This is a genomic window from Kribbella sp. NPDC051137, from assembly GCF_040682535.1.
In the GTDB taxonomy this organism is placed as follows: Bacteria; Actinomycetota; Actinomycetes; order Propionibacteriales; family Kribbellaceae; genus Kribbella; species Kribbella karoonensis.
This window is the reverse complement of sequence record NZ_JBFBBI010000006.1, coordinates 276,199-386,609: the sequence shown is the minus strand read 5'-3', so window position 1 is coordinate 386,609 and position 110,411 is coordinate 276,199. Positions and strand designations below refer to the sequence as shown.

The window sequence follows — 110,411 nt, the reverse complement described above, 5'->3', positions numbered from 1 at the left end:
ACCTACGCCTCCTGCTGGCCGCTGCGACCGCAGGCTCTCGCACTGACCGCACCAGGCCTCGCCGCCGGGCTCGCCCTGACCTTGATGGGCTTCCTCGCCAACCGCATCCCGTGGCGGCTCCGTGCTCTCGTCCCGCCCGCACTCTGGCTGACGCTCCTCCTATTACAGAACGCGATCTGGGATGCGTACCTGCTTCCGATCTTCCAGGGACCAGCCCACTGAGGTGCATCTGCACCCCGAGAATTCAGCGGTGGCGGGGTGGGGGTTGGGGGCGGCGGTGGGCGTGGATTACTGCGGTGGTCCAGGTTGCCAAGGCGGCTAGTAGGCCGATTGTGGCGCCGGTCGCGGGGGAGTCGGCGAGGCTGCCGAGGGTGGCGCCGGCGGTGGTTAGGGGTAGTGCGGTGGCGATCAGTAGGCCGAAGGCGTCGCCGGTGGTGCCTAGGTCTCGGAGGCGTTTGGTGAGGGGGCGGCGGGGGCGCATGGTCAGGAGCAGTTGAGCGCTGACGACGATCGCGACTGCCAGCGCTAGTAGATACGGCACGGTCCGCACGGGGACATTTTCGCTGTTAGTGGAGGTTCTTCTTGAAGAAGACGGCGGAGTCTTCGTAGTTGAGGGTTTGGTAGAAGGGGCCGGCTCGGCGGCTGGCGAGGGATACGTAGGCGGCGCCTTCGGATGTGGCCCAGTCTTCGGCGTGGGTCATCAGGAGGCGGCCGATGCCGGAGCCGCGGTGGGATTCGTCGACCATCAGTTCTTCGATCCAGGCGACGCGGCCGTTGGCGAGGAAGGTGAGGTGGGTGCTGGCCAGGAGGTAGCCGACGATGTTCGCTTCGGGTGTTTCGGCGACCAGCAGGAGGGTGCCCGGTACGTCGACCAGTTGGGGCCAGGTGGTGTTGAAGGCTGCGTGTTCGGGGGTGAACGAGGTGGCGAACGCGTGGGCCAGCGGCCAGACCTGGTCGGCGTCGTCGAGGCGGGCAGGGCGGGTACGGATCTGCTGGTCGGGCATGGACCCAAGTCTCACAGGTGAAGCCCGCGGGGAAATCCGGTGCGAGGCGCCGGATGGGTCTCTATTCTCCGGGCATGGAGCTTCGGGAAGAGCGGGTGGGCGACCGGCAGGCTGTGCGGGAGGTTCAGCTGCGGGCATTCGGTGATCACGGGCCCGTTGTGGCGGAGCTTGTCGACAGCTTGCGGGACATCGTCGGTCTGTCGTTGGTTGCCGAGCTGGACGGGCAGGTGGTCGGGCATGTCATGTTCACCCGGAGCCTGCTCGACGCTCCGCGGCGGCTGGTCGACGTACAGGTGCTGAGTCCGCTGGGCGTGCTGCCCGAAGTGCAGCGGGTTGGCGTCGGTTCGGCCTTGGTACGGCGTGGGGTGGGGATACTGGGCGAGAGGTCCGTTCCGCTGGTGTTCCTCGAAGGCGATCCGGGCTACTACTCCCGGTTCGGCTTTACGCCGGGCGGGGAGGTGGGGTTTCGGAAGCCGTCGTTGCGTATTCCGGACGGGGCCTTCCAGGTGTTCAGGCTTCCGGCGTACGAGTCGTGGATGACCGGAACGCTCGTCTATGCGGAGCCTTTCTGGCGGCATGACGCCGTTGGTCTCCGCACTCCCGACGCATGATCATCCGTCGGGTCTGTACGGCGGATGTCGCGAGCCTGCACGCGAATCGCCTGTGTGGGTTGACGATCGAGGAGACCGCGGATCTGGTGCGGTCGGCGGTGGAGCAGGAGACGGGGGATCAATTCTGCTTCTTGGTTGCCGCCGACGAGCGAGGTGTGGCGGGGATGACCACCGTGCGGCGGTTGGAGCACCGGATGCGGCGGCATCGGGCGGAGCTCGGTGGGTTCGTGATCGTGCCGGCGGCGCGGGGGACCGGATTGGCGCGGCGGATCGTGGGTGCTGCGAGGGAGCGAGCTGCGCGATGGGGATGTTCGGTGCTGGAGGTGAGCTGCCGGGGTGGGACCGAGGCGGAGCGGGCCTATCGCGGGCTCGGGTTCGAGGAGTGGGGGAGGTTGCCGGGCGGGCTGCATGATCGGGGCGGGCTTGTGTACGACGAGGTGCGGTTATGGCTGGATGCTGTCGGTGAGCAGGGTGGTCAGTAGGCGGCCGAGGGTGGGCGGGTAGACCGTGTCGCGGGTGGCTTCGAGTTCGGCGGCGGACCACCAGCGGAAGGCGAGGATCGTGCGGGCTTCGTACGGGGTCAGCTCGGCGGGGGCCGGGTCGAAATGGTCGACGCGGTGCATCAGCCATTCCTCGTGTACGTCGTACCGCTGGTCCTCGTACTCGTACGTGTGATCGCGCCGCCAGACGTGTACGCCTGTCGGGAGGTCCCGCAGGCCCGTTTCCTCGTAGGCCTCGCGGGAGGCCGCCTGCTGAAGGGATTCGCCGGGCTCGATGCCGCCGCCGACCGGGTACCAGTAGGTGGTGTCGGTGTTGCGCGACTGGATGAGGAGGAGGCGGTCGTCGGGGTCGAGCAGGAGGAGCTTGACTGCTTGGCGGACCATTCAGATCCAGCTCCGGTACTTCGTGTGGTCGACGTTGCTGCCGCAGATGATCGTGGTCACCGGGCGGCCGGCGAAGCGAGTCGGGTCCTCCAGGATCGCGGCGATGCCGAGGGCGGCGGACGGTTCGACGATCAGGCCGGCGTGGTCGTGGAGCAGGCGGATCGCGGTGACGATGGTGGATTCCTGGACGAGTACGGCGTCGTCGGCGACCTGCAGAAGGTCGTCGAGTACTTCGGGGATCGGGTGGCGGCCGGCGACGCCGTCGGCGATCGTGATCGCGGTGTCGGTGCTGATGACGCGGCGCGCGTGCCAGGACCGGGTCAGCGCGGGAGCGCCGTGCGGTTGCACGCAGACGACCTCGACGTACGGCGTGAGCGTCTTCAGCACGTACCCGATCCCGGTCGCCATCGCGCCTCCGCCGAGGGCGACTAACACGACGGGCCGGTCGCCCGCCCGCTCGGCGGAGCCGTCGTACGGCGCGACCGCTCGCGGCCGGTCGTCGTACGGGTCGCTGTACTGCCCGAAGGAGGCGGCGAGTTCGAGGGCGATGGTGGCGGCGCCTTCGCAGGTCTCCAGGTCGAGGCTGTCTTCGAGGAGGCGGATGCCGTCGTACTGCGCGATCGCGGCGGCGCGTTCGCGGGCGAGCTCGTGGTCGCCGTCGACGAGTTCGAGGGTGGCGCCGAGGGCGCGGATACGATCGAGTTTGGCGGGGGTTGCGTGGCGGGACGCGACGACGGTGACGTCGAGGTCGCGGTGCCGGCCGGACCAGGCGAGGGCCTGGCCGAGGTTGCCCGCGCTCGCGCAGACCACGGCACGTGAGTTGCCGCGGGCCAGTTGATCGGCGACGACCTCGGTGCCGCGACCTTTGAAGCTACGGACCGGGTTCGCGGTCTCGAGTTTGACGGTGAGCGCGCAGCCGAGCGTCGGCTCCAGGGCTTCGCAGCGGTACAGGGGACTGTCCAGGAAGACCGGATCGATCACCCGGCGGGCCGCCCGGATCCGTTCCATGTCGAGCCGCGTCTGCATGGCGGCAGCCTAGGGCGGCTGAGGGGCCGGGGGTGGCGCCGCCACCCCCGGCCGCGGTGCCTACTTCAGGTGGGCCAGCCAGGCGTGGTCGGGGTAGCGGGGTTCGATGTGGTTGTGGAGCCAGGCACGGCGGGGTGCGTCGAGGAGGGCGGCGACGTCGTGGAAGTCGGCGGTGTCCTTGACGCGGTCGGAGCGGGACTTGAACAGCAGCGCGATCTCCGGCGCCAGGTAAGGGATGCCGTCCCGGGTGAGGGTGATGTCGGCGAGCGGTTTGCGGATGGTGCCGCGGCCGCGGTGGTAGACCCAGTCGTCGCCGTCGGCGGCCGCGAGGATGATGCGGACCGGGATCGGCAACAGGTCGTCGGGGAACGCCAGTACGTCGGGGCCGGGCGTGAGCGTCTCGCCCGGCTGCCACGGGCGCTGGGCTCCGGTGTTCGGGTTCTCGACGGCGGGGCGCGGATCGGTGAAGGTGGCGGCGACCAGGTCGAGGTCGCGGGCCAGGACGAGTACGTCGACGTCGGTGTGTTCGCGACGTACCCGGTCCGCGAACAGGTCGAGCGCCCACCCGCCGGCGATCCAGTACTGCCCGGGGTAATCGGCGAAGTACTCGTGGACGGCGTTCAGAGAATGCATTACGGGACTCCCTCGCATGAGGTCGGATGCGGTGAGCCCCGGTGGGAGAGTCAGAGCCGCCGAGGTTTTCGAGGCGGCACCGCGCAGGATCTGCGCATAAGACCACCTCCTTCTCGCCCTGACACTCGACCCACGATGCTAGCCGCGGCATGGCTCACGCCGCACCTGGTTTCAGCCGGCGAGGAAGTCGCGGATGTGGTTGGACCAGGTCTCGGGCCGTTCGAAGTGGCACATGTGGGCAGCGTCGGGGATCACCTGGAGTTGGCTGGGGACTGCCTGGTGGAGGCGCTGGGCGAGCTGGACGGGAAAGCCCATGTCCTTTTCGCCGTGCAGGATCAGGATCGGCCGACCGAACTCGCGAAGGATCTGCTCGGGGCCGCCGGTGACCCATTCCTTGGTGTGCTCCTCGGACCAGTCGCCTGGATCGGAGCCGAGCAACTGCAGGAACTCCTGTGCGCGGTCGAGGTCCCAGACGAAGATCGTGGAGTTGCGGAGTACGCCGTTCGCCTCGTCCTCGAGGCGTTGCCGGCGCTGGTACTCGGGCCAGCCCGCCAAGTACGCCGCCCCGTCCGCCACCGGGTACGCCGACGTCGACGCGAGCACCAACCGCCGTACCTGTCCCGGATGCTGGCCCACGAACTGCATCGCCGCCCGGCCGCCAGTGGAGAAACCGACCAGGTCGACCACTCCGAGCCCGAGCCGTGAGATCAACCGGTGCGTGTCGCGGATGACGTACTCAGGCTGGAGTTGGTCCACCGGCAGTCCGCGGCTGCTCCGCCCGCAGCCGCGGAAGTCGAACATCACCACATGGTGATCCCGCGCCAACGGCTCGAACCCCGGCACCAGATACCCGTGCCCGACATCCGGCCCGCCGTGGATCACCACCACAGAAGGCTTCTCGCTGCGCTGCCCGAGCTCCCGGACGAACAACGTCACGTCCCCGACATCCACCAACTCACCCATCGACGAACCCTCCCAGCCCGCACCGACAGAAATCAGCGGACAGCTGGAGAGGCGCTGGCTAGGGTCGCGGGCATGTCGTACGACGAACAGTTGCTGGAGCTCGGGTTTCAGGCGCCGGAGGAGCTTGCGATCGGGATGCAGGGGGCGGTGTATCGGCTCGGGCAGGGGAAGGTCGCGAAGGTCTGGTTCCACGCCGGGGAGCAGGAGCTTCGGACGCTCGCTGAGTTGTACGACGCGATCGACGGGCAGCTGCCCTTCCGGACGCCGCGGATGCTCGAGCTTCACCGGACGGGGCCGTATTGCGTGACGGTGGAGGAAGAGCTGCCCGGCGTACCGCTGCACACCGTCGCGCCGGCGTACGGCGAGCCGGGGTGGGAGCGGGCGCGGGACTGCGTGGTGGACGTGGTGGAGGCGCTGGCGCAGGTGGAGGCGCCGGAGGTGCTTCGGCGTACGGCGGTGCTGGACGAGACCGTTCCGTTCCGGCCCGAGGGGGTGTCGTGGAGCGAGGCGCTGACGGGGCTCCTGCGCAAGCGGGTCGCGAGGTTCGGGGATCAGCTCGCGGAGGTGATCGACGATTTCGAGGCCAAGTTCGACTCCCTGCTGGGTCAGCTGACGGACGTACCACGGACCCGGCTCGTCCACGGTGATGTGACGGCCGGCAACATCCTCGTGGACGGGGACCTGCGGCCCGTCACGTTGCTCGACTTCGGGTTGTCGACGATGGCCGGTGACCCGGCGTTCGAGGCGGCCTCGGCGGCGAGTGTCATCGACCTGTGGTCGCCGAGGGTCCGCGAGATCGAGGCGGCGTACGACGCGGCGTTCACCGACAGGCTCGGGTACGACGCCGTACAGCTGCTCGTCTACCGCTGCGCGTACTCGCTGATCATCGCGAACGCCCACGACGACGACCCGTACGGCCGCGACAGCCACCTCCCGCTGACCGCGAAGCTCTTCAACACGCCCGAGGTCACCGCGCTGCTCACGAGATGACGCAGAAGACCGTCCCGTCGGGAGCCTTCAGAACGACGAAGTCGGCGTCCGGCGGGTAGGTCCACTCGATCCGTTCGGCGCCGAGGCCGATGAGGCGTTCCACCTCGGCTTCCTGCGTCGAGTCCTCGACCCAGAGATCGAGGTGCGTACGGTCGTTCTCGTCGAGATGGAGCCGGGTCGGCCGCGCGTTCGCGGGCGGGAGCAGGAAGTCGGGGTTGCCCGCCTGGCCGGTGAACCCGAGTGCTTCCCGCCAGAAGTCGGCCGCAGGGCTGTTCGCCGGGACGTTCAGGACGATCGCTCCGAGAGTGAGTGCCATGCTTTCAGGCTGGCAGAGATCCGGGTGCATGGCGTTCTGGAGACCACAGCACCTACGCCAACCCGATTGCCACAGCACCAGGGCTCCTGGGGTCGCGGTACAGCTCGACAGGTAGAGCACGCCGAGACGCCGTACGCAAAGGGAGCATTCACGCTCAGGCGCACTAGGTAACAGCCCGACATGTCCTGTCGAACTGCACCCCGACCCCGACCGCGGCTCCAGGGGGCAGTCAGCTCTCGACCAACTGTTGCCGGTGTACGACGAACTCGGTGCAGCCGTCGACGGTGGTGATGCCGGACGGACGCTCGGTGGTGATCCGGACGCGGTCCGCGTCCACCGCGAGGACCTCACACGCGACCAGTACCGCGACCGGATAGTCCGTGTCCGACGCGAGCTGCTCGTAGCCGCCGAAGATCGGTGGTTTGTCCGCCAGGACGTGCCGGACCCCGTCGGCGTCCTCGAATTCGACCTCGACCCAGCCGGGGATCGGGTCGTCGGAGACCCAGCGCACCCCGGTTGCCTTCAGTTCTGCATGGGACGAGTCTGGCCGGGGCGTGAGATCGCTCTCGTCTGGGGCGGGGGGAGGGAGTTCCGGGGAGCAAGTAGGCTTGCGCGGGCGCTGTTTCGGGTGCCCGTGCTGATACTGGTTGAAAGAACTCGCAGGGAACTCGAGGAGAAGACCGCGTGACTTCCCATCGCCCCGCGGCGGTCGTCATCATGGCCGCCGGGCTCGGTACCCGGATGAAATCGTCGACCCCGAAGGTGTTGCACGAGATCGGCGGGCGCAGTCTCGTCGGTCACGCCGTGCTCACCGCCCGGGCGCTCACCCCCGAACACCTCGTGGTCGTGGTCGGCAACGGCCGCGAACTGGTCGAGGAGCACCTGAGGACCGTCGACCCGGAGGCTCGGACCGCCGTCCAGGAGCAGCAGCTGGGCACCGGTGACGCCGTACGGGCGGGTCTGACCGCCGTACCGGACAGCTTCGACGGCTCGGTGATCGTCACGTCGGGTGACGTCCCGCTGCTCGAGGCAGAGACGCTGCACGACCTGGTCGCCGCCCACGACAAGGACGGGAACGCCGTCACCGTGCTGACCGCGCGGGTCCCGGACCCGACCGGCTACGGCCGGATCATCCAGAACCCGGACGGTACGGTCGCCGCGATCGTCGAGCACAAGGACGCGACCGCGGAGCAGCGGGCGATCGACGAGATCAACGCCGGCATCTACGTCTTCGACGCGGCTACCCTGCGTGACGGGCTGAGCCGGCTGACCACGAACAACGCGCAGGGCGAGCTGTACCTGACCGACGTCCTCGGCATCGCCCGGAACGACGGCAAGCGGGTCGGCTCGCACGTCACCGACGACGCGATGCAGACCGAGGGCGTGAACGACCGCGTCCAGCTCGCCACGCTCCGCGCCGAGCTGAACCGCCGTACGCTCACCAAGCTCATGCGCGAGGGCGTCACGATCGTCGACCCGAACACGACGTGGGTCGACCGGACCGTCGACCTGGCCCGCGACGTCACGCTGCTGCCGAACACCCAGCTGCACGGCGCGACCGCCGTCGGCAGCGGTACGACGATCGGCCCGGACACCACGCTGACCGACGTCGAGGTCGGCGAGAACGCGACGATCATCCGGACGCACGGGTCGCTCGCCGTGATCGGCGACGGCGCGAGCGTCGGCCCGTTCGCGTACCTGCGCCCGGGCACCAGGCTGGGCGTGAAGGGCAAGATCGGCACCTTCGTCGAGACCAAGAACTCCACCATCGGCGACGGCGCGAAGGTCCCGCACCTGACGTACGCCGGCGACGCGACCATCGGCGAGGGCGCGAACATCGGCGCCGGCACGATCTTCGCGAACTACGACGGCGTCGCGAAGCACCCGACCCACGTCGGCAAGTACTCGTTCATCGGCAGCAACTCGGTGCTGGTCGCCCCGCGGACGATCGCGGACGGCGCGTACCTGGCGGCCGGTACGGCGCTCACCGAGGACGTCGGCCCCGGCGAGATCGCGGTCGCCCGCGGCCGGCAGCGCAACATCCAGGGCTGGGTCGCGCGGAAGCGGGCCGGCACCAAGACGGCCGCGGCCGCCGAAGCAGCCCTGGCCGACCAGCCGGCCGACGCCGGCCAGCCGGCCGGTCAGCCGGATCAGCAGCAGGCCTGAGCAGCAGACAGCACAACGGGAGGCGCGGGCGATGAGCGGGATGAAACGAACCACCGAGAAGAACCTGATGGTTTTCTCCGGCCGGGCCCATCCCGGTCTCGCCGAGGAGGTGGCCACCGAGCTCGGGTCCGGCCTGGTCCCGACCCAGGCGTACGACTTCGCCAACGGCGAGATCTACGTCCGGTTCGAGGAGTCGGTGCGGGGCAGCGACGCGTTCGTGATCCAGAGCCACACCTCGCCGATCAACGAGTGGATCATGGAGCAGCTGATCATGGTCGACGCGCTGAAGCGGGCGTCGGCCAAGCGGATCACCGTGGTGCTGCCGTTCTACGGGTACGCCCGGCAGGACAAGAAGCACCGCGGCCGGGAGCCGATCTCGGCCCGGCTGATGGCCGACCTGTTCAAGACCGCGGGCGCCAACCGGCTGATCTGCGTGGACCTGCACACCTCGCAGATCCAGGGCTTCTTCGACGGGCCGGTCGACCACCTGATGGCGCTGCCGATCCTCAGCGACTACGTGGCGCAGAAGTACGGCGACCAGCAGCTGGCCGTGGTGTCGCCGGACGCCGGCCGGATCAAGGTCGCCGAGCAGTGGTCGGCGCGCCTGAACGGGGCACCGCTGGCGTTCATCCACAAGTCCCGCGACATCGACCGGCCGAACGAGACGGTCGCGAACCGGGTCGTCGGTGAGGTCAAGGGCCGGGTCTGCATCCTGGTCGACGACATGATCGACACCGCGGGCACGATCACCAAGGCCGCGGACGCGCTGTACGCCGAGGGCGCCGCGGGCGTGGTGATCGCGGCCACGCACGCGATCCTGTCCGGTCCCGCGGTGGACCGGCTGAAGAACTGCCAGGCCAGCGAGGTGATCGTCACGAACACGCTGCCGATCGCCGAGGACCGCCGCTTCGACAAGCTCACCGAGCTCTCGATCGCACCGCTGATCAGCCGCGCGATCCGCGAGGTCTTCGAGGACGGCTCGGTGACGAGCCTCTTCGACGGCCGCGCCTGAACCCCCGCCGGCGCCGGTCCGCGCGGACCGGCGCCGGAAGCGGCGGTGAGCCGGCTGCGTCAGGCGGTGATCCGGCGGCCCGTCACCGTTCCGGTGCCGGAGTCGACGACCTGAGTCTCGCTCCCCGGCGCGTACACGGTGACCTGGTACTTCGCGGTCAGCCTCCCGTGCGACACCGAACCCCATGCCCGCACCCGGATCGTCGGCCCGACCGAGTCCGGCCCCTGGTCGCCGGCCTGCCCGGTCCACATGGTCAGCCGGAACGACTTCCCCTCGGACGACCACGTGCCGGTGAGCGGCGGACCGGCCGGGCTGATGTCGTGCGACACCACGACCCCGCCACCCGCGAAACTCAGCACCAGCCGGATCTTGTCGGGTGACCCGGTGTCCTGTCGTACACACATCCAGCTGCCGAGCAATCCACCGCCGCTGTCCGCCAGCGCCGGCGTAGCGGTAGCCAGACCGGCAACCGCCACTCCGCCCGCCGCGATCCCCGCGCCCCTGAGCGCCTGACGGCGCCCGATTGCGTTCTCACTCATCCTCAAACCCTCCCCCTGAGAGCCGCTGTTCCCCCCACGCTGCACACGCGTCCGGCGGGTTGGCAACGGTTCGGCGTGCACGATCACTGACATAGCTTTGGCGGTGACAGAAACGGATCGAGGATCGGACGCCCGCATGCGGATCGCTGTGTTCCACCCCGGGGCGATGGGCTCGAAGCTCGCCGCCCAACTGGTTGCGGCCGGCCACGAGGTGCACTGGGCACCGGAGGGCCGGAGCGAGTCGTCGAAGGCGCGAGCGGATGCGGCCGGCCTGATCGGTACGCCGTTCCCCGAGGCGGTCGGGGATGCCGACGCCGTCCTGTGTTCGTGTGCCCCGCAAGGCGCTGTGGACATCGCGCGGCTGGTCGGGCGCGCGGGGTTCTCCGGCGTGTACGTCGAGGCGAATCCGCTGTCGCCGACGTCGTTGCGGGCGGCCCAGGCCGCCGTACCCGGGGCGACGTTCGTGGACGCCGGCGTGGTCGGGCCGCCGCCGACGGGCGGTCCGAGCCCGACGCACCTGATGCTGTCCGGTACGGCGGCGGACCAGGTCGCGGGGTGGTGGACGGGTACGGCGGTGACCCCGATGGTGGTCGGTACCGAACCCGGCGCGGCCAGTGCGGCGAAGTCGTCGTACGCGCTGTACAACAAAGGCAAGGCGGCGCTTGCCGTTCTGGCCTTCCAGTTGGCCGCGAAGCACGGCGTGACGGAGGCCCTCGTCGCGCAGCAGACCCGCGCGGACGGCGGTTCGCTGAAGGACCCGAACCTGCCCGAGCAGCTGCGCGCGGTCGCCTGGCGCTGGGGCCCGGAGTTCGACGAGCTCGCGGAAACCCTCGACGACGCAGGCCTCGAAGGTGACGCCGCCCGCGCGTTGCGCCAGGTGTGGACCGGCCTCACCTGATCCCGTAGTCCTCGACCACGAACGGCGGGATCAGCTCGACGATCCGCTGGAACAGGTACGTCGCCTCGGACACCATCGGCGTCGTCCAGTAGCCGAGGCCCCAGGTGATCAGCGTCCGCCCCTCGATCCGCCACGCCACGTGGGCGTGGTCGTCCACCAGCATCGCCATCATCCGCGGGTTCAGCACCGCGCTCGCGTACCGCGGATCGCCCGACTCCACGGTGAACTGCTGGTTGAACCGCGCGCTCTCGAACTCTTGGCCCGGCAGCAACGGGTTCTTCGGCCCGACCGCGAGCGGCGGCAGCCCGTACGGCAGGTCGTACGCGATCACGTGGCATTTCGCGGCGGTCGACGTACTGCTCGCCGTGTAGGTGTAGTCGAGCGCGCGGACCCCGCGGCCCGCGATCATCCGCTCGGCGGTTCCCTCCGGGGAGTACAGCCTGGCCGCGAGCGCGGCCAGCCACGGATCGGTGGGCGCCGGGTACCAGCCGAGGTCGGCGGCCTCGCGCAGGCGGCGGTCGAACAAGGTACGACGGCGCCGTACGGACCGTGCGTACAGCAGCAGGAGGGCGATCGCGACGAGGCCGAGGACCACCAGGGTCGTGGTCATCAGGACACCGGTCCGCCGTAGTCGCGGAGCACGAACGGTGGGATCAGGTCGATCAGCTGGGTCATCGCCTGCAGGCGGGCGTAGACGTCCGGGACGGTGAAACCGCCGTGGCTCCAGGAGATGAAGGCGTTGCCGGCGATCTGCCACTCCAGGCCGGGGTTCGCGAGGACGGCCTCCATCATCCGCGGGTGCATCACCGCCGACCCGTACCGGTCGTCGGTGCACTCGACCCGGAAGCGCTCGTTGAACTGCTCGTTCTCGAGCTGGAGATCGTGGCCGCGGAACATCCGGCGCAGGCCGGTCTCGCGCATCACGGTGACCGGCGGCAGTGCGACCGGCAGCGTCAGCGCGACCAGGTTCGCGGTGCGCGTCGACTGGGTTTTCCCGTTGCTGACCACGTAGTTGTAGTCGAGGACGCACAGACCGCGACCGTAGTACTCCCCGGCGTACGTCTCGCCGAGATCCCCGGGCGACCCCTGCGGGAACAGGCCCTCGGCGACCTGCAGCAGCCATTGGTTCGGCATCACCGGGTACCACCCGGCCGCCGCGACCTGCCCGGCGCGCTGCATCTGGAACGCCCGCCGTCGGCGGTTCGTCCACACGACCAGCCAGATCACGCCCGCGACCAGGGCCATCGGGAACAGCAGACTGAGGACGGCGTACGGCGAGATCATCCTGCACAACGTATCGAAGTACCGGTTCGGAAACCGGTCACGTCGACACGAGCTGAACGAGGAGCAAAGTGCCGTGGTCCGACGGATTTCCCGTCTGGCCGCGCTCGTGGGTAGACTGTTTTGGTTGCCTCGGCGAGGGACGCCCCCCGAGAACTGTTGGGCGCGGCTCCGTGATCGACGCGGTGGTTCGTTGCCTGACGCCTTCTCCGGGGTCAGCAGGCGCCCGCTGAGGCCGCAGCCGAGTTATCCAGACAACAGATCACCGCAACGCTTTTGAGGAGTTCAGTCGTGGCCGAGGTCAAGATCCAAGCCGAATCGCGTACGGAGTTCGGCAAGGGTGCTGCCCGCCGAATCCGCCGGGACAACAAGGTTCCCGCCGTCCTCTACGGCCACGGCAGTGACCCGGTGCACATCACGCTGCCCGGTCACGACACCATGCTGGCCCTGAAGACCGCCAACGCCCTGCTGCTGATCGAGGTCGAGGGTGGCGAGTCGCACCTGGCGCTGCCGAAGCAGGTCCAGCGCGACCCGCTGAAGGGCTTCATCGAGCACGTCGACCTGGTGATCGTCAAGCGTGGCGAGAAGGTCCAGGTCGAGGTCGCCGTGCACCTCGAGGGCGAGGCCGTCTCGGACGCGCTGGTCGTCACCGAGCACGCGTCGGTCCTGGTCGAGGCCGAGGCCACCCACATCCCGGAGAGCATCACGGTCTCCATCGAGGGCCTGGAGATCGGCGCGCAGATCCACGCGTCCGACCTGACCCTGCCGACCGGCTCCACGCTGGCGATCGAGCCCGAGACCCTGATCGTGAACGTCACCGCGCAGCCGACCGCCGAGCAGGTCGAGGGCGAGCTGGCCGAGGCCGAGGCCGAAGCGGGCATCGAGCGGGACGAGCCCGCCGAGGAGCCGGTGGCCGCCGCCGCGGAGTAATCTCGCTGCCGCACCACCAGAACATCTTCAGGAGGGCCGGGATCCGTGGCGGACGACGTGTGGTTGGTCGTCGGACTGGGGAATCCCGGCCCTTCGTATGCCCGCACCCGGCACAACATCGGGCACCTGGTCGCCGACGAGCTGGCCGCCCGGACCGGTGCGAAGTGGAAGCAGAGCAAGCAGGTCAAGGCCGAGGTGATCGAGACCCGGATCAGCGGCCTGCGGACGGTGCTGGCCAAGCCCCGTGCGTACATGAACGAGTCCGGCGGCCCGGTGTCGGGACTGCTGAAGTTCTTCAAGCTGGACCCGGCCAACCTGGTCATCGTGCACGACGAGCTGGACATCGACTTCGGTGTCCTGCGATGCAAGTTCGGCGGCGGCGACAACGGCCACAACGGGCTGAAATCGCTGCGCAAATCGCTTGGCACCGGTGAGTACTATCGAGTCCGGTTCGGTGTGGGTCGTCCGCCGGGCCGGCAGGCGCCCGCCGACTTCGTCCTCAACGAGTTCTCCGCGGCCGAACGCAAGGACCTCCCGTTCGCCGTGGACCGGACCGCTGACGCGGTCGAGTCCCTGCTCACCGACGGCCTAGAGTCCACCCAAGGGAAGTACAACTCGTGAAACTCAGCGGTCTGGTCGACACCCTGATCACCGATCCGGTGGTGTCCGAGGCCGTTCGTGACGCCCGCGCCGAGGGCGCCACGACCCTCGACCTGAGCGCACCCGGCCCGGTGCGTCCGGTCCTGCTGGCCGCGATCGCCGCGGCCCGGAACGGCGCCGACCGCCCGGTGCTCGCGGTCACCGCCACGTTCCGCGAGGCCGAGGAGCTCACCGAGGCCCTGCAGTGCCTCGTCGAGGAGCCCGGCACCGTCGCGTACTACCCGGCCTGGGAGACGCTCCCGCACGAGCGCCTGAGCCCACGGTCGGACACCGTCGGCCGGCGGCTCGCCGTACTGCGTCGGCTCGTGCACCCGGACCCGTCCGACGAGACGACCGGGCCGATCAGGATCCTGGTGGCACCGGTCCGGTCCGTGCTGCAGCCGCAGGTCGCCGGCCTCGCGGATCTCAAGCCGGTGCAGCTGCACGTCGGAGACAGCGCCGAGCTCGAGGACGTCGTCGAGCGGCTGGCCGGGGCGGCGTACCACCGGGTCGACCTGGTCGAGCGGCGCGGCGAGTTCGCGGTCCGCGGCGGCATCATCGACGTGTTCCCGCCGACCGAGGAGCACCCGCTGCGGGTCGACTTCTTCGGCGACGACATCGAGGAGATCCGGTACTTCGCGGTCGCCGACCAGCGGTCCCTGGAGATCGCCGAGCACGGCCTGTGGGCGCCGCCCTGCCGTGAGCTGCTGCTCACCGACGAGGTCCGCGCGCGGGCCGGAGTGCTCGCGAAGGAACATCCCGAGCTGGCCGAGCTGTTCGAGAAGCTCGCCGAGGGGCACGCGGTCGAGGGCATGGAGTCGCTCGCGCCGGTGCTGGTCGACGACATGGAGCTGCTGGTCGACCTGATGCCGGCCGGCACGCACGTGGTCGTCAGCGACCCGGAGCGGGTCCGGGCCCGGGCACACGACCTGGTCGCGACCAGCCAGGAGTTCCTGGAGGCGTCGTGGGCCGCGGCCGCGGGTGGCGGCGAGGCACCGATCGACCTGGGCGCGGCGGCGTACATGTCACTCGGCGACGTTCGTGCGCAGGCCCTGAACAAGGGGCTCGCCTGGTGGAGCCTGTCGCCGTTCGCCGCTGCGCCTCTTGACGGCCCCGAACTGCGGGACTCGATGGGCGAGCGGATCGCGTTCGACATCGACACCGAGGCCGGCGCGGTGACCAGCAGGATCCTCGCCGTCCGCGAGGTCGACCCGTACCGCGGTGAGACCGGCGCGGCGGCCGAGGACATCCGCGGCTGGCTGCGGGACGGCTGGCGGGTCGTCTGCGTCACCGAAGGACACGGTCCCGCGCAGCGGCTGGCCGAGGTCTTCTCCGAGGCGGAGCTGCCGGCCCGCGCGGTCGAGGGCATCGAGGGTGTCCCGGAGCCGGGTGTCGTGCTGATCTCGCAGGGCCAGCTCGACCACGGGTTCATTGCCGAGGGCATCAAGTTCGCGGTGCTCACCGAGAACGACCTGGCCGGACAGCGTTCGGCGGCCGAACGGCGTTCCCAGCAACGGATGCCGTCGCGACGGAAGAAGACGATCGACCCGCTGGAGCTGCAGCCGGGCGACTTCGTCGTGCACGAGCAGCACGGCGTCGGGCGGTACGTCGAGATGATGCAGCGGACCGTCGGCACCGGCTCGCAAAAGGCCACCCGCGAGTACGTCGTGATCGAGTTCGCGGCCAGCAAGCGCGGCCAGCCCGGCGACCGGTTGTACGTGCCGACCGACCAGCTCGACCAGGTCACGCGGTACGTCGGCGGCGAGCAGCCGACCCTGGACAAGATGGGCGGCGGTGACTGGGCCAAGCGCAAGGGCCGCGCCCGCAAGGCGGTCCGCCAGATCGCCGGCGAGCTGATCAAGCTGTACGCCGCCCGCCAGGCGACCAAGGGACACGCGTTCGCGAAGGACACGCCGTGGCAGCGTGAGCTGGAGGACGCGTTCCCGTTCGTGGAGACGCCCGACCAGCTGGCCACCATCGACGACGTCAAGCACGACATGGAACGCGTCATGCCGATGGACCGGATCGTCTGCGGCGACGTCGGCTACGGCAAGACCGAGATCGCCGTACGGGCCGCGTTCAAGGCGGTGCAGGACGGCAAGCAGGTCGCCGTACTGGTGCCGACGACGCTGCTCGTCCAGCAGCACTACGCGACGTTCGCCGAGCGGTACGCCGCGTTCCCGGTGAACGTGGCGCCGCTGTCGCGGTTCCAGACCGACAAGGAGTCGAAGGCCGCTCTGGACGGTCTGGCGGACGGGTCGGTCGACGTCGTGATCGGCACCCACCGGCTGCTGTCCGGCGAGGTCCAGTTCAAGGACCTCGGGCTGGTGATCGTCGACGAGGAGCAGCGGTTCGGCGTCGAGCACAAGGAGCAGCTGAAGCGGCTCCGGACCGCGGTCGACGTACTGACGATGTCCGCGACGCCGATCCCGCGGACCCTGGAGATGTCGATCACCGGGATCCGGGAGATGTCCACGATCGCCACCCCGCCCGAGGAGCGGCACCCGGTGCTGACCTTCGTCGGCGCGTACGACGAGCACCAGGTGACCGCCGCGATCCGGCGCGAACTGCTCCGCGAGGGCCAGGTCTTCGTCGTCCACAACCGGGTGAACACGATCGAGAAGGCGGCCGCCCGGATCCGTCAGCTGGTGCCCGAGGCGCGGGTCACGGTCGCGCACGGCCAGATGAACGAGCACACCCTGGAGAACGTGATCCAGGGCTTCTGGGAGAAGCAGTCCGACGTCATCGTCTGTACGACGATCGTCGAATCCGGGATCGACATCTCGAACGCGAACACGATGATCGTCGAGCGCTCCGACCTGCTCGGCCTGTCCCAGCTGCACCAGCTCCGCGGGCGGGTCGGCCGTGGCCGGGAGCGCGCGTACGCGTACTTCTTCTTCCCGCCGGAGAAGCCGCTCACCGAAACCGCGCACGACCGGCTGGCGACGATCGCGCAGCACGCGGACCTCGGCGGCGGTATGGCGGTCGCGATGAAGGACCTGGAGATCCGCGGCGCCGGCAACCTGCTCGGGGGCGAGCAGTCCGGGCACATCGCGGACGTCGGGTTCGACCTGTACGTACGGCTCGTCGGCGAGGCGGTCGCGGAGTACCGCGGCGACACCCAGGCGGAGGAGCCCGAGGTCAAGATCGAGCTGCCGATCGACGCGCACCTGCCGCACGACTACGTCCCGTCGCAGCGGCTCCGGCTGGAGATGTACCAGCGGCTGGCGGCGGTCCGCGACGAGGCGGGGATCGCCGAGCTGGTCGAGGAGTTGCACGACCGGTACGGCGAGATCCCGCAACCGGTGCTGAACCTGGTCGAGGTGGCGAAGTTCCGCAACCACGCCCGCCGGGCGGGGCTGCACGACGTCACGCTGCAGGGGAACATGATCCGGTTCGGACCGGTCGAGCTGCCGGATTCGAAGGTGCTGCGGCTGAACAGGCTGTACCCGAAGAGTCTGGTGAAGCCGCAGTTGCATACCATTCTGGTGCCGAGACCCGCCACCAGGCAGATCGGCGGGCAGCCGCTCCGTGACCAGGAGCTGCTGCAGTGGTGCACCCGGTTGATCGACGACGTGATCGCCGAACCTATTGTGGTGCCGGCGTAGACCTTTAGTGAGATACGAGGAGATTCGGTGAGCACACGGCTTCGGGCACTCGGTGCGGTGGCGGCGATCGTGCTGCTGACCGGCGGTTGCGCAGCGGGCACGCACCCGGGCGCGGCGGCCGTGGTCGGCAAGACCGAGATCAGCGTCAGCGACGTCGACAACACCTCGCGCGCGGTCAGCTCGGCACTCGGGCAGAGCTTCAACACCGTCGCGGCGCTGAACATCCTGGTCAGCAACGCGCTGGTCTCCGAGATCGGGCAGCAGAAGTCGATCACGGTCACCCCGGCCGAGACCGCCGCCGCGGCCCTCAGCTCGGTGGGCGACGACCAGTCGATGTACCAGAAGTTCCAGAGCTCCGCGGAGACCCGCGACTTCCTGAACGCGGTCGGCACCGCGTCCGTGATCACGGTCAAGCTGGCCGGCGGCACCATCCAGGACCTGCAGAACCAGACCAAGCTGCAGCAGGGTGTGCTCGCGGTCCGCGAGGCCTCGAAGGGGATCGACGTCTCGGTCGCGCCGCGGTTCGGCAAGTGGAGCGACGGCACCCTCGACGGCACGATCTCCGGGTCGCTGTCGAAGGAGTCCGACCAGACCGCCGCCAGGCGCAAGGCCGCCGAGAACGCCGCGCAGCAGGCGCAGGGCCAGGGTTGAGCCTGACCCGGTGACCGACGTACGACCGGTGGGCCGGATCACGGTCCTGGTGACCAGCCCTCGGGTAGCTCCAGGCCTCCTCACCCGTGCCGCCTGGCAGTCCCTCGAGACCGCCGACGAGATCGCCGCCGCCGCAGGAGCCTCTCCCGCCGGCAGCTTGCGGGCGGACGCGCAGGCGGTTGTCGGTTCGGGGTTGGCCGTGACCCAGGTCGAGGGTGGAGTCGGCGAGCACTGGAGCTGGTTGTCGTCCGCGGCCGAGGCCGGCCGTGACGTCGTGTGGCTCGTCGGTGACGACGGCGAGCCGGAGCTGCTGCACGTGGTCGCCGAGCAGGTCGCCCGCGATCCGCGGCCGCCGTACGCCGTGGAGATCCTGCACGGGTCGTACGACGTGCCCGGCGCCCGGCTGATCGACCTGGTCCGGGTGATGGACCGGATCCGCCGGGAGTGCCCGTGGACCCAGCAGGAGACGCACGAGAGCCTCGCGAAGTACCTGCTGGAAGAGACCTACGAGACCCTCGAGGCGCTCGACACCGGGGACCGCGCCCATCTCCGTGAGGAGCTGGGCGACCTGCTCCTCCAGGTCGCCCTGAACTCCCGCATCGCCGAGGAGGACCCGGACGAGGGCTTCACGATCGACGACGTGGCCGGTGGCATCGTGGAGAAGCTGATCCGCCGTCACCCGCACGTCTTCGCCGCGGTCGACGCCACCGACGTGGCCACCGTCGAAGCCAACTGGGAAGCCATCAAGGCGACCGAGAAACAACGCTCCTCGGTCCTCGAAGGCATCCCGCTGGCCCTCCCCGCACTGGCGCTGGCCGACAAGGTCCTCGGCCGCGCCGCCAAGGTGCTTCCGGCCGAGCCGCCCGTGGTCAGCGACTCGGACATCGGCCGGCAACTCCTCGACATCGTCCGCGAGGCGCGCGCCCGCGGCATCGACGCCGAGCAGGCCCTACGGATCGCGGTCGGCGCGCTCGCCGACCACGTCCGTACGGTCGAGAACAACTGACCCTCAGACCGACCGGTCGTAGAGCAGGCAGAGGGCGCCGCTCTCGGTGGGCGTGGAGTCGGTGAGGGTCCAGGACGAGGCGGCGACGGTCTCGTCGAAGAGGGGTACGCCGCCGCCGACCAGCTCGGGGCAGAGCGTGATGGAGAGCCGGTCGAGCTCGCCGGCCACGAGCAGCGTGCGGATGACGCTGGAGCTGGCCAGCACGACGATGTCGCCGCCGTCCTGCTGACGCAGCTCCTTGACCGTGGCGACCGGGTCGGTGCCGGCGATCCGGCTGTTCTGCCACGGCGCCTCGTCCAGCGTCGTCGAGAACACGACCTTCTCGACGTCGTTGAGCCAGCGCGAGAACGCCCGGCTCTCCTCCGGCGCGGTCTCGTCGTCGGCGACGGTCGGCCAGTACCCGCCGAAGCCCTGGTAGTTCTTCCGGCCGAGCAGCGCGGTGGTCGCCGGAGACGTCACGCGGGTCATGTGCGCCAGCGCACCGGGCGTGACGGCGTGCGGTGCGATCCACCCCATGTCGTAGTCGCCGCCGGGCCCGTTGACGCGGCCGTCGAGCGACAGCGAGATGTTGCCGACCACAGTGCGATTCATGGTGTCCTCCTGGGGAGTTCGAATGTGCTTCAAACTCTCGCCGTCGACACCGCATCCGGTCGTCACCAGATCTGACGACATCTCGTCCGGGACCCGGAGGATGCGAGGATGACCGGCATGGGGGTTGTCGTCAGTCCGGTGTTGATCAACCGCCGATCGGAGCTCGCAGCTCTGCGGGCGGCCTATGAGCGCGCCCGTGCCGGCGAGCCGGTCACGGTGCTGGTCTCGGGAGAGGCGGGGATCGGCAAGTCCCGCCTCGTCGCGACCGCGGTCGACAGCTTCAGAGACTCCGGCGTCGCGGGTGCGTCCGGTCGCGCCGGCGGCGTGCCGGACGGGCCGATGGTGCTGACCGGTGGCTGCCTCGAACTCGGCGCGGACGGTACGCCGTGGATGCCGTTCCTCGCGATCCTGCGCAACCTGCTGCGCGAGTGGGGCCCGGAACGGCTCGCCGAGGCGCTGCCGTCCGGCGGTACGGCGCTCGCCGGATGGCTGCCGGAGCTGTCCTTGCCGGAGGGACCTGACGGTCATGTCCGGCTGTTCGGTGAGGTCCTCGGCCTGCTCCAGCGGGTGGCAGCGGAACGCCCGCTCGTCGTGGTGGTGGAGGACCTGCACTGGGCGGACGCCTCCAGCCGTGAACTTCTCGTCTACCTGGTGCGCAACCTCGCCGCCTCGGCGGTGCTGCTGATCGTCACGATGCGGACCGGTGAGCTGCCTTCGAGCCATCCCACCCGGCAGTTGCTGTCCGAGCTCGGCAGACGCGCCGAGGTGGTTCGGCTCGAGCTGGAGCCGCTGGGCCGGAAGGAGGTCGGCGAGCTGCTCGCGGCGCTCGACGGTCGCGCGCCGCATGCTGTCGCGAGCAGCGAGATCCACCGTCGCAGCAGCGGAAACCCCCTCTTCGTGGAGGCCCTGTACGCCTCCGGTACGGCGTCGTCCGAAGGACTCAACGACCTGCTGCTCGGCCGGATCGCCGACCTCTCCCCGGCCGCCCGCGCCGTACTCGCGACGATCGCGGTGGCCGGTGGCGCGGTCCCGGACGATCTGCTGTCCGAGGTTTCGGGTGCGTCGGTGGACGACGCCCTCCGTGAGCTGGTCGAGCGAAACCAGGTCTCGGTGTCGGGCACCGAGTACCTGATCCGGCACGACCTGATCCGGGAGGCGGTGTACGGCGCGTTGCTGCCCGGTGAGCGGCGGCGTCTGCACGCACGGTTCGCGACGGCAATCGAGGCGGGGCCCGGATCGCCGGCGGCCCTGGCCGAGCACTGGTCCGTGGCCGGGGAGCCCGGCAAGGCGCTGGCGGCGGCGTGGCGGGCCGCCCTGACAGCCGAGCGGCAGTACGCGTACGACGAGCAGCTGAACATGCTCGACCGGGTCCTCGAGCTCTGGTCCGAGGTCGACGGGGCCGGTGAGCTGATCGGGGTGAGTTACGCGGCTGTGCAGGAGACGGCGGCCGCCGCGTCGTACACGGCCGGTCGCTCACGGACCGGGGTGGAGCATGCGACCGCGGCGCTGGCGGCCCTCGACCCGGACACCGAGCCGCTCCGGGTGGCCGGGCTTCTGCGGCTGCGCGGCCTGCTGCGATGCCGGATCGACGGTTCCGGGAGCGACGACCTGTCCCACGCGGTGCGGCTGGTGCAGCCGGGAGCCGACGACGTACTGCGCAGCCGGCTGTTGTCCGGCCTGGCATTCACCGAGCTGGTCGGTACGCCTGGACCGGAGATGAGCCGGCACGCGGCGCAGGCGCTCGAGTTGGCGGAGGCCGCCGGTGACGACCAGGCGCTCGCGGATGCGCGGCTGGTCGTCGGTGGCATCGCCTTGCACACCGACGGCGGTCCCGGAGTGGTTCAGCAGCTCATGCAGGACGCCCGGCGGGCCGCTGATGCGTGCGGCGATCACCACACGTACCTCACGTCGCTGCAATGGGAAGGCCGGGCGATCGCCGACGCCGGGCGCCCCGAGGAAGCGGCCGCGCTCCTCGAAGGGGCTGGGCGCCAAGCCGCGCAGTGGGGCCGGATGCGGGCCAGAGGCTCGATGCTGACGCAGAACCGGGCCGAGGTGCTGATCTCGCTGGGACGCTGGGACGAGGCCCTCGAACTGGTGGACAACGCGCTCGCGGACGGCCCGCCACCGTGGTACGACGCGGCGCTGCGGATGGAGGTCGCCGTCATCGCCGTACGGCGCGGGAGGTACGACGAGGCGGCCGGCCACCTTGCGCAGATGGCCGTGCCACCGTCAGGGGTTGCCAGCGAGATCGGTCTGCAGCGGCTGCCGGTACAGCTGGCGCTCGCGGTCGGCAGCGGCGACGTGCCCACGGCCGATCGGCTGCTGGTCGAGGCGCTCGACGTGATGCCGGACTGGCCGACAGCCGACGTGGTGGTCACAGCGCGGCTCTACCTCGCGGCGCTTCAGGTGGAGCGGACCGTGGCCGGGCGACGGCGACAGGTGCCCGTGCGATCGGAGGCGCTGCGGAAGGGCCTGTCCGGCTTGGATCGTTGGCCGATCGTCGATGCGGTGTTGCGGACCGGAGACGCCTTCGAGGCCGGGAGTGTCGCGGCCTGGGACACGGCAGCCGACGCCTGGCGTGTGGTCCACGACGTGTACGAACTGGCTCGGGCGCTGGTCGGAGGCGCCGCCGCCGCGATCCGTTCGAACAACAAGCCCGGCGCCCGGCGCCGCCTGGACGAGGCCCGGGAGATCGCGACCCGCCTGGCGGCCGTGCCCCTGCTCAGCGACATCGACGACCTCGCGCAACGCGCCGGCTTGTCCCCGGCGGCCCGGGAAGAGCCGGCGGCGCACGGCCTGACCGAGCGCGAACTCGTCGTACTGCGAGTCCTCGCCCGAGGCCTGTCCAACGCCGAGATCGCCCGCGAACTCTTCGTCTCCCCGAACACCGTCGCCACCCACGTAGCCCGCATCCTCCGCAAACTCAACGTCTCCACCCGCACCGAAGCCGCCGCAGTCGCCCACCACACCGGCCTCGTCGCCGGCGACTGAAGCACGTGCCCGAGTCACGGATGACGAAATCCGCTGGTGAGTTGCCGGCGGGCTCTGCCAGGCTGCCCGGATGGACGTCGCCGAGGTACTGCGGGAGCACTGGGACCTGAAGGTTTCCGGGCTGGAGGTGCTGACCGGGGGGATGAACTCGGCTACCTGGCTGGCGATCTGTGGGGTGGATCGGGTTGTGCTGAAGGCGGTCGGGGCCGATGACGCGGGGTTCGAGCCTGGGCTGGAGTTGGCTCGGCGGTTGGACGACGCCGGGGTGACGACCGGGCGGCCGTGGGTGAGTAAGCACGGGCGGTTGGTGGAGCGGGTCGACGGGCGGCAGGTCGCCGTACTCGAGTATGTCGACGGGGCTGAGCTGGTTCCTTCGGATCAGGCTGAGATCGGTGACCTGCTCGGTCGGGTGCACTCAGCCGCGCCGCTCGAGGCGGGCGACACCGCGGAGTGGCTGCGGTTCCTGATGCCGTTCGAGGACTCGCTGGATCTCGAGCCGTGGATCCGGCCGGCCGTCGAGTCCGCGGTGGCGGACGCGATCGCGCTCGGCCCCGTGTCGTGGGCGTGGTTGCACGGGGATCCGGCGGCGGAGGCGTTCCGGCGGCAGGCGGACGGCCGGGTCGGCCTGATCGACTGGGGCAGCGCGATGCGGGGGCCGATCCTGTACGACGTCGCGTCGGCGGCGATGTACGTCGGACGGCCCGTCGTACCGGCGTACCTCGAGCGGCGGCCCGACCTGGTGGCGGAACTCCGCGACGGCCTTGAGGTCTTCCTCCGCGTCCGGTATGCCGTACAGGCGGGCTACTTCGCCTGGCGGATCACCACCAACCTCCTCACCGGCATCTCCAGCCCGGCCGACAACCACAAGGGCCTGGCCGACGCCCGCCGCTCCTTCGGTATAGACCGAGACAGGTAGGCGCTTTTGAGGGACTAGGAGCGAGGCAGCCGCAGATCTCGCCGTATCGCGTCGCCGGAGAAGAACGAGGTGTCGCCGGTGCCTGCCCCTCCGGCGATGAGCACCCGGCCGATGTCGATTCCCAGTCTGTTCATGTCTCCAGCGTCAACGCCAGAGCTATCCAGCAGAACTAGTTCTTATCGATATAGCTATAGTTTCAAGTGATGGAGCTGATCGCGGAGGATCTGCAGGCGTTCGCGGTGTTCGCGCGGTGCCGGAACTTCACGCGTGCCGCGGAGGAGTTGCATGTCAGCCAGCCCGCGCTGCACGTCCGGATCCGCAAGCTGGAGGCGCGACTCGGCACCCAGCTCTACGAGAAGCACGGCCGGCAGTTGTTCCTCACCGGTGCCGGGGAGCGGCTGGCTGCGTTCGCCAACGACACGCGGGACCGCACGGCCGACTTCCTTCGTACGCTCGACGCCGCGCCGCCACGGCCGCTCGTCCTGATCGCCGGCTCGGGCGCCTATCTCTACCTGCTCGGCGACCGACTCCGCCGCTACCTGGCCCGCGGCAACGAGCTCCGGCTGCGGACCGGCGACGCCGCCGAGACCCTGGCCGCGGTCCGCGGCGGCGACGCGGACGCCGGTGTCACCGCGCTCGGCGTCCCGCCCGACGACCTCGACTGCACCCTGATCGCGAAGTTCCCGCAGACGCTCATCGTGCGCAACGACCACCGCCTGGCGGGTCGTCGTACCGTCCGCCTGAGGGACCTCCAGGACGAGGCCCTCGTGGTACCGCCGAAGGACCGCCCGCACCGGCAGCAGTTGGAGCGGAGCATGCTCGACCAGGGCATCCAGTGGTCCGTGGCGGTCGAGGCCGAAGGGTGGGAACTGCTCGTCCAGTTCGTGCGTCTCGGTATCGGACCGGCGGTCGTGAACGGTTCGGTGAAGACGACGAGTGCGGTGCGGAAGATTCCGGTCAAGGACCTGCCGCCCATCAGGTACTACCTGATCACCAGGTCGGCCCGCGATTCCCGGGTGGACGCACTGAGGAGAGCGCTGACATGAGCCGTGACAGCCGCGCGATCTCCAAGCTGCTCCGGCATACGGTCGGTGAGCGCAACCTCACGATGAGTGCGGACGGGTGGGCCGCGATCGCCGATGTCCAGGGCCTGCTCGGGCTGACCCGCGAGCGTCTGGACGTCGCCGTACGGGAGAACGACAAGCAGCGGCTGCAGGTCGACGGCGAGCGGATCCGGGCGTGCCAGGGGCATTCACTGGAAGGCATGCCCGTGACACGTGAAGCCTTGGAGAACAGTTGGGAACGCGTTCACCCCGAGGACCTGCTCTGGCACGGCACCACTCGCGAAGCACTTCCCGCGATCCGGCGGGAGGGGCTCACAGCGGGACGCCGTACCCACGTGCATCTGGCGCCCGCGAAGGACAGCCGGGTCGGGCGGAGGAGCGGCGTAGAAGTCTTGCTGGGTGTGGATTCGGGGAATCTCGAGGTCTATCGGGCGCCCAACGGAGTGTTACTGACGCGAGAGGTACCTCCGGATGCGATCGTTAGGTGTGACGCGGTCCACTGAGCGAGGTGGTCTGGGGGCTAGGCTCGGGAGCGATTCGTCATCGAGAACTTGGGAGTCAATGTGGCCACCATCGAGGCCGTCGGCGCGCGCGAGATCCTCGACTCGCGCGGCAACCCCACTGTCGAGGTCGAGGTTCTGCTCGACGACGACACCATCGCCCGCGCGGCCGTCCCGTCGGGCGCGTCCACCGGCCAGTTCGAGGCCGTGGAGCTGCGCGACGGCGACAAGGAGCGGTACAGCGGCAAGGGCGTGCAGAAGGCCGTCACCGCCATCCTCGAGGACATCGACAAGGAGATCGTCGGGTACGACGTCCACGAGCAGCGGCTGATCGACCAGGCGCTCCTCGACCTGGACGGCACCCCGAACAAGGCCAAGCTCGGCGCGAACGCGATCCTCGGCGTCAGCCTCGCGGTCGCGAAGGCCGCCGCGGACACCTCCGGCCTGCCGCTCTTCCGGTACGTCGGCGGCCCGAACGCGCACGTCCTGCCGGTGCCGATGATGAACATCCTGAACGGCGGCGCGCACGCGGACAGCAACGTCGACGTCCAGGAGTTCATGATCGCCCCGATCGGCGCCGCGACGTACGGCGAGGCGCTGATGCAGGGTGCCGGCGTCTACCACGCGCTGAAGGCGGTGCTGAAGGAGCGCGGCCTGTCCACCGGCCTCGGCGACGAGGGCGGCTTCGCGCCGAACCTGGACAGCAACCGGGCCGCCCTGGACCTGATCGCCGTCGCGGTCGAGAAGGCCGGCCTGCAGCTCGGCAAGGACATCGCACTGGCCATGGACGTGGCCGCGAGCGAGTTCTACACCGACGGTGTGTACGCGTTCGAGGGCGGCAAGAAGTCCGCCGACGAGATGATCGCGTACTACGCCGACCTGGTGTCGTCGTACCCGATCGTCTCGATCGAGGACCCGCTGAACGAGGAGGACTGGGACGGCTGGAAGGCCATCACCGGTGAGCTCGGCAGCAAGATCCAGATCGTCGGCGACGACCTGTTCGTGACCAACGTCGAGCGGCTGCAGCGCGGTATCACCGAGAAGTCCGCGAACAGCCTGCTGGTCAAGGTGAACCAGATCGGCTCACTGACCGAGACCCTGGACGCCGTCGACCTGGCGCACCGCAACGGCTTCACCTGCATGATGAGCCACCGCTCGGGCGAGACCGAGGACACCACGATCGCCGACCTCGCAGTGGCGACCAACTGCGGCCAGATCAAGTCCGGCGCCCCGGCCCGGACCGACCGGGTCGCGAAGTACAACCAGCTGCTCCGGATCGAGGAGGAGCTCGACGACGCGGCGACGTACGCCGGTCGCTCGGCCTTCCCGCGGTACCAGGGCTGATCCTTCGGAGGTAACAGGTATGCCGTCCCGTCGGGAATCCGGTGCACGACCCGGCTCGCGTCCGTCGAGCCGGACCCAGTCGCGTCCACCGGCCCGGCGGGGCGACCAGCCGAAACGCCGTACGGCGGGAACGACCGCCGAGCCGGAGCGGACCCGCGGTTCGCGCAACCTGACCGGCCGGGCTGCCGTCGTCCTGCTGGTGCTGGGCGCGCTGATCGTGTCGTACGCGCAGAGCCTGCGGGTGTGGTTCGACCAGCACCAGCAGATCAGCGCGCTGAACCAGGAGATCCGGGACCGGGAGAAGCGCGTCGGCGAGCTGAACGACGAGATCGCCCGCTGGCAGGACGACGCGTACGTGAAGGCGCAGGCCCGGCAGCGGCTCGGCTGGGTGATGCCGGGCGAGGTCGGGTACCGCGTGATCGGCGCCGACGGCAAGCCGGTCGGCGCCCCGCCGGAGCCGTCGACGCCCGCCGACGGTACGGCGGACCCGCAGAAGCCGACCTGGTACACGAAGCTCTGGGGGAGTGTGGAAGGAGCCGGCAACCCACCGGCCCCGGCGGCGACGCCGTCACCTAAGGTGACCAGGTGAGCGTCACCCCCGCCGACCAGGAAGCAGTCAGTAAGCAACTGGGCCGGACCGCCCGCGGCATCCGCGCGATCGCGCACCGCTGCAGCTGCGGCCTTCCCGACGTGGTCGAGACCGAGCCGCGACTGCCGGACGGTACGCCGTTCCCCACGACGTACTACGTGACCTGCCCGCGGCTGGCGTCCGCGATCGGGACCCTCGAGGCGTCGGGTCTGATGAAGGAGATGACCGACCGCCTGGCCGACGACGAGGACCTGGCGGCCCGGTACCGCGCGGCCCACGAGTCGTACCTCGCGCACCGCGAGTCGATCGAGCACGTCGTGGAGATCGCCGGCATCACCGCGGGCGGGATGCCGACCCGCGTCAAGTGCCTGCACGTCCTGGCCGGCCACTCGCTGGCTGCCGGCCCGGGCGTGAATCCGCTGGGTGACGAGACCCTGGAAGCCCTGGAGGACTGGGGTCGTCGAGGCCCGTGTGTCTGACCGGGTCGCCGCGATCGACTGCGGCACCAACTCGATCCGGCTGCTGATCGCCGACCTCGCCGACGGTCAACTCGTGGAGGTCGACCGCCGGATGACGATCGTCCGCCTCGGCCAAGGGGTGGACGCCACCGGCGCCTTCGCAGCGGAAGCCCTGGACCGGGTGTTCGCGGCAGCCGAAGACTTCGCCGCTGTCATCCGCTCCAGGGCCGTCAGCAGGATCCGCTTCGTCGCCACCTCGGCCGCCCGCGACGTGAGCAACCGCGACGAGTTCTTCGCGGGCATCGAGCAGCGGCTCGGCGTACGCCCGGACATCATCACCGGCACCGAAGAAGCCGAGCTGAGCTTCCGCGGCGCGACGACCTCCCTCGACCTGCCAGCGCCGTACCTCGTCACGGACATCGGCGGCGGTTCGACCGAGCTGGTGCTGGGCGACAGGAGCGGCGTACGGGCGGCTCAGTCGCTCGACATCGGCTCCGTCCGCCTCACCGAGCGGCACGTGACCACCGATCCGACCGCGCCCGCTGAACTCGCCGCGATCGCGGAAGACATCGACGCACTCCTGGACACCACCACGGTCCCGCTCCACGAGGCCCGCGCGCTGATCGCCGTCGCGGGCACCGCTACCACTGTCGCCGCGGTCGCCTTGAACCTCCCTGAGTACGACCGGAACGCCGTACACCACGCCCGCCTCACCACGGCTCAGCTCCGCGAAACGACCACCTGGCTGACCACCTCGACCCACGCCGACCGGGCCGCGCTGCACTCGATCCACCCCGGACGGGTGGACGTGATCGGCGCCGGCGCCCTCATCCTCCAGCGCCTCGTCGACCACCTCCCGGTCGACTCCCTCACCGTCTCCGAGCACGACATCCTGGACGGGGTCGCGCTCTCCCTCACCTAGCCCGGACGCCGTCCAGGGCGATGGCGAGGACGCGGTCGCGCTGGGCCTGGTCGACGAAGCCGGCGGCGGTGAGGCCGCTGACCATCCGGAGCAGGTCGTCGAACGAGACGTCCTTGCGGGCCTCGCCGGACTGCTGGGCGCGTTCGAAGAGCGGGGTGCCGGCGGCGTACATCGCGGCGCGGGCGGTCTGGAAGCTCTCGGACTCGCGGTTCAGCGACTCCCAGATCGCGCGCTTGGTGGCGGCGTACTCGACGAAGCGGTGCAGCCAGGTGGTGAGCGCCTCCCACGGCGGCAGGCCGGCCGCGTCCTCGGCGGCGATGCAGAGCTCCTCGATCTCGCCGAAGTACACCGCGTTCAGCAGGTCCTGACGGGTCGGGAAGTTCCGGTAGAGGGTGCCGATGCCGACACCGGCCTGCCGGGCGATCTCCTCCAGCGAGGCCCCGACGCCCTTGCTCGCGAACGCGTCCCGGGCCGCGGTGAGCAGCGCGTCGAAGTTCCGTCGCGCGTCCGCCCGCTGCGGCCGCCGTACGTCGACCCGCAGCGCGGGCCGGATCTGCTCGCTCATTTGCTCACCTTAACCAGCTTGGTACCGGAGGTACCCCTCCGCTATAGTGGAGGCATACCTCGACTTTATCAGGCCGAGAAACTCCCGCGCCGCGTCCCGGCGCGAGCATCCCCTTTCCGAAGGACTTCCGCATGCCTGTCATCAGGTCTGGCAATCCACGACTGACCCTGGCGGTCCTCGCCACGGTGGTCGCCTCGTTCTCCATGCTGCAGTCGCTGGTCAGCCCGGCGCTGCCCGTTATCCAGCACGACCTGCACACCACCCCGGGCACGGTCACCTGGGTCTTCACCGCACTCCTGCTCTCGGTCTCCGTCGCTACCCCGCTGCTCGGCCGGATCGGCGACATGGCGGGCAAGGAGCGCACGATGTTCATCGCGCTGGCCGCGCTCGCGGTCGGCTGCCTGGTCGCGGCGCTCGCGCCGAACATCGGCGTACTGATCGCCGCCCGGATCTTCCAGGGTGTCGGCGGTGCCGTGTTCCCGTTGGCGTTCGGGATCATCCGCGACGAGTTCCCGGCCGAGCGCGTCCCATCCGTGGTCGGTGTGGTGTCGGCCGTCATCGCCGCGGGCGGCGGGCTCGGCATCGTGCTGGCCGGCCCGATCGTCGAGTGGCTCGGCTGGCGGTGGCTGTTCTGGATCCCGATGGCGGTCGTCACGATCGCCACCGCGCTGGTACGCCGGTATGTCCCGGAGTCGCCGAACCGGGTCCCCGGGCGGATCGACTGGCTCGCCGCCGCCTTCCTGTCCGGGTGGCTGATCGCGTTGCTGCTGCCGTTGAGCACCGGCCGCACCTGGGGCTGGGGTTCGGTACGGACGGTCGGCCTCTTCGCGCTGGCCGCCGTACTGCTGGCCGGCTGGATCGCTGTCGAACTGCGCTCGCGGAACCCGCTGATCGACATGCGGATGATGCGCCTGCCCGCGGTGTGGACGACGAACTTCGTCGCACTGTTGTTCGGGGCCGCGATGTTCGCGGTGTACGCGTTCGTGCCGCAGTTCCTGCAGATCCCGAAGACGGCCGGGTTCGGGTTCGGGGCGAGCGTCACGCAGGCCGGTTTGCTGATGCTGCCGATGCTCGTGACGATGGCGCTCGCCGGGTCGTTCAGCGGTCCGCTCGCGGCGCGGTTCAGCGCGAAGGCGCAGGTCGTGTCGGGTTCGTCGGTGATCCTGGTCGGGGCGCTGATGTTCGCGGAGTTCCACGACGCGCGGTGGCAGATCGCGTTCTCGACGGCGCTCTTCGGCCTCGGGCTCGGCCTCGCGTACGCCGCGATGACCAGCCTGATCGTGCAGAACGTCCCGCGCGAACAGACCGGCGCGGCGACCGGGATGAACACCAACATCCGCACGATCGGCGGCTCGATCGGCACGGCCCTCGCCAGCTCGATCATCACCGGTCACACCCAGCCGTCCGGCCTCCCGGCCGAGTCCGGCTTCACCGACACCTTCGCCCTACTCTCCGCCTTCGCCGCCGCGGCCGTCGTACTCGCCCTGGCCATCCCGGCCGCGCGCCGTACGGCCTCGACCGTCGCGGTGCCGACTGCCACTGGCGAGGTGTCTGAGGAAATCGCCGCCTGATGCTCCCGTTCGGCTGCGGACGTCAGTGCCCCGCGTGGGTCACCGGGGTTCGCAGCCGCAGGAGGTCCGGGGGTGCAGGACCGGTTGTGGCGGGGCGAGAGGTCCGTCGGTAGGCGTACCGATCTCGGCCAGCAGGACGCGCGCACAGACCCGGCCGATCTCGGTGGGCTGGACGGCGATGCTGCTGACCGACGGCGTCCACAGTTGCGACTGGAGCAGGTCGTCGATGCCGACCACCGAACAGTCCTCGGGTGTGTAGCCCTTCAGCTGCAGGGCTTTGAGCAGTCCGTACGCCACCTGATCGCTGTGGCAGAGAATCCCGCGCGGTGGCGGCCCGTGGTCGAGCAGCCTGGTCGCCGCCTGGTACGCGTCGACGATCCCGGCGTCGAACGGCGCCGACCACGTCTCGTCGCACACGGCACCGGCCGCGGCGGCCGCCTCGCGGAAGCTCCGTTCGCGGGCGACCCGCGGTGTCGCGAGGAGGTTGCCGCCGAAGTACGCGATCTCCCGGCAGCCGTGCGTACCGGTCAGATGCTCGACGCCGATCCGCCCGATCATCAGGTCGTCGGTGCCGACGAACGGTACGCCGGAGTCCGGGAAGGCCCGGGTGAGGACGACGAACGGCAACTGGCTCCGCGACATCTCGGCAACGTCGTCGGCGCCCGTCCGCAGCGCCGGGATGATGATCACGCCGGCCACGCGCTGCTGGACCAGGGTGCGGAACAGGCGCTGCTGCGTCTCGACGCTCTCGGAGGTGTTCACGATCGCGGCGAAGTACCCGAGCCCGGTCAGCACCTCCTGCGCGCCGAGCGAGACCTCGGCGACCAGCGGGTTGACGATGTCCGGCATGACCAGTCCGACCACGTCGTTGCGCTGCGTCCGCAGGCTGGCGGCGGCCTGGTTGTACACGTACCCGAGGCGGTCGGCCTCGGCGAGTACCGACTCACGCGTGGCCGTGGAGACGAGCGGACTGCCCCGCATCACCAGCGAGACAGTGGCCCGCGAGACGCCGAGCGAGTTCGCCACGTCCAGCATGCGCACGCGGCGTCGCGTCTCGTTCGGCATCCCGTTCGCTCCCGTCGTCGCTCCTCAGTCCCACTGAACGACGATTGTCGCAGCGTCCGCGTCCCGGTCGAGCGCGAGCAGCCCGTCCCGGCCGCCGTTACCCGGCGCGGCGCCGACGATCAGCGGACGGTTCGCGCTCAGCGTGTCGAAGTCGGTCTCCGCGAGGTCCGGGAAATGCTTGGCTGCCTGGCCGCGGAGTTCGACCACCGTGTCCCGGACCCGGATGTTGTAGGCGTGGTTGACCGTCTCGCCAGGATCCCGGCGCCGGTCGATCAGGTACTCCTTGGCGTCCGGCGCCGACCAGATGTACTTCCACTCGTCCGTGATCACGGCGTACAGACCGAGCTCGCCCTGCTGGAACTGGCCGAACACCACGCGATCCCGTTCCGGGTTCTGCAGCGGTACGCCGTCCGTCGCGGGGATCGGGACGCCCGCGGTCGTCAGCACCGTCGGCAGCACGTCGACCAGGCCGGCCGGGGCGTCGACCGGTCCCGGCGCGAATCCGGGGCCTGAGCAGATCATCGGCACCCGGGCCGCCGCGTCGAGGAACGACCGCTTGCCGAAGCATCCGTAGTCGCCGAGGAACTCGCCATGATCCGCGGTCAGCACGATCACCGTGTTCTCGAACTGGCCGCGCCGCTTCAGCTCCTCGACCACGCGGCCGATCTGGTGATCGACGTACGTGACGGAGGCGTAGTAGTACGACTTGATCAGCTGCCAGAGCCGTCGGTCGCGGCCGCCGTCGCGGTACTTGTAGCGATTCTGCAGCCGGTTGTACGCCGTCAGCAGCCCGTCGCCGGACAGCGGCAGTTGCGGATCCGGCATCAGTGAGGCCGGATAACGCTGGTGCCACGGCGCCGGGGGAGTGAACGGCGGGTGCGGCGCGATGAAGCTGGACCAGAGGAAGAACGGCCCGTCCTCGGTCCGGAGGAAGTCGATCGATCGGTCGGCCACCCAGGTCGTGGGATGGAGTTCCGCGGGTAGCTGGGAGAGCTGCGGGACGTAGTACATCTCGTCTCGCAGGCCGTGCGGGTACTCGACATGTCCGAAGCCCTGGTCGCGGACCCAGGCCAGATAGTCGTCGGACTCCGTCGTACCGAACTCCTCCTCGCTGTCGCGGGTCTGGAATCCGCGCAGCGCATCGCCGTCCGGCGTGAAATGCATCTTCCCGACCCCGTGCGTTCGATAGCCCGCGGCGGTCAGCTCGCTCATCAGCGTCGGTCCGTCCGGCATCGGCGACCCGTTGTCGTAGCACTCGTTGACGTACGGCTCGCGTCCGGTGATGAGACTGGCACGGGCCGGGACGCACACCGGGGACGGCGTGTACGCCGACCTGAACAGTGCACCACGGGCCGCGAGCGCGTCGATCGCGGGCGTCTCGACGATCGGGTTGCCGTAGCAGCCGAGGGCGTCCGCGCGCAGCTGGTCGCAGAGGATCAGCCAGATGTTCGGCCGGCTCATCGGACCGCCGTCAGGGACTGCGGCCGGCGCGGCATGTAGACGGTCCCGATCAGGACGCTGAGGAACGTCGCGATCGCGAGGATCCACGCGAACGCGGTGAAACTGCGCGCCACGATGAGCGGGACCACCAGGCTCCACCCCGCGAGCAGCATCTTCTGGGCGAAGATGATCGTCCCCTGCGCCGTCGACCGCAGCATGGTCGGGAACAGCTCCTGGCACCAGACCCGGTACAGCTGCTCCTGCCCGCACGACGACGCGAGCGCGTTGATGACGATGAAGGCCACGATCGCCACCGAGTTCGTGACGGGGAAGACGATCAGCAGCAGGGCCGCGACAACGGAGAAGAAGCCTGCGACGCCGTACAGCAGGCGCCTGTTCACCCGGTCGACCAGCGGCATGAAGAGGAATCCGACGCCCAGGCCGACGAGGGCGAAGTTCAGCGCGTTCAGGCCGACGCTGGCCGCCTGTCCCTTGGCGCCGACGGTTTTGAGGATGTACGGCAGGAAGAAGCCGAAGGTGCCGGCCGCGACGCTGCCGAGCGTGTGTACGGCGAAGACGAACACCAGCGGCTTCGCGAGAGCGGGCCGGAGCAGTTCGCGCAGCTGCGCGGCCGTCACCTGCGCCCGGTCGGCCTGGGCCGCGGACCAGATCTCGGACTCACCCATTCGCCGCCGCAGGAACCAGGTCACGAAGGCGACCAGCACGAGCTGCCCGAACACGATCCGGATCCCGAGGACGCCGAGGTCCGCGACCGCCAACGCCAGCAGCAGACTGACGACCGGCCCGAGGCTCCAGAACACCGAGGTCAGCCCGATTGCCTTCCCGCGCGACCGCTGCGGTGCGATCTCGCCGACGAGCGCCCAGGACGTCGGTACGTCGGCGCCGACGGCCAGGCCCATGATGATCAGCCCGACGAAGAGCGTGACGCTGTTGAACGCCGCGACCACGAGCAGCCCGCCGAGAACGTAGAGCAGCAGGTCGTACTGGTAGATCCGCTTCCGGCCGAACAGGTCGCCCAGGCGGCCTCCGATCAGGGCGCCGACGGCGTACGACGCGGCGTTCGTGCCGAGGGCGCCGAGCAGGCCGACCGTCGACTTGCTCATCCCGAACTCGGCGGACCACAGCGCCAGCCCGGACGACGCCGCAACGATCGACCCGGCATCGATGTAGTCGGCCATACAGGCCAGGACCGTTCGGCGGACAGGGACGCGGTCGGCCCGCCCGGCCTGAGCCGCCTGGGTCTCGATGCGCATGGTGTGCTCCTCACTTAGATCGATCTAAATCAGGATGAGATCGATCTAAATCAGCGTCAAGGCCTCAGCCTGACCGGATCCGGTCGCGAGCGATGCGCGGCAGACACTGTCGGAGGCCCTCTCTAGGCTGGCCCGATGAAGCTTCCGCATCCGTTGACCGGGGACCTGTTCGACAGCCCGGTGCCGCCGGGGACCGGTTGGCCGGAGGATCCGGCGGCCCGGCGTACTCCGGTCGCCCGCGACGCGGCCGAGGTCGTGCAGCTGGCCCGGACCGGAGACCTGGGCGAACTCGACGCCCGGGTGTCGGTCTGCAAGGCCTGTCCGCGGCTGGTGGAGTGGCGGGAGGAAGTTGCTGTCGGCAAGCGGAAGTCGTTCGCGGGCCAGCCGTACTGGGGCCGTCCGATCGCCGGCTGGGGTGTGCCGGAGCCGGAGGTTCTGATCGTCGGCCTCGCCCCGGCCGCGAACGGCGGGAACCGGACCGGCCGGGTCTTCACCGGCGACCGCTCCGGCGACTGGCTGTTCGCCAGCCTGTACCGCGTCGGCCTCGCCAGCCGGCCGACGAGCGAACACGCGGGCGACGGCCTGCACCTGTTCGGCACCCGGATGATCGCCGCTGTGCGCTGCGCCCCGCCCGCCAACAAGCCGACCCCGGCGGAACGCGACACCTGCGCCCCCTGGTACCGCCGTGAACTCGAACTCGTCCTCCCCAGCACGCGAGCGATCGTCTGCCTCGGCAAGTTCGCGTACGACGCCCTGCTCACCGCGCTGGTCGCCCTCGGAGCCGGCGTACCGCGCCCTCGCCCGAAGTTCGGGCACGCCGTCGAGTATCAGATCCCCACGCCGTACGGCGAGGTCACCGTGCTCGGCTGCTTCCACCCGAGCCAGCAGAACACGTTCACCGGCAAGCTCACCGAGGAGATGCTCGACGCGGTCCTCTCCCGTGCCAAGGAGTTGTCCACAGGCGGCCCGAAGGGGAGTTGACCGTGCCCCCCGCGGTATTGGAGGCTCTTCACCATGCAAACCGGGGCATACGGGCGCGCTCATGAGTCGTGACAACCTGCCTGAGCAGTCTCGGGGCTTTCCAGCGGCGCAACGACCCGGGGGTGGTGGCGTCGAGCGCTCGCAGGGTGGCGGACCGGCGATGCCCTCCGCACACGATGCCGCGCCCTTGGCGTGGAAGAAGCGACCGGATCGCTTCTACTGGTGGGCGGAGCTGTCCAACGGCGTCAAGGCGCACGTCGAGCGCCAGGTCGGGCCGGCAGTCGAGTGGTGGGCCGACTGGGACGACCGCGACCGTGACCGCCCGTACGCCGTGGTCCTCGGTCCGAAGGGACTCGCCGTCACCACCCCGAGGGTCAACCCGCACGGGCAGCGGACGCAGAGCGTGCACGTCGACGCGTTCGTCCCGTCCAGCCTGAAGCACGCCGTTGTGCAGCAACAGCCGACGCGACCGCGCTCGGGTCTGCGTTCGATCATGTCGCGCGGCGGAGCCCAGCCGCAGCCGACGGTCGCGCCGGAGCTCGGGCTCACCGAGAAGATGCGCGGCGTCCTCGGCAACCTGCCGCTGGAGGCCCAGCAGCGCCTGCAGACGCCGTTCCTCGGCTCGCAGCAGATCAAGCACTACAAGATGTACTACTTCGGCACCGACGAAGACCTCGACCTGTGGCTGTACCTGGCCGGCGACCGGACGGTCACGTTCGTCAGCGGCCACCGCACGCTGCCGGCCGGCGCCGGCCCGGAGCACGCTGCCTGGCGACTGGTCTGTTACCAGGCGGACGTCGCTCGATGACGGCGGTCCGGGACTTCCGGGATCTCGACGGAGCCGACCCGTGGAAGCTGCTCGGCGTATCCCGGGACGCGGACGCTGACGAGATCCGCCGCAGCTACCGGCGGCTGTCCCGCAGTACCCACACCGACGTCGGCGGCGACTCGAGCCAGCAGGCCAAACTGAACCGCGCGTACGAGGTGCTGTCCGACCCGGTGCGCCGTTCCGACTACCTGCAACTGCTGAACGGACCGCCCACGCCGCCCGAGCAGCCGGAGCCGCAGCCGGAGGAGCCTGCCGAGGACCCGTTCGAGTGGTCGTCCGGCCCGTACACCCAGCAGGCGCACACACCCCCGCGCCAACCGGGCCCGCAGTACCAGGACCCGTACACAGCGCCGACGTATCAGGATCCCTACACGGCCCCGCAGTACCGGGACCCGCACACCGCACCGCAGTACCGGGACCCGCACACTCCGCCGCAGTACCGGGACCCGCACACTGCGCCGACGTACCAGGACCCGCACACGGCGCCGCCGTACCGTGGGCCCTACTCGGAGCCGTCGCGTCGCGGGGAGAAGCGCGGGGTGAACGGCAAGGCGATCGCCGCGCTCGGCAGCGTGCTGTTCTGCATGCCGCTCTCGATCATCTTCGCGATCCAGGCCCTGCGGGCGATGCGTCACAGCGGCGAACGCGGCAAGACGCTCGCCTGGCTCGCGCTGCTCATCGACGCGCTCGTCATGGCGTACTTCCTCGGTGTGTTCAGGAAGTAGACGGTGCCCGGGACGGGATTCGAACCCGTACGCCTGTGAGGGCCAGGAGGTTTAAGCTCCCTGCGTCTGCCGTTCCGCCACCCGGGCTCCGGGGACGAGAGTACGTTACTGGTACGTCTTCCGCGGGTACACCGCGTGGGCACCGGCGACCCGGTCCAGGAACAGCTTGCCGTTGCAGTGGTCGATCTCGTGTTGCAGGGCGCGGGCCTCGAACGCGTCGGTGCTGATCGTGACCTGTTCCGTCGTACCGGGCAGGATCCCGGCGACCGTCAGCCGGGTCGCGCGCTTCACGTCGCCGGTGAAGTCCGGCACCGACATGCAGCCCTCACGGGCCTTCTCGTTCCGCGAGGACTCGACGACGACCGCGTTGCAGAGCACGAAGACGCCGTGGCAGGTGCGCGTCTTCGGGTGCCCGCTGACGTCCAGCGAGAACATCTGCGCCGCGACGCCGACCTGCGGCGCGGCGAGCCCGACGCAGCCGGGGGAGACCCGCATCGTCGCGACCAGGTCAGCGGCGAGCTGGATCATCTCCGGATCGAGCGGATCCACCGGCGCGCTCTCGGTCGCCAGCACCGGGTGCGGCGCGCGGACGACCTCGAGGATCGCGCCTTCGACGTCCAGCCGGGCGGGGGACCAGTCGGTGATCACAGTTCGTCGCTCTCGGCCGGCCGCAGCGTGACGCCGACCCCGAGCTCCTCGGCGGTGATCTCGAGGGCCCGGTTCAGCATCTCCAGCTCGGCCGTCGGCGGCAGCTCGACCTCGGCGGTCAGCACGTACAGCCCGCCGCTCAGCCGCGTCGACAGGTCCGTGATCGTGCCGCCCGCGGACGCGATCATCCGCGTCACCGCGGCCACGATCCCCGGCCGGTCCGCGCCGTGCACGCTGAGCATGTACGGCGCACCGAGCGGCGCGTGCCGGTGCTCCGGGCCCATCGTCCGGACCGTGATCACCAGCTCGCCGCGCAACGGCTCCAGCGCCGACTTCACCTCGTCGAACGGTCCGGCGCAGACGATCATCATCGCGAAATGACCGCGCAGCAGCGTCATGGTCGAGTCCTCGAGGTTGACCCCGGTACCGACCAGGGCCTCGGTGACGTCCGCGATGATGCCCGGGCGGTCCGGGCCGATGACGGTGACAGCGAGCTGACTCATGCCCGGAAACCTACCGGGCGACCTAAGTACCCCACGAAGCGACTTCGGTATCCGGACACCCTCGCTCACTCACCGCTACATTCGACCCATGAGGCCGAAACGCAGCACCCGCGACTGGGTCGTGGACGGCGTGGCGTTCGTGGTCGCGATCCTGATCGCGCTGTTCACCTACAGCGACGGCCGGTCCGACCCGGTGCCGCGGATGCTGCTCGCGGTCGACTTCTGGTCCGGGATGGCGCTGTGTCTGACGCTCTGGTTCCGCCGCCGGTGGCCGGTGCAGCTCGCACTGCTCGCGGCCGCGGTCTCGACGTACTCCGACGCCGCTTCCGGGCCGACGCTCGTGCTGATCATGACGGTCGCCGTGCACAAGCCGTGGCGGACGTCGATCTGGGTCTTCGCGGCGAACTTCCTCGCCACGGTCGTCTATGCCAGGGTCCGGCACGTTCAGGACTGGAAGACGCTGCTCGTCATCGCCGCTATCCTGTACGTCGCCGTCGCGGGCTGGGGCCAGTACATCCGCTCCCGCCGGCAGCTCCTGCAGACGCTGCGGGACCGCGCCGACCGCGCCGAGACGGTGGCGAAACTGCAGGCCGAACAGGCACAGCTCCGGGCGCGGGAGGAGATCGCCCGGGAGATGCACGACGTCCTCGGGCACCGGTTGTCGCTGCTGAGCGTGCATGCCGGCGCGCTGGCGTACCGACCGGACGCATCCACGCAGGAGGTGGCCGGCGCCGCCGAGATCATCCGCGCGAGCGCGCACCAGGCGTTGCAGGACCTCCGCGAGGTGATCGGCGTACTGCGGGCACCCGTCGGCGAGCTGCCGCAGCCCGCGTTCGCGGACCTGCCCGGGCTGGTGGAGGGTTCGCGTGCGGCCGGGATCCCGGTCGAGCTCACGCTGGACGCCGACGGCCCGATGCCCGAGCACGTCGGGCGTACGGCGTACCGGATCGTCCAGGAAGGACTGACGAACGCGGTGAAGCACGCACCCGGCGAACCCGTGACGATCAGCGTGATCGGTGCCCCCGGCAACGGGTTGTCCGTCGAACTGCGCAACCCGGCGCCGAACCGCCGGCGCGGCGACGGCCAGGGCCTGAAGGGACTCACCGAACGCGCCGCCCTCGTCGACGGCCGCCTCGAACACGGCCGCACCCCCGAAGGCGACTTCCGCCTGCACGCCTGGCTACCGTGGCCCGCATGACTCTATTGATGCCACGCCTCCGGCGCGGCGGGTCATGGGGCTCGACCTCCCGGTCTTCCCTCGTCGCTCCGCTCCTCAGTCCAGACCGGGAGTCCCCATGACCATTCGGGTATTGATCGTCGACGACGATCCGTTGCTGCGGGCCGGGCTGAAGTTGATGCTGGGCGGCGCCGAGGAGATCCGGGTGGTGGGGGAGGCCGGCGACGGGTCCGGGGTGCAGGGGCTGATCGACCGGCTGGCGCCGGACGTGATCCTGATGGACATCCGGATGCCCGGCACCGACGGCCTCACCGCGACCGAGGCGGTACGCCGCCGGCCCGGCGCGCCCGAGGTCGTCATCCTGACCACCTTCGACGCCGACGAACACGTACTGCGGGCGCTCCGCGCCGGCGCCGCCGGGTTCATCCTGAAGGACACCCCGCCCGCGGAGATCGTCGAGTCGGTACGCCGGATCGCGGCCGGCCAGCCGGTCCTGTCGCCGACCGTCACCAAACGGCTGATCACGCGTGTCGCGGACTCCGGCCAGGACAGCCGCAAGTCAAAGGCCGGCGCCCGGCTGGCGAAGCTGAACGACCGGGAACGCGAGATCGCCGTCGCGGTCGGCGAGGGAAAGTCGAACGCGGAGATCAGCGCGACGCTCTACCTCAGCGTCCCGACCGTGAAGACGCATGTCTCGCGCATCCTCACCAAACTCGACCTGAACAACCGCGTCCAGATCGCGCTGCTCGTGCACGACGCCGACCTGCTGCACGAATAGAAGAGAAGGCCGGGCCCCCGGCGAGTTGGAGGCCCGGCCGATCAGGTGGTGTTACGACTGCCCTACGACTGCGTCGCCCGGCGGAACTCGTCGTTCGGGGTCTGCAGGCTGCCCAGGCTGGTCACCTCGCGCCGGAAGAACAGCGCGAGCGTCCAGTCCAGGATCACCCGGGCCTTCCGGTTCAGGGTAGGCACACGGGACACGTGGTACGTCCGGTGCAGGAACCAGGCCAGCCAGCCCTTCACCTTCACGCCGTACAGCTGGGCGACGCCCTTGTGCAGGCCGAGGCTCGCGACCGAGCCGACGTACTTGTGCTCGTAGTCCTGCGGCGGCTGCCCGTCGACGACCCGCAGGATGTTCGCCGCGAGGCGACGCGCCTGGCGGACGGCGTGCTGCGCGTTCGGGGCGCAGTACGCACCGGTCGTGCTGGTCAGGTCCGGTACGGCGGCGTTGTCGCCGGCCGTCCAGGCGTCCTCGACGCCCTCGATCCGGAGATTCGCCAGGGTCTTGATCCGGCCCTTCTCGTCCAGCGGGAAGTCCGTCGCGGCGAGCGCCGGGTTGGCCTTCACGCCGGCCGTCCAGACGATCGTGTCGGCGTCGAACTCGTCGCCGTCGCTGAGGATCACGCGGCCCTTCTCGCAGGACTCCAGCCGGGTCTCCAGCTTGATCTCCATGTTCCGCTTGCGGAGCTCGTTGACGGTGTACTTGCCGAGGTCCTCACCGACCTCGGGCAGGATCCGTCCGGTGGCCTCGACCAGGACCCAGCGCATGTCCTCGGGCTTGATGTTGTCGTAGTAGCGGGTCGCGTAGCGGGCCATGTCCTCGAGCTCGGCGAACGCCTCGACACCGGCGTACCCACCGCCGACGAAGACGAACGTGAGCGCGGACTTGCGCAGCGCCGGGTCGGGCTGGGACGAGGCGACGTCCAGCCGGTCCAGGACCTTGTTGCGCAGGGCAATGGCCTCTTCGACGTTCTTGAACCCGGTGGCTTCCTCGGCGAGGCCGGGGATCGGCAGCGTCCGGGCGATCGAGCCGAGCGCGACCACGATCTGGTCGTAGGCGAGTTCGTACTCCGGGCCCTCCTCGGGCATGACCCGGGCCACCTTGTTCGCGTGGTCGACACCGGTCACCCGGCCGGTCACCACCCGGCAGCCCTTGAGGGTCTTGCGCAGCGGCACCACGACGTGCCGCGGCTCCACCGATCCGGCCGCTGCTTCGGGCAGGAACGGCTGGTAGGTCATCACCGACCGCGGGTCGACCACCGTCACGCGGATCCGGCCCTGACGGGCGGCGCGGCGCAGGCCGTACGCGGTGTACATCCCGACGTAACCGCCTCCGACTACGAGGATGTGCGGCACCTGGGCTGTCATCCGGTTCACTCTCCCTGAGTGGATCTCCGACTTCATGTTCACTTCAACGCTAAATGCTCGTGAAAGATTTCACAAACCCCCTCGCGAGTGATCTCACCCACCGAACGTCCCCCGCCCGAGGGATCAGTCATCCCCTCATGGTGTGCTCCGCTCCCCGTGCCCACCACCCCCGACACGAAACCGCAAGCGACCGGTTACCGGTAGAATCGGCATCGGCGCGCAACCCGGCGCGGGCGACTCAGGTCAGGCGGTAGACCGAGACGTGGGAGGTTGAGTCGGCGGTGAAAGGGGTGCCGGACCAGTCGGCGTGGCGGGATTCGAGGGTGAAGCCGGCGAGTTGGGCCATCAGGTCGAGTTCGGCGGGCCAGATGTAGCGGTGCGGCGTGCGTCCGAGCTGCGCCGCGGTTCCCTCGCCGAAGTGGAAGTGGTGCGAGACGACGTGCTGTCGTAGTACGTCGTACGTGTCCAGCAGGATGTAGCCGGGTTCCGCGATGCCGACGGTGGCGGGGACGCCCGGTGGGAGGCGGCGGAGTTCGGGGACCCAGAGCTCGATCACGAAGCGGCCGCCGGGGGAGAGGTGCCGGGCGGCGTTCCGGAAGCAGGCGACCTGCTCCTCCTGAGTGAGCAGGTTCGAGATCGTGTTGTACACGAGGTAGACGAGCGTGAACTCGCCCGGCGCCCGCGTCGTCGCCATGTCCCCGACCGCGACCGGGATGGTGTCGTTCTTCGTCCTCAGCTGGTCCAGCATCGCCGTCGACAGCTCGATCCCACTCACCGGGACGCCGTGCTCAGCCAGTGGTACGGCGACCCGCCCGGTGCCGATCGCGAACTCGAGCGCCCGGCCGCCCGCCGCCAGCTCCTTCAACCGGTTGACGGTCGGTCCGATCACGTCCGCCGCGAACATCCCGGTGTCCGGCGTGTCGTACCCGGCGGCGACGTCCGCGTCCCACAGCCGGTTCTGCTCGACGCCCTTGGTCCAGCGCAGTACGTCCTCGGCACCCTCCTCGCCGACCTTGACGAAGCCGAGTCGGTGGTACAGGCGGCGCGCGTTCGGGTTGTCCCGCTCGACGCTGAGTTGCAGCGGTACGTTGCGCCGCGTGGCCTCCTCCTGCAGGGCGGTGATGATCGCCGTACCGATCCCGCGGTTCTGGACGTCGGGGTGGAGTTGGATGCCGTTCAGTTCAACGACTTCCGGCGTACGGCTGACCCGCAGCCGTCCCGCGGGCCGGTCGTCCACCTCGACGACGTACAGATCCGTCGCCGGGTCGTCGACAGACTCATGGGACCAGGCGACGAACCCGGCCCGCCATTCCACCTCGTCGATCCCCTCGGCCAGCCGCCCCTGAGCCCGGGTGGCGGCCAGCACCACCTCAGCTAGGAACCCAGCGTCGGACGCCTGCGCAGGACGAAGCTGGAACATGTCCAGCAAACTACGCACGCACCCGGGGAACAGCCACCGGTTATTCGCCGACCAGCCCGTCCGTCGACTCGCGGAGCAGGTCGAGATGACCGAGATGGAAGGCGGTCTCCTCGATCAGGTGCGCGACGGCGTACCGCAGGGTGAACGTCATCCCGTCGGAGCGCGCCCGGTCGTCGAACGCCGCCCCCGCGACGATCTCCCGGGAACGTGCGCATTCGGCCCGGTACGCCGCCAGCAGTCCGTCGACCGTGTCACCCGGTTCGGTCGGGAAGCAGCCGTGCGGATCCTCCTCGCTCCACGGCCACGCGACGTCCAGCCCGGCGAAGTCGATCGTGAACCAGAACCGCTCCACGCCGGTCAGGTGTTTGACGATCCCGCCTGGTCAGCGTGCCGCGTTCGTCGGTGTCCTCGGCGGGACGGGTGCGAGCGATCTCGGACATGAATCCACCGTAGGGGCGACAGACTCCTGTGAGAACTGTTGATCCGAGGCGGTCAGGTGCGCGTCAATAGGGGTGTGGACAACTACCGCGCCCCGGTCCTGACTGCTTCGTTGCTGGCTCCGCCGGCGGTTTGCGCGTTGCTGATCCCGTTCCGCGAACATTTCGACAACGCGAACGCCGCGCTCGTGCTGGTGGTCGTGATCGTCGCGGTGGCGGTGTTCGGTATCCGGCTGGCCGGGATGCTCGCGGCGGTGTCGAGCGCGGTGTGGTTCGACTTCTTCCTGACGGTGCCGTACGGCAGCTTCTCGATCGACAGCGGCGACGACGTGGAGCAGGCCCTCCTGCTGCTGGTGATCGGCGTCGCGGTCACCCAGATCGCGATCTGGGGCCGTCGGCAACAAGCGAAGGCGTCCCGGCGACGCGGGTACCTGGACGGCGTGATCACCACCTCGCGGGCGGTCGCGACCGGGGCGTCCGCCGACGACCTGATCGAACAGGTGCGCGCGGAACTGACCGCCGTACTGGGTATCGACGGCGTCAAGTTCGTTGCCGGAAGCAAGCAGACGACCTTGCCCCGGCTGAACCGGGACGGCTCGGTCACCCGCGGCTCCCAGGTCGTCAAGGTCGAACGCGACGGCCTCCCCACGAACGCCGAGATCGAACTCCCCGTCCAGCACGCCGGCGTCCCCCGCGGCCGCTTCCTCCTCGTCGCAGCCGCCCGGATCGCCCGCCCCGACCTCGAACAACGCCTGGTAGCCGTAGCCCTCGCCGACCAGGTAGGCGCCGCCCTCACCACCCAAGAACCCGCCCGCCCCCACGTCTGAGTCGTAACGCGACCCCGCCGTACCCGATGATCCGCATGTGAACGACGAACATTTGTTCCTGCGGGTCGGCGAGCTGGCAGCCGCCGTCGGCTGCCCGATGCCTTCGATCAGCCGGGTCGAGTGCACCCCACGAACACACCTGGCCCGGGTGACCGGCGGGACGGTGGGCCCCGACCTGCACTTGCGATCCGACGCCGAGCAGTGGTGTGCAGAGTTGCGGGACCTGATGATTGCCCAGGCACTGCTGGCCTACCGGATGGGGGCACACCGCCATCGCCGCTGGTTCAAACTAGCCGATTTCATCGCCGGCGTCGTGCTGGGGGGCTTCGCGGTGTCGCTGTGGCCGTTCCAGCTCGCCGCACCGCTGGCGATGTGTGCTGTGATCCTCCTGCACATCGCAGCCGTAGCCATCTACTCGCGGTGGTTCACGCGGCGGGTGGACCGCCAGTTGCTGCCGGTCCTCGGTGCCGCCGCGATGGCCGAGGGGATGCGGCATCTGAGTTTTCCGATGAAACCGGTGAACGTGCTTCGCTGGTTGTGGTCCGGTGCCGCGCCGCTGGCGTCCGAGCGGATGCGGTGGCTGCAGGTAGCAGCTCCCGGAACTTCATCGGTAACCGATTGATTTCCTGTATTTACAGGGGTTTCGATGCGGAAACATGATGGCTGATTCTCAGATTGTGTTCAGGAACGGGTCGTAGGATCTTGATACGGCCCCGGATGTGGGCCATCAGGAGGAAACATGCAGAGCAGTAACCCGGTGCTGAACCGGTCGAGTGCGTTTGCGCCTGGCCACGGGCAGGCCTATCCGGGGGCCGCTCCGTACGGTCAGCAGGCTTCTTACGGGTACGGCGGCTCGGGGATGCCACCGCAGTACCAGGGGGCTCCGGCCGCGAGCCGGCCGATGACGTTGGACGACGTGATCGTGAAGACCGCTGTCACCCTGGGCATTGTCGTGGCGGCTGCCGCCGTGGCGTGGTGGATGATTCCGGCGACGCTGGTCACCCCGGCGTTCCTGGCCGGGATGCTGGTCGCGTTCGCGATCGCGATGGTGCTGTCGTTCTCCCGCAAGGTGAGCCCGGCGCTCGTGATGGTGTACGCCGCCGCCGAGGGCGTGTTCCTCGGGATCGGCAGCAAGTTCATCGCGCACTGGGTCGGTGATTCCGGCATCATCGTGCAGGCCGTGCTGGCCACGATGGTGACGGCCGGCCTGACGCTGGCGACCTACAAGTACTTCGCGATCAAGGTCACGCCGAAGTTCACCCGGATGGTGGTCATCGGCACGATGGGCTTCGCCGGTGTGCTGGTGATCAACCTGCTGCTCAGCCTGTTCGGGGTCAGCACGGGGATCAGCGGCTTCGGCCCGATGGGGCTCCTGTTCGCCGCGATCGGCGCGGGCCTCGCGGTGTTCAACCTGATCCTCGACTTCGACCTGGTCGAGCAGGGCATCCGCCAGGGCGCCCCGCAGAACGAGGCCTGGCGGGCGGCGTTCGCACTGACCGTCACGCTGGTCTGGCTGTACTGGAACATCCTGCGCATCCTCGCCATCCTCCGCGGCGGCGACTGATCCAGCAGAGCTACGGAAGGGCCGGTCCAGGTGGGCCGGCCCTTCCGGCGTTTCACCCGGCGGCGTACTGCTCGTACTGCGCCTTCGTGTCGTCCACCAGCCGACGCGTCGCCTCGAGCAGCCAGTCGCCCGGTAGCGCCCCGACGTACCGGCGTGCGTCCTTCAGCTGATGCGGAAGGGCTCCGTGGACGTCGGTAGCGGCCCGCGCCATCGATGCCAGAACCAGCTCGACCGCCTGCGGCCGCAGCGACTCGATGGTGATCCGCTCGACGTCCGGGGACAGCCCCCGGAGCTGCCAGCCCGCGATCCGGCGCATCGGATCCGGCCCGCGCAGGCTGCCGAGGATCCGTCCGTACAGCAGGTCGTCCGGCTGCAGCCCGACATCCACGTAGTCCGCGGTCGGCGGCCCGACCACCTTCACCTCGCGGGCGAGGTCGTCACCGACCGCGACCATCCGCGGATGCCCGAGCGACCCGGTGCCGGCCTGACGACGATGCCACGACGCGTCCGGGACGTTCACGGCCTTCCGCACGGCGGCCGGCAGCATCGACGGATCGGCGGCCGCGCCGTCCCGGAGCTTCCGGTAGTACCGCGCGGCACTCGACGGCTTCGGCACCAGCGCCCGCAGGTGCTTCGCGCCGGAGTCGGCGAGATCCACGGCCTGCCCTGGCTTCGCCGTCGACCACGCGTCCAGTAGCACCCGGCAGATCCGCTTCGGGCTGATCGCCACCTCCGGCGTCAGTACGGCGGACACCGCGAGCCGGAGCAGATCGATCGTCGGCGGACCCCACGCCAGCTCGTCGAAGTCGTTCACACCCCACCGCCGGACCCCGCGATGATCCCGCCAGGTCCCGAAGTTCTGCACGTGCAGGTCCCCGACTGTCGGCACTTGCGGACCCGCCAGCAGCTCTGGCGTCAGTACGGCGACCCGCTCCAGCCACAGGTAGTACGTCCCGCGCAGGAACCGCAGCGGATCACCCGCCAGCTCGTGATGCTTGAGCTCCAGATCCTCCGGTACGACGGGGATCCTCGCCGCCAGCCACTTCTCGTAGGCAGCCGTCGCGGCCCGCGCCGTCATTTCGCCGCCACCAGTCCACGACGTACGGCGATCCCGCCCGCGACCGCGCTGACCGCGATCGTGATCAGCGCGCCGAGGATCAACGCGGCCGGCTCACCCGGCTGGAGCACGTGCAGCGACGTACCGACCGTGGCCGCCGCCACCGGGACTCCGAGCTGGGCAGCCGCGAGCGCACCGATGCTCAGCGGTTGCCGGGTGAGCCTCCCGGACAGGTGGCTGACCACGGCGCCGACGCCGAGCGCGGCGCCGAGGCCGATGAACGCCGGCTTGGCGCCGAGCTCGCGCAGGTCGAGCGACGCGCCGAGCCAGACGAAGAACACCGGGCCGAGGAAGCCCTCGGTCAGGGCGAACAGTTGCCGCGCGAGCCGCCGCGGCTCGCCGACCGCGGCCACCGCGAGCCCGAGGACGAACCCGGCCAGCATGATCGACACGTGCGTCGCGGTCGCCAGCCCGGCCAGCGCGAACAGCACCATCAGGCTGATCCGCAGCTCGGCCGCGAACCGTCGCTCCTCCGACACGTCGTGCAGCCGGTGCCGGACACCGGACCTCTCGGCCCTGTTCAGGCCGAGGAACACCACCACGCCCGCCGCGATCACCGCGAGCGCACCGAGCGCCGCCCGACCGGCGTGCGGCGGGTCGATCGCGAGCGGCAGCGCCACAATGCAGGCGGCGTCTGCGATCGCGACCTGGGGAAGCAGCTCGACCACCGGCCGCCCGCCGAGCCCGAGCGAGTCGACGATCGGCAGGATGAGCGCCGCCGACGAGGACGCCATCAGGACGGCGTACAGCGGGACATGGCCGGTGTGGAAGATCGCGTTCAGCGCGAACGCGAGCGCGGTCGCGACGATCCCGGCGCCGACCGCGCGAAGCAGGCCGGGGCGGATCGCCCGCCGCAGGCTCTCGTCCCGGACCGGGACGTGCGTGCCGGCCACGAACATCACCAGCCCGAACCCGATGTCGGCGAGGAACGTGAACTTCGGGTCGGACGCGGTCAGGTACCCGATCCCGGTCTTGCCGAGGATCACGCCCGCGATCAGTTCGCCGAGCACGACCGGGATGTGCCAGCCGCGCCGCAGCGCGAGCAGCGGACCTGCCAGTCCGACCGCGACGACCACCGCCAGCATGGTGAAGCTCACCGGGTGCTCCTTTCCCCAGAGCGTCATTGTGCATCCGGGGGGCTGAGGAACAGTGACGACGCGGCGCTCCCCGTTCCGGACACGGATCGTCCGGTTCCGGTTCTACGGTGGTCGCATGCAGACCGTCTGGTACGACGCTCCCTCGCACACAGCCGGCGCTGCCCTGGCCGCGACCGTCACCGCCGACGTCGACGTACGGGCGACCGGCGTACTGGTGCGCGCCGACGACCTGACCGCGGTCGCGGCGGCCGCCGGCAAGCTGGGGCTGACCGAGAGCACCGCGCGAACGCTTTCCGTCTCGATCGCAGCGGCCGACCCGCCCGCGATCCAGGCCTTCTGGGACGAGGTGGTCGGCGCCCCGATCTTCCCGGTACGGCGCCTCGACGAGCCGCGGCCGCTCCGGAACCGGATCCACGTCGACGTGGTCCGCCCGTACGACGAAGCACTGCGCGCCCGCGGGGACCGCGAACCGACCGGCCCGTTCGGGGTGATGCTGGCCGACGACGAAGGCAACGAGGTCGACCTGGTCCCGGGTCAGCTCGTTCCCGGGACGACCGATTGGTACGCGTTGTTCAGCCCGATGGTCCACTACCCGAAGGCGCCGACCCGGTTCACCACCGCGGTCGCCGAGCTGGCCGACGCCGCGGGCATTCCCTTGCAGCTCGACGTACGGACCGAAGGTCTCACGATCGCGGGCCGGAAGGACGCGTGGGAGACCGATCCGGGGTTCGTCGTACTCGCCCGGCGGATCGAGGCGGCGGCCAAGGAGCTCGGGCTGCGGCCGGATCCGGCGCCGTTGCGGTTCGTGCAGTTCGGCATCGACGCTTCGGACGTCCCGGCGGTACGGGCGTTCTGGGCCGGGTTCCTCGGGTACGAGTTCGACACCAGGCCGGGCGTCACCGACATCTACGATCCGCGCGACCTGAACCCGGTGCTGATCTTCCAGCAACTCCGGGAACCCCGGCCGCAGCGGAACCGGATCCGGTTCGAGCTGACCGGCCGGAATCCCTTGCCGGCAACGGATCCGGAGGGCAACGAGATCCTCGCCGGAACGTGAAAGACCTGCCCCTCCACCTGAAAGGGCAGGTCTTCGAGAGATTCTCCTTTGCGGCTCAGCTCATTCGCCGGTGCGCCTTGACCAGGTCGAACTCGTGGACGATGGCGGTCGCGTGCCCATGCGCAAGTGCGTACTCGCTGGAGAGCCATCGAACTCTGTCGTCGAAGCGCAGGAACGACGGTCCGTCGTTCATCAGCTGGAACCACTCGGTCATAGCGCGTCCGGTGCATCTGGGCACGGCCTCCACCAAACGCTGATGCGTCTCCTCGGAGTGGTTCAAGCCCATCTTCGCCTCCCGTCATCGGGGTACCGCGTAGTTATCGACTGTGCACCACCTGGCCGCCCGGAGGCAAGACTCCCGCCATGAAAGTCGCCGCTCAGCGGACGCACAACCTCAACAACTATTGGCAGACGGGCACGGTTTCCGGATTTTCCGCGGGACTTTCCGCACCGGTTTCCTCGACCCGCTCGACCTCGGCCTTGGGGTGCCGGCGGCGGTGCCGCAGCGCTGCCCAGCGGCCGCGCGGACCCCGCTCCCGGCCGGCCACCTCGGTGGCGGCGACCTCGGTGCCGGCCAGCTTGGCGGCCTGGACGGCGGCCTGCGCGACCGGCAGGATCGCCTCGCCGCGGAACGGCTCCGGGTGCACGAACGACTCCGGCCCGACCCCCATCGCGGCCGCCACCGACGGCAGCAGTGCGGCCGACGCGGCGGCGTACCCGGTGGCGGACGGGTGGAAGTTGTCCCGGCCCCACATCGACGGGTCGGTCCGGAACACCTCGCCGAGCAGCGAGCCCAGCGACACGGACCGGCCGCCGGCCTCGACGACCGCGATCGTCTGGGCAGCCGCGAGCCGGTGGCTCCAGGACCGGGCGACCCAGCGCAGCGGCGGCACGATCGGCGGGACCACGCCCAGGTCCGGGCAGGTGCCCACCACGACCTCGCAGTTCGCGGCGCGCAGCCGGCGGACGGCGGCCGACAGTTGCCGGACAGACGTCGACGGCGGCATCTTGGCCTTCACGTCGTTCGCCCCGATCAGGATCACCGCGACGTGCGGCCCGGACAGCAGCGCGGTGTCCACCTGCGCGGCCAGCTCGGTCGACTTCGCCCCGGTCTTCGACACGTCGACGAGCCGCACCGGTCGCTCGGCCAGATCGGCCAGCCCGGAGGCGATCAGCACCCCGGGGGTCTCGTCGGGCGAGTCGGTGCCGTAGCCCGCGGCACTCGAGTCGCCGATCATGGCGAAGGTGATCGGATGTCCTGGATACCGGCCGTACAGGCCGTTGCCCGGAGTCGGGTAGTAGCGCATCGGTCCGATCACGCGCTTCGCGTACTCGGCCTCAGCGGTGAGTACGCCGTACAGCGTGGCACCGATGAGTCCGAGACCCCCACCCCCGAAGGCTGCGGCCTGGGCCAGCTTCTTGGCTGCCCCAGCTTTGCTCATGTCACAAGGATTACACGCTGTTATGACGACGCAAGTGAAAATAGGGCGAAGCGTCGCGTATCACTACAGTAAAGATCGTGCGCTACGCAGAATCACTCCTGGACCTCGTCGGCAACACCCCGCTGGTGAGGCTGACCAAGACCACCGACGGGGCCAAGCCCCTCGTCCTGGCGAAGGTTGAGTACTTCAACCCCGGCGGCTCGGTGAAGGACCGGATCGCGGTCCGGATGATCGAGGCCGCGGAGGCCTCCGGCGAGCTGAAGCCCGGCGGCACGATCGTCGAGCCGACCTCCGGCAACACCGGCGTCGGGCTCGCGATGGTCGCCCAGCAGAAGGGCTACAAGTGCGTCTTCGTCTGCCCGGACAAGGTCAGTGAGGACAAGCGCAACGTGCTCAAGGCGTACGGCGCCGAGGTCGTGGTCTGCCCGACCGCGGTGGCACCGGAGCACCCCGACTCGTACTACAACGTGTCGGACCGGCTGGTCCGCGAGATCGAGGGCGCCTGGAAGCCGAACCAGTACGCGAACCAGAACAACCCGCGCTCGCACTACGAGACCACCGGTCCCGAGCTGTGGGAGCAGACCGACGGCAAGATCACGCACTTCGTCGCGGGCGTCGGCACCGGCGGCACGATCAGCGGCACCGGCAAGTACCTCAAGGAGGTCTCCGACGGCCGCGTCCAGATCATCGGCGCCGACCCGGAGGGTTCGGTGTACTCCGGCGGTACCGGTCGGCCGTACCTGGTCGAGGGCGTCGGCGAGGACTTCTGGCCGGAGACCTACGACCGGGAGATCTGCGACCGTGTCATCGAGGTGTCCGACGCGGACTCGTTCGCGCTCACCCGGCGGCTGGCCCGCGAGGAGGCGATGCTGGTCGGCGGTTCGGCCGGGATGGCGGCCGCCGCGGCGATCCGGCTCGCGCACGAGCTCGACGACCCGGACGCGGTGATCGTCGTACTGCTGCCGGACGGCGGCCGCGGCTACCTGACGAAGGTGTTCAACGACGACTGGCTGGCGCAGTACGGGTTCCTCGCGCACGCCAAGCAGGGGACTACGCTCGGTGACGTGCTGGCCGGCAAGGACGGCAGCCTGCCGCCGCTGGTGCACACCCACCCGCACGAGACGATCGCCGAAGCGGTCGCGATCCTCCGGGAGTACGGCGTCTCGCAGATGCCGGTCGTCCGGGCCGAGCCGCCGGTGATGGCGGCCGAGGTGGCCGGCGCGGTGTCGGAGCGGACGCTGATGGACGCGCTGTACTCCGGCAAGGCGCGGCTCGCCGATATCGTCGAGCAGCACATGGACCCGGCACTGCCGTCCCTGGGCGCCGGCGAACCGGTCACCAAGGCGGTCGAGCTGCTCGAGGGTCGGGACGCCCTGATGGTGCTGGACGACGGCAAGCCGGTGGGCGTGCTGACCCGGCAGGACCTACTGGTCCATCTGTCCGTCGACTAGTTAACGGTCTACGACTGACGGGATGATGGCGATCAGTGCGGTGATCACGATGCCGATCACCACGACCGCCGCCCCTGCGATCTGAAGAATGTCCATGCCTCAAGAGTCCTGCACCGGAGGCGCCCGGACATCGGTCCCCGGATCGGTCTTCCGCTCATCCCTTGGTCGTACACCGCCCCACCCGGACTCCTACTACAGGAGTCCGGGTTATCACCTAATGGACCACGAACGGACACCGCTTCGCGGCGGCTGACTTGTTGGCCGCCTCCGGCGGCGTGCTACCGCCGCCGGAGTGGGCGAGTCCCGTAAGCCGGGCAGGCTGTTGCCGCGGTCGCCGGAGAGCAGGTCGTTCGGCCGTGACGAGGGCTTGGAATGCGTGTTGCCAGAGCGGCTCCGGGCAACGGCGTCGTCAGGCGGTGGGTTCGGGATCTACACGGCCGCAGCTGATTGGTTAGTGGACGACCGCGAAGTCGGTCGGGTCGAGGCGGCGGGTGCGGTGCCAGTAGGTGAAGGTCCACTCGGGCCAGATGGTGGAGTTGCGGCCGGAGCTGTCGAGGTACCAGCTGGTGCAGCCTGAGTGCCACACCGTGGTGTCGAGTTCGCGTTGGACGTCGGTGACGAAGTGGTCCTGGACGTCCTCGCGGACCTCGACGTACGTCGCGTTGCGGCGGCGGAGGAGGTGCAGAGCCTGCATCACGTAGCGGACCTGGGCCTCGATCATGAAGACCATCGAGGAGTGGCCGAGGAGGGTGTTCGGGCCGACCAGCAGGAACAGGTTCGGGTAGCCGGCGACCGTGATGCCGAGATGGGCGCCGATGCCGTTGCGCTTCCAGTGGTCGGCGAGGTCGACGCCGTCCTTGCCGAGGATCGGCATCCGGGTGAGGTTCGCCGAGACGTCGAAGCCGGTGCCGAGCACGATCGTGTCGCAGGACCGCTCGGTGCCGTCCGCGGTGACCACGCCGGTCGGGGTGATCCGCGCGATCGGGGTGCTGACCACGCTGACGTTCGGCCGGGCGAGCGCCGGGTAGTAGTCGTTCGAGATCAGGATCCGCTTGCAGCCGATCTGGTAGTCGGGGGTCAGCTTGGCCCGCAGTTCGGGATCGGTGACCTGCTTGTGCAGGTGCCGCTTCGCCTGGATCTCAAGGCCTTTCATCAGTTTCGGGTTCCCCGCGAAGCCGGCGCCGCGGCCTTCGAGTCCCCAGTAGATGGCGTTCCGGATCGTCCGTTGCGCGGCCGGGAAGCGCTCGTGCAGCTTGCGTTCCCACGGGCCGATCGCGCGGTCCGGCCTGGGCGTCACCCACGGCGCGGTCCGCTGGTACACGTCCAGCTGCGCCACCTGCGGGGCGATCCGCGGTACGAACTGGATCGCCGACGCACCGGTCCCGATCACCGCGACGTTCCGCCCGCGCAGGTCCTGGTCGTGGTCCCACCGCGCCGAGTGGAACGTCGTACCGTCGAAGGAGTCGAGGCCCGGGATGTCCGGCAGCTTCGGCCGGTGCAGGCTGCCGACGCCGGCCACCAGGGCCTGGGTCTCGATCGTCTCGGCGCCGTTGACAGTGACGGTCCAGCGCCCGTCGGCCTCGTCGAAGACGGCCTCGGTCACCTCGGCCCCGTACCGGATCTTGTCCGCGATGCCGTACTTGTCCGCGCAGTGCCGCAGGTAGGCGAGGATCTCGTCCCAGGGCGCGAACATCCGGGTCCAGCGCGGGTTCTGCTCGAACGAGAACGAGTAGAGGTACGACGGGATGTCGCAGGCGCAGCCGGGATACGTGTTGTCCCGCCAGGTGCCGCCGAGGTCGTCGGCCTTCTCCAGGATGACGAAGTCTTCGCAGCCCGCCTGCTTGAGCTTGATCCCCATGCACAACCCGGCAAATCCGGACCCGACGATCACGACCTCAGCCATAGCAGCCGAGGTTACCGGCGCGTCCGCCCGCGGCGGAAGAGATCCACGGACCTGCGCCACTCATCAACCTGTTCTGGAGCGGGGTGGGTGAGCGTGGTCCGGCGCCGCCTGAGCGTCATCGGACGGGTTGATGAGTGTCTCGCGTCCGCCTACGCCTTGAGCCGGTAGAGGGTCTCGCCCGCGTTCGGGACCACGAACGTGTCGGGGTCGTTCTCCCAGGCGGTGAGATCGACGGTCGCGGGGTCGAGGTAGCCGAGGTTCGCGTCGCGTACGACGTCCTCGGGGATGCCGGTCGCGAGCGTGACCTGGACGCGGAGGTGCTCGCCGTTCACCGGGTCCCAGGTGCCGGAGCCCCGCAGGTGGGTCGAGTGCGCGAGGACGCCCCAGTGCAGGTCGCGGAACTTCTCCCACTGGCCGAGGAAGTAGTCGCGGCAGTGGTATCCGATCTGCTCGATCTCCGGGTGCATCGCGGCCAGCTGGGTGACGTGCGGCGCGTAGAGGATCACCTCGCCGCCGTCCGCGACCACCGGTTCGAGCTTGTAGAACCCCTTCGCCGCGGTCCAGATGTCGGCGTACTTCGGCGGCATCACCGAGACCACCCGGCGCACCGGATGGTCCAGGTAGCGGACGTGGGTCTGCGCCGAGATCTCCGCCGCGGCGCGCCAGGAGGACTGCGTGTCGCCGAACGCGATCGCGTGCAGCGAGTCGGTGCCGGACCGGGCGACCACGGAGAGCGCGAGCTTCTCGGCCGGGATCAGCGCGGCGGCTTCGTCGATCAGCGCCCGGACCGGGGTGATCCCCGGCGTACCGATGATGTTCGCGCTGGTGATCAGCGCACCCAGCCAGTGCGAGAAGTCGATCACCTCCTGGCCGGCGACGCCCGGGAAGAAGTACTTGTTGCCGCCGGAGAACCCGACCACCTCGTGCGGGAACACCGGCCCGACGACGAGCGCCACGTCGTGCTCGACGACCGCCCGGTTCAGCCGGACCGGGACCTCGTCGCGGAGCATCTCGCCGGAGATCTCGCCGACCCGGTCGGGGCTGATCGTGCCGAGGTCCGCGAACGTGTCCGGCTTCCACCACTCGTGGTTGATCACGTTCGGGTAGTCGTCGCCGAGGTGCTCGCGGAGCTGCTCCGGGGTCATCTCCGCATGGGTGCCGAGGGCAACCAAGATCGTGACCTGGCTGCCTTTCAGGGCCTGGGTGACCGCCTTCAGCAGCAGCGGGAGCGGGCAGCTCCGGGTCGCGTCCGGAACGATCACACAGACGCTCTTCCCCTCCAGCCCTGCACCGGCCAGGGCGTCGCCGATGAACGCCGTCACCTCGTCCTCGGTCAGGACCTGACCCGCACCACCGATCACCGCCGCATTGGTCACACCTCGACCTTACCTACCGCCCGGCCGGACCGGGACCACTGCACTCCTGCGATCACGGCGTACGCGACGCCGCCCAGGGGGACCGCCCAGAAACGGAAGAACGGGAGCTGGCCGGTGAGCGCGGTCGCGGCGAACACCACGCCGTACGTCGCGACGCCCGCGACCGTCCCGCGCCGCCGGGAGGCGAGCGCCGTGCTCGGCAGCGGACCCATGTGCCGGTCGAGCGCCGTGCCGAACGCGCTCAGGCCGACGAGCGACGTGACGATGATCAGGACCCCGCCGGGCAGGCCGCCGAGGACGATCGCGGCGGCGTTCAGGAACGTGATCAGCGCGAACGCGATCGCCAGGTCCAGCGCCCCGAACACGAGGTGTGACCGGTGCCGGCGCCTGAGGTCGACGTCGCCGGCCGTACGGAGCGGGCCGGGGTCGCCGGAGAGACGCCGTACGGTCAGGATCAGGCCGGTCACGAGCGTGACGAGCAGCAGTGCGCCGAGGACCGACAGTGTGACGGAGCGCGTCGTCGACATGTACTGGTGGACGACGCCGTCGTCGGACACGCAACTCGCGGACGGCGGGAACCAGCCGGTCCGCGGTACGGCGTTCATCGCGCCGATCGTGCGCGCGCAGTCCTCGCCGGGGTCGTACCAGTTCGGCTGGGACAGCGTGACCGCCGTCGCCCACACCAGCCCTCCGATCAGCCCCAGCCCCAGCAGAGATCCCGCCCGCCGCCGTACAAGTTCCACAGCTCTACCCTCTCATCCGTGGATCCTTACCTTGCCCAGCTCCGCCGCGACGTGGGTTCCCGGTTGCTGTTGCTGCCCGGCGCGCAGGTGCTGGCGATCGACGCCGGCGACCGGATCCTCTTCCAGCGGAGCCGTGACACCGGGTTGTGGGAGCTCCCCGCCGGCGGTGCGGAACCCGGCGACAGTTTCCGCGGTACGGCGGCCCGCGAGTTCGCGGAGGAGACCGGGCTGGTGGTGTCCGAGGAGGACCTGGTGCCGTTCGCGAGCGTGTCGCGCGCCGACGTCCACACCCTCACCTACCCGAACGGCGACAGGGTCCAGTGCTTCGCCCTCTGCTTCGAAACCCGCACCTGGACCGGCACCCTCCGCCCGGCGGCCGACGAAGTACTCGAGTCCGGCTTCTTCGTCTCGCCGCCGGGCCCGCTCCACCCACCCACCGAACTGGTCCTCTGCCTGCACACCGCCTACCAGCGAACCGGCCTGTTCCAGGCTCACTGAAGGCGCTCGGGTGCCGTCCCAGCACCCGACCGTTGCCGTTGGCAAGTAGGGGAAAGAGTGGGATATTACTGGGATGCACGTGACCTTGGCGGATCTGTCCGACGGGCTCCGGCGGCTTGGGTTGAGCAAGGCGTCCGAGGTGATCGTGCACTCGTCGTTGAGTTCCTTCGGGTACGTCGACGGCGGTGCGGAGGCGGTGTGTACGGCGCTCACCGAGGTGTGCGGGACCGTGCTGATGCCGGCCGGGACCTGGGACCTCACCGGGTTGCCGGCGCCGCCGGGGATGGTGCGGCCGCGGAACGCCTTCTGGAACGCGGAGAGCTGGCCGGAGTTCGACGAGAAGTTGTCTCAGGCAACCAGCTTCCGGACGGACCTTCCGGTCGACCGCTGGCTCGGGCGGATCCCGGAGACGTTCCGCCGGACGCGCTCCCCGTTGCGCAGCGAGCACCCGCTGTTCTCGTACCAGGCCGAAGGGCCCGCGGCCGAACGCGTCCTGGCGGCCCAGCGCCCGGACTGGCCGCTCGGCCCGATCGAGGCGCTCGACGGCGACGTCCTGCTGCTCGGCGTCACGCACACCTCGAACACCACGATCCACCTCGCCGAGCAGTACCTCGGCCGCTCCCGGTTCTACCGGTACGCGAAGTCCGCCGACGGCCTGTGGGTCGAGTACCCGAACATCCCCGGCGCCAGCCACATGTTCGACGCCCTCGAGCCGGTACTGCGTTCCGCGACCAAGGAAGTCCGCATCGGCCAGAGCCGCGTCCGCCGGATCCCCAAGCAAGCCGTCCTCGGCGCGACCCGCGACCTGATCGAGTCCGACCCGACCGCCCTGCTCTGCACCGACGACCCCACCTGCCGCTGCGCCGCCGCACTCCAGCAACGCCTGGCAGCCTGGGAGGTGCTCTAGCTGACGTCGATCAGCACTTTGCCGACGATGCTGTTCTCGACCGCGGCGTGCGCCTCGGCGGCCTCCGCGAGCGTGTAGTGGAGCAGCGGAATCCCGGCCTCCGGCCCGACCCGGATCGCCCCGGCCGCGACCGCCGCCGCGACATCGCCGAGCGCGCGCGGCCGCCACGAGTCCGGCGCCGTGTACAAAAGCACGAACTGCCACCGCGCGTTCGGCACCATCGACGCCCGCACCGGGAGTTCCATCGTCTCTCCGCCGTCGGTCGCGTACACCGCCACCGACCCGTGCGTCGCGACCACCGCGGCGTCGATCGCCGCGTTCGCTGCCGGTGACACCTCGACGATCGTGTCGACCCCGCCCGGCGCGATCGCCCGTACCTCGGACACCACGTCCTGCTGCCGGTAGTCGATGACGTGGTCCGCGCCCGCCAGCGCCGCGAGGTTGCCCTTCTCCGGGCTGCTCACGGTCGTGATCACGGTCGCGTCCGACCAGCGCGCCAGCTGGATCGCCGCGTTGCCCACCGCGCCCGCACCGCCGGCGACCAGCACGGTCCGCCCGGCCAGCTTGCCCGGCCCGAGGTGCACCGGCCCGTCCTCGGTGACGGTCAGGCACCGGTGCGCGGTCAGGAACGGTACGCCGAGGGCGGCGCCCAGGTCGTACGACGCGTCGTCGGGCAGCGGCACCACATGCCGCACCGGCACCACGGAGTACTCCTGCGCCGTACCGCCCGAAGGTCGTTGGTACGCCGCCTCCCAGAGCCACACGCGCTGCCCGCGGAGCCCCGCGTCCACGCCCTGCCCGACGGCGTCGACGACGCCGGACCCGTCCTGGTTCGGCACCTGCGCCGGGTGCACCGGCGTACCGGGCTCGCTTCCGCGGCGCGTCTTCCAGTCGGTCGGGTTGACGCCCGACCGGTGGATCCGCACCCGCACCTCTCCCGGCGCCGGCTCGGGCATCGGCCTGTCCACCAGGGTCAGGACATCGGGCTCACCGGTCACGGAGTACTCGACAGCTCGCACCCCACCGACGCTACCTCAGCCGCTTGGTGAACATCAGGGTCGCGGCGTCGTCGTTCCGTACCAACTCCATCGGCGGCACCTGCCGACCGTCGTAGATCAGCCCGCGCCCGTCCGGCAGGTACCCGCGGCGGACGTACATCCGCTGCGCCTGCCCGTAGTCGGGGTACAGCCCGACGCCGATCCCCACCACGTCCGACCGCTCGGCGACCAATGCCTCAGCGGCATCCATCAGCGCCGACCCGATGCCCCGGCGGCGGAGCCTGGGCAGCACGTTGAAGTCCTGGATCTCGGGGAGGTCCCCGAAGTACGGCGACTCCCACCGCACGGTGACGTACCCGGCGTACTCGCCGTCGACCGTGGCCACCAGGACGTCTCGCACTCCGTCACGCTGCTCGACCAGGTAGCGCTCGTACTGCGCCACCGGTTTGTCCCAGCCGAGCTCCGCCATCGCCCCGGCGATGATTTCCGGGTCGTCGTCCCGCAGCGGTCGAATGTCCATGTCCGCCAGCGTGCTGGAGGGCGGGTCGGCGGGCAAGCGGATTGCCGCCGGAGGGCGCCGTGGAGGGCGCCCTCCGGCGTGCGGTCACGGGGTCGGGTCCGGGTAGCTGCCGCCGAGGATGTCGGTGTTGCCGAAGGTCGCCGGGCAACTGCCCAGGACATTCGGTGCGGCCGCCGGGGTGGCGGTGTAGAGCGACGCCCGATAGCTGTTGATCGCCGGGCACACGCCCGCGGCGTGGGAGTCGTTCCAGACCGCGACCGCCGAGTCGTTCGTCGCCGCGGCGTACACGTAGTCGCCGAGGAACTCCGACGTGAGGCTGTTCGCGCTACTACCGCGCGGGTCGCCGCCCGGTGTCCGTTCGAGCGTCGTCCACCCGGACGGTACGCCGTTCACGACGTTCGCGTGCCGTACCTCCCCGACGAGAGCGCGTGGGTCCGTCGTGTTGTCCCGGTACGGCGTGGTGAACGAGTTGTGCACGACGTACAGGTCCGTTCCGTCCGGAGACACCGCCGGCGCCGTGTAGACCGGACGATCGCCCGCCTTGAGCGGGATCGGCGCCGGGGTGGACCAGGAGGTGCCACCGTTCCGCGACGAGGTCAGCATCAACTGCTCGTGGTTCAGGCCTGCCCTGCCGTCGGACCAGGTCATGAAGATCTCGTTGGTCGCTCCTGCGCCGCTGGGGCGTCCGTTCGCGATGTCGACGTTCGGTCCGCCGGCCAGGTCGACGCGGGCGCCTGCGATCCCGTCCATCACGGGGCGACCCTGGACCGGGTCGAGCACGCCGGGCTCGACCACCGGGGCGACCGCGGTCGGGCCGGTGAAGTGCGCGCCGCCGTCGGTCGACTTGTACATCAACTGCAGACTGGCACCGCTGCGGACGCCGACGCCGAACACGTACACGTTGCCCGTGCTGTCGGTGCGTACGACGCATCCGTCGGGCTGCTGGCTCATGCCGTTGCTGGTGGCCGGGCCGACCTGGCTCGTGGTCCAGGTGCGACCGCCGTCGGCCGAGCGTCCGACCATGAGCGGCACCGGGAATGCTCGGCCGTGGCTGTTGCTGCGGAAGCTGGCCCAGCACGCGTACACATGCCCGAAGAACCGGCTGCTCGCCGCGTTGTCGGCGTACACCTGCTCCTTGTCGGAGAAGGTCGTCGACGACTGCCTCGAGATGATCACCGGCGCGGTCCAGGCGGACGCGTCGTTCGCCGCGGCCGCGTGCACGTCGTCGGTCGTCGACACCGCGATCGCCTCGAATCCGCGGAACGTCTCCAGTTGCCGTACGGCGGAGAAGTTCGCCGTGAGGTTCGCGTAGTACAACCGGGAGCCGTTGGCCCAGGAGAACTTGCCGTCCGGTCCGGGCCGCGGGCCGAACGCGACGGCCGGGTCGCCGTCCGAGACGAGGCCCGCCTCGTAGTAGCGCGGCAGGGTGCCGATCTTGCCCACCTGCGGGGTGCACACGGCCGGGCCGAGGCAGTTGCGCGCGGTCCAGCCGGTGTACGTCGGCTGTGTCCAGCTGTTGCCGCTGTCGAACGAGAAATAGACACCGGACACGCCGACCCCCGGGGTGAAGGGGCAGGTGCTCGGGTCTCCGGCGGCGCACGACTCCATGTCGATCTCGTCGTTCACACCGGCGACGACGACCGACGGATCATGCGCGTCGATCGCCACCGCGGGCTCGTTCTGCTTGTTCTGCGAGAACGGCGTCGGCGGGCTTCCGACGGTCACCTCGACGGCCTGGTTCGCGTAGGCGGCGACCGCGGCGCCGGACAGTGCGGCTGCGAAGGCAGCGACGGAAGCGATGACGAGGCGTGGTCTGCCCATGATCCCCTCCCAGGACGACCATCGGCCGGGACCGTCTCCCGGCCAGGATGGGCGTTTCGACCTTGCGCCTGTGGACGGTGCCGCACAACACCTCGGCACTGTGCGTGACGGTCCGCGACACCGGTAGTACGCCTCGTATTTCCGGGTGTAGCGGTCAAAAACTGACCGCTATCCCCGGTTAGGGTCATGGCATGACGACGAACGAGCAGACCCTGACCCCGGAGCGCGCCGACCTCCTGGACCTTCTCGCGACCCGGCGGCAGTTCCTGCGGCACACGGCGCAGGGGCTGACCGACGAGCAGGCGAGCACCCGCAGCACCAAGAGCGAACTGACGGTCGGCGGGCTGATCAAGCACGTCATGACCGTCGAGCAGCACTGGGCCGAGTTCGCCCAGGGCAAGGGGCAGACGGCGCCGGTCGAGTTCACGCCCGAGGTGATCGCGGAGTGGCAGAAGCAGTTCCGCTTCGTCGAGGGGGAGACGCTGGCCGACGTTCTCGCGGCGTACGAGAAGGTTGCCGCGGCCACCGAGGAACTGGTCCGCACCCTCGATCTCGATGCCAAGTACGAGTTGCAGGCCGCGCCGTGGCAGCCGCCGGGCGTGTTCTGGTCCGTTCGGATGGCGTTCCTGCACATCGCCTCCGAGACCGCCCAGCACGCCGGCCACGCGGACATCATCCGGGAGACGATCGACGGCCAGAAGACGATGGGCTGACCCGCTCGCAACATTCGGTCGCAACATTCGGTCGGCTGATCGCATCGAGGTTGGTAAGGGGAGAACCAAACCTCGGTGAGCTGACCGCCCCCACGGAACTCCGTGAGTCGCCGATGGTCCGGCACGCCGCGACGCGGCGTGCCAGTCCGCTCAGGAGACCGTCCGTCGGCTTCCGGGGACGGTGGGGGAGAGGTACAACTTCATGCGATTCAGGGGAACGGCCGTTCTGGCCGTGGGAGTCGCTGTTCTGCTGCTGGGGGCAGGAACGGCAGAAGGAGAAACGAGAGCGTCGCGGGACAACCCCGGCATCCGGATCGTTCCGGGGCCGGAGGAGCCGGTGGACGCTCAGTTCGTCGCCGGTGCGAGCAACGTCGTACCGGCGACCGCACCGGCGGCGACCGACATCGGGACGGCCAGGATGCAGGCCGCGGTGGCGCCCTACTACGCGTGCCCGGGGTTCAGCGGGCTGGAGGCAACGAACCCGTTGGCGAACCTGTACGCCGACAAGTTCGCGTGGGGACCGTATGCGGCGTACAAGGTCGGCAACGGCGGCGGGAACATCAACTGGTCGCTGAATCCGTACAAGAACGCGAGCTGGTACATGTGGTTCCACTCGCTCCGTTGGCTCGGCCAAGGAATCATCGCCGCGGGCAAAGGTGATCTGACCGCGCTGACCCGGGTGAACACGATCGCGTACGACTGGTACCGCGACAACCCGTACTCGTGGAAGGCGAACGTCGGCGCGTGGGAGTCCACGATGCACCGGACCAACGTGCTGATCTGCCTGCGCCAGGCGGTCCTGTCCGGGCTGCAGGTCACGACGCTGCCGGCCAAGTACACCTGGATCGACAGCGCGCTGCTGAGCCACGCCCGCTTCCTGACGAACTACTGGAGCGGCGCCTGGAACCACGGCACCGACGAGAGCATCGCCCTCTTCGGCGTCGGCTGCACACTCGGCCGGACGGACTACAAGAACCTCGCCCAACAACGCCTCGGGGCGGGGATCACCACCTCGATCGACGCCCAAGGGTCGACCAACGAACAGTCGACCGGGTACGCCGCCTTCAACTACTCGCTCTGGGGCCGTGCGATCGCGGTCCTGCAGAACTGCGGCGTCAGCCCCGGTACGACGATCGCGACGCGCCGTGAACTGCTCGCGAAATGGTTGACGCTGGCAACGAACTCGCTCGGCAAGCTGCATCAGCTCGGGGACACCGAGGTCCAGGCGACGTACCCGTGGACGGGGACGCCGATGGAGTACGCCGGGTCGCTCGGGACCCGCGGTACGGTGCCGCCGTGGCGGGTCGGGGTCTACTCGGCCGGGTACGTGTTCGGGCGGACGGGCTGGGGGACCGATCCGGCGCGCGGGTTCACGGGCGAATCGGCGTACAGCATCAGGTTCGGGCCGGCGCGGGCGTTCCACGGGCACTTCGACCACACGAGCATCACGTACACAGCCCGCGGGCGGGACATCGTCGTCGACGGCGGATACGCGGCGTACAACGCCGGGGCGTACCGGACCTGGGCCGTCAGCCCGGCGGCGCACAGCGTGATGACGACGCCGCTGTCGGCGTACCCGAATCCGGTGACCCGGCTGACCGCCTCGTCGGTGAAGGCCAACGCGGAGTCCTACGTGTTCACCGACGTGCCGGGGAGCGGGATCAGCCGCGCGCGTTCGGTCCTCGTACTGAAGGACCCGGACCTGCTCGTCGTGTGGGACCGGGCGTCGGCACGGACCGCGCAGGCGTTCCAGACCTTGTGGCACCTGCCGCCGGACCAGCGCGCGACGGTCTACTCGCGGACGACCGCGGTGGCCATGGCACCGGGGGACACGACGCGGACGGTTCTGTTCCAGGTGCCGTTCAAGCAGGCGCTGCCGGCCGGAGCGACCCTGGTCAAGCAGGCGCAGACCAACCCGATCCAGGGCTGGTACTACCCGACCAGCTACGACCGCCGTTCCGCCCCCACGGTGATGCTGGCCCGGTCAGGCAGGTCCGCGTCGATCCTGTCGTTCGTCGTACCGGTCCGGGCCTCCGGCGGGGTCACCTACTCGGTCCGGCAGTCCGGTACGACATTCATCGTCAACCTGAACGTGGGTGGTCAGAAGACCGCGATCGCCATCTCCGGCGGTGGTTCGCTCTACCGCGCCGGCTGACGCGAGGCGCGGAGCTCGGCGAAGGCCGTCGGCGGCCCGTCGTCCAGCCGGGCCCCGACGGCCGCGGCACACTCCGCGGGTGACAGTTCCTCCGAGTTCACTTCCACGTCGTACACGCCGTGGTCGTGGACGAGGGGGAACTGCAGCGCGGCCCGGCCGATCGTGCGGTTGCCGCGTTCGCGTTCGCGGCGTTCGAGCTCCGCGAGCGAACAGCGGACGCCGACGAACAGGACGGGCAGGTCCTCGAACACGGTCAGGCAGTCGTCGAGCCGCCAGCGCTCGCCGAGGATGTGGTCGACGACCACGTTGTTGCCGGCCGACGCCATACCCGCGACGGCCCGGTGGAAGCCCAGCACGGTCCGCTGGAAGATCGGCAGGAATTCCTCCTCGGTCCAGTCCCACCGGTTCCGGATGTGGTGGAAGTGGTCGATCTTCAGGAGGTACCACGCGCCGTCGAGCGTGTTCATCAACTGCTCGGCGATGGTGGACTTCCCGGAGCTCGACGTCCCGTTCAGGAGGATCACCCGTCCGGGTCCGGCGGGCGTGGTCTCGGTCAGCTCATGCGTTGCGGTGATCGGCACCGCCCCATCATCGCGGGTTCCTCAGCTCTGCCGGACCCGCGGCACCTGGAACCGATGCACCTGCTGCGGCCACCCACACACCTCGGCGATCCTCCCCGCCCAGTACCGCGCCTGCTCCTCGCCGGCCACATCCAGTACGGCGAACCCGCCCAGGTGCTCCTTCGACTCCACGTACGGCCCGTCGGTGAACATCGGCGTACCACTCGAAGCATCCACACTGAACACCGGCGCCTCCGGGTCCAGCCCCCCGGTGAAGATCAACACCCCCGCCTCCCGCATCTCCGCCAGCAACGGCTTCAACGCCACGGACTTGGCCATCAACTCCTCGTCCGTATGCTCCGGCACCCACTCCTCATTGAAGGCAACGAGGTACTCACCCATAACACCCTCCTCAACCAGGCAGCCCAACGCCACCCTCCACCCACACCACGAACGGGTCCGGCCAGATCCGACAACTCACCCTAGGACCCACGACGACGGCCCCCATCAACTGATGGGGGCCGACAGAGGGTTCAGGCAGGGAACTTGATCCCGGTGTTGCTGTGGCAGCGGTAGCCGTTGGGGTTTTTGTGGAGGTACTGCTGGTGGTAGGCCTCGGCGTAGTAGAACGTGGTGGCGGGGGCTATTTCGGTGGTGATGTCGTCGTAGCCGAGGGGCTTGATGGCTGGGGCGTAGAGGTCGCGGGTGCGTTCGGCTTCGGTGCGCTGGGCGTCGGTGGTGTAGTAGACGGCTGAGCGGTACTGCGAGCCGAGGTCGTTGCCCTGGCGCATTCCCTGGGTCGGGTCGTGGGTCTCCCAGAAGACCTTCAGCAGGTCGGTGAAGGTGGTCTTGGTGGGGTCGTAGACGACCCGGACGGCCTCCGCGTGGCCTGTGCGGCCGGTGCAGACCTCTTCGTACGTCGGGTTCGGGGTGTAACCGCCTGCGTACCCGACGGCCGTCGTGTAGACGCCCGGCTGCTGCCAGAAGATCTCCTCGGTGCCCCAGAAACATCCGGTGCCGAACCAGACCTCCTCGAACCCCTCGGGCGCGGCAGCGGTCTGCGGGGTGTGCAGGACGATGTTCTCGTCCGGTACGGCGAAGCCGGGGGTGGGCCGGCCGGGCAGTGCGGCCTGCGGCTCGACCATGGCGGTGTTGCGGGTGAAGAACGACATTCTCACGCCTCTCGCAGAGTGACTCTCATAGTCTTCCAACGCCCCCGGCCGGCCCAACCTTCCTCGCATCCCTTACGGCACCATGACGGGCGGACGTGCAGCACTCAGCAACGTTTGCCTGATGGCCTGGCGGGCCGCCATCACGCGATCATCACCCCAGTACGACGGGCCGGCGCATCGGTCAGGGAGTTGTACGAAACGGCCAGCCGATGTACACCGTCCCGGAGCGCGTCCTCCTCCAGCGTGAACGGGAGGCGGATGAAGGACTCGAGGCCGCCGTCGGGGGAGAAGCGGGAGCCGGCGACGAGGAGGGCGCCGTTGCGTTGGGCAACGCCGACGAGGCTGGAGCCGACCGGCTCGGGCAGCTCGCACCACAGCGACAGCCCACCCGCCGGCAGCCGGAACTTCCACGACGGCAGCTCCGAAGCCACCGCCGCCGCGAGCGCGTCCCGCCGACGGGCCAGCGAGGCACGGCGTTCCGGGAGCAGCGTCGACCGCTTTCGCAGCAGGTCCGCGACCACGAGCTGCTCGAGAACCGGCGCCCCGAGATCCAGCGAGGCCCGCGCGTCCAGTACCCGGGCCACCAGCGCCGCCGGCACCCGCATCCACCCGATCCGCAGCCCGCCCCAGAACGACTTGCTCACCGACCCCACGGTGATCACCCCGTCCGGGTCGTACAACGCGAACGGCGGCGGCATCTCCTGCCCGTCCAGCGACAGCTCGAACAGCGTCTCGTCCACGATCGCCGTCGTCCGCGCCCGCGCGAACGCCCGCGCCAGCCGCTGCCGGTCCGCCGCCGGCATCAGGAAACCGGTCGGGTTCTGGAAGTCCGCGACCAGCCACGCGGCCCGCGGCGCCGTCTGCCGGATGGTTGCCTCCAGCAACGGCAGGTCCCATCCTCCGGGCGACATCGGTACGGCGACCACCCGGCAGCCGCTGCGCCGGATCGCGTCCACCGAGTTCGGGTGCGTCGGGCTCTCGGTGAGGACCCGGTCGCCGATCTGGGTGGTCGCGCGGACCGCGATCGACGTCGCCGCGAGCGCCCCGGCGGTGACGATGATCTGGTCCGCGGTCGTCGGCAGGCCGCGTTCGCAGTACGCCGCCGCGATCTCGGCTCGCAGTACCGGCAAACCCTGCGGGTGGTATCCCGGCGTCGCCAGGTGCAGCGGCAGCTCGAGAGCCGCCGACGCCACCGCCGTACTGATGCCGGGCACCGCCGACGGTGCCGCGCAGGTGAAGTCGTACAGCCCCTCGGTGTCGATACCGGGCGCGTGGTGCCGCCCGAGCTCGGGCTCGACCTTGGACGGCAATGCGGTCACGCTGCCGGAGCCGCGCCGGCTGGTCAGGTACCCGCTGTCCCGCAGCTCGCGATACGCCGACGCCACCGTCGTCCGGCTGACCCCGAGCGCCTCGGTGAGTTCCCGCTCGCTCGGCAGCCGGGAGCCGGGCATGATCCGGCCGTCCGCGATCAGCAGCCGGAGCCGCTCGGCCAACACGCGGTACGCCGGACCCGGGCCGCCGGTCCACTCGCCGAGCAGGCCGGTCAACGTACTGGCGGGGAGATAACGGGCTTGCATGCAGTCCACTATCGCGCAATTGGCTATCGAATGCCAGGCCACTTCCTCCGGATACTGGGTTGTGTGACCGCCACCTCCGATGCCGCGCCACGGCAGCTCGCCCCGATCAACCCGATCCAGCAACTGAAGGCCGGCCACCTGCCGCGCCGCCTGGTGCAGCTGTACGTCGGCCTCTCGCTGTACGGCGCCTCGATGGGCCTGATGATCCAGGGCAACCTCGGCCTGGACCCGTGGGACGTGTTCCACTCCGGCATCACCAAGCACGTCGCGCTCAGCTTCGGGACCGTGGTGATCGCGATCAGCTTCGTCGTACTGCTCGCCTGGATCCCGCTGCGCCAATGGCCCGGGCTCGGCACGATCAGCAACGCGATCGTGATCGGCCTGGTCACGGACCTCACGCTGGCCACGATCGACCGGCCGCACGCGCTCTGGCTGCGGATCGTGTTCATGCTGTCCGGCGTCGTCCTGAACGCGCTGGCCGGGGCGCTCTACATCGGCGCGCAGTTCGGCCCGGGGCCGCGCGACGGCCTGATGACCGGCCTGGTACGCCGTACGGGCCTGAGCGTCCGGCTGGTCCGCACGACCCTCGAGCTGACCGTCCTCGCCACCGGATTCCTGATGGGCGGCTCGGTCGGCGTCGGAACGGTGGTCTACGCGCTCTCGATCGGCCCTCTGGTGCACGTCCTGCTGCCGATCTTCACGGTCCGCCTCAAGTCCACCCAGCCTGCTGATCGGTAGGCAGACGAAGGTGAGAAGCTGGTGACGTGCAGCACGCGGCGGCAGGTCGAAGAGTTCCCACGGTCGCCGGAGAAGGAGCGCGAACCGCTCGCTGCGTAGGTGGACGCGATCGTCACGTACCGGTCGACCGGTTGCGGGCCGCGGCTGCGGGGGAGGCGGCCTGTGTGGGGATGTGCGCCGGGCTGGTGCCCCGGGTGCGGGATGTCGGCGTACGGGTGATGCTGCTCGACGTTGCGTCCACCGGGTTGAGCCGGCGGGGGGAGGTGCTGTGAGCGCGTATCGGTTCACGGCGCCGCTGTGGTTGTATCCGGGGGAGGCTGCGTGGCACTTTCTGACGGTGCCTGAGGAGATCAGCGACGAGATCACGGAGCTGACCGAGGGGCGGCGTCGTGGGTTCGGGTCGGTTCGGGTTGCGGTGACGGTGGGCGGGAGCAGTTGGCGTACGTCGGTGTTTCCGGCGAAGGACGGGACGTACGTCCTGCCGGTGAAGAAGCCGGTCCGCGTGGCTGAAGCGCTGACCGAGGGCAGCCCGGTGGAGACACACCTCGCGCTCGTCGACCTCTGAACCTGAACGACGAACGCCGCCGGAAGGCCGGCGGCGTACGTTCGTCCTGTCGGCTGGGGTCAGCCGCGGCCGGACGGTTTGTTGTCGGTGTCCCTGCTCGGCTGGCCGGAGCGTGCTGCCTTTCCGGAGTCGTCCTTGGCGGCGGCCCCAGCCGTCTTCGCGGCGGCCTCAGGAGACGTCGGACGCGGCTGCGCAACTCCCCGAAGGGCACTTTGCATCGCGAGACCGCCGTCCAACTGTGCCCCCGTCACGTTCTGCCCCGTGGCCGCCGGCCGCTGCCCGGTGGTCTGCGACGGCTCGCCCGCGCCGCGGGGCTGCTGCCCGGTGACCTGGGGCTGTTGGCCGGTGGTCTGAGGTTGTTGTGGTTGCTGGCCTGGGGTCGGCTGGCGAGTGTCGGCGCCAGGGGCCTGAGGGTCCACGCCGGGCGACTGGGGGTCGGCGGCCGGCGCGGCTGCTTCGGCGGTTGGCTCTTCGGTGGTGACGGCGGGGGCGGCGGTTTCCTCAGCTGCCAGGTCGTCGAAAGACAGCTGGCCGTCGGCGGCGAGGTTGTCGTCGGAGGTCAGGTGCTCGTCGGCGACGACGTTTTCGTCGACGCCCGCCAACCACCGTTCGCTCATCGACGGTTGTGCCGCGTCGCCGACCTCGGCCCGCGGCTCTCCCGCCTCGCCGACACCTCGGTCGCCGGTCTCCGCTTCACCGACTGGCCGGTCGCCGGTCTCCGCTTCACCGACCGTCCTGGCGCCGGTTTCTGCTTCGCTGGACGTGTCGAGCGACGGCGGCTCCCCGGCAGGGGTCTGTTGACCGGGGTTATCGTCGAGGGACTGGTCGCCGTTGTCCTCGCCGACAGCGCGCGCGTTGCTGGTCTCCGGGCCGGCGACCGGCGTCACGAACTGCACGTTGTCGTCGATCTGGCGGCCCTGCTGCTGGTTGAGGTCCGGACCGCTCTGGCCGTTCTCGGCGATCTGCTGCTGGAGCTGCTGCACGCGGGTCTCGAGCAACGCCTGCGCGTGCACCTGCGCCTGGATGGTCTGCTCCAGCGACGAGATCCGCTGTGACTGCTGGTCGAGGGTCGCCTGCAGCGACTGGACCTGCTGCGACATCTGGTCGTTCAGCTGCCGAGCAGCGGTCGTCGGCTGCTGCGGCTGCACCTGCTGCTGCCCCGGCACGTTCTGGAACCGGCCCTGCGGCCGGAACACCTCGTCCATCCGCCCCGACGCGAGCGCCGCCAGGTCGGACCGGTTGATCGTCGACCGCCCGATCGCGTACCGCACCGCCGGATCCGTGCGTTTCACATCCCGCGCCGCCTGCGTGAACGCCGCCTTCAGCATCTTCGTGCCCTGGCGCGTGTTCCGCCACCGCGAGTACCGGTTGGCGATCCGGCGCAACGGATTCCTGGTCGGCGCAGGCGTCGACGTACGCGCCGACATCGCCGCACCGAGCTGCTGCGAGACCGCGCCGTACCGATCCGGGCGGAACTGCGCGTCGACGTGGGTGCCGGCCAGCATCTGCAGGTCGGCGCGCGTCATGTGCGCGCGGCCGATCTGCTCGCGGACGGCAGGGTCCATCCGTTTGACGTCCCGGGCCGCCTGCGCGTACGCCGCCTTCAGCGTCTTGGTACCACGACGAGTCGTGTTCCACCGTGAGAACCGTTGGCGGATGCCGCGCGGGTTCTCCGGGTAGGACTGGCTCATGAGGTCTCCTAGTCGATGTAAACGGCGTAGTTGACCCCGACAGACGTTGTCAGCGGGTCCCTGCTGGGTTTGGTGCTGTACAGGTGGATCTGGGCTCCCGGCCGCAGCCAGACGGCCAGGTGCCGGCGGCCGGTCCCGGCTCCGGGCTCCCACTCGTCCGCGAAGGTCGGGCTGCTCTCGTCACCGACGTAGTCGGGCTGCCCCCAGTGCCGGGTCGCGAGCGCCAGGTGGTCCGGCCAGTGCGCGTCCAGGCCGGCCTCGGCGGCGGTGATGTCGGCCGGACCGATCTCGTACGCCGACCAGCCGCTGTCCGGGCAGTCCGGGAACGCGAGCCCGTCGAACACGATCATCGTGGTCCCGCGCCGGGTGGTGAACCCCCACGAGACCATGTCGGCGGCGATCACCTCGCCGGCCTGCAGCGGCCACGGCTGCCAGGACGTCTGGCCCATCACCCGATGCACCAGCGCGCGCACGACCTCCGGCCCGGCCTCGTCGCCGTCCGGGCCCGCGATCACGGTCCAGTCCGGGATCTCGGCGAGGTCCGCCATCGCCAGGTCGTCCTGGTCGAGCGGCCTGTCCTGCGTCTTCATCCGGCGCCGTCGTCCTTCCTGCCCGGTCCCACCAGCGGGTCTCCTGCGAGCAACCGTAGGCGGCGGGTGGGTCATTCCGCCAGCCGGTACGACGTACCTGTGGACAACTCGGTTCCGCCGATCCGCCGGGCTGTGGACGGGCTGCCGGCGTTCAGCAGACCAGGCCGTACGCTGGTCCGGTGAACACCGAACACCAGTACGGCTTCGAGACACTTGCCATCCACGCCGGGAACGAGCCTGACCCGACGACCGGAGCGGTGGTGCCGCCGATCTACGCGACCAGCACCTACAAGCAGGACGGCGTCGGCGGGCTGCGCAACGGGTACGAGTACTCCCGGTCGGCGAACCCGACCCGGACGGCGCTGGAGGAGTGTCTGGCCGCGATCGAGGCCGGCACCCGCGGCTTCGCGTTCGCCAGCGGCCTGGCCGCCGAGGACACGCTGATCCGGTCGGTGTGCGCGCCCGGCGACCACGTGGTGTTCCCGGACGACGCGTACGGCGGCACGTTCCGGCTGTTCTCCAAGGTGCTGAGCAACTGGGGTGTCGAGATGACGCCCGCCGCGGTCACCCACCCGGAGGCGATCCGGGCCGCGATCCAGCCCGGGAAGACCAAGGTGGTCTGGCTGGAGACCCCGACGAACCCGCTGCTGAACGTCGCGGACATCGCGATCGTGGCGCAGATCGCGCACGACGCGGGCGCGCTGCTCGTGGTGGACAACACGTTCGCTTCGGCGTACCTGCAGCAGCCGCTCGAGCTCGGCGCGGACGTGGTCGTGCACTCGACGACGAAGTACATGGGCGGGCACTCCGACGTCGTCGGCGGCGCGCTGGTGGTCCGGGACGCGGGCCTCGCGGACAAGATCGCCTTCCACCAGAACGCGATCGGCGCGGTCGCGGGCCCGTTCGACTCCTGGCTGGTACTGCGGGGCATCAAGACGCTCGGCGTCCGGATGGACCGGCACAGCGACAACGCCGAGCGGGTCGTGGAGTTCCTGCAGCGGCACCAGTCCGTCAGCCAGGTGCTGTACCCGGGGCTCGACGGACATCCCGGCCACGAGACGGCCGCCAAGCAGATGAAGCGCTTCGGCGGGATCGTCAGCTTCCGGGTCACCGGCGGCGAGGCGCAGGCGCTGGACATCTGCAACAAGGCGGAGGTCTTCACCCTCGGCGAGTCCCTCGGCGGCGTCGAGTCGCTGATCGAGCACCCCGGCAAGATGACCCACGCCTCGGTCGCCGGCACCCCGCTCGAGGTCCCCGCGGACCTGATCCGGCTGAGCGTGGGCATCGAGACGATCGACGACCTCCTCCAAGACCTGGACCACGCCCTCTCCTGACCCCACCCTCCTCGCCCCGGCACGCGGGGCCGCGTTGACGCGAGGGGATATCCCCTCGCGTTGATGGTGCTCCGGTGTTGTCAAGGGCGGAGAAGGGGCAACGCCGAGGGTTGTCCCCTCGCGTCAACGTCGGCGCGCGGCGGGCCGGGGCGCGGGGGCGGTGGCGCCGGTGGAGCTGGTGGATGGGCGAGGTGAAGGGGTGTGCGGTGGGGCTGGTAGTTGGGGTTGACTTCGGGTCGACGTTCACCAAGGCGGTGGTGGTGGATGCAGGGTCGGGGGAGTTGGTCGCGCGGGCCGAGCACCGGACGACGATCGACACCGACGTGATGGACGGGTGGCACGCGTGTCGCGCCGTACTGGAGGAAGCTGACCGCGGTGTGCGGAACGCCGAGGTACTTGCCTGTTCGAGTGCGGGTGGTGGGCTGCGGATCGGTGTCGTAGGCAACGAAGAGCTCGTCACCGCGGAGGCCGGGAAGCGGGTCGCGCTGTCCAGCGGAGGGCGCGTGGTGGCGGTCGTCAGCGGCGGGCTGACCGCGACGACCCAGAAGGAACTGCGCAAGGATCGCCCCGACGTCGTGCTGTTGCTCGGCGGGACCGACGGCGGCAACTCGGCCGTTCTGCTCCACGCTGCCGAGACGCTCGCGAAGTACCGGTGGCGGAAACCGATCGTTGTCGCGGGCAACGTCGACGCCCGGGACGAGATCGCCGGCACGCTGACAGCAGCGGGTGTACCGCACGTACTGGCGGACAACGTCGTACCGGAGATCGGCGTGTTCGCGCCGGACAGTGCGCGGGCCGCGATCCGGGAGATGTTCCTCGCGCACGTGATCGGCGGGAAGAACCTGTCCAGGGACCCGGCGTTCGCGCGGATGGTCCGGGCCGCGACGCCGGACGTCGTACTGCGTGGCGTCGAGGTGCTGGCCGGTCTGCACGGGGACGTCGCGGTCGTGGACATCGGCGGCGCGACCACCGACGTGCACTCGGTGATCGAGCTCGACCCCGAGGACGCGAACCTCGGCCGCGAGGTGGTTGCCACGCATCCGGTCACCCGGACCGTGGAGGGCGACCTCGGCATGCGGTGGAGCGCCGTACCGGTCGTGGACGCGGGCGCGGAGGCCGGGCTGATCGTGGACGTCGACGGGACCCGGGCTGCGGCGGAGCGGCGTCGCGCGGATCCGGCGTACCTGCCGGCCGATCGGCGCGAGGCGGCGTACGACGAGACGCTGGCGAGTGTCGCCGCGACGGTCGCGCTGCGGCGGCACGCGGGACGGCAGCGGATCGTGTTCGGGCCCGGCGGGCGGGTGATCGAGCGATCCGGCAAGGACCTGCGCGAGGTCGACCTGCTGGTCGGATCCGGCGGAGTGCTGCGGCACAACCCGCCGGAGGTCGCGGCGCGGATCCTCGGTGCGATCGGGACCAACGCGCAGGAGGAGGGCTGGCTGGTCCCGGAACGTGCCGAGGTGTGCGTCGACGCGGACTACGTGCTCGCCGCGGTCGGTCTGCTCGCGGACGACGCCCCGAAGGCGGCCGAGGGGCTGGCCGCGCATATTCATGGAACGGGCCTCGTCGGGCACTAGGCTCCTGAGAGGGAGGTCGAATGAGCGACGTGGGGCGGGACGAAGCGGCGGACGAGAGTCCGGTCGCCGACGAGGAGGTGCTGGAGACCTCCAGCGAGTCGGCGGTCGGAACGTCATCGGCGAAGGTGGACCACGGAGTGACGCCGGCGATGGAGATCGCCAGTGCGTGGGCGTGGCGGTTCCTGGTGATCGTGGCGGCCGTCGGTGTGATCGGGTACGCCGTGCGGTACCTGTCCGAGGTCGTGGTGCCGGTGACCGTCGGCGTCCTCCTCACCGCGTTGCTCGTGCCGGTGACCAAGGGCCTGCAGAAGCTCCGGCTGCCGCGCGGTCTGGCCGCCGGCGTGACCGTGATCGCGACGATCATCGTGGTCGCCGGCCTGCTGACGCTGGTCGGGACGCAGATCGCCGGGCAGTTCGAGGACCTGTCCAAACAGGTCGGCGAAGGTGTCCAGAAGCTGCGCGACCTGGCCCGGATCAACTTCGGCCTGACCGACAGCGACATCACCAACCTGTTCAAGCAGATCCAGAAGCAGATCACCTCCGGCGGCGCGCTCGGTCAGCAGGCGGCCGCGGTCGGTACCACGGCGACGCACGTGGTCGCCGGACTGTTCATCTCGCTGTTCTGCCTGTTCTTCTTCCTGTACCAGGGCGAGCAGATCTGGTCGTGGCTGGTCCGGCTGTTCCCGCGCCGCGCCCGCGACAAGGCCGACTCGTCCGGACGCCGGGCGTGGGTGTCGCTGACGGCGTTCGTCCGCGCGACCGTGATCGTCGCCGCGGTCGACGCGATCGGCATCTCGCTCGGCGCCGCGATCCTCGGACTGCCGCTGGTCAGCGCGATCGGCATCCTGGTGTTCGTCGGTGCGTTCATCCCGGTGGTCGGCGCCCTGGTCAGCGGCATCGTCGCCGTCCTCGTCGCACTGGTTGCCAAGGGCCCCATCATCGCGATCGTGATGCTCGCGGTCGTGGTCGGCGTCCAGCAACTGGAGGCCCACGTCCTGCAGCCCTTCCTGATGGGCCGGGCGGTCAGCGTCCACCCGCTCGCCGTCATCCTCGCGATCGCCACCGGCGTCGTCATCGCCGGCATCGTCGGCGCGCTGGTAGCCGTCCCCACCGCCGCCGTCCTGAACGCCATTGTCAACCACCTGGCCGGCAACGACCCGGACCCCGAACCCCCACGAAGACGCCGCCCCCGACCAGTGCCAGCCGAGGACTAACCGAGCTGCGGGAACGCCATGGCCCACAGCGCGGCACAGCGACGTGGCAGCTGGAGTCGTGGCCAGAGCGCGACCAGGACGTCGTGATTCAGGTACTCGGTCAGGTCGGCCTCGGTCGACGCCTCGCTGATCACCTTGCTGTACAGGGCAATCGCGTCAGCGGCCTCCGCCAGGTCGTACGCACGGTCGGCTCCCCAGTCGAGCCGGGTCGGTAACTCGACGACACCCGCGGCCGGCCCGTCGAGCGACTCGAGCGACGACGGCACGACGTACGGAATCATCGACGCGTAGGTGTCGCCGGGTTGCGCCTTGCGTTCGCCGCCGAGGCTCGTGGCCCACGAGGACGCGGTACGCCGGATGCGTCCGATCTGCTCGGCTCCCACGCCGTACCGGATGAACGCGTCATCGGGGAGTCGCGCGCCGGCCCGCAGTTGCGAGGCGAACATCGGGCGATCCAGCGGGTGGGCTTCGCGGTGGTCGGCGAGCTCGAGCAGGGCGTCCCGGTCGTACCGTCCGCTGTCGAGAACAGCCTGTACGTCGATGAAGTCGCGCGCCTCGAGCCGCGAGTAGACGGCGCCGACCTTGCTGCCGACCGCGTCGAGCTCGGACAGTACGGCGCCGAGGTCCGTGTCGACCGGAGGATGCCGACGGAGGTCGACGCCCAGGTCGACCTTGGTGGTCGCATCGACGACGAGCCTGGCGAACTGCGGGGCCCGCCGGGCGAGCTCGACACCGTGACCGGCGGCGCGGTAGGTGGCCACCAACCGGTCGACGGACTCCGCGAAGTGGACGGGCTCGAGGTCGTTGGTGAAGAGGTCGATGTCGTCGGACTCACGGTTCCCGAAGCCGTGCAGTTGAAGGGCATAGCCGCCCGCGAGGACGAAACCGGGCAGGACATGGAGCCCGAGAGTGGCCAGCCTGGTCTGGAGCGGCGTCATGGACGGACCATAACGGGACCGGCCGCCCTCGCGAGACGAGGACGGCCGGTGCGGTGCGGGTCAGCGCTGGATGTTGTTGTCCTTCGGCTTCACCATGTTGGCGCCGGTCTGCTGCTGGGCGCCGTGCTCGCCCGGCTGCTGGCCGGTCGCGGCCGGCGTCTGCGGTGCCTGGGCGCCCGGACCGGGGACGCCGCTGAAGGCGGCCATCGCGCTGCGCTGGACGTCCGACTGGACGCCGGCGCTCTGGTTGACCTGCGACTGGGAGGTCCGCGCCATGTCCTGGAGGATCTCGTTGCGCGCCTCCATGGTCGGGGCGTTCAGCGCCGCGCTGAACCGCTGCGCCATCTCGGCCCGGTCCTTCGCGCTCAGGCCGCTCGCGCCGAGGTCGGGGTTGTGGCGGCCCGCGTTGTAGCTGGCCACCGCGCTCTCGGCCTTGATCATCGCGTTGTTGAACTTGCCCTCGAACCAGCGACCGGCCCGGCCGACGGCGTTCCGTCCGGCCTCGAGGGTGCTTCGCCCGGCGCCGACCGCGGCGTCGCGGGCGTTGCGAGCACCCTGCATCGCGTTGGCGCCGACGTTCCGGGCACCCTGAACCGCCGAGTCGCGGATCGCGCCGGCGCGCTCGGTGCCGCTCTGCCAGGCCTGGTCGAGCGCGACCTGGCCGCGCTGCGCCATGTCCACCACGCGGTCCCGGCCGGACTCGTAGGCACCGACGGCCTGCTGCCCGAGCTCCTCCGCCCGATCCATCGCGTTCCGCCCGGCCTGTACGACGGTGTCACGGGTGTCGCGGTACGTCTGGGCGGCGCTCGCACCCAGGTCCCGGGCGCCCTGCACCGCGGCGGCGCGGTAGTCACGTGCCTGGGAGGCGAGCGAGGTCGCCATCTCGCTGATCCGGCCGCGGGTGTTGTCGTACGTCAGGTGCACCTTGGCGACGGCGGCGCGGGTCGCGTTCTCGATCCGGGTCCGCAGCGGATCACGGTTCGCGGCGCGCATCAGGTTGCCCTGCTGGCGGTCGTCGAGGTTCGCGAACGCCATGGCGGCCTGCCGCTGCTCGGGCGTCATCCCGACAACGGCGCGGAGGTTCTGCTGCTCTTCGGCGGACAGGGCGGCCAGCCAGTCGGTGGCGTCGAGCCAGCTGCCCTGGCCCCAGCCGGCGGGTCCCTCGGAAGGGGTCGTCATCGTGTCTCCTAGTCGATGTAGATCGCGTAGCTGACACCGACCGCCGGGGTCAGTGGGTCACTGCTGGGCTTGGTGCTGAACAGACGCAGGTGCGCGCCGTTGAGGGCCCAGGTCGCCAGGTGCCGCTTGTCGGCGCCCGCGCCAGGTCCCCACTCGTCGAGGAAGTTCGGGTTGCTGTCGTCGCTCATGTACACCGGCTCACCGAAGTACTTCCGGGCCAGCGCCACGTGGTCCGGCCAGTGCTCGTCCAGCCCGGCCTCAGCCGCCTTGGTGTCCTCCGGGCCGAGCTCGTAGGCGCACCAGCCGGCGTTCAGTACGTCGGCGTACGCCAGGCCCGGGAACACGACCATCGTCGTACCGCGCTTGGTGGTGAAGCCCCAGGACGCGAGCACGGGGTCGATCTGCTCGCCCGGCTGCAGCGGCCAGGGCTGCCAGTCGGTGACAGCGGTCACCCGCTGGACGATCGCCCGGACCACCTCGGGCCCGCTGTCGTCGTTGTTGGGCCCCGCGATGGCACGCCAGTCCGCGATCTCGGCGAAGTCGGCGAACGCCGCCTCGTCCTGATCGAGCGGCCGGTCCATGGTTTTCATTTCCGGGCTTGTTCCTTCCGTGGGTGTTCAAGCCGTCGTCGGCAACCGTACGGCGGTGCCAGGGTCATCGACAACGGGTGTTCGGCTGCCTGTGGACAACTGTTCTGCGCAGTGGATTGGTCTACTCCGGGCCTCGGATCCCCAACGGATCTGAGGGACCGGCTGGACCTGTCTAGCGGCTGTCGGGGCCGCGGTCGGGGCCGCGGTCCGGGCTGGTGCGGCCGCCGGTCTCCGGGCGCGCGCCGTCGGTGTCGGCGGCGCGGGCGGTGCCCTGCGGTCCACGTGGCGGGGTCGCGGCGCGCAGAGCGGCGCCCAGGTCGGAGGAGAGGCCGCCCGACTGGCCGGCGGCCTGCTCGGCGGCCGCGGCCGCGACAGCGACCCGGGTGAGGCTCTCCGGGGAGACCCGGCCGCCCGCTCCGGTGGCGGGCGGTTCGCCGCTGTTGGCGCCCCGGTCGCGGTCCGCCTCCCTGGTGGACTGCCTGATCGTTGTCATGACCCCTCCTCGTTGAGGTACACCACGTAGTTGATGCCGACCGAGGTCGACAACGGCTTGCGCCGCGGGCGGTTGCTGTACAGGTGGATCTCGGCGCCGGGCGGCGTCCAGACCGCCAGGTGCCGGCGGTCGCGGCCGGCTCCAGGGGCCCAGTCGTCGTCGAACCCGGTCTTCGTCTGGATTCCGACGTACGCCGGCTGTCCCCAGTGCCGGCACGCGAGGTCGAACTTCGCCGGCCAGTGGTCGTCGAGGCCGACGGCGACGTCCTCGAGGTCCCAGGGCTCGATCGCGAACGCCACCCAGCCGCTGAACGGGCTGTGCGGCAGCACCTGGTCGTCGTACACGGCGAGCTCGGTCTGCCGCTTGGTCAGGAAACCCCAGCCGTCGAGCTGCTCGTCGATCACCGTCCGGCGGTTGATCGGCCACGGCTTCCAGCTGGTCGCCGACTTGACCCGGCGGATCAGCCGGCGGACCGGTACGGGTCCGGTCTGGCCGGCCTGCGGACCGCCGAGGCGTCGCCAGTCGCGGACGTCCGCGAGATCGGCCATCGCGCGGTCGTCGTCGTCCAGCGGCCGGTCGAGTGTCTTCATCCGGGAGGCAGTCCTGTCGTCGCGGTACGTGTCGAAAGTACGACCCGGTGAGGGTCAGGCAGCCGCCCCGACAGCGGAACAGACAACGGAACAGCCGCCCTGGAAAGCTTTCCAGGGCGGCTGTCGGGTAGGTCAACCGGCGTTTGGTATCGGTTCGGTCAAGCGGTCAGTGCATCGCGGCCGCGGCCGAAGCCTCCAGCGACTCGTCGCCGTCGGGCTTCGGGCCGTCGTTGCGGCCGGCCAGCCGCTGCTCCGGCGTGATCACCGCGAGGATCAGCGCCAGCGCCAGGAACGGCAGCGAGACCAGGAACACGTCGTCCATCGCGTCGACCAGACCGTGCAGGGCGAAGCCCTTCAGCGGCTCCTTCAGCGAGTGCAGCGCCTGGACGCTGTTCGCCGCCTTGGCCAGCCCGTCGACCATCGACTGCGTGGCGTTCGGGACGATGTCGCCGAGGTGGACCTTCAGCCGGCTGGTGAGTACGGCGCCGTAGACCGCGGTACCGATCGCACCGCCCATCGAGCGGAAGAAGGTCATCGTCGAGGTCGCGCTACCCATGTGCTGCCGGGGGACGCTGTTCTGCGCGGCGGTGACGGTGATCTGCATCGACAGGCCCAGGCCGGCGCCCATCACGAACATGTAGATCGCCAGCTGCCAGTACGGCGTGCTCAGGCCCAGCGTGGACAGCAGCACCATCGCGGCGCCGACCAGGACCGCGGAGATGATCGGGAAGTGCTTGTACCGGCCGCTCTTGCTCATCATCTGGCCGCTCGGGATCGACGCGGAGAAGATGCCGACGATCATCGGCAGCAACGCCAGGCCGGAGCGGGTCGGCGACAGGTCCTTGACCGCCTGCAGGTACAGCGGCAGGAAGATCAGCGCACCGAACATCGCGAACCCGAGCAGGAACGCGTACCCGGCGTACCCGGAGAAGATCCGGCCCTTGAACAGGTCCATCGGGATGATCGGCTCGGCCACCCGCAGCTCGATGACGACGAACGCGACGGCGAGGACGACAGCCCCGGCCAGCAGCGCGATCGTGGTGCCGGTGCCCCAGCCGTTGGTCGGACCGCTCCAGGAGATGGCCAGCAGCAGCGAGGTGACCGCGGCGGCGATCGTGGACGCGCCCAGGTAGTCGATCTTGTGCGAACGCTTCACGTGCGGCAGCTTGAGCACGGCGCCGACGATGCCCAGGGCAACCAGGCCGATCGGCAGGTTGATCCAGAAGATCCAGCGCCAGCCGGGACCGTCGGTGAGCAGACCGCCGAGCAGCGGGCCGGCCACCGAGGACAGGCCGAAGACGGCGCCGAAGTACCCCATGTACTTACCGCGCTCGCGCGGCGGGATCACGTCGCCGATGGTGGCGAAGGCCAGCGACATCAGGCCACCGGCGCCGAGACCCTGGACGGCCCGGAAGCCGATCAGCTGCTCGATGTTGCCGGACAGCGCGGACAGTACCGAGCCGGCGAGGAAGGTGACGATCGCCGCGATGAACAGCGGGCGGCGGCCGTACAGGTCGGAGATCTTGCCCCACAACGGGGTCGAGGCGGTCGAGGTCAGCAGGTACGCCGTGACCACCCAGGACAGCTTGTCCAGGCTGTTGAACTCGCTGACGATCCGCGGCAGCGCCGTACCGACGATGCTCTGGTCCAGTGCGGCCAGGAACATGCCGGCCATCAGGCCACCGAGGATCACCAGGATCTGCTTGTGGGACAGGTAGCTCGGACCGTCGCTGGGCGCAGTGCCGCCGGCGGTGGCAGGCTCTGTGGTGCTCATCTGGTGCTCTCCAGGTTGTTGTCGTTGTTCCCGCTGCCGGCAGGGTCGCCGCCGGCCGCGGAGTCTTGGGTACTGCGCTCTGCCGGGGCGGGGCGGTGCAGTCGCGGTGCGACCGCGGCCCAGCCCTTGTCCGCCCAGGCGGCGCTCGCGGGTGCTTCGGTGAGGGCGGTGACGCCGTCCGCGAAGCGGGTCATCAGCCGCTCGAAGGTCTGCACGTCCTCGTCGGACCAGCCCTCCATCGCGGCGCTCAGCAGCTCCATCCGGTGCCGGGCGCTGGTCTCCCACTGCTCGATGCCCTGCTCGGTGAGCTCGACCCGGAAGGCCCGGCCGTCGTCGGGGTCGGGGGAGCGCCGGACCAGGCCGAGCTGCTCCAGGGACCGGACGTGCCGGCTCGCGGTCGAGGCGTCCAGCTCCAGCCGGGCGGCCAGGTCGGACAGCCGCAGTGCGCCGTTGCACCGCAGGGCGAACAGCACGACGTGCGCGCTGTGGTCGATCGTGTCCCCGGGTTGCTTGGCCTTCAGCCGGCGCCCGATCCGGGTGAACGCGTGCATCACACCCTCGATCGGGGTCTGTGGGGCGTACGCGTCGTTTACTTGCATGCTGCAAGCATATACATGCTTGCGTGATACACGCAAATGAGTTTCCAAGGTATTCAACTGAGTCGCCACTTATTTGCTCTCGGTCGCCGGACTGTCACTCTCCGAAGTGGGGGAGAATCTGCCTCACACATTCGACGGCGGAAGGGTGCCTTTTGTGACGCGGGTTGCGGTGGTGACCGGAGGCGGGTCGGGGCTCGGGCGGGAGATGGCGCTCGCGCTGGCCGGGTCCGGCTACCAGGTGTGGGTGACCGGACGGACCGAAGACAAGCTGAAGGAGACGGCCGCGCTCGGCGGGCAGCGGTTGCGGTACGCCGTCCTCGACGTCGCCGACGGGCCTGCGGTGCGGGAGTTCTTCGCGGGGCTGGAGCGGGTCGACGTACTCGTGAACAACGCCGGCACCGGGTCGCCGGCCGCTGCGGTGGAGGACGTCGAGGAGGAGGACTGGCGGCGGGTGGTGGACACCAACCTGACCGGGTCGTTCCTCTGCGCGCAGGCGGCGTACGACGTGATGCTGCGGCAGGACCCGAAGGGCGGGCGGATCATCAACAACGGGTCGATCTCGGCCCATGTGCCGCGGCCGCAGGGAATCGCGTACACCGCGAGCAAGCACGCGATCAGCGGGCTGACCAAGGGGCTCGAGCTGGAAGGGCGGGCGCACGGGATCACCGCCTGCCAGATCGACATCGGGAACGCCGCCACCGCGATGACCGCGCGGATGCAGCAGGGCGTGCTGCAGCCGGACGGGTCGATCGCGGTCGAGCCGACGTTCGACCCGAAGATCGTCGCGGACTTCGTGGTCCGGATCGCCGACCTGCCGACGTCGGTCGCCGTACCGACGCTGACCGTGATGGCGGCGGGTATGCCCTACGTCGGAAGAGGCTGACTCCGGCTCACGAACCGTTCGGCATGATCGATGGGCTTGTCCGGGACAGGTCGATGTCGATCAGGTCGTACCACCGGCCCGACGGCGGCTGCTCCAGCAACGGGTCCTTCCAGCGCAGCCGCACCCGCTCCGGCTGTGCCTCCATCAGCACCGCCTCCTGCCACGGCCCGTCCGTCCGCGCCCACCAGGTCTCGGTCAGACACTCCAGCCCTTCCTTCTCCACCAGGGCAACGGCCGCGTCCCGGTCACTCGTCGGACCCAGCGCGGCACCGAAGACGGTCGTCGGCAGCCAGCCACCGGTCACAGGTACGACGCGGCCGAGCACCTCGCCGTCCTCCCGTACCACGTCCTCCGGTGACGGGAAGCCAGGCCACTGCTCCTTCAGCGCCTTGACGATCCGCGCCGTGGTCTCACCGAGGAAGCGGATGCACGCCAGCTCCGCAGCGCTGCCCGCGTACTCAGCAGGCACCTCTCCGCCGGCCCAGGTCTGCCGGATCCGTTGTGTAGCAGTGATGTCGACCAGTGGGTCGCCGTCGACCAGGAGCAGGTCAGCACGCGCTCCTACGACCAACCGGCCGCGGTCTGTCAGTGTGAAAACCTCAGCCGGCGCACTGGTCGCAGCAACGAGCGCCTGGGCCGGTGTGAGGCCAGCACTCACCAGATGCACGAGTTCTCGGTGCAGCGACGCTCCGAACACCAGCCCGGGGTTGGGCGCGTCGGTACCGGCCAGAACGCGTACGCCGGCCCGCACCAACGCCAGCGTGTTTGCCCGAGCTGGTGCACCGTCCGGCAGCTGTGGTGGCATCCACCGCCGCGACTGGCGGTCCAGCACGCGCCGCCAGCGCGCAGGCATTCTGGCCATCAGCTCCTGCTCGTCCTGCAACGGCAGGTGACCAGTAGACCCGAACATGTCGACAACGCCCAGCGTCGCGATCACCGACACGCTCTTGACCGCGTCGATGTCCTCCGACGTCATCAGGTCGGACGGCACATGCGCCAGTACGTCGACGCCGCAGCCGGCCACTGTCACCGCACCGGCGGCCGTGGAGACGTGCGCCACCACAGTGAGTCCGTTCGCGTGCGCCTCGTCGGCGAGCGCGCGAATCGTGTCCCGGGTGAGCGTCGGGATGTTCAGCATCGCGCCGGATCCGTCGTCGTAGATCAGCTTGAGATGGTCGGCGCCCTCGGCGATCCGGTCCGCGACGAACCGCTTCGCGTCTTCGGGCCCGGTGACGTACGGGAACGGCGGGAACGCGATCGTCGGATGCCCGCCCGGTGCGGTCGCGCCGATGCTCGACGTGAAGAAGCCGGCCCGCGGCGCCTCTGCGGCGATCACCTCCGGCAGGCTGAACATGTCGAGCTGCGTGGTCACGCCGTACATCGCTGCGAGCTGTGTGCAGCCTGGTGCGAGGTGGACGTGTGCGTCGATCAGCCCGGGCAGCAGCGTCGTCCCCGAGCCGTCGACGAGGACGTCGTCCGGTCTCGCGATGTCCGGGCCGCCGATCGCCGCGATGCGGCCGTCCGCGACCCGCAGGCAGTCCGCGGGCAGCGCCGTACCGCGGTCGACGAGTCGGGTGTGCAGAATCGTGAATGCCATGTCGGGGACGCTAAAGGGTGACGTAACGTCAGACTCCAACCCGATTTCCGGAGGTGCCGTGGAGCGAACGGTCAGTGAGGTGGCGCGGCTCGCCGGTGTCTCGGTGCGCACGCTGCGGCACTACGACGCGATCGGGCTGCTGCCGCCGGGGCGCGTCGCCGCGAACGGCTACCGGTACTACGGACGGCCCGAGCTGCTCCGGCTGCAACGGATCCTGCTGCTCCGCGAGCTCGGCGTACCGCTGCCGTCGATCATGCGGATCCTGGACGAGCAGGACGACGAGGTGACCGCGCTGGAAGGGCATCGGGAGCAGTTGCTGCGGGAGCGGAAGCGGCTCGACGACGTGCTCGGCGCGGTCGAGCGGACGATCGCGGGGCTGTCGGGGGACGAGACCGTTGCGGACGAGGAGTTCTTCGCGGGGTTGAACGACGCGCGGGCGCGTCTGCGGGAGGAGCTCGCCGAGAGGTACGGGGAATCCGCCGCGAAGGGTTTCGAGAAGGCGGTGCGGGAGACGTCTGGTTGGACTCGGGAGGACTACGAGCGGTTGGGGGACGAAGGGCGCCGTTTGCTGTTGCGGATGGCCGCCGCGCGGGACCGCGGTGTTCTCCCGGACTCCGCCGAGGGGTTGGAGTTGATCGAGCAGCACTACCTCGGAGTGCTGGAGGTCTGGCCGGCGACGCCGACGACCTACTACGGGCTCGCCGATCTGCTCGTGGAGAACGCGGATCAGCGGGCGATCGTCGAGTTGGTGGACGCGGAACTGCCCGAGTGGCTGGCGGCCGGGGTACGGGCGTACGCGGTGCGGCGGCTCGGGTACGTGGCAAACGAAGAGGAAACTGTCCGACGGTCCGTCTAGTGTCTGGTGGGTGAGCGATTCTCTGGTGCACGTCCGCGGCCTGCGGAAGTCGTACGGCGACTTCGAGGCGGTCCGCGGCATCGACCTGGACGTGTGGCGCGGCGAGGCCTTCGGGTTCCTCGGGCCGAACGGCGCCGGCAAGTCGTCGACGATGCGGATGATCGGCGCGGTCTCCCCGATCAGCGGCGGCACGCTCCGGATCCTCGGCATGGACCCGGCCACCGACGGCCCGGCGATCCGCGCCCGGCTCGGCGTCTGCCCGCAGGACGACACCCTCGACACCGAGCTCTCGGTCCGGGAGAACCTGACGATCTACGGGCGGTACTTCGGGCTCAGCCGGGCGGAGTGCCGGCTCCGCGCCGACGAGCTGCTCGAGTTCGTCGCGCTCACCGAGAAGGCCGATGTCAAGGTCGACGAGCTGTCCGGCGGGATGAAGCGGCGGCTGACGATCGCGCGGTCGCTGGTCAGCAAACCGGACCTGCTGCTGCTCGACGAGCCGACCACGGGGCTGGACCCGCAGGCACGGCACCTGTTGTGGGACAAGCTCTTCCGGCTCAAACAGGCCGGCGTCACGCTGATCATCACCACTCACTACATGGACGAGGCCGAGCAGTTGTGTGACCGGCTCGTGGTGATGGACGGCGGGTTGATCGCGGCCGAGGGGTCGCCGGCCGAGCTGATCCGCGACTACTCGACGCGGGAGGTGACCGAGCTGCGGTTCGGCCCGGACGTGATGCTCGCGGACCACGACGCGCTGGCCGGCAAGGTCGAGGACCTCGCCCAGCGGATCGAAGTGCTGCCGGACCGCCTGCTGCTCTACACCGACGACGGTGAGCGCGCGGTCGCCCAGGTGCACGAGCGCGGCCTGCAACCGGCCGCCGTGCTGGTCCGCCGTTCCACCCTCGAAGACGTGTTCCTGCGACTGACCGGCCGGACGTTGGTGGACTGATGGCTGCGCACATGCCACGCCTCCGGCGCGGCGGGTCCTGGGGCTGTAACTCCCGTCCTTCCCTCGTCGCTCCGGTCGCTACGCTCCCTCCGCTCCTCGGTCCAGGACGGGAGGCCCCATGACCGTTGCCGTGGAGAACGGTCGCCGGATGTTCGACTACTGGCTGACCGTCTACAAGCGGACCTGGAAGGGCACCGTGATCAGCAGTTTCCTGCTGCCGCTGCTCTATCTGGCCGCGATGGGGATCGGGCTCGGCTCGTTCGTGGACAGCAACGGGACCGGTGCGCTCGGCGGCGTGAGCTACCTGCAGTTCATCGCGCCGGGGCTGCTCGCCTCGACCGCGTTGCAGATCGCGGTCGGCGAGGCGACGTACCCGGTGATGGGCGGGCTGAAGTGGCAGAAGTTCTACCACTCGATGATCGCCACCCCGCTGCGTCCGGCGGACGTGGTGTACGGGCAGCTCGGGTTCATCGCGTTCCGGGTGTTCACCTCGTGCACCGTGTTCCTGGTGATCATCGCGCTGTTCGGCGGGCTGCGGTCGCCGCTCGGGGTGCTGGCGCTGCCGGTGGCGTTGCTGGTCGGGATGGCAGTCGCCGCGCCGATCGCGGCGTACGCGACGACGTTGGAGAACGACTCCGGCTTCGCGATCGTGTTCCGGTTCGGGGTGGTGCCGGCGTTCCTGTTCTCCGGGGCGTTCTTCCCGGTCTCGCAGCTGCCGGACTGGATCGAGTGGCTCGCGTACGTGAGCCCGCTGTGGCACGCGGTCGACCTGTCCCGCGGCCTCAGCCTCGGCTCGATCAACCCGTTGCTCGCGGTCGTCAACGTCGTCTACCTGCTGGCGTGGTTCCTCGTCGGCACCCGCCTCGCCGTCCGCGGCTTCACGAGAAAGCTGATCGGCTGACATGGCGACCATCGCAGCACGCGTTATCCCCGTCCCGGTCCGGCTGGGCGGTGGACGGCACATGGTCGAGCGGAACTTCATGCTCTACCGGCGGTCGTGGGTGGTGTTCATCTCCGGCTTCTTCGAGCCGGTGTTCTACCTGCTCTCGATCGGTGTCGGCGTCGCGCACCTGGTCGGCGCGTTCACGCTCTCCGACGGGACGAAGATCGCGTACGCCGCGTTCGTCGCGCCGGCGATGCTCGCCAGCTCCGCGATGAACGGCGCGATCTTCGACTCGACGTACAACATCTTCTTCCGGATGAAGTACGCGAAGCTCTACGACTCGATCCTCGCGACGCCACTGCGGCCGTGGGACGTGGCGACCGGCGAGGTCACCTGGGCGTTGCTGCGCGGGGCGATCTACTCGGCGATGTTCGTGGTCGTGATGCTGATCATGGGGCTGATCTCGTCGTGGTGGGCGCTGCTCGCACTGCCCGCGTCGGTGCTGATCGGGTTCGCGTTCGCGGGGGCCGGGATGGCGCTGACCACGTTCATGCGCAGCTGGCAGGACTTCGAGCTGGTGCAGCTGGCGATCATGCCGATGTTCCTGTTCTCGGCCACCTTCTACCCGGTCGAGACGTACCCGGGCGCGATCCGCTGGCTGGTGGAGATCACCCCGCTCTACCAGGGCGTCGTACTCGAGCGCGCGTTCAGCACCGGTGCCGTCGGCTGGTTCCTGCTGGTGCACGCGCTCTACCTGGCCGCGATGGGCACCTTCGGGATGTACGTCGCGTCCCGCCGCCTGGGCAAGCTCCTGCTGAAGTAGCCGGAACCGGCACCCCCTGCTCCACCGTCCGAACCTGCATGACCGATGAGTCCTTCCACGACCTGGCGCGGGCACCGAAGGTGGCGCTGCCGGGCGGACCGCGACGCTGGGTCGAGGACTCGTTCCGCTCACTGGCCGAGCACTTCGGTACGGCGGTCCTGCGGCAGCCGGTCGTCGTACCGGACGAGTTCGTGCCGGCCGGGTACGACGGATCGGCCGCGGCGGCGCACGCGGTGTGTGTGCGGGTGTGCGAGCGGATGGGAGTCGACCCCGGGCGTGTGCACTTCAGCTTCCGGCTGGAGCAGGTGACCGAGGCGGCCGAGCTGCTCGGATCCGCGATGCTCGACGCGTACGTCGACCCCGGGAACGGCTACTCGCGAGGTACGCCGCCCGGCGATCTGGCCGCCATCCGGACGCATTCGAACCGCCTCGGTACGGCGTCGTTCGAGCAGGTCGACCGGATCATCGAGGCGGAACTGGCGGCCGACTCCAGCGAGAGCTTCTTCAGGCTCCTGGTCACCCGCCTCGGCGCGGGCGAGTTCGGTGCCGAGATCGTGCGCTGCCTGCTGGCCGCGTCCGATCCGCGGGCCCCTCGGACCGCGAACACGACGGCGGTTCCGGGCCGGGCGCTGGGTCGTTGGGTCGACCTGGGTGCGAAGGTCCACGGCCTCGACCCGATCCCTGACCACTGCGCCGTACTGCTTCGGTCCGACGTCATCGCCGACCCGGCGAAGCTGCTGGCCGTGGTGTCACACGAGTTGAGCCACGAACTGCTGTGCCGGCCGGCGCCGCCGTGGGCGTCCGGGCCGCTCGAAGAACCGTTGACCGATCTGTGCGCGTTGTTCCACGGGTTCGGTGTCGTGCTGGTCAACGCCGCCGTTGACGAGGCCGTACTCGACGACGAATGGGTCCACACGTCCGGCTACCTCGGCGAACACGCCCTCGCCGAGGCGCTCGCGTTGTACCGCTTCCGTCAGCATCGGCTGCTCCGCGACGGCCCGCTGCTCCCGGACTGGCACCAGCTGCTCGACCCGGTACCACGAGCCCGCTTCGCGGCCCATCTGGAGGAACTGATCGGAGGTCCGCCGACCGTGTTGGGTTGGTGATGTAGCCGCAACATTTCCGATGGAACGGGGCCCGGGGCGACCGCGTCAGTTCGGGTATGAATCTGATCGGTGCCTGGCGCCGTCGGCAACGTGAACGCGATCTTCTCTACGGGCCGAAGGTCATGCTGCCCGGCGGGCCCGAGCAGTGGATCGAGGACTCGCTGGACTGGCTCGTCGGCCGGTTCGGCGTCGAGCCGATGCGCCGCGGGCCGGTACTGCCGAGTGCTTTCGTACCCGCCCGGTACGACGGATCCGAGCACGCCGCCCGCGAACTCTGCCTCCGGGTCTGCGCCTGGATGGAGGTGCCCGACGACCGGATCCGGTTCAGCTTCCGGATGGAGGACGTCCGGGCCGCGGGCCGCAGTACCGCCGTCCGCCGCTTGCGGGCCGAGCACCCAGAGTTGGCCGGGATTTCGGGGCTTCAGGCAACGATGCCGGCCGGTGACGTCGACGGGCTGGCCGCGGCCGGGTACGCGCCCGAGATCGCGGTCCTCGCCGAACGGGAGCTGATCGCCGAGGTGAAGCGCAGTACGGAGCTCCGGGACGCGACCGATCCGGAACGGCGGGCCGAGTTGTACGAGCGTGCCGTCGCCGTCTGGTCCGCACCGGCCGGCAGTGGTTCGCGCGCGGCCTGGCTGGACCTGCGGACCGGGGGCCATGACGGGACGGCGGTGCTGCTGTCGGCAACCACGCCGGCGGACCCGTCCGCGGTGATCGCGGCGACCGCGCACGAGCTGGGTCACGAGGTGCTGTGGGGCTACCACCTGATGGATCGGAACCGGCCGGACGCCGAGGCGGTGACCGACCTGTTCGCGGTGTTCCACGGCTTCGGGATCTTCCTCGCCAACCAGGCCGTCGAGCGGGTCCCCGGACGCCGTCGGATGCGCCAGAGCCTCGGGTACCTGGGGGAGCGCGGCGCCTCGGACGCGCTGGCGGCGTACTGCTTCCGCCGGCACACGTTGTGGCCCGAGTCGCTGCTTCCGGTGCTGCCGGCCGAGCTCGACCGGGCGGTCCGCATCCGCACGTTCGCGCGGCTCGCGACGCTGGTCAAACGCGCCGAGATCGACTCGATCCAGGAGGGTGCCCCGCTGCGCTGATGTCAACCGTCGGTGACGCAGCGGTACCGGGAGGTTTCGCTGCGGGGTCGGGCAGGCATGATTCGGCGGGTGAGGAACCCGATCGGCACGATCAAACGAAGTCAGCAGCTGCGATCCCAGCTGAAGGCGCCCCGCGAGCGGTTGGCGGGCGGTAGCCGGCGGTGGATCCGGATGTCGATGGACTGGTTGATCGAGGAGTTCGGCGAGGACGTCGTCCACCGGCCGATCGTGCTGCCGACCGACGTGATCCCCGAGGGGTACGACGGGAGCGAGGCGGCTGCGACCGCGTTGTGCGGACTGGTCGACGGGCGGATGGATCTACGGCCGGGGCAGTGCGGGCTGAGCTTCGAGCTGGACGGGGTCCGTCGTCCGGTACGGGCCCACATCGTGAAGGAACCGTCCGGCCGGTGGATCCGCGGCGACGGCCGGAACGAGATCCAGCTGACGCCCGCCCTGGCGGCCGATCCGGTCGCGTTGACGGCGATCTACGCGCATGAGGTCGGCCATGAGCTGCTGCTCGGCGGCGGACGGATCACCCGCGCCGCTCGGCCTGACCACGAGTCGCTCACCGACTTGATCACGGTGTTCTACGGGCTGGGCATCTTCACCGCGAACGCGGCCTACGAACGCCGCCCCCGCCCCAACGGCCGAGGCAAACAACCCCTGGCCCGCGGCTACCTCCGCGAGGCAGCCCTGTCCGAAGCCCTCGCCTACTACGCCATGCTCCGCGGCGAACGCACCCCCACCTGGGACCACCACCTGGACCCACCCGTACGCCGAGGTATGCGCAACCAGTTGGCAATCCTCCACCGCTGACGGCCGTCTTCAGGTGAGTAGCTTCTGGGTCCAGACGTCGCCGCCACGCAGGAGGGAGGTTCGGCTCGGGCCGGTGACGTGGTCGATCAGGTGGAGGTACGTGATCGTCTGGTACAGCGCGCCGAGCTCTTCGGCCAGGTGCACCGCGCGGCGTAGCTCGGACGGAGTGGCGTACTCCTCCCACTCGGCCAGGTACGCGTCCCGCACCCGTGGGTCCGCGGACAGCGGCGACCGCTTCTCGACAAACGTCACCAGGTCGAGGAACGGATGCGCCAGCGCCGCGTCTGTCCAGTCGAACGCGAGCACCTTCCCGTCCCGCACCGCGAGGTTTCGGGGATGTAGATCGCCGTGCAGCAACGTCTCGGGTACGCCGATCTCCGCGAGCTCGGCGATTGCCTCGCGCAACTGTTTCGCGCGGTCCGGGAGCTTGGCCAGGTCGTCGGGGGAGAGACGACGGGTGAGCTTGTTCGGTTCGAGGAATCGGTCGAGTGCGGTGTCGAGTACGGCGAGCCGGCGGTCGGCGCAGCTGTAGTCCAGCAGGCGGTCAGGGTCCCCGGCGTAGCTCCGCTGCAATCGCGCATGGTTGCGCACGGCATCGATCCACAGCACGACATCCGTCTCCTGGCCGAGCGGCGTTCCGAGATCGGGCAGCAACAACCACCGACGCGACTCGTCGATCGCGATCGGTGCCGGGACCTCGCCGGGGCGATCCGCGGACGCGCGCTGCAGGAACCGCGGCTCGTGTGCGAACAGGAACGGCAACGCCCCAGGATCGTTCGACGCCTGCGAAAGTGCCTTGAAATACACGTCACCCGCAGCAGTCGGGATGCGCAGAACGTCGGACAGACCCCACGCCTTCACCTGGACCCACGGTCCGGTTGCGGTCACATGTTTGCCGATCCACCGCAACACCTCGTCGTACCACTCAGGCAGCTCGTCGATCGAGTCCAGCAGGTACGTGACCGGGTCCTCCGACACACACTCCCGTACGACGGCCTCGACGCCGAACTGCTCCCGCAGCATCTGCAGCACCGGCTCGACGTCGGGGAACCAGAAGTCGTCCGCCAGCTCGAGGGTAAAGACCTGCTGTGCGACGTGTGCCCGGACTTCCATGTGCAGAAGCGTATGTTCCAGGTGCAACTGCATTTCACCATTAAGGTGCTAGTCGTGATCGATGCCAGAGATGTTGCGCGGGCGGCCGATCTGCTGCACGACGTGGTCGCGCCGACGCCCTTGGAGTACTCGCGCTGGTTGAGTGATCTGGTCGGCGGCGACGTGTTCCTGAAGTGCGAGAACCTGCAGCGCACCGGGTCCTTCAAGCTGCGCGGCGCTTATGTCCGGATGGCCCGGCTGTCCACGGCGGAGCGTGCCCGCGGCGTGGTCGCGGCGAGCGCCGGGAACCACGCGCAGGGCGTCGCGCTCGCGGCGCAGCTGCTCGGCATCAAGGCGACGGTGTTCATGCCGAACGGCGCCCCGATCCCGAAGGAGAAGGCGACCCGGGCGTACGGCGCCGAGATCCGTTTCGTGGGTACCTCCATCGACGACTGCCTGACCGCGGCACGCGCGTTCGAGGCCGAGACCGGTGCGGTGCTCATCCATCCGTTCGACCACCCGGACATCGTCGCGGGCCAGGCCACGACCGGGCTGGAGATCGTCGAGCAATGCCCGCAGGTCCGGACCGTCGTCGTACCGACCGGAGGCGGCGGCCTGCTCGCCGGGATCGCGGCCGCGATGCAGCGCGACGGACTGCCGATCGAGGTGGTCGGCGTGCAGGCGGCCGGCGCCGCGGCGTACCCGGCCTCGCTGACGGCGGGGGAGCCGGTGCAACTGGAGCGGATGCGCACGATGGCGGACGGGATCGCGGTCGGGCTGCCCGGGAAGGTCCCGTTCGAGACGGTCCAGCGGTACGTCGGCGACGTCCGGACGGTCGGCGAGGACTCGTTGTCGAAGGCACTGCTGCTGGTTCTCGAACGCGCGAAGCTCGTCGTCGAACCGGCCGGCGCGGCCGCGGTGGCCGCCGTACTCGACGAGCCGAAGCGGTTCGAGCCGCCGGTGGTCGTCGTACTGTCCGGCGGGAACATCGACCCACTCCTGCTGATGCGGGTGATCCGCCACGGCATGGCCGCGGCCGGACGCTACCTGTCCGTGAGGGTGCGGATCCCGGACACTCCGGGTGGGCTGGCGATGCTGCTGGCCCGGGTCGCCGAGTTGGACGCGAACCTCATCGAGGTCCTGCACGAACGCATCTCGGAAACCCTGAGCCTGGAAGAGGTCGAGGTGGCGCTGCAGCTGGAGCTCCGCGGCGAGGACCACCGTGAGCGCCTGCTCGCCGGCCTGGTCGCGAACGGCTACAGCTACACGCTCAACTGACGCAACGCATCAGAGCGCCGGCTCGCAGGACTTCACGAGCGGGGCGTGCAGGCGCTGCGCGAGCACCTGACGCTGGGTCGGCTGGGCTTCGGCCTGCCGCTGCAGGCCCTCGTCGGTCAGCCGGACGTTGATCGCGCGCCGGTCCTCGGGGCACATGTGCCGCTCGACCAGGCCGGCTGTCTCCAGCCGGCCGATCACCCGGGACAGCGCGCTCTGGCTCAGGTGCACGGACTTGGCGATCGTCGCCACCTTGGCGGAGTGCTCGGGGAACTCGGCGAGCCGCTCGAGCACCTCGTACTCACTCATGCCCAGCGAGTGGCCGGCCTGCAGCGCCCGGTCGAGGGCGCAGGTCAGATCGGCGTGGCGGGCCAGCAGCTCGCGCCATTCGCGGACATCGGCGTTGGCCTCACCAGTCCCAACGCTGACCTTCGTAGCGGTCATGTAGGGCAACATAGCATGCAAGTGCAATCAATGCAAATGCATTTAATGCCTAGACATTAGATGCACGTGCATGCAATAGTCTCTTCTCGTGACTACGCAAACCGCATCGCCTGCCCGCATGACCTGGGACGCACGCCTCTGGGGCGCACTCCTGGTCGTCTGCGGTGTGATCTTCCTCGACGGCCTGGACGTGTCCATGGTCGGCATGTCACTGCCGTCCATCGGCGCCGACCTGGGCGTCTCCCTTGCCTCTCTGCAGTGGGTCGTGACCGGCTACGTGCTCGGGTACGGCGGTCTGCTGCTCCTCGGCGGCCGAACCGCCGACCTGCTCGGCCGGCGCCGGGTCTTCCTGATCGCGCTGGCCGTCTTCGCCGCCGTCTCGATGCTGAGCTCGCTGGCGAGCAACCCCGAACTGCTCATCGCGGCGCGGTTCGTGAAGGGTGTCGCCGCGGCGTTCACCGCCCCGGCCGCGCTCTCGATCATCACCACCACGTTCCACGAGGGACCGGACCGCAACCGGGCCCTCAGCATCTTCACCACCTGCGCCGCCAGCGGCTTCTCGATGGGCCTGATCCTCGGCGGCGCGCTCACCGAGGTCGGCTGGCGCTGGACCTTCCTGATGCCCGGCCCGGTCGCTCTGATCGTGCTGCTGTTCGGCCTCAAGCTGATCCCGAACAGCCCGCGCGACGACGCCGCCGGCGGGTACGACGTACCGGGTGCGGTCACCGTCACCGGCGGCATGCTGTCCCTGGTCTACGCGGTCGTCGGCGCCGAACACGCCGGCTGGGTGTCGCTGCAGACGATCGGGCTGTTCGTGCTGGCGATCGTGCTGCTGGCCGGCTTCGTGGCGATCGAGCTGCGCACCAAGCACCCGCTGGTCCGGCTCGGCATCCTGCGCAACGTCTCGCTGCGGCGCGCGAACCTGGCCATCCTGACCGTCTTCGGTTCGTACGTCGCCTTCCAGCTGATCGGCACCATGTACCTGCAGAACCTGCTCGGATGGTCGTCGCTGCAGACCGCGCTCGGGTTCCTCCCGGCCGGCCTGCTGGTCGCCACGCTGTCCCCGAACGTCGGCAAGATCGTCGACCGGGTCGGCACCGAGAAGATGATCATCGTCGCGATGGCGCTGTTCGTCGCCGGCTACGCACTGAGCCTGCGGATCGGCCCGGAGTCGGCGTACTTCTCCACAGTCTTCCCGACGATCATGCTGCTCGGGCTCGGGTTCGCGCTCGGGTTCCCGTCGCTGAACATCCAGGCCGTGTCCGGGGTCCCGGACCATGAGCAGGGGCTGGCGTCGGGGCTGTTCAACACCTCCAACCAGGTCGGCGGCGCGGTCGTGCTGGCGATCGTGACCGCGGTGATCAGCGGTCAGACGGCCGGCAGTACCGCGGCGGCCGACGTGCTGTCGGCGTACAAGTCCGGGCTCGGGGTTGTGACAGGGATCGCGGCACTCGGTCTGGTGATCGCGCTGACCGGTCTGCGGGGCCTCAGGGCCCGGCGTGCGGCCGAGGAAGCCGAGGAGGCCGAGCTGGCCGCCGTACAGAACGAGCTGGCGGAAGAGGAGATGACGCCGGCGGCGTGACAACAACCAGCCCTGGACGGGGCTGTGCAGTGATATATGGCGTGCGGACCCTCTCGGGGGTCCGCACCACTGCTTTTCGGGGGATTCCCCGATTGGTTTCGACCCGGCGGAGTGCTGGACTGGTGGCATGAGCAACCAGAGCTACGACGAGAAGGTCAAGGACATCCTGGACCGCGTCGCCAAGGGCCACCTCACCACCGAGGAAGGCGCCACGCTGATCACCGCCCTCAAGACCGCCGGCACGGCTGACGCCGGGGCACCGGCCGGCACAGCTCCGGTTGCCGAGGACACGCAGAAGGCGACCGGCGGCGACCGGACCGGGTGGCCGGCGGCCGAGGACCTCACCTCTCCGGAGGTGTGGGCGGACGCGGTCGATTCACCCACTGCGGAGCCGTCGCCGGTGCAGGACGTCGTACCGGATGTCGTGCCGGACGTACCGGAGGACAAGACCGAGGAGCCGGCCGAGGAGGAGCACAGCAACGTGCCGATCCCGTCCGGGGTGCAGCGGGTGACGGTACGGGCGATCGGGCGCCGGGTGCGGCTGATCGGTGAGCCGGCCGTGAACGGCGTCGCGGTGGACGGGCCGCACGTCATCAAGCGCGACGGCGACACCCTCGCGATCAGCAGCGAGGGCGACATGGGCGTCTCGATCGACGGGTTCAGCATGCTGCGCAACCCGACCGACCTGAAGGCGCACGTCAACGGCCTGGCCAAGGAACTGTCGATCCGCGTGAACCCGCACCTCCAGGTCGAGGTCGAGGTGACCGGCGGCAGCGTGAACGCCGAACGCCTCCCCGGTCTGACCAAGGTTCGGGTCACCGCCGGCACCGCGAAGGTCGCCGACGTCGACGGCCCGATCGACGTCCTCGTCCAGGCCGGCTCCGCGACCCTGGACGCCCAGATCACCAAGGGCCGCTCCCGCGTCCGCGTCGAGTCCGGTACGGCGAACGTCGCCCTCCGCCGCGGCTCCGACGTCCACGTCCACACCGAGGCCCAGCTCGGCCGCGTCACCTGGTCCGGCGCCGTCTCCGGCCAGTCCAAGGACGTGGAGATCGGCCGCGGCCGCGCCGCCCTCGACGTAGAGGTTCTGGTCGGTACCGCTCAGGTCACCTCGGACTGATCCACTCGCAGGCGTCGGTGAGCACGGGCCGCCGACGCCGGATTCCGTCGATGTGCGGGGCCTGCCGTCAGGCCGGCTCCGCGCGCGCGGCTCGTTCCACCGCGGGCCTGAACACCTCGCGGCACCAGGTCCGGAAGTCGGTGGGCGAGATGGTCGCCGTACGCCAGTCAGCCTCGTAGATGCCGGAGTCCTGGGCCGCGAACATCTCCACGGTGTCCTTGACCGCCTGGTCGTGCGCCCCGCGGGCACGGAGGACGGCCGCGAACTCGTCCATGGTGACGCGCCGATAGGCGACCGGCTGTCCGAGTTCCTCGCTCAGCACCTGGGCGGCTCCGTCGGGCGTGAGGTGATCAGGACCGAACACCGCGAGGTTCTCCTGTCCACCCCAGGTGAGGTCGGTGAGCAGGCCGGCCGCCTGCTCGGCGATGTCGCGGGTCGCGATCATCGGGAGCGGCTGGTCCGCGTCGCAGGTCAGTGAGAACGTGCCGCGCTCACGGATCGCGTCGAGCTGGCCCAGCAGGTTCTCCATGTAGAAGGGCAGCGACAGTGCGCGGTAGGCGGCGCCGGATGCCGCCAGCTCGGCATCCATCGCGAACGCCGCGGACAGCACACCGGCGGAGTGCGGCCAGCCATGTCCCGCACTGCTGACGGCGACAACGTGGGAGACCCCGTTGCGCTGAATCGCGGCTGCCGCGGCCCGGGCGAACGTCACGTAGTGCTGCTCGGCGCTCGGCGCGGCCGGATTCGGCGGGACGAGCCAGAACAGCGCGTCGACGCCCGCCAGCGCCTTGTCGAGTACGACGGGATCCGCGTGCGACCCCTCGACGACCTCGGCCTGGTCGCGCACTGCGCCGTCGAGGCGCGCGGCGTCGCGCACGATGACGCGCACGTCGCTGCCCAGCTCGAGCAGCCGGGGGACGAGGTGGCTGCCGATCCGGCCGGTCGGTGTAGTGACGGCGATCATCGAAACCTCCATAAGGTGAACCTGAACTCCGGTTCCGAATATAGCGCCTGTCGCGTGTCCGTCAACTACAGTGTGGTGATCATGACCGCTCCCGAACGTTCACTCCGCGCGGATGCCCGACGTAACCGGGAGTCCGTTCTCGACGCGGCCGGCGAACTGTTCGCCCGGCGCGGCGACAACGTGCAGATGGACGAGATCGCGGCCCGGGCCGGGCTCGGTGTCGGGACCTTGTACCGGCACTTCGCCGACAAGCGGGCGTTGCGAGCGGCGATCGTCGGCCGCCGGTTCGAAGCCGTGACCAGCCTCGCGCGGGCCGCCGAGGAGCTCAGCGACCCCTGGGCCGCCTTCGAGACCCTGCTGTTCGGCTACCTGGAGTCCGCGGAACCCGACGCGGCCTTCCGGTTCGCGATCCTCAGCCCGGAGGAGCCCAGCTGGGGTGACATCGAAGCCGAGAAGAACGCTTTCGCGGGCAGCGTCGAGCGGATCGTGCAGCGTGCCGTCGACGCCGGCGTCCTCCGCGCGGACTTCCGGGCGAGCGACTTCGTCCTGATCACCCGCGGCGCGATGGCGAACATGTCGGGGAACGGCGACTGGCGCCGGCACCTGGCATTGCAACTCGAAGGGATCCGCAGCCGCGCCGAGTGAACGCGACGCTATGAGGTCTGCCGGGGTGCGAAGTCGGCGGGGATCGAGCGCAGCCTCCGGAGTGGGGAGAAGTAGAGGACGGAGTTTCCGGCCAGGGTGCCGAGGCCCGCGATCCACAGGGTCGTGTGCAGGCCGAACGCGGTGCCCAGAGCACCGCCGAGCAGGCTGCCGATCGGCGCCGCGCCCCAGCTCACGAAGCTCATCGTCGCGCTCACCCGTCCCTGGAGTTCCGGCGGGCAGAGCTGCTGCCGGATGCTGACCTGCAGGATGTAGCTGACGATGATGCAGAAGCCTGCGAGCAGCGTGGCCGCGACGTACCAGCTCACCTGCCAGCCCGGGGCGGTCAGCGCCTGCAGCGTGAACGCGACACCGATGCCGGTCGAGGAAAGCAGCAGCGTGCGCGCATCGCCGTACCTGGTACTGATCTTCTCGGTGACGGCCGAGGCGAGGATCGCGCCGAGCAGGCCGATCATGCTGAGGATGCCGATGGTTGCGGGTTGCAGGTGTACGCCGCGGACCAGGTAGACGACCATGATCGCCCCGGCCGCCGCCTGGAACAGCATCGTCACCATCGTGTTCAGGGCGAGTGGCCGCAGCAGCGGGTGCTTGAAGACGTACTGCAGCCCGTCGCGGATCTCGTGGCGCAGGTGCGGGCGTTCAGGCTTGACCGGAGCGGGCTCCGAGGTGCGGATGCTGCGGAGCCAGATCGCCGACCAGACGAAGCTCAGCGCGTCCAGGCCGATCGTGACCGCGGCACCGATCCACTGCACGAGGACGCCGCCCACGCCGGCGCCGATCACCGCGGCGACCGAGTGGTTCGCGGCGAGCTTCGCGTTGCCCGGGAGGAGCTGGTCGGCGTTCAGCAATCGCGGCGGATACGTGCTGTGCGCAACGTCGAACAGCACGGTCAGGACGCCGGCCAGCGCGAGTACGACGTACAGCTGCGGAAGGCTCAGTACGCCGAATACGGCCGCGACCGGGACGGACCCGAACAGGACGGCTCGTCCGAGGTCTGCCGCGATCAGGACCGGCAGGCAGCGGACGCGGTCGACCCAGGCGCCGGCGAACAGGCCGAGCAGCAGCCAGGCCGCGGTCTCGCAGGTCCGCAGCAGCGAGACCTGGAAGGTCGTCGCGTCGAGCGTCAGCACCGCGAGCAGCGGTACGGCGAACATCGTCAGCCGGCTGCCGAGCTGGCTGAGCAGATCGGCGAGCCAGAGCCGCCGGAAGTCGGGGTGCCTCAGAATGCCCATGTCGGGGACCGTAAGCACCTGACTTGAGTCCTGTCGACTCAAGTATCAAGAAACTTGAGTCGACAGGACTCAACTTCACGCTCAGACAATTTCCGACCCCCAATGCGAAGCGCCCCGGTGGACTGTCCACCGGGGCGCTTCGGGAGCTTGGTGGGTCAGCCGGTGAAGGGTTCCGCGGCGACGATCTCGACGGTCACGTCCTTGCCGTTCGGGGCCTCGTAGGTGGCCTTGTCGCCCTTCTTCTTGCCGAGAATGGCGGCGCCGAGCGGGGACTGCGGGGAGTAGACGTCGATGTCGACCGACGCGTCCAGGGCGAGCAACTCGCGGGAACCGAGCAGGAACGTCTCGACGTCGTCGTCGCCGGCGAACTTGATCGACACCTTCATGCCGGGCTCGACCTTGCCGCCCGCCTTCGGGGTCTCGCCGACCCGGGCACGGCGGAGCATGTCCTCCAGTTGCCGGATCCGCGCCTCGATCTTGCCCTGCTCGTCCTTGGCGGCGTGGTAGCCGCCGTTCTCCTTGAGGTCGCCCTCGTCCCTGGCCTCGCTGATCCGCTGGGTGATCTCGGCACGGGCAGGGCCCTTCAGGTGCTCGAGCTCGGACTTCAGCTGGTCGTAACCGTCCTGCGTCAGCCAGACAACGCTGTCCTCGTCGATCTTCTGCGTCACGGGCTGCTCCTTGTGTCGGTGGGATGGGCAGGAAAATACTCTTGGCCGCCGTCGTCGACGGCGACCAATCAAACGAGCGTAGCAAGAGACCGCAGATCACGCAGGGGCCTCAGGTCGCCCCCGACGCGTGGAAAACGCTTGCTACCTCGGTTTTCTCCAAGCGCGAACAGAACCGGGCGGCAGTCCGCTGCGGCGGCAGGAGGTTCCGGGTCAGCGCGGGCGGTGCTGGTCGGCCGTCGTACAGCCGACCAGCACCACGGAGGTCGCCGAGCGTTGCGTTGTCAACGTCACCGGCAGGGTCTGGTGGCGGGGCGAGCCGGCCGGGACCGTGACGGTCACCTCGCCGACGATCGAGAAGTCCGCGGCCTTCGCCTGCAGCCGGCAGCTGGCCTCGACGGACTTGTTCCGGTCGACCTTCACGGTGGCCGTCGCGCTGGTCGGCGAGACGATCTTGAAGCCCTGCAGTTCCGAGCGGACCGGCGGGTTCGACTGCACCCAGGCGGCCCAGACGAGCCAGATCAGCCCGGCCAGTACGACGACGCCCAGGACGCCGATCAGCAGCGGACGACGGGACCGCCCGCGACGCCCGTACCGCGCGTCGAGATCGGGGGTGGGAGCGGCGGCTGATTGCTCGGTCACAGGTCGTCCAGGGGGTCGGTCGTGGGTTTTGCGTGGGCTTGGAGGACCATTGTGTCTTGTGAGTGGAGATCTTCGGTTGTTGCATGTACACGCCCACCCGGACGACGAGTCGAGCAAGGGAGCCGCATCGACCGCCCGGTACGTCGCCGAAGGCGTCGAGGTGCTGGTCGCCACCTGTACCGGCGGCGAGCGCGGATCGATCCTGAATCCGAAGATGGACCGCCCGGAGGTACTGGCGAACATCACCGAGATCCGCCGCAAGGAGATGGACACGGCGCGAGCGATTCTCGGCATCCGGCAGGAGTGGCTGGGCTGGGTGGACTCCGGTTTCCCGGAGGGCGACCCGCTGCCGCCACTGCCCGAGGGCTGCTTCGGGGCGCTGAAGGTGGAGGACGCCGCCGCCCCGCTGGTGAAGCTGATCCGCGAGTTCCGCCCGCAGGTGGTCACGACGTACGACGAGAACGGCGGGTACCCGCACCCGGACCACGTGATGTGCCACCAGATCACGGTGGCGGCGTTCGAGGCGGCCGGCGACAAGGACGCGTACCCGGAGCTCGGCGAGCCGTGGCAGCCGCTGAAGCTGTACTACCACCACACGTTCCACTACGAGCGGATGAAGGCGCTGCACGACGCGATGGTCGAGCGCGGCCTGGAGTCGCCGTACGCCGAGCGGCTGAAGGACTGGAAGCCGGACCCGGAGAACGAGCGCCGGATCACCACCCGGGTCGAGTGCGCGAAGTACTTCGAGGTCCGGGACCGGGCGCTGCTCGCGCACGCCACGCAGATCGACCCGGACGGCTCGTGGTTCGCCGTACCGCTCGAGGTGCACCAGGCGGCCTGGCCGACCGAGGACTACGAGCTGGCGCGGAGTCTGGTCGAGTCGGAGCTGCCTGAGAACGACCTGTTCGCGGGGCTGCGCTGACGGGCGGCCCGGACAATGAGAGAATGGTGGCGTGACAGCGATGATCTCCCTTCAGACGGTCGAGATCGACCCCAACGTGGCGAAGCCGGGCTGGGTCGCGCTGCTGATCGTGCTGGCGCTCGGTGTCGCCACGTTCCTGCTGTGGCGCAGCATGGGCAAGCAGCTGAAGCGGATCGACGTGGACCGCGATGGTGCGGACGACCCAGCACCGTCCGGCGACCCAGCGAGTCCGGCCGGCTCGCAGTCCCCGGATGGCGATGCAGCGCCGACGACTTCGGACCCGACGGATCTGACGAAGACCTCGACTGAGCACTCTCCGAAGTAGCCATATCTCAGTCGGGTCACCGATTCCTGGGAGCCCGGTCACGAGATGGTGTCGGACTGGGCTGCCCACCTCCGGCTGACCCTATAGTGAGCCGGGTGCTGACTGGTGCCCACGACCGCTTCGTCCGGTGACCGCGACCCGCGCCGCCCGGCATCGCATGCCCGGACGTCTGGTCGCGGGTGGGGTGGGTGCTGTCCTGGTCGCGTCGGCGGCGCTCGTGCTGGCGTTCTACCTCTCCGGCAGCCGGCCGCGGAACGCCGGCGGGATCGGGGGACCGGGCGAGTTCGTGTCCTGGCTGCAGACGATGCTCCAGCTGATCTCGACGCTGGCCACCGTCGGTTGTGCGGGCGCATTGCTCGCAGCCGTCGTGCTGCTGCGGATCGAGGGCGGACCGCTCGGCGTCCAGGGGCGGCGTGCGGTCCGGGACGCGGGCAACGCGGCGCTGATCTGGGCGGTCTGTGCGTTCGCCGGCGCGGTCCTGACGGCGGCGCTACTGCTCAACACACCGGTCCGGTTGCTGCGGCTCCGTGTCGACGACGCCCTCGGCGTACCCGAGGTGAAGTCGCTGCTGATCACCGGCATCCTCGTGCTCGCGCTGGCGATCGGGATCCGCCGCGTGCAGACCTCCTCGGCCGCGGGCCTCGGCGTGCTGGTCGCGATCGCGGCAGTCGTCCCGACCGCGGTCACGGCGTACCCGAGGAACGAGTCGTACGTCGTACTCGCCGGCACCGCGCTGGTGATCCACGTGATCGCCGCGACGACCTGGATCGGCGGACTCGCGGGTCTCGTGCGGTACGGCCGGGCGAGCCGCAGCGGTCTGCCGATCGTGATGGAGCGGTACGGCCAGGTCGCCGTCATCTCGGCCGTCGCCGTGGTCCTCAGCGGCCTGCTGAGCGCCGCCGGCCGCCTCGCCGCGAAGGGCGGCGGCTGGGGCTCGATCCCCGGCGAACTCACCCACGACGCGTACGGCGCCCTGCTCATCGCGAAGCTGATCGCCTTCGTCCTCCTCACCGTCCTGGCGGCCTTCCACCGCGCCCGCTCCCACGACGACCTCCTGGACCGCGGCCGCCCGTTCTGGCGGGTCGTCGGCGTCGAACTCCTCGCAATGGCCCTCACCCTCGGCCTCTCGGTCGCCCTGTCCCAGACGGCCTAGGGCACGTCTCCCAAGCCGGACCAGGGCGCGGTGCGGAGGTCTGCGGTGCTGCGGCGGGCGCGGTCGGCGGGGGGCTCCTCGGCGGGGGTGCCGACGGCGATCATCGAGACGATGTGCCAGCCGGGGCCTGGGTTCAGGTCGGCGGTGAGGGCTTCGAGGTCGAAGGCGCGGAACTGGCGGCAGGCCAGGTCCATCGCGTGGGCCTGCAGCGTGAGGTGCGCGACGGACTGGCCGAGGTCGTAGTCGGCGAAGTCGGAGTACGCCCAGTCGGTGTCCTCGACGTACCGGTGGGCCATCGTGACGATCAGCAGCGACGCGGTCGGCGCCCAGCGGGCCGAGCTGCGGGCCAGGTGCCGGACGATCCGCTTGTGCTCGGGCTCGTCGCGGCGGGCCACGAAGTAGGCCCAGGGCTGGGAGTTGCCCGCGGACGGCGCCCAGCGGGCGGCCTCGAGCAGCAGGTCGACGTCGCCCTCCGTGAGGGTCCGCGCGGGGTCGAACAACAGCGGGCTGAAACGGCTGGCGAGCAGTGGATGGACGGACATAGTCCCATTCAACATACGGTTGGGCCGTGACGCATGTACTCGGCCGCCGGGCGCTGAACCGGGCGACTCTCGACCGGCAGTTGCTGTTGCGCCGCTCGGACCTGCCGGTCGTCGACGCGGTACGGCGGCTCGCCGGTCTGCAGGCGCAGACCCCGCACAGCTGGTACGTCGGGCTGTGGTCCCGGCTCGCCGGCTTCGCTGCGGAGCAGGCGGCCGACCTGCTCGTCGACCGTTCGCTGATCCGGATCGCGCTGATGCGCTCGACGATCCACCTGGTCACCCCGGAGGACGCCCGCGCGCTGCGCCCGCTGATCCAGCCGGTGCTGGATCGCGACCTGTACCGCAACTTCACGCACGGCAAGGCGGTCGACGGGATCGACATGGCGCGGCTGGTCGCCGACGGCGTCGAGCTGCTCGCCCCGAAACCCCTGACGAACAAGGAACTCGGCGCACTGCTCGCCGAACGCCTGCCTGATCGAGCGCCGGCGTCCCTGGTCTACGCGATCCGCAACCAGGTGCCGCTGGTCCAGGTACCGCCGCGCGGCGTCTGGGGTCGCAGCGGACCGATTGCGCACACCACCGTCGACGCCTGGCTCGGCGAGAGCTCGCCGTCGCCCGCGTCGCTCGAGTGGATGGTCCTCCGCTACCTGGAGGCCTTCGGCCCGGCGAGCGTGAAGGACGTGCAGGTGTGGTCCGGGTTGACCAAGCTGCGTGAGGTCGTCGAGCGGATGAGCCTGCAGGTCTTCCAGGACGAGCAGGGCCAGACGCTGTACGACGTACCCGATGCCGTCCACCCGGATCCGGACACGCCGGCGCCGCCGCGCTTCCTGTACGACTTCGACAACCTGCTGCTGTCGTACGCCGATCGGTCGCGCGTGATCACCGACGAGCACGGCCGGCAGGGGTACCGCACGCAGCGTCCCGCGCCCCAGATCCTCCTGGTCGACGGCTTCACCGCGGGTGACTGGACGGTCGGCCGGACTGCCGACGAGGCGACCCTCACGATCCGGACGTATCAGCCGTTGATCGATGCGGATGCGGTAGCCGAGGAGGCCGACGCTTTGCTGGCGTTCCTGCATCCGGACGCAGGTAGCCGCAAGGTCCTCCTCTAGCGTTGGGGTATGGCGAACGAGCTCGGGCGATCGACCAGTCCGTACCTGCGGCAACACGCGGGGAACCCGGTGGAGTGGCGGGAGTGGTCCGACCAGGCGTTCGCGGAGGCGCGGGAGCGCGACGTGCCGGTGTTCCTGTCGGTCGGGTACTCCGCCTGCCACTGGTGCCATGTGATGGCGCACGAGTCGTTCGAGGACGCGGGTACGGCGGCGTACCTGAGCGAGCACTTCGTGAGCGTGAAGGTGGACCGCGAGGAGCGGCCGGACGTCGACGCGATCTACATGGCGGCGACCGTCGCGATGACCGGGCAGGGCGGGTGGCCGATGTCGGTGTTCCTGACGCCGACCGGCGAGCCGTTCTTCTGCGGGACGTATTTCCCGAAGGAGGCCCGCGGCGGGATGGCGTCGTTCGGGCAGGTGCTGGAGGCGATCACGGACGCCTGGCAACACCGGCGCGAGCAGCTCGACGGGATCGGGCAGCGGGTCGTCGCACAGCTCGGGGCGCAACCCGCCGGTGCCGCGCCGGACGTCGATCTCGAGCGTGCCGTCGAGGTGCTGAAGACGGAGTTCGACCCGGTGGACGGCGGGTTCGGGCGGGCGCCGAAGTTCCCGCCGTCGATGGTGCTCGACTTCTTGCTCCGGCACCATCGGCGGACCGGGGACGAGGACGCGTTGGCGATGGTGGCGCAGACGTGTGCGCGGATGGCCCGCGGCGGGATGTACGACCAGCTGGCCGGGGGGTTCGCGCGGTACTCCGTCGACGGGCAGTGGGTGGTGCCGCACTTCGAGAAGATGCTGTACGACAACGCGTTGCTGCTCGACGTGTACACGCACTGGTGGACCGTGTCGGGGGATCCCCTCGCCCGGCGGATCGCGTCGGAGACTGCTGACTTCCTGCTCGCCGAGTTGCGTACGGCGGAGGGCGGGTTCGCGTCGGCGCTGGACGCGGACACCGAGGGGGAGGAAGGCAAGTACTACGTCTGGACGCCTGAGGAACTGGGCGCGGTGCTGTCGGAGGACGACGCCTCGTGGGTTGTCCGGTTGTGCGATGTCACCGGGACCTTCGAGCACGGCTCGTCCGTCCTGCAGTTGCGCGAGGATCCGGCGGATGCGGACCGTTGGCGCCGGGTTCGGCAGGTACTTCGGGAGGCGCGGGCGAGGCGGGTCTACCCGGGGCGCGACGACAAGGTCGTTGCCGCGTGGAACGGGCTGGTGATCACGGCGCTGACGCGGGCCGGAGTGGTGCTGGAGCGGCCTGAGTACGTCGAGGCTGCCGTTGGAGCGGCGCGGTTGATCCGGGACGTGCATCTGGACGGGGCGCGGTTGTACCGGACGTCGCGGGACGGGGTGCGGGGGAGTGCGGACGGCGTACTCGAGGACTATGCCGCGTTCGCCCAGGGCTGTTTGACGTTGCTGGGTGCGACCGGGGACGCCGAGTGGTTCCGGATCGCGGAGGCGCTGCTCGGGCGGGTGCTGGAGGAGTTTGTTGCTGACGGCACCTACTACGACACCGCCGCCGACGCGGAGCAACTGATCTGGCGCCCGCAGGACGCCACCGACAACGCCACCCCCTCCGGCGTGAGCCTGACCGCCGAGGCCCTCACCACGCTCGCGAGCCTGACCGGATCAGACCACTACGAGCGGGCCGCCCATCAGGCCCTCGCAGCCTCGGCCGCCATCGGGACCCGGGCACCCCGCTTCGCCGGCCGCGCGCTGGCGATCGCCGAAACAATCGCCGGCGGCCCCCTGGAAATCGCCATCGTCACCACCCCCGAACCCGCCTCCGCCTCCGTGGGTGTCTCCGGCTCCGATGCCGCCGGGCTGCTTCGTGTTGCCTTCGGCAACGCGCCGTGGGGGACGGCGATCGTTGCCGGGGGACCCGATCTGGGGGTGCCGTTGATGGACGGACGCGGGTTGCTCGACGGGCGGCCGGCGGCGTACGTCTGTCAGAAATTCACCTGCCGGCTGCCTGTGACGTTGCCGGAAGACCTTCGGGAACTGTTGCGCCCTGCGCACTGACACCCCGCACGGGTGCGGGTTTTCCCTCAGCTTTCACTCAGTTCCCTTGACTCACGGCGACCGGGCGGCAACAGTCGGTCCTCAAGCCGGATGTAACAGAACTCGCACGCACCGACACAAAGTGTCACAAATGAGGCAGTGGCACTGTTGCGTCAGCATCCGGCGCGTCCCCAACTGAATTCGGTCGCTGCGCCCAAACGGCGACCACACCGTGAGGAGATGTTGTCTTGAAACGACTGACATCAGCAGGGGCGGTGGCCATTGTCGCGGCCGCCGGTCTTGCCACTGGTATGACGGGATTCACCGCTTCGACAGCGGGTGCCGCGGACCGCTCGGCTCCGCTCCCGGCCTCCGGCTTCAACCAGCCGGCCGCCGTCAAGGCCGAGCAGGCGCTGGCATCGCAGACGGCCGCCGCGCTCGGGCTCGGCAAGGGCGAACAGCTCAAGGTGCACGACGTGGTCAAGGACGCGGACGGTACGGAGTACGTCCGCTACGACCGTACGTACAACGGCCTGAAGGTCGTCGGTGGCGACCTGATCGTCAAGCGCAAGGGCGAGTCGATCGGCCAGGTCACGTACAACCGTGGCGCCAAGGCCGTCGAGGTCTCCACGAAGCCGACCCTGTCCCAGTCGGCCGCGCTCACCAAGGGCGCACAGTCGGCGAAGTTCAAGGCGAGCTCCACCAAGGGCCAGCTCGTCGTCTTCGTGACCCCGGCCAAGCCGGTGCTCGCGTACGACGTCGTCACGACCGGTGTGAAGCCCGACCAGACCCCGTCGGTGCTGCACACGTACGTCGACGCCAACTCCGGCAAGGTGCTGGCGCAGAACGACGAGATCAAGGAAGGCACCGGCAACTCGATGTACGCCGGCAAGGTCACGATCGGTACGTCGGGAACGTCGGGCAACTTCTCGATGACCGACCCGACCCGCGGTGGCAACTACACCACCGACCTGAAGGGCGCGACGTCCGGCAACGGCACCACGTTCACCGACGCCGACGACACCTGGGGCAGCGGCGCGGCCTCGGACCGGGCGACCGCCGCGGTGGACGCGCACTACGGTGCGCAGCTGACCTGGGACTACTACAAGAACGTCCACAGCCGGAACGGAATCTTCAACAACGGCCAGGGCGCCCGCTCCCGGGTGCACTACGGCAACGCGTACGTGAACGCGTTCTGGGACGGCACCCAGATGACGTACGGCGACGGGATCAGCAACACGCACCCGCTGACCGCGATCGACGTGGCCGGTCACGAGATGAGCCACGGTGTCACCGAGGCGACCGCCAACCTGAACTACTCAGGTGACGCGGGCGGCCTGAACGAGGCGACGTCGGACATCTTCGGCACGATGGTCGAGTGGTACGCGAACAACGCCAGCGACCCGGGTGACTACCTGATCGGCGAGAAGATCAACATCAACGGCGACGGCACGCCGCTGCGCTACATGGACAAGCCGTCCAAGGACGGGGCCAGCAAGGACTGCTGGACGACCAGCACCGGCGGCCTGGACCCGCACTACTCGTCCGGCCCGCTGAACCACTGGTTCTACCTGGCCTCCGAGGGCACCGGCAGCAAGACCATCAACGGCGTCACCTACAACAGCACGGCCTGCAACGGTACGACGTTCGCCGGTGTCGGCCGCGACGTCGCGGCCAAGGTCTGGTACCGGACGCTGAGCACCAAGCTGAGCTCGGGCAGCACCTACAAGGACGCTCGTGAGGGTGCGATCACCTCCGCGATCGAGCTGTACGGCGCGGACTCCGCGCAGTGCAAGGGCATCGAGGCCGCGTTCGGCGGCATCTCTGTCCCGGCCGGCTCGGCCGCCTGCGGTGGCGGCACCACGCCGCCTCCGACCGGCGGCAACCTGCTGAAGAACCCGGGCTTCGAGTCCGGCGCGGTGGACTGGACCGGCACCGCCGGCCCGATCACCGACAACACCGGCCGCCCGGCGCGTACCGGTAGCTGGAAGCTGTGGCTGCAGGGCAACGGCCGTGCGACCGCCGAGAACGTCGGCCAGTCGGTCGCGATCCCGGCCTCGGCGACCAGCGCGACGCTGTCGTTCTGGATCCGCATCGACACCGCGGAGACCACCACGACCACGGCGTACGACACCGCGAAGGTCCAGGTCGTCGACGGTTCGACGACGAGCACGCTGGCGACGTACTCGAACCTGAACAAGAACACGTCGTACGTGCAGAAGACGCTGAACCTGACGGCGTACAAGGGCAAGACCGTGACGATCAAGTTCGTCGGCCAGGAGGACTCCTCGGCCCAGACGAGCTTCGTCGTCGACGACACCTCGCTGACCGTCAGCTGAGAACGTCCGGGGCGCGCGCAGCCTCCGCCCAAGGCCGCGCGCGCCCCGGATTCCCTTCTTCACAAGGTGGTTCCGGTCGCGTCGACTCCGCCCCCGTCGACGCTGCTAGAGCTTCGTACAGAGTTTGCCCGGTGGGATGGCGGCTTCGGTGAGCAGTTCGGTCACCGGAGTCGCCAGTACTTTGAGCTGCGGGTCCTCGACCCGCGCGGTCTTCCCGTTCGCGGTGACCGACACGATCATGTCGTCAGGGTGCTTCGTGGTCGGTTTCGTCGCCGCCAGGCTCGCCCAGTCGACCTTCTCGACGGCCGCCGTGAACGTGGCGAGGAACGCCGGGTCGAGCTTGCACCGGAGCGTCTGCTTGCCACGGGAGCTCACGGTCGCGACACCGTCCGTACCGATCTGCACCGTGTCGTCGAAGCCGGCGATCCCGCCGGTCCGGGCGACGGTGACCGGAAGGCCGGCGCCGACGGGGGCCGACTGGGTGACCGTCGGCATGGTCGGTGATGGCGTGCTGCTCGGCGTACCGCTGGATCCTGACTCATTGCCGCATCCGGTCAGCACGAGTCCCGCGACGGCCGTGCACATGGCCACTGCTGCGTAGCTGCTCAGGTTCCTCACGCACATGGGATACCCGTTGGGGTGCCGTTCGTTGCAGCTGTGACACGACTGAAATGTTCAGATCACCTGTGACACCAGGTTGACGAGCACTCGCGTCAGTAATACCCGCTGCTCGAACAGGTCCGGCGACGCATCCGCCTTCCCGAACAGCTCCAACGGCAGCGCGGTGAAGGCGGCTCTCACCAGCAGCGAGCCCAGGTACCCGTACAGCACCTGTTCCTCGTCCACGTGCATCCCGTCGGCCGCAAGACCCTCCTGGAACGCCTTGAGGATCACCGTGTGTACGGCGGGCAGCGCCTCCGCCGACAGCTCGCCCGCGTGCGCAAGACCGATCAGCAGTTGCCCTAGGTCGAACCCGACGGCCTGCGGGCAGTCGAAGCCCCAGTCGATCACCACGAACTCGTCAGGGCTCTCGTGAGGCACCAGGAGGTTCTGCGGGCTGGCGTCTCCGTGCTGGTAGCACTGGGGGAGCGAGTCCAGGGCGTCGAGCACCGCGGGCACCTGCCTGCCGAGCTCGAGCAGGTCCTCCTTCAGACGGTGGTCGCCGAGGTTGCAGACCGCTGCCGCGAGCATGGGGTGCCGCCAGGTCGCCGGATCCGCCAGAGCGGGCAGGGCGGTCCGCTTGATCCGTCCCTCCGCGTAGAAGCGCAGCCCGATCCCCGGTGTCGTGACATGCTCCCGGGGCAGGAACGGCGCGACCAGGTGTGGCCGGCGGCGCGCCGACAACCGGCCGAGCAGGTACGCCGCCCGCTCGAACCGGTCGATCGGCCACGGCCCCCACTCCTGGACCACGTTCTCCATCCACAGCGTCGCCCGATCGTCGTCGTACACGTCGATCCGGTACGCGGCCGGCAGCCGCATCCCCTCGGGGAGCAGGCTCGTGATGTCGCTGCGGTGCACCGCGATCTCCAACTGCCAGGGCAGGTTGTGGGCGAACAGCGCGCGGAACTCCTCGGGCATTCGGTCCAGCATCGGCCAGTGCCGGACGGACTGGAACTTCTTCACGAAGCACGACCAGTTCGCGTCTCCCGCCGTCCCGAACACGCGGTACAGCCCCGCGGTGCTCGGCGTACCGATCGGGTAGTCGACCGGCTCGACCCGGACCGCGCCCGCGACGGCCGCCGGATCTCCGGTGATCGTCCGCGCGAGCGCGGTCAGGTCCTCCTCCCCCAACGCGTCCCGCCCCAGCGGTTCCAACGCAGTGTGCATGAGCTTCCCCCCACGGAAGTAAAGCAGCCTTACTACCTGGATAGTAAAGTTGCCTTATGACATCCGTCAATGACCTGCCGGGCACCCGGCCGGGCCCCTGGTCCGACCACATCGCCGGGCTGCTCGGCTCCGCGCTGCGGCAGGTCCGCGAGGAGATCCTGGCGAACTCCGAGGAGCACTTCCCCGGGCTCCGTGTCTCGCACTACCGCCTGCTCGAACTGATTCCCGCCGACGGCGGCAGGATCACCGACCTGGCGGAGGTCGCGGCGATGACGAAACAGGGCCTCGGCCAGCATGTCGACTACCTGCAACGCCTCGGGTACGTCGAGTCCGACCGCCTCCGCGCGGACCGCCGCGTGCGCCTGGTGCGCCGTACCGCCAAAGGTGACGAGGCCGCAGCTTTCAGCCGTGCCGCGATCGAACGCGTGGAGGACAGCTGGTCCGCGCTGCTGGGCGGCGACCGCTTCGAAACCCTGCGGGAGATCCTCCGCGAGTTGGGCGGCGACCGGCCGGGTCAGCCGACGCGGTAGGTGGCGATGCTGACGGCGATGTAGTGGCAGATGAAGGCGGCCACGGTGAACGCGTGGAAAATCTCGTGGAAGCCGAACCAGCGGGGGGAGGGGTTCGGCCGCTTGGTGCCGTAGACGACGGCGCCGAGGGAGTACAGACCGCCGCCGACCGCGATCAGCGTGACGACTGCCGCGCCGCCGGCGTGGTAGATGTCGCCCATCCAGAAGATCGCGACCCAGCCGAGCGCGAGGTAGATCGGCGTGTAGATCCAGCGCGGCGCGCTCAGCCAGAAGATCCGGAAGAGGATGC

At 69.8% G+C, this 110,411-nt stretch carries 114 protein-coding genes and 1 tRNA gene (2 of these 115 only partly in view); 59 read left to right on the top strand and 56 right to left on the bottom strand.

What is annotated here, in order from left to right:
- A protein-coding gene (locus tag AB0M51_RS32505; RefSeq protein ID WP_363751798.1) for a hypothetical protein crosses the window boundary here: on the top strand, window positions 1-222 show its 3' portion. It extends 228 nt beyond the left edge of the window; only the last 222 of its 450 coding nucleotides appear in the window; the start codon falls outside the window, past its left edge; its stop codon occupies window positions 220-222.
- Between the two features lie 22 nt (window positions 223-244).
- Here AB0M51_RS32505 and AB0M51_RS32500 read toward each other — a convergent pair whose 3' ends face one another.
- Window positions 245-550, bottom strand: coding sequence for a hypothetical protein (locus AB0M51_RS32500; RefSeq protein WP_363751796.1), 306 nt, complete (start codon window positions 548-550; stop codon window positions 245-247).
- 16 nt (window positions 551-566) lie between these two features.
- Window positions 567-1,004, bottom strand: coding sequence for a GNAT family N-acetyltransferase (locus AB0M51_RS32495; protein WP_363751794.1), 438 nt, complete (start codon window positions 1,002-1,004; stop codon window positions 567-569).
- A gap of 74 nt (window positions 1,005-1,078) precedes the next feature.
- Here AB0M51_RS32495 and AB0M51_RS32490 point away from each other — a divergent pair, with 74 nt between their 5' ends.
- Together AB0M51_RS32490 and AB0M51_RS32485 are read left to right on the top strand one after the other, a co-directional pair.
- Window positions 1,079-1,615: an N-acetyltransferase gene (locus AB0M51_RS32490; protein WP_363751792.1), complete on the top strand. Its 537-nt coding sequence runs from the start codon at window positions 1,079-1,081 to the stop codon at window positions 1,613-1,615.
- Complete coding sequence (locus AB0M51_RS32485) at window positions 1,612-2,097, top strand: GNAT family N-acetyltransferase (protein WP_363751790.1); 486 nt, start codon at window positions 1,612-1,614, stop codon at window positions 2,095-2,097. The genes AB0M51_RS32490 and AB0M51_RS32485 overlap by 4 nt, the downstream gene beginning before the upstream one ends.
- Here the strand turns inward: AB0M51_RS32485 and AB0M51_RS32480 are convergent.
- The 4 genes from AB0M51_RS32480 to AB0M51_RS32465 form a co-directional block, all read right to left on the bottom strand.
- The gene (locus tag AB0M51_RS32480; RefSeq protein WP_363751788.1) at window positions 2,059-2,499 is read right to left on the bottom strand and encodes an NUDIX domain-containing protein; all 441 of its coding nucleotides are present in this window, start codon (window positions 2,497-2,499) and stop codon (window positions 2,059-2,061) included. The genes AB0M51_RS32485 and AB0M51_RS32480 overlap by 39 nt on opposite strands.
- Window positions 2,500-3,525 carry a pyridoxal-phosphate dependent enzyme gene (locus AB0M51_RS32475; RefSeq protein WP_344192569.1) on the bottom strand — a complete coding sequence of 342 codons (1,026 nt, stop codon included), beginning with the start codon at window positions 3,523-3,525 and terminating at the stop codon, window positions 2,500-2,502.
- 60 nt (window positions 3,526-3,585) lie between these two features.
- A complete protein-coding gene (locus AB0M51_RS32470) occupies window positions 3,586-4,158 on the bottom strand; it encodes a hypothetical protein (RefSeq protein WP_344192571.1) in 573 nt (190 codons plus the stop codon).
- 171 nt (window positions 4,159-4,329) lie between these two features.
- Window positions 4,330-5,121 (bottom strand): alpha/beta hydrolase, encoded by a 792-nt coding sequence (locus AB0M51_RS32465; RefSeq protein WP_363751785.1) that lies wholly within the window; start codon window positions 5,119-5,121, stop codon window positions 4,330-4,332.
- A 72-nt stretch (window positions 5,122-5,193) separates the two neighbouring features.
- Here AB0M51_RS32465 and AB0M51_RS32460 point away from each other — a divergent pair, with 72 nt between their 5' ends.
- Window positions 5,194-6,111: a phosphotransferase gene (locus AB0M51_RS32460; protein ID WP_363751783.1), complete on the top strand. Its 918-nt coding sequence runs from the start codon at window positions 5,194-5,196 to the stop codon at window positions 6,109-6,111.
- Here the strand turns inward: AB0M51_RS32460 and AB0M51_RS32455 are convergent.
- Both AB0M51_RS32455 and AB0M51_RS32450 read right to left on the bottom strand, forming a co-directional pair.
- Window positions 6,101-6,427, bottom strand: coding sequence for a VOC family protein (locus AB0M51_RS32455; RefSeq protein WP_363751781.1), 327 nt, complete (start codon window positions 6,425-6,427; stop codon window positions 6,101-6,103). The two genes, AB0M51_RS32460 and AB0M51_RS32455, sit on opposite strands and share 11 nt — an antisense overlap.
- 229 nt (window positions 6,428-6,656) lie before the next feature.
- The gene (locus tag AB0M51_RS32450) at window positions 6,657-6,938 is read right to left on the bottom strand and encodes a hypothetical protein (protein WP_363751779.1); all 282 of its coding nucleotides are present in this window, start codon (window positions 6,936-6,938) and stop codon (window positions 6,657-6,659) included.
- A gap of 173 nt (window positions 6,939-7,111) precedes the next feature.
- Here AB0M51_RS32450 and glmU point away from each other — a divergent pair, with 173 nt between their 5' ends.
- Both glmU and AB0M51_RS32440 read left to right on the top strand, forming a co-directional pair.
- The gene (gene glmU, locus AB0M51_RS32445; protein ID WP_344192584.1) at window positions 7,112-8,593 is read left to right on the top strand and encodes a bifunctional UDP-N-acetylglucosamine diphosphorylase/glucosamine-1-phosphate N-acetyltransferase GlmU; all 1,482 of its coding nucleotides are present in this window, start codon (window positions 7,112-7,114) and stop codon (window positions 8,591-8,593) included.
- A 31-nt stretch (window positions 8,594-8,624) separates the two neighbouring features.
- On the top strand, window positions 8,625-9,605 hold the full coding sequence (locus AB0M51_RS32440) for a ribose-phosphate diphosphokinase (protein WP_344192586.1): 981 nt from the start codon (window positions 8,625-8,627) through the stop codon (window positions 9,603-9,605).
- Window positions 9,606-9,664: 59 nt separating this feature from the next.
- Here the strand turns inward: AB0M51_RS32440 and AB0M51_RS32435 are convergent, their stop codons facing one another.
- Window positions 9,665-10,144, bottom strand: a complete 480-nt coding sequence (locus AB0M51_RS32435; RefSeq protein ID WP_344192588.1) for a hypothetical protein — start codon at window positions 10,142-10,144, stop codon at window positions 9,665-9,667.
- A gap of 136 nt (window positions 10,145-10,280) precedes the next feature.
- Between AB0M51_RS32435 and AB0M51_RS32430 the strand changes: the two genes are divergently transcribed.
- On the top strand, window positions 10,281-11,042 hold the full coding sequence (locus AB0M51_RS32430) for a DUF1932 domain-containing protein (protein WP_344192590.1): 762 nt from the start codon (window positions 10,281-10,283) through the stop codon (window positions 11,040-11,042).
- On the opposite strand, the gene AB0M51_RS32425 is transcribed toward AB0M51_RS32430, so the two are convergent.
- The gene (locus tag AB0M51_RS32425; protein ID WP_344192592.1) at window positions 11,035-11,652 is read right to left on the bottom strand and encodes a hypothetical protein; all 618 of its coding nucleotides are present in this window, start codon (window positions 11,650-11,652) and stop codon (window positions 11,035-11,037) included. The two genes, AB0M51_RS32430 and AB0M51_RS32425, sit on opposite strands and share 8 nt — an antisense overlap.
- Entirely contained in the window at window positions 11,652-12,326 is a 675-nt protein-coding gene (locus AB0M51_RS32420; protein ID WP_344192594.1) for a DUF3137 domain-containing protein, read from the bottom strand. The genes AB0M51_RS32425 and AB0M51_RS32420 overlap by 1 nt, the downstream gene beginning before the upstream one ends.
- Before the next feature lie 288 nt (window positions 12,327-12,614).
- Between AB0M51_RS32420 and AB0M51_RS32415 the strand changes: the two genes are divergently transcribed.
- The 5 genes from AB0M51_RS32415 to AB0M51_RS32395 are packed head-to-tail and all read left to right on the top strand — an operon-like array spanning window position 12,615 to window position 19,157.
- Window positions 12,615-13,253, top strand: a complete 639-nt coding sequence (locus AB0M51_RS32415) for a 50S ribosomal protein L25/general stress protein Ctc (protein ID WP_344192596.1) — start codon at window positions 12,615-12,617, stop codon at window positions 13,251-13,253.
- A 45-nt stretch (window positions 13,254-13,298) separates the two neighbouring features.
- Window positions 13,299-13,874: an aminoacyl-tRNA hydrolase gene (gene pth, locus AB0M51_RS32410; protein WP_344192599.1), complete on the top strand. Its 576-nt coding sequence runs from the start codon at window positions 13,299-13,301 to the stop codon at window positions 13,872-13,874.
- A complete protein-coding gene (mfd, locus tag AB0M51_RS32405) occupies window positions 13,871-17,500 on the top strand; it encodes a transcription-repair coupling factor (protein WP_344192601.1) in 3,630 nt (1,209 codons plus the stop codon). The genes pth and mfd overlap by 4 nt, the downstream gene beginning before the upstream one ends.
- A 27-nt stretch (window positions 17,501-17,527) precedes the next feature.
- Window positions 17,528-18,151 carry a hypothetical protein gene (locus AB0M51_RS32400; RefSeq protein WP_344192603.1) on the top strand — a complete coding sequence of 208 codons (624 nt, stop codon included), beginning with the start codon at window positions 17,528-17,530 and terminating at the stop codon, window positions 18,149-18,151.
- Between the two features lie 10 nt (window positions 18,152-18,161).
- The gene (locus AB0M51_RS32395) at window positions 18,162-19,157 is read left to right on the top strand and encodes a MazG family protein (RefSeq protein WP_344192605.1); all 996 of its coding nucleotides are present in this window, start codon (window positions 18,162-18,164) and stop codon (window positions 19,155-19,157) included.
- Window positions 19,158-19,160: 3 nt separating this feature from the next.
- On the opposite strand, the gene AB0M51_RS32390 is transcribed toward AB0M51_RS32395, so the two are convergent.
- Window positions 19,161-19,748 carry a dihydrofolate reductase family protein gene (locus AB0M51_RS32390; protein ID WP_344192607.1) on the bottom strand — a complete coding sequence of 196 codons (588 nt, stop codon included), beginning with the start codon at window positions 19,746-19,748 and terminating at the stop codon, window positions 19,161-19,163.
- 108 nt (window positions 19,749-19,856) lie between these two features.
- On the opposite strand from AB0M51_RS32390, the gene AB0M51_RS32385 reads away from it, so the two are divergent.
- The 8 genes from AB0M51_RS32385 to AB0M51_RS32350 all read left to right on the top strand — a co-directional run bounded on the left by AB0M51_RS32385 (window position 19,857) and on the right by AB0M51_RS32350 (window position 28,532).
- Window positions 19,857-22,739 carry an AAA family ATPase gene (locus AB0M51_RS32385; protein ID WP_344192609.1) on the top strand — a complete coding sequence of 961 codons (2,883 nt, stop codon included), beginning with the start codon at window positions 19,857-19,859 and terminating at the stop codon, window positions 22,737-22,739.
- A 70-nt stretch (window positions 22,740-22,809) separates the two neighbouring features.
- Window positions 22,810-23,655 (top strand): phosphotransferase, encoded by an 846-nt coding sequence (locus tag AB0M51_RS32380; RefSeq protein WP_344192611.1) that lies wholly within the window; start codon window positions 22,810-22,812, stop codon window positions 23,653-23,655.
- Between the two features lie 203 nt (window positions 23,656-23,858).
- Window positions 23,859-24,701 (top strand): LysR family transcriptional regulator, encoded by an 843-nt coding sequence (locus AB0M51_RS32375; RefSeq protein ID WP_344192615.1) that lies wholly within the window; start codon window positions 23,859-23,861, stop codon window positions 24,699-24,701.
- Window positions 24,698-25,222, top strand: a complete 525-nt coding sequence (locus AB0M51_RS32370) for a tRNA 2'-phosphotransferase (protein WP_344192617.1) — start codon at window positions 24,698-24,700, stop codon at window positions 25,220-25,222. Before AB0M51_RS32375 ends, AB0M51_RS32370 begins: the two co-directional genes overlap by 4 nt.
- 60 nt (window positions 25,223-25,282) lie before the next feature.
- Window positions 25,283-26,563 (top strand): phosphopyruvate hydratase, encoded by a 1,281-nt coding sequence (gene eno, locus AB0M51_RS32365; RefSeq protein ID WP_344192619.1) that lies wholly within the window; start codon window positions 25,283-25,285, stop codon window positions 26,561-26,563.
- A gap of 19 nt (window positions 26,564-26,582) precedes the next feature.
- Window positions 26,583-27,152 carry a septum formation initiator family protein gene (locus tag AB0M51_RS32360; RefSeq protein WP_344192621.1) on the top strand — a complete coding sequence of 190 codons (570 nt, stop codon included), beginning with the start codon at window positions 26,583-26,585 and terminating at the stop codon, window positions 27,150-27,152.
- Window positions 27,149-27,631, top strand: a complete 483-nt coding sequence (locus AB0M51_RS32355) for a DUF501 domain-containing protein (RefSeq protein ID WP_344192623.1) — start codon at window positions 27,149-27,151, stop codon at window positions 27,629-27,631. The genes AB0M51_RS32360 and AB0M51_RS32355 overlap by 4 nt, the downstream gene beginning before the upstream one ends.
- Window positions 27,624-28,532, top strand: coding sequence for a Ppx/GppA phosphatase family protein (locus AB0M51_RS32350; RefSeq protein ID WP_344192625.1), 909 nt, complete (start codon window positions 27,624-27,626; stop codon window positions 28,530-28,532). The genes AB0M51_RS32355 and AB0M51_RS32350 overlap by 8 nt, the downstream gene beginning before the upstream one ends.
- Here the strand turns inward: AB0M51_RS32350 and AB0M51_RS32345 are convergent.
- Window positions 28,525-29,097 carry a helix-turn-helix domain-containing protein gene (locus AB0M51_RS32345; protein ID WP_344192627.1) on the bottom strand — a complete coding sequence of 191 codons (573 nt, stop codon included), beginning with the start codon at window positions 29,095-29,097 and terminating at the stop codon, window positions 28,525-28,527. The two genes, AB0M51_RS32350 and AB0M51_RS32345, sit on opposite strands and share 8 nt — an antisense overlap.
- A gap of 131 nt (window positions 29,098-29,228) precedes the next feature.
- Here AB0M51_RS32345 and AB0M51_RS32340 point away from each other — a divergent pair, with 131 nt between their 5' ends.
- A complete protein-coding gene (locus tag AB0M51_RS32340; protein ID WP_363751770.1) occupies window positions 29,229-30,668 on the top strand; it encodes an MFS transporter in 1,440 nt (479 codons plus the stop codon).
- Window positions 30,669-30,707: 39 nt separating this feature from the next.
- Here the strand turns inward: AB0M51_RS32340 and AB0M51_RS32335 are convergent, their stop codons facing one another.
- From AB0M51_RS32335 to AB0M51_RS32325, 3 genes are read right to left on the bottom strand one after another with little or no spacing between them, the layout of a single operon-like run.
- Window positions 30,708-31,733: a LacI family DNA-binding transcriptional regulator gene (locus AB0M51_RS32335; RefSeq protein ID WP_344192633.1), complete on the bottom strand. Its 1,026-nt coding sequence runs from the start codon at window positions 31,731-31,733 to the stop codon at window positions 30,708-30,710.
- Between the two features lie 24 nt (window positions 31,734-31,757).
- The gene (locus AB0M51_RS32330; protein WP_344192635.1) at window positions 31,758-33,194 is read right to left on the bottom strand and encodes a sulfatase-like hydrolase/transferase; all 1,437 of its coding nucleotides are present in this window, start codon (window positions 33,192-33,194) and stop codon (window positions 31,758-31,760) included.
- Complete coding sequence (locus tag AB0M51_RS32325) at window positions 33,191-34,447, bottom strand: MFS transporter (RefSeq protein ID WP_344192637.1); 1,257 nt, start codon at window positions 34,445-34,447, stop codon at window positions 33,191-33,193. The genes AB0M51_RS32330 and AB0M51_RS32325 overlap by 4 nt, the downstream gene beginning before the upstream one ends.
- A gap of 135 nt (window positions 34,448-34,582) precedes the next feature.
- Here AB0M51_RS32325 and AB0M51_RS32320 point away from each other — a divergent pair, with 135 nt between their 5' ends.
- The 3 genes from AB0M51_RS32320 (at window position 34,583) to AB0M51_RS32310 (ending at window position 36,982) form a co-directional block, all read left to right on the top strand.
- Window positions 34,583-35,428 carry a uracil-DNA glycosylase gene (locus AB0M51_RS32320; RefSeq protein ID WP_344192639.1) on the top strand — a complete coding sequence of 282 codons (846 nt, stop codon included), beginning with the start codon at window positions 34,583-34,585 and terminating at the stop codon, window positions 35,426-35,428.
- Between the two features lie 160 nt (window positions 35,429-35,588).
- Entirely contained in the window at window positions 35,589-36,236 is a 648-nt protein-coding gene (locus AB0M51_RS32315) for a hypothetical protein (RefSeq protein ID WP_344192641.1), read from the top strand.
- Window positions 36,233-36,982, top strand: a complete 750-nt coding sequence (locus tag AB0M51_RS32310) for a DnaJ domain-containing protein (RefSeq protein ID WP_344192643.1) — start codon at window positions 36,233-36,235, stop codon at window positions 36,980-36,982. The genes AB0M51_RS32315 and AB0M51_RS32310 overlap by 4 nt, the downstream gene beginning before the upstream one ends.
- Window positions 36,983-36,986: 4 nt before the next feature.
- On the opposite strand, the gene AB0M51_RS32305 is transcribed toward AB0M51_RS32310, so the two are convergent.
- The 3 genes from AB0M51_RS32305 to AB0M51_RS32295 form a co-directional block, all read right to left on the bottom strand.
- A tRNA-Leu gene (locus tag AB0M51_RS32305) sits at window positions 36,987-37,069 on the bottom strand.
- Between the two features lie 18 nt (window positions 37,070-37,087).
- Window positions 37,088-37,630 (bottom strand): peptide deformylase, encoded by a 543-nt coding sequence (gene def / locus AB0M51_RS32300; protein WP_344192645.1) that lies wholly within the window; start codon window positions 37,628-37,630, stop codon window positions 37,088-37,090.
- Window positions 37,627-38,133 carry an ACT domain-containing protein gene (locus AB0M51_RS32295; protein WP_344192647.1) on the bottom strand — a complete coding sequence of 169 codons (507 nt, stop codon included), beginning with the start codon at window positions 38,131-38,133 and terminating at the stop codon, window positions 37,627-37,629. The genes def and AB0M51_RS32295 overlap by 4 nt, the downstream gene beginning before the upstream one ends.
- An 88-nt stretch (window positions 38,134-38,221) precedes the next feature.
- Here AB0M51_RS32295 and AB0M51_RS32290 point away from each other — a divergent pair, with 88 nt between their 5' ends.
- A complete protein-coding gene (locus AB0M51_RS32290) occupies window positions 38,222-39,331 on the top strand; it encodes a histidine kinase (protein WP_344192649.1) in 1,110 nt (369 codons plus the stop codon).
- Between the two features lie 97 nt (window positions 39,332-39,428).
- Complete coding sequence (locus AB0M51_RS32285) at window positions 39,429-40,088, top strand: response regulator transcription factor (RefSeq protein ID WP_344192651.1); 660 nt, start codon at window positions 39,429-39,431, stop codon at window positions 40,086-40,088.
- Between the two features lie 62 nt (window positions 40,089-40,150).
- On the opposite strand, the gene AB0M51_RS32280 is transcribed toward AB0M51_RS32285, so the two are convergent.
- The 3 genes from AB0M51_RS32280 to AB0M51_RS32270 all read right to left on the bottom strand — a co-directional run bounded on the left by AB0M51_RS32280 (window position 40,151) and on the right by AB0M51_RS32270 (window position 43,251).
- A complete protein-coding gene (locus tag AB0M51_RS32280) occupies window positions 40,151-41,458 on the bottom strand; it encodes an NAD(P)/FAD-dependent oxidoreductase (RefSeq protein WP_344192653.1) in 1,308 nt (435 codons plus the stop codon).
- Between the two features lie 238 nt (window positions 41,459-41,696).
- Window positions 41,697-42,878 (bottom strand): bifunctional GNAT family N-acetyltransferase/class I SAM-dependent methyltransferase, encoded by a 1,182-nt coding sequence (locus tag AB0M51_RS32275; protein ID WP_344192655.1) that lies wholly within the window; start codon window positions 42,876-42,878, stop codon window positions 41,697-41,699.
- A gap of 40 nt (window positions 42,879-42,918) precedes the next feature.
- Complete coding sequence (locus AB0M51_RS32270; protein WP_344193518.1) at window positions 42,919-43,251, bottom strand: DUF664 domain-containing protein; 333 nt, start codon at window positions 43,249-43,251, stop codon at window positions 42,919-42,921.
- Between the two features lie 141 nt (window positions 43,252-43,392).
- On the opposite strand from AB0M51_RS32270, the gene AB0M51_RS32265 reads away from it, so the two are divergent.
- The 3 genes from AB0M51_RS32265 (at window position 43,393) to AB0M51_RS32255 (ending at window position 45,706) form a co-directional block, all read left to right on the top strand.
- Window positions 43,393-44,142, top strand: coding sequence for a DUF4118 domain-containing protein (locus AB0M51_RS32265; RefSeq protein ID WP_344192657.1), 750 nt, complete (start codon window positions 43,393-43,395; stop codon window positions 44,140-44,142).
- Between the two features lie 37 nt (window positions 44,143-44,179).
- Window positions 44,180-44,764: a hypothetical protein gene (locus AB0M51_RS32260; RefSeq protein ID WP_344192659.1), complete on the top strand. Its 585-nt coding sequence runs from the start codon at window positions 44,180-44,182 to the stop codon at window positions 44,762-44,764.
- Window positions 44,765-44,881: 117 nt separating this feature from the next.
- Complete coding sequence (locus tag AB0M51_RS32255; RefSeq protein ID WP_344192662.1) at window positions 44,882-45,706, top strand: Bax inhibitor-1/YccA family protein; 825 nt, start codon at window positions 44,882-44,884, stop codon at window positions 45,704-45,706.
- 52 nt (window positions 45,707-45,758) lie between these two features.
- On the opposite strand, the gene AB0M51_RS32250 is transcribed toward AB0M51_RS32255, so the two are convergent.
- Complete coding sequence (locus tag AB0M51_RS32250; protein WP_344192664.1) at window positions 45,759-46,784, bottom strand: DUF2252 family protein; 1,026 nt, start codon at window positions 46,782-46,784, stop codon at window positions 45,759-45,761.
- Window positions 46,781-47,920 (bottom strand): cation:proton antiporter, encoded by a 1,140-nt coding sequence (locus AB0M51_RS32245; protein ID WP_344192666.1) that lies wholly within the window; start codon window positions 47,918-47,920, stop codon window positions 46,781-46,783. Before AB0M51_RS32245 ends, AB0M51_RS32250 begins: the two co-directional genes overlap by 4 nt.
- Window positions 47,921-48,035: 115 nt before the next feature.
- On the opposite strand from AB0M51_RS32245, the gene AB0M51_RS32240 reads away from it, so the two are divergent.
- On the top strand, window positions 48,036-48,977 hold the full coding sequence (locus tag AB0M51_RS32240) for a VOC family protein (protein WP_344192668.1): 942 nt from the start codon (window positions 48,036-48,038) through the stop codon (window positions 48,975-48,977).
- A 55-nt stretch (window positions 48,978-49,032) separates the two neighbouring features.
- On the opposite strand, the gene AB0M51_RS32235 is transcribed toward AB0M51_RS32240, so the two are convergent.
- Together AB0M51_RS32235 and AB0M51_RS32230 are read right to left on the bottom strand one after the other, a co-directional pair.
- Window positions 49,033-49,263 (bottom strand): DUF4287 domain-containing protein, encoded by a 231-nt coding sequence (locus AB0M51_RS32235; RefSeq protein WP_209693265.1) that lies wholly within the window; start codon window positions 49,261-49,263, stop codon window positions 49,033-49,035.
- Between the two features lie 115 nt (window positions 49,264-49,378).
- Window positions 49,379-50,419 carry an SGNH/GDSL hydrolase family protein gene (locus tag AB0M51_RS32230; RefSeq protein ID WP_344192671.1) on the bottom strand — a complete coding sequence of 347 codons (1,041 nt, stop codon included), beginning with the start codon at window positions 50,417-50,419 and terminating at the stop codon, window positions 49,379-49,381.
- Window positions 50,420-50,496: 77 nt separating this feature from the next.
- On the opposite strand from AB0M51_RS32230, the gene AB0M51_RS32225 reads away from it, so the two are divergent.
- Window positions 50,497-51,870, top strand: a complete 1,374-nt coding sequence (locus tag AB0M51_RS32225) for a cystathionine beta-synthase (RefSeq protein ID WP_344192673.1) — start codon at window positions 50,497-50,499, stop codon at window positions 51,868-51,870.
- A gap of 451 nt (window positions 51,871-52,321) precedes the next feature.
- Here AB0M51_RS32225 and AB0M51_RS32220 read toward each other — a convergent pair whose 3' ends face one another.
- From AB0M51_RS32220 to AB0M51_RS32210, 3 genes are all read right to left on the bottom strand, one after another.
- Window positions 52,322-53,773 (bottom strand): NAD(P)/FAD-dependent oxidoreductase, encoded by a 1,452-nt coding sequence (locus tag AB0M51_RS32220; RefSeq protein ID WP_344192676.1) that lies wholly within the window; start codon window positions 53,771-53,773, stop codon window positions 52,322-52,324.
- 149 nt (window positions 53,774-53,922) lie between these two features.
- Window positions 53,923-55,149 (bottom strand): lactate racemase domain-containing protein, encoded by a 1,227-nt coding sequence (locus AB0M51_RS32215; protein WP_344192678.1) that lies wholly within the window; start codon window positions 55,147-55,149, stop codon window positions 53,923-53,925.
- On the bottom strand, window positions 55,146-55,892 hold the full coding sequence (locus AB0M51_RS32210) for a hypothetical protein (RefSeq protein ID WP_344192680.1): 747 nt from the start codon (window positions 55,890-55,892) through the stop codon (window positions 55,146-55,148). Before AB0M51_RS32210 ends, AB0M51_RS32215 begins: the two co-directional genes overlap by 4 nt.
- Window positions 55,893-55,910: 18 nt before the next feature.
- On the opposite strand from AB0M51_RS32210, the gene AB0M51_RS32205 reads away from it, so the two are divergent.
- Both AB0M51_RS32205 and AB0M51_RS32200 read left to right on the top strand, forming a co-directional pair.
- Window positions 55,911-56,390: an NUDIX domain-containing protein gene (locus tag AB0M51_RS32205; protein ID WP_344192682.1), complete on the top strand. Its 480-nt coding sequence runs from the start codon at window positions 55,911-55,913 to the stop codon at window positions 56,388-56,390.
- A gap of 73 nt (window positions 56,391-56,463) precedes the next feature.
- Window positions 56,464-57,297 (top strand): AAC(3) family N-acetyltransferase, encoded by an 834-nt coding sequence (locus AB0M51_RS32200; RefSeq protein WP_344192684.1) that lies wholly within the window; start codon window positions 56,464-56,466, stop codon window positions 57,295-57,297.
- Here AB0M51_RS32200 and AB0M51_RS32195 read toward each other — a convergent pair.
- From AB0M51_RS32195 to AB0M51_RS32185, 3 genes are all read right to left on the bottom strand, one after another.
- Window positions 57,294-58,316 carry an NADPH:quinone reductase gene (locus AB0M51_RS32195; protein WP_344192686.1) on the bottom strand — a complete coding sequence of 341 codons (1,023 nt, stop codon included), beginning with the start codon at window positions 58,314-58,316 and terminating at the stop codon, window positions 57,294-57,296. The genes AB0M51_RS32200 and AB0M51_RS32195 overlap by 4 nt on opposite strands.
- A gap of 10 nt (window positions 58,317-58,326) precedes the next feature.
- Window positions 58,327-58,815, bottom strand: a complete 489-nt coding sequence (locus tag AB0M51_RS32190) for a GNAT family N-acetyltransferase (protein ID WP_344192688.1) — start codon at window positions 58,813-58,815, stop codon at window positions 58,327-58,329.
- An 84-nt stretch (window positions 58,816-58,899) separates the two neighbouring features.
- Window positions 58,900-60,636: a hypothetical protein gene (locus tag AB0M51_RS32185; RefSeq protein ID WP_344192690.1), complete on the bottom strand. Its 1,737-nt coding sequence runs from the start codon at window positions 60,634-60,636 to the stop codon at window positions 58,900-58,902.
- Window positions 60,637-60,827: 191 nt separating this feature from the next.
- On the opposite strand from AB0M51_RS32185, the gene AB0M51_RS32180 reads away from it, so the two are divergent.
- On the top strand, window positions 60,828-61,349 hold the full coding sequence (locus AB0M51_RS32180) for a DinB family protein (protein ID WP_344192692.1): 522 nt from the start codon (window positions 60,828-60,830) through the stop codon (window positions 61,347-61,349).
- Window positions 61,350-61,686: 337 nt separating this feature from the next.
- Entirely contained in the window at window positions 61,687-63,504 is a 1,818-nt protein-coding gene (locus tag AB0M51_RS32175) for a heparinase II/III family protein (protein ID WP_344192694.1), read from the top strand.
- On the opposite strand, the gene AB0M51_RS32170 is transcribed toward AB0M51_RS32175, so the two are convergent.
- The 4 genes from AB0M51_RS32170 to AB0M51_RS32155 all read right to left on the bottom strand — a co-directional run bounded on the left by AB0M51_RS32170 (window position 63,489) and on the right by AB0M51_RS32155 (window position 66,813).
- On the bottom strand, window positions 63,489-64,085 hold the full coding sequence (locus AB0M51_RS32170) for an AAA family ATPase (protein ID WP_344192696.1): 597 nt from the start codon (window positions 64,083-64,085) through the stop codon (window positions 63,489-63,491). The genes AB0M51_RS32175 and AB0M51_RS32170 overlap by 16 nt on opposite strands.
- A gap of 21 nt (window positions 64,086-64,106) precedes the next feature.
- On the bottom strand, window positions 64,107-64,466 hold the full coding sequence (locus AB0M51_RS32165; protein WP_344192699.1) for a YciI family protein: 360 nt from the start codon (window positions 64,464-64,466) through the stop codon (window positions 64,107-64,109).
- A 131-nt stretch (window positions 64,467-64,597) separates the two neighbouring features.
- Window positions 64,598-65,236 carry a peptide-methionine (S)-S-oxide reductase MsrA gene (msrA, locus tag AB0M51_RS32160; RefSeq protein ID WP_363751757.1) on the bottom strand — a complete coding sequence of 213 codons (639 nt, stop codon included), beginning with the start codon at window positions 65,234-65,236 and terminating at the stop codon, window positions 64,598-64,600.
- 140 nt (window positions 65,237-65,376) lie between these two features.
- On the bottom strand, window positions 65,377-66,813 hold the full coding sequence (locus AB0M51_RS32155) for a PLP-dependent aminotransferase family protein (RefSeq protein WP_344192719.1): 1,437 nt from the start codon (window positions 66,811-66,813) through the stop codon (window positions 65,377-65,379).
- A gap of 63 nt (window positions 66,814-66,876) precedes the next feature.
- On the opposite strand from AB0M51_RS32155, the gene AB0M51_RS32150 reads away from it, so the two are divergent.
- Together AB0M51_RS32150 and AB0M51_RS32145 are read left to right on the top strand one after the other, a co-directional pair.
- On the top strand, window positions 66,877-67,551 hold the full coding sequence (locus AB0M51_RS32150) for a hypothetical protein (protein ID WP_344192721.1): 675 nt from the start codon (window positions 66,877-66,879) through the stop codon (window positions 67,549-67,551).
- A gap of 268 nt (window positions 67,552-67,819) precedes the next feature.
- Window positions 67,820-68,116, top strand: coding sequence for a DUF1905 domain-containing protein (locus AB0M51_RS32145; RefSeq protein ID WP_344192723.1), 297 nt, complete (start codon window positions 67,820-67,822; stop codon window positions 68,114-68,116).
- A 59-nt stretch (window positions 68,117-68,175) separates the two neighbouring features.
- Here AB0M51_RS32145 and AB0M51_RS32140 read toward each other — a convergent pair whose 3' ends face one another.
- Together AB0M51_RS32140 and AB0M51_RS32135 are read right to left on the bottom strand one after the other, a co-directional pair.
- Window positions 68,176-69,807: a hypothetical protein gene (locus AB0M51_RS32140; RefSeq protein WP_344192725.1), complete on the bottom strand. Its 1,632-nt coding sequence runs from the start codon at window positions 69,805-69,807 to the stop codon at window positions 68,176-68,178.
- Between the two features lie 8 nt (window positions 69,808-69,815).
- Window positions 69,816-70,397, bottom strand: coding sequence for a hypothetical protein (locus tag AB0M51_RS32135; protein ID WP_344192727.1), 582 nt, complete (start codon window positions 70,395-70,397; stop codon window positions 69,816-69,818).
- A gap of 179 nt (window positions 70,398-70,576) precedes the next feature.
- Between AB0M51_RS32135 and AB0M51_RS32130 the strand changes: the two genes are divergently transcribed.
- The 3 genes from AB0M51_RS32130 (at window position 70,577) to AB0M51_RS32120 (ending at window position 74,522) form a co-directional block, all read left to right on the top strand.
- Window positions 70,577-71,731, top strand: coding sequence for a cystathionine gamma-synthase (locus AB0M51_RS32130; protein WP_344192729.1), 1,155 nt, complete (start codon window positions 70,577-70,579; stop codon window positions 71,729-71,731).
- 182 nt (window positions 71,732-71,913) lie between these two features.
- Entirely contained in the window at window positions 71,914-73,308 is a 1,395-nt protein-coding gene (locus AB0M51_RS32125) for a glutamate mutase L (RefSeq protein ID WP_344192731.1), read from the top strand.
- 20 nt (window positions 73,309-73,328) lie between these two features.
- Window positions 73,329-74,522, top strand: a complete 1,194-nt coding sequence (locus AB0M51_RS32120; RefSeq protein WP_344192733.1) for an AI-2E family transporter — start codon at window positions 73,329-73,331, stop codon at window positions 74,520-74,522.
- Here the strand turns inward: AB0M51_RS32120 and AB0M51_RS32115 are convergent.
- The 7 genes from AB0M51_RS32115 to AB0M51_RS32085 form a co-directional block, all read right to left on the bottom strand.
- The gene (locus tag AB0M51_RS32115; RefSeq protein WP_344192735.1) at window positions 74,519-75,460 is read right to left on the bottom strand and encodes a nucleotidyl transferase AbiEii/AbiGii toxin family protein; all 942 of its coding nucleotides are present in this window, start codon (window positions 75,458-75,460) and stop codon (window positions 74,519-74,521) included. The two genes, AB0M51_RS32120 and AB0M51_RS32115, sit on opposite strands and share 4 nt — an antisense overlap.
- Window positions 75,461-75,520: 60 nt before the next feature.
- Complete coding sequence (locus tag AB0M51_RS32110) at window positions 75,521-76,639, bottom strand: hypothetical protein (protein WP_344192738.1); 1,119 nt, start codon at window positions 76,637-76,639, stop codon at window positions 75,521-75,523.
- An 8-nt stretch (window positions 76,640-76,647) separates the two neighbouring features.
- On the bottom strand, window positions 76,648-77,229 hold the full coding sequence (locus tag AB0M51_RS32105; RefSeq protein WP_344192740.1) for a hypothetical protein: 582 nt from the start codon (window positions 77,227-77,229) through the stop codon (window positions 76,648-76,650).
- 172 nt (window positions 77,230-77,401) lie between these two features.
- Window positions 77,402-77,722 (bottom strand): hypothetical protein, encoded by a 321-nt coding sequence (locus tag AB0M51_RS32100; protein WP_344192742.1) that lies wholly within the window; start codon window positions 77,720-77,722, stop codon window positions 77,402-77,404.
- Window positions 77,719-78,312, bottom strand: a complete 594-nt coding sequence (locus AB0M51_RS32095; RefSeq protein ID WP_344192744.1) for a hypothetical protein — start codon at window positions 78,310-78,312, stop codon at window positions 77,719-77,721. Before AB0M51_RS32095 ends, AB0M51_RS32100 begins: the two co-directional genes overlap by 4 nt.
- 166 nt (window positions 78,313-78,478) lie before the next feature.
- Window positions 78,479-80,086 carry an MDR family MFS transporter gene (locus tag AB0M51_RS32090; protein ID WP_344192746.1) on the bottom strand — a complete coding sequence of 536 codons (1,608 nt, stop codon included), beginning with the start codon at window positions 80,084-80,086 and terminating at the stop codon, window positions 78,479-78,481.
- On the bottom strand, window positions 80,083-80,685 hold the full coding sequence (locus tag AB0M51_RS32085; protein WP_344192748.1) for a MarR family transcriptional regulator: 603 nt from the start codon (window positions 80,683-80,685) through the stop codon (window positions 80,083-80,085). The genes AB0M51_RS32090 and AB0M51_RS32085 overlap by 4 nt, the downstream gene beginning before the upstream one ends.
- Window positions 80,686-80,839: 154 nt before the next feature.
- Here AB0M51_RS32085 and AB0M51_RS32080 point away from each other — a divergent pair, with 154 nt between their 5' ends.
- Window positions 80,840-81,568, top strand: coding sequence for an SDR family oxidoreductase (locus AB0M51_RS32080; RefSeq protein WP_344192750.1), 729 nt, complete (start codon window positions 80,840-80,842; stop codon window positions 81,566-81,568).
- 7 nt (window positions 81,569-81,575) lie between these two features.
- Here the strand turns inward: AB0M51_RS32080 and AB0M51_RS32075 are convergent, their stop codons facing one another.
- Window positions 81,576-83,165, bottom strand: a complete 1,590-nt coding sequence (locus AB0M51_RS32075) for an amidohydrolase family protein (RefSeq protein WP_344192752.1) — start codon at window positions 83,163-83,165, stop codon at window positions 81,576-81,578.
- 58 nt (window positions 83,166-83,223) lie between these two features.
- On the opposite strand from AB0M51_RS32075, the gene AB0M51_RS32070 reads away from it, so the two are divergent.
- From AB0M51_RS32070 to AB0M51_RS32040, 7 genes are all read left to right on the top strand, one after another.
- Window positions 83,224-84,021, top strand: a complete 798-nt coding sequence (locus AB0M51_RS32070) for a MerR family transcriptional regulator (protein WP_344192754.1) — start codon at window positions 83,224-83,226, stop codon at window positions 84,019-84,021.
- A gap of 10 nt (window positions 84,022-84,031) precedes the next feature.
- Complete coding sequence (locus AB0M51_RS32065; protein WP_344192756.1) at window positions 84,032-84,970, top strand: ATP-binding cassette domain-containing protein; 939 nt, start codon at window positions 84,032-84,034, stop codon at window positions 84,968-84,970.
- A 118-nt stretch (window positions 84,971-85,088) separates the two neighbouring features.
- Window positions 85,089-85,871 carry an ABC transporter permease gene (locus AB0M51_RS32060; protein WP_344192758.1) on the top strand — a complete coding sequence of 261 codons (783 nt, stop codon included), beginning with the start codon at window positions 85,089-85,091 and terminating at the stop codon, window positions 85,869-85,871.
- A gap of 1 nt (window position 85,872) precedes the next feature.
- The gene (locus tag AB0M51_RS32055) at window positions 85,873-86,676 is read left to right on the top strand and encodes an ABC transporter permease (protein WP_344192760.1); all 804 of its coding nucleotides are present in this window, start codon (window positions 85,873-85,875) and stop codon (window positions 86,674-86,676) included.
- A gap of 38 nt (window positions 86,677-86,714) precedes the next feature.
- The gene (locus tag AB0M51_RS32050; RefSeq protein WP_344192762.1) at window positions 86,715-87,782 is read left to right on the top strand and encodes a hypothetical protein; all 1,068 of its coding nucleotides are present in this window, start codon (window positions 86,715-86,717) and stop codon (window positions 87,780-87,782) included.
- Window positions 87,783-87,838: 56 nt separating this feature from the next.
- On the top strand, window positions 87,839-88,879 hold the full coding sequence (locus AB0M51_RS32045; RefSeq protein WP_344192764.1) for a hypothetical protein: 1,041 nt from the start codon (window positions 87,839-87,841) through the stop codon (window positions 88,877-88,879).
- Between the two features lie 69 nt (window positions 88,880-88,948).
- Window positions 88,949-89,695, top strand: coding sequence for a hypothetical protein (locus AB0M51_RS32040; protein WP_344192766.1), 747 nt, complete (start codon window positions 88,949-88,951; stop codon window positions 89,693-89,695).
- A 9-nt stretch (window positions 89,696-89,704) separates the two neighbouring features.
- Here the strand turns inward: AB0M51_RS32040 and AB0M51_RS32035 are convergent, their stop codons facing one another.
- Window positions 89,705-90,808 carry an aminoglycoside phosphotransferase family protein gene (locus tag AB0M51_RS32035; protein ID WP_344192768.1) on the bottom strand — a complete coding sequence of 368 codons (1,104 nt, stop codon included), beginning with the start codon at window positions 90,806-90,808 and terminating at the stop codon, window positions 89,705-89,707.
- Window positions 90,809-90,820: 12 nt separating this feature from the next.
- Between AB0M51_RS32035 and ilvA the strand changes: the two genes are divergently transcribed.
- Entirely contained in the window at window positions 90,821-92,065 is a 1,245-nt protein-coding gene (gene ilvA, locus AB0M51_RS32030; protein ID WP_363751746.1) for a threonine ammonia-lyase, read from the top strand.
- A 9-nt stretch (window positions 92,066-92,074) separates the two neighbouring features.
- Here the strand turns inward: ilvA and AB0M51_RS32025 are convergent, their stop codons facing one another.
- On the bottom strand, window positions 92,075-92,506 hold the full coding sequence (locus tag AB0M51_RS32025) for a MarR family transcriptional regulator (protein ID WP_344192770.1): 432 nt from the start codon (window positions 92,504-92,506) through the stop codon (window positions 92,075-92,077).
- 88 nt (window positions 92,507-92,594) lie between these two features.
- Here AB0M51_RS32025 and AB0M51_RS32020 point away from each other — a divergent pair, with 88 nt between their 5' ends.
- Window positions 92,595-94,088, top strand: a complete 1,494-nt coding sequence (locus AB0M51_RS32020) for an MFS transporter (RefSeq protein WP_344192772.1) — start codon at window positions 92,595-92,597, stop codon at window positions 94,086-94,088.
- Window positions 94,089-94,215: 127 nt separating this feature from the next.
- A complete protein-coding gene (locus AB0M51_RS32015) occupies window positions 94,216-95,208 on the top strand; it encodes a hypothetical protein (protein ID WP_344192774.1) in 993 nt (330 codons plus the stop codon).
- A 67-nt stretch (window positions 95,209-95,275) separates the two neighbouring features.
- On the opposite strand, the gene AB0M51_RS32010 is transcribed toward AB0M51_RS32015, so the two are convergent.
- A complete protein-coding gene (locus AB0M51_RS32010; protein WP_344192776.1) occupies window positions 95,276-96,172 on the bottom strand; it encodes an NAD(P)H-binding protein in 897 nt (298 codons plus the stop codon).
- An 81-nt stretch (window positions 96,173-96,253) separates the two neighbouring features.
- On the opposite strand from AB0M51_RS32010, the gene AB0M51_RS32005 reads away from it, so the two are divergent.
- A complete protein-coding gene (locus AB0M51_RS32005; protein ID WP_363751742.1) occupies window positions 96,254-96,817 on the top strand; it encodes a helix-turn-helix domain-containing protein in 564 nt (187 codons plus the stop codon).
- Window positions 96,818-96,825: 8 nt separating this feature from the next.
- On the opposite strand, the gene AB0M51_RS32000 is transcribed toward AB0M51_RS32005, so the two are convergent.
- The 3 genes from AB0M51_RS32000 to AB0M51_RS31990 form a co-directional block, all read right to left on the bottom strand.
- Complete coding sequence (locus AB0M51_RS32000) at window positions 96,826-98,067, bottom strand: MFS transporter (RefSeq protein ID WP_344192780.1); 1,242 nt, start codon at window positions 98,065-98,067, stop codon at window positions 96,826-96,828.
- A gap of 155 nt (window positions 98,068-98,222) precedes the next feature.
- Window positions 98,223-98,735, bottom strand: coding sequence for a transcription elongation factor GreA (greA, locus tag AB0M51_RS31995; RefSeq protein ID WP_344192782.1), 513 nt, complete (start codon window positions 98,733-98,735; stop codon window positions 98,223-98,225).
- A 210-nt stretch (window positions 98,736-98,945) separates the two neighbouring features.
- Window positions 98,946-99,374, bottom strand: coding sequence for a DUF4307 domain-containing protein (locus AB0M51_RS31990; protein WP_344192784.1), 429 nt, complete (start codon window positions 99,372-99,374; stop codon window positions 98,946-98,948).
- Between the two features lie 58 nt (window positions 99,375-99,432).
- On the opposite strand from AB0M51_RS31990, the gene mca reads away from it, so the two are divergent.
- From mca to AB0M51_RS31975, 3 genes are all read left to right on the top strand, one after another.
- Window positions 99,433-100,296 (top strand): mycothiol conjugate amidase Mca, encoded by an 864-nt coding sequence (gene mca, locus AB0M51_RS31985; RefSeq protein WP_344192786.1) that lies wholly within the window; start codon window positions 99,433-99,435, stop codon window positions 100,294-100,296.
- Between the two features lie 31 nt (window positions 100,297-100,327).
- Window positions 100,328-100,621 (top strand): hypothetical protein, encoded by a 294-nt coding sequence (locus AB0M51_RS31980; RefSeq protein WP_344192788.1) that lies wholly within the window; start codon window positions 100,328-100,330, stop codon window positions 100,619-100,621.
- A 127-nt stretch (window positions 100,622-100,748) separates the two neighbouring features.
- Complete coding sequence (locus AB0M51_RS31975) at window positions 100,749-101,774, top strand: CopD family protein (protein ID WP_344192790.1); 1,026 nt, start codon at window positions 100,749-100,751, stop codon at window positions 101,772-101,774.
- Here the strand turns inward: AB0M51_RS31975 and AB0M51_RS31970 are convergent.
- Window positions 101,771-102,316: a nitroreductase family protein gene (locus tag AB0M51_RS31970; protein ID WP_344192792.1), complete on the bottom strand. Its 546-nt coding sequence runs from the start codon at window positions 102,314-102,316 to the stop codon at window positions 101,771-101,773. The genes AB0M51_RS31975 and AB0M51_RS31970 overlap by 4 nt on opposite strands.
- Before the next feature lie 26 nt (window positions 102,317-102,342).
- On the opposite strand from AB0M51_RS31970, the gene AB0M51_RS31965 reads away from it, so the two are divergent.
- From AB0M51_RS31965 to AB0M51_RS31955, 3 genes are all read left to right on the top strand, one after another.
- The gene (locus AB0M51_RS31965; RefSeq protein ID WP_344192794.1) at window positions 102,343-103,428 is read left to right on the top strand and encodes a winged helix DNA-binding domain-containing protein; all 1,086 of its coding nucleotides are present in this window, start codon (window positions 102,343-102,345) and stop codon (window positions 103,426-103,428) included.
- A gap of 9 nt (window positions 103,429-103,437) precedes the next feature.
- Window positions 103,438-105,447 (top strand): thioredoxin domain-containing protein, encoded by a 2,010-nt coding sequence (locus tag AB0M51_RS31960; protein WP_344192796.1) that lies wholly within the window; start codon window positions 103,438-103,440, stop codon window positions 105,445-105,447.
- 254 nt (window positions 105,448-105,701) lie between these two features.
- Window positions 105,702-107,765, top strand: a complete 2,064-nt coding sequence (locus AB0M51_RS31955) for a M4 family metallopeptidase (protein WP_363751737.1) — start codon at window positions 105,702-105,704, stop codon at window positions 107,763-107,765.
- A 105-nt stretch (window positions 107,766-107,870) separates the two neighbouring features.
- On the opposite strand, the gene AB0M51_RS31950 is transcribed toward AB0M51_RS31955, so the two are convergent.
- Both AB0M51_RS31950 and AB0M51_RS31945 read right to left on the bottom strand, forming a co-directional pair.
- Window positions 107,871-108,389 (bottom strand): hypothetical protein, encoded by a 519-nt coding sequence (locus tag AB0M51_RS31950; RefSeq protein ID WP_363751735.1) that lies wholly within the window; start codon window positions 108,387-108,389, stop codon window positions 107,871-107,873.
- 51 nt (window positions 108,390-108,440) lie between these two features.
- Window positions 108,441-109,592 carry a phosphotransferase gene (locus AB0M51_RS31945; protein ID WP_344192802.1) on the bottom strand — a complete coding sequence of 384 codons (1,152 nt, stop codon included), beginning with the start codon at window positions 109,590-109,592 and terminating at the stop codon, window positions 108,441-108,443.
- 56 nt (window positions 109,593-109,648) lie between these two features.
- On the opposite strand from AB0M51_RS31945, the gene AB0M51_RS31940 reads away from it, so the two are divergent.
- Complete coding sequence (locus tag AB0M51_RS31940) at window positions 109,649-110,122, top strand: MarR family winged helix-turn-helix transcriptional regulator (RefSeq protein WP_344192804.1); 474 nt, start codon at window positions 109,649-109,651, stop codon at window positions 110,120-110,122.
- On the opposite strand, the gene AB0M51_RS31935 is transcribed toward AB0M51_RS31940, so the two are convergent.
- On the bottom strand, window positions 110,107-110,411 hold the 3' portion of the coding sequence (locus tag AB0M51_RS31935) for a hemolysin III family protein (protein WP_344192806.1). It continues 391 nt past the right edge of the window; the window shows 305 of its 696 coding nt (coding positions 392-696); its start codon lies off the right edge, out of view; the stop codon is at window positions 110,107-110,109. The genes AB0M51_RS31940 and AB0M51_RS31935 overlap by 16 nt on opposite strands.

What these genes read in the sequence shown, in the direction of transcription:
- AB0M51_RS32495 (WP_363751794.1), bottom strand. Translation starts at nt 1,004, where the DNA reads ATGCCCGACCAGCAGATCCGTACCCGCCCTGCCCGCCTCGACGACGCC.
- AB0M51_RS32490 (WP_363751792.1), top strand. Translation starts at nt 1,079, where the DNA reads ATGGAGCTTCGGGAAGAGCGGGTGGGCGACCGGCAGGCTGTGCGGGAG.
- AB0M51_RS32485 (WP_363751790.1), top strand. Translation starts at nt 1,612, where the DNA reads ATGATCATCCGTCGGGTCTGTACGGCGGATGTCGCGAGCCTGCACGCG.
- AB0M51_RS32480 (WP_363751788.1), bottom strand. Translation starts at nt 2,499, where the DNA reads ATGGTCCGCCAAGCAGTCAAGCTCCTCCTGCTCGACCCCGACGACCGC.
- AB0M51_RS32475 (WP_344192569.1), bottom strand. Translation starts at nt 3,525, where the DNA reads ATGCAGACGCGGCTCGACATGGAACGGATCCGGGCGGCCCGCCGGGTG.
- AB0M51_RS32470 (WP_344192571.1), bottom strand. Translation starts at nt 4,158, where the DNA reads ATGCATTCTCTGAACGCCGTCCACGAGTACTTCGCCGATTACCCCGGG.
- AB0M51_RS32465 (WP_363751785.1), bottom strand. Translation starts at nt 5,121, where the DNA reads ATGGGTGAGTTGGTGGATGTCGGGGACGTGACGTTGTTCGTCCGGGAG.
- AB0M51_RS32460 (WP_363751783.1), top strand. Translation starts at nt 5,194, where the DNA reads ATGTCGTACGACGAACAGTTGCTGGAGCTCGGGTTTCAGGCGCCGGAG.
- AB0M51_RS32455 (WP_363751781.1), bottom strand. Translation starts at nt 6,427, where the DNA reads ATGGCACTCACTCTCGGAGCGATCGTCCTGAACGTCCCGGCGAACAGC.
- AB0M51_RS32440 (WP_344192586.1), top strand. Translation starts at nt 8,625, where the DNA reads ATGAGCGGGATGAAACGAACCACCGAGAAGAACCTGATGGTTTTCTCC.
- AB0M51_RS32435 (WP_344192588.1), bottom strand. Translation starts at nt 10,144, where the DNA reads ATGAGTGAGAACGCAATCGGGCGCCGTCAGGCGCTCAGGGGCGCGGGG.
- AB0M51_RS32430 (WP_344192590.1), top strand. Translation starts at nt 10,281, where the DNA reads ATGCGGATCGCTGTGTTCCACCCCGGGGCGATGGGCTCGAAGCTCGCC.
- AB0M51_RS32425 (WP_344192592.1), bottom strand. Translation starts at nt 11,652, where the DNA reads ATGACCACGACCCTGGTGGTCCTCGGCCTCGTCGCGATCGCCCTCCTG.
- AB0M51_RS32420 (WP_344192594.1), bottom strand. Translation starts at nt 12,326, where the DNA reads ATGATCTCGCCGTACGCCGTCCTCAGTCTGCTGTTCCCGATGGCCCTG.
- AB0M51_RS32390 (WP_344192607.1), bottom strand. Translation starts at nt 19,748, where the DNA reads ATGAATCGCACTGTGGTCGGCAACATCTCGCTGTCGCTCGACGGCCGC.
- AB0M51_RS32385 (WP_344192609.1), top strand. Translation starts at nt 19,857, where the DNA reads ATGACCGGCATGGGGGTTGTCGTCAGTCCGGTGTTGATCAACCGCCGA.
- AB0M51_RS32380 (WP_344192611.1), top strand. Translation starts at nt 22,810, where the DNA reads ATGGACGTCGCCGAGGTACTGCGGGAGCACTGGGACCTGAAGGTTTCC.
- AB0M51_RS32375 (WP_344192615.1), top strand. Translation starts at nt 23,859, where the DNA reads ATGGAGCTGATCGCGGAGGATCTGCAGGCGTTCGCGGTGTTCGCGCGG.
- AB0M51_RS32370 (WP_344192617.1), top strand. Translation starts at nt 24,698, where the DNA reads ATGAGCCGTGACAGCCGCGCGATCTCCAAGCTGCTCCGGCATACGGTC.
- AB0M51_RS32360 (WP_344192621.1), top strand. Translation starts at nt 26,583, where the DNA reads ATGCCGTCCCGTCGGGAATCCGGTGCACGACCCGGCTCGCGTCCGTCG.
- AB0M51_RS32345 (WP_344192627.1), bottom strand. Translation starts at nt 29,097, where the DNA reads ATGAGCGAGCAGATCCGGCCCGCGCTGCGGGTCGACGTACGGCGGCCG.
- AB0M51_RS32340 (WP_363751770.1), top strand. Translation starts at nt 29,229, where the DNA reads ATGCCTGTCATCAGGTCTGGCAATCCACGACTGACCCTGGCGGTCCTC.
- AB0M51_RS32335 (WP_344192633.1), bottom strand. Translation starts at nt 31,733, where the DNA reads ATGCCGAACGAGACGCGACGCCGCGTGCGCATGCTGGACGTGGCGAAC.
- AB0M51_RS32330 (WP_344192635.1), bottom strand. Translation starts at nt 33,194, where the DNA reads ATGAGCCGGCCGAACATCTGGCTGATCCTCTGCGACCAGCTGCGCGCG.
- AB0M51_RS32325 (WP_344192637.1), bottom strand. Translation starts at nt 34,447, where the DNA reads ATGCGCATCGAGACCCAGGCGGCTCAGGCCGGGCGGGCCGACCGCGTC.
- AB0M51_RS32320 (WP_344192639.1), top strand. Translation starts at nt 34,583, where the DNA reads ATGAAGCTTCCGCATCCGTTGACCGGGGACCTGTTCGACAGCCCGGTG.
- AB0M51_RS32315 (WP_344192641.1), top strand. Translation starts at nt 35,589, where the DNA reads ATGCCCTCCGCACACGATGCCGCGCCCTTGGCGTGGAAGAAGCGACCG.
- AB0M51_RS32310 (WP_344192643.1), top strand. Translation starts at nt 36,233, where the DNA reads ATGACGGCGGTCCGGGACTTCCGGGATCTCGACGGAGCCGACCCGTGG.
- AB0M51_RS32295 (WP_344192647.1), bottom strand. Translation starts at nt 38,133, where the DNA reads ATGAGTCAGCTCGCTGTCACCGTCATCGGCCCGGACCGCCCGGGCATC.
- AB0M51_RS32290 (WP_344192649.1), top strand. Translation starts at nt 38,222, where the DNA reads ATGAGGCCGAAACGCAGCACCCGCGACTGGGTCGTGGACGGCGTGGCG.
- AB0M51_RS32285 (WP_344192651.1), top strand. Translation starts at nt 39,429, where the DNA reads ATGACCATTCGGGTATTGATCGTCGACGACGATCCGTTGCTGCGGGCC.
- AB0M51_RS32280 (WP_344192653.1), bottom strand. Translation starts at nt 41,458, where the DNA reads ATGACAGCCCAGGTGCCGCACATCCTCGTAGTCGGAGGCGGTTACGTC.
- AB0M51_RS32275 (WP_344192655.1), bottom strand. Translation starts at nt 42,878, where the DNA reads ATGTTCCAGCTTCGTCCTGCGCAGGCGTCCGACGCTGGGTTCCTAGCT.
- AB0M51_RS32255 (WP_344192662.1), top strand. Translation starts at nt 44,882, where the DNA reads ATGCAGAGCAGTAACCCGGTGCTGAACCGGTCGAGTGCGTTTGCGCCT.
- AB0M51_RS32250 (WP_344192664.1), bottom strand. Translation starts at nt 46,784, where the DNA reads ATGACGGCGCGGGCCGCGACGGCTGCCTACGAGAAGTGGCTGGCGGCG.
- AB0M51_RS32240 (WP_344192668.1), top strand. Translation starts at nt 48,036, where the DNA reads ATGCAGACCGTCTGGTACGACGCTCCCTCGCACACAGCCGGCGCTGCC.
- AB0M51_RS32235 (WP_209693265.1), bottom strand. Translation starts at nt 49,263, where the DNA reads ATGGGCTTGAACCACTCCGAGGAGACGCATCAGCGTTTGGTGGAGGCC.
- AB0M51_RS32230 (WP_344192671.1), bottom strand. Translation starts at nt 50,419, where the DNA reads ATGAGCAAAGCTGGGGCAGCCAAGAAGCTGGCCCAGGCCGCAGCCTTC.
- AB0M51_RS32220 (WP_344192676.1), bottom strand. Translation starts at nt 53,773, where the DNA reads ATGGCTGAGGTCGTGATCGTCGGGTCCGGATTTGCCGGGTTGTGCATG.
- AB0M51_RS32200 (WP_344192684.1), top strand. Translation starts at nt 56,464, where the DNA reads ATGCACGTGACCTTGGCGGATCTGTCCGACGGGCTCCGGCGGCTTGGG.
- AB0M51_RS32190 (WP_344192688.1), bottom strand. Translation starts at nt 58,815, where the DNA reads ATGGACATTCGACCGCTGCGGGACGACGACCCGGAAATCATCGCCGGG.
- AB0M51_RS32185 (WP_344192690.1), bottom strand. Translation starts at nt 60,636, where the DNA reads ATGGGCAGACCACGCCTCGTCATCGCTTCCGTCGCTGCCTTCGCAGCC.
- AB0M51_RS32180 (WP_344192692.1), top strand. Translation starts at nt 60,828, where the DNA reads ATGACGACGAACGAGCAGACCCTGACCCCGGAGCGCGCCGACCTCCTG.
- AB0M51_RS32165 (WP_344192699.1), bottom strand. Translation starts at nt 64,466, where the DNA reads ATGGGTGAGTACCTCGTTGCCTTCAATGAGGAGTGGGTGCCGGAGCAT.
- msrA (WP_363751757.1), bottom strand. Translation starts at nt 65,236, where the DNA reads ATGTCGTTCTTCACCCGCAACACCGCCATGGTCGAGCCGCAGGCCGCA.
- AB0M51_RS32155 (WP_344192719.1), bottom strand. Translation starts at nt 66,813, where the DNA reads ATGCAAGCCCGTTATCTCCCCGCCAGTACGTTGACCGGCCTGCTCGGC.
- AB0M51_RS32140 (WP_344192725.1), bottom strand. Translation starts at nt 69,807, where the DNA reads ATGAGCCAGTCCTACCCGGAGAACCCGCGCGGCATCCGCCAACGGTTC.
- AB0M51_RS32135 (WP_344192727.1), bottom strand. Translation starts at nt 70,397, where the DNA reads ATGAAGACGCAGGACAGGCCGCTCGACCAGGACGACCTGGCGATGGCG.
- AB0M51_RS32125 (WP_344192731.1), top strand. Translation starts at nt 71,914, where the DNA reads ATGGGCGAGGTGAAGGGGTGTGCGGTGGGGCTGGTAGTTGGGGTTGAC.
- AB0M51_RS32120 (WP_344192733.1), top strand. Translation starts at nt 73,329, where the DNA reads ATGAGCGACGTGGGGCGGGACGAAGCGGCGGACGAGAGTCCGGTCGCC.
- AB0M51_RS32115 (WP_344192735.1), bottom strand. Translation starts at nt 75,460, where the DNA reads ATGACGCCGCTCCAGACCAGGCTGGCCACTCTCGGGCTCCATGTCCTG.
- AB0M51_RS32110 (WP_344192738.1), bottom strand. Translation starts at nt 76,639, where the DNA reads ATGACGACCCCTTCCGAGGGACCCGCCGGCTGGGGCCAGGGCAGCTGG.
- AB0M51_RS32105 (WP_344192740.1), bottom strand. Translation starts at nt 77,229, where the DNA reads ATGAAAACCATGGACCGGCCGCTCGATCAGGACGAGGCGGCGTTCGCC.
- AB0M51_RS32100 (WP_344192742.1), bottom strand. Translation starts at nt 77,722, where the DNA reads ATGACAACGATCAGGCAGTCCACCAGGGAGGCGGACCGCGACCGGGGC.
- AB0M51_RS32095 (WP_344192744.1), bottom strand. Translation starts at nt 78,312, where the DNA reads ATGAAGACACTCGACCGGCCGCTGGACGACGACGACCGCGCGATGGCC.
- AB0M51_RS32090 (WP_344192746.1), bottom strand. Translation starts at nt 80,086, where the DNA reads ATGAGCACCACAGAGCCTGCCACCGCCGGCGGCACTGCGCCCAGCGAC.
- AB0M51_RS32085 (WP_344192748.1), bottom strand. Translation starts at nt 80,685, where the DNA reads ATGCAAGTAAACGACGCGTACGCCCCACAGACCCCGATCGAGGGTGTG.
- AB0M51_RS32075 (WP_344192752.1), bottom strand. Translation starts at nt 83,165, where the DNA reads ATGGCATTCACGATTCTGCACACCCGACTCGTCGACCGCGGTACGGCG.
- AB0M51_RS32060 (WP_344192758.1), top strand. Translation starts at nt 85,089, where the DNA reads ATGACCGTTGCCGTGGAGAACGGTCGCCGGATGTTCGACTACTGGCTG.
- AB0M51_RS32055 (WP_344192760.1), top strand. Translation starts at nt 85,873, where the DNA reads ATGGCGACCATCGCAGCACGCGTTATCCCCGTCCCGGTCCGGCTGGGC.
- AB0M51_RS32050 (WP_344192762.1), top strand. Translation starts at nt 86,715, where the DNA reads ATGACCGATGAGTCCTTCCACGACCTGGCGCGGGCACCGAAGGTGGCG.
- AB0M51_RS32045 (WP_344192764.1), top strand. Translation starts at nt 87,839, where the DNA reads ATGAATCTGATCGGTGCCTGGCGCCGTCGGCAACGTGAACGCGATCTT.
- AB0M51_RS32035 (WP_344192768.1), bottom strand. Translation starts at nt 90,808, where the DNA reads ATGGAAGTCCGGGCACACGTCGCACAGCAGGTCTTTACCCTCGAGCTG.
- ilvA (WP_363751746.1), top strand. Translation starts at nt 90,821, where the DNA reads ATGTTCCAGGTGCAACTGCATTTCACCATTAAGGTGCTAGTCGTGATC.
- AB0M51_RS32025 (WP_344192770.1), bottom strand. Translation starts at nt 92,506, where the DNA reads ATGACCGCTACGAAGGTCAGCGTTGGGACTGGTGAGGCCAACGCCGAT.
- AB0M51_RS32015 (WP_344192774.1), top strand. Translation starts at nt 94,216, where the DNA reads ATGAGCAACCAGAGCTACGACGAGAAGGTCAAGGACATCCTGGACCGC.
- AB0M51_RS32010 (WP_344192776.1), bottom strand. Translation starts at nt 96,172, where the DNA reads ATGATCGCCGTCACTACACCGACCGGCCGGATCGGCAGCCACCTCGTC.
- AB0M51_RS32005 (WP_363751742.1), top strand. Translation starts at nt 96,254, where the DNA reads ATGACCGCTCCCGAACGTTCACTCCGCGCGGATGCCCGACGTAACCGG.
- AB0M51_RS32000 (WP_344192780.1), bottom strand. Translation starts at nt 98,067, where the DNA reads ATGGGCATTCTGAGGCACCCCGACTTCCGGCGGCTCTGGCTCGCCGAT.
- AB0M51_RS31970 (WP_344192792.1), bottom strand. Translation starts at nt 102,316, where the DNA reads ATGTCCGTCCATCCACTGCTCGCCAGCCGTTTCAGCCCGCTGTTGTTC.
- AB0M51_RS31960 (WP_344192796.1), top strand. Translation starts at nt 103,438, where the DNA reads ATGGCGAACGAGCTCGGGCGATCGACCAGTCCGTACCTGCGGCAACAC.
- AB0M51_RS31950 (WP_363751735.1), bottom strand. Translation starts at nt 108,389, where the DNA reads ATGTGCGTGAGGAACCTGAGCAGCTACGCAGCAGTGGCCATGTGCACG.
- AB0M51_RS31945 (WP_344192802.1), bottom strand. Translation starts at nt 109,592, where the DNA reads ATGCACACTGCGTTGGAACCGCTGGGGCGGGACGCGTTGGGGGAGGAG.
- AB0M51_RS31940 (WP_344192804.1), top strand. Translation starts at nt 109,649, where the DNA reads ATGACATCCGTCAATGACCTGCCGGGCACCCGGCCGGGCCCCTGGTCC.